88 protein-coding genes, 1 tRNA gene, 1 pseudogene and 1 riboswitch (1 of these 91 running past the window's edge) are annotated in these 82405 nt (G+C 66.2%); of the genes and pseudogenes, 56 read left to right on the top strand and 34 right to left on the bottom strand.

The window, feature by feature from the left end; genetic code table 11:
• The 5 genes and pseudogenes from V9K91_RS18070 to V9K91_RS18050 form a co-directional block, all read left to right on the top strand.
• Positions 1-237 (top strand): annotated as a pseudogene (locus tag V9K91_RS18070) (MFS transporter); the annotation flags it as partial.
• Between the two features lie 304 nt (positions 238-541).
• Positions 542-982 (top strand): cupin domain-containing protein, encoded by a 441-nt coding sequence (locus V9K91_RS18065; RefSeq protein WP_095362645.1) that lies wholly within the window; start codon positions 542-544, stop codon positions 980-982.
• 1 nt (position 983) lies between these two features.
• Positions 984-1169, top strand: coding sequence for a hypothetical protein (locus V9K91_RS18060; protein ID WP_217977502.1), 186 nt, complete (start codon positions 984-986; stop codon positions 1167-1169).
• A 97-nt stretch (positions 1170-1266) separates the two neighbouring features.
• Positions 1267-1935 (top strand): carboxymuconolactone decarboxylase family protein, encoded by a 669-nt coding sequence (locus tag V9K91_RS18055; RefSeq protein WP_095362646.1) that lies wholly within the window; start codon positions 1267-1269, stop codon positions 1933-1935.
• A gap of 49 nt (positions 1936-1984) precedes the next feature.
• Positions 1985-2362: an antibiotic biosynthesis monooxygenase family protein gene (locus tag V9K91_RS18050; RefSeq protein WP_176472570.1), complete on the top strand. Its 378-nt coding sequence runs from the start codon at positions 1985-1987 to the stop codon at positions 2360-2362.
• 69 nt (positions 2363-2431) lie between these two features.
• Here V9K91_RS18050 and V9K91_RS18045 read toward each other — a convergent pair whose 3' ends face one another.
• The 3 genes from V9K91_RS18045 to V9K91_RS18035 form a co-directional block, all read right to left on the bottom strand.
• Positions 2432-2863 carry a cupin domain-containing protein gene (locus V9K91_RS18045; RefSeq protein ID WP_336443659.1) on the bottom strand — a complete coding sequence of 144 codons (432 nt, stop codon included), beginning with the start codon at positions 2861-2863 and terminating at the stop codon, positions 2432-2434.
• Positions 2860-3360: a carboxymuconolactone decarboxylase family protein gene (locus V9K91_RS18040; RefSeq protein WP_095362538.1), complete on the bottom strand. Its 501-nt coding sequence runs from the start codon at positions 3358-3360 to the stop codon at positions 2860-2862. The genes V9K91_RS18045 and V9K91_RS18040 overlap by 4 nt, the downstream gene beginning before the upstream one ends.
• 543 nt (positions 3361-3903) lie before the next feature.
• A complete protein-coding gene (locus V9K91_RS18035) occupies positions 3904-4800 on the bottom strand; it encodes an AraC family transcriptional regulator (RefSeq protein WP_184126186.1) in 897 nt (298 codons plus the stop codon).
• A gap of 138 nt (positions 4801-4938) precedes the next feature.
• On the opposite strand from V9K91_RS18035, the gene V9K91_RS18030 reads away from it, so the two are divergent.
• The 6 genes from V9K91_RS18030 to V9K91_RS18005 all read left to right on the top strand — a co-directional run bounded on the left by V9K91_RS18030 (position 4939) and on the right by V9K91_RS18005 (position 9011).
• Positions 4939-5682 (top strand): SDR family oxidoreductase, encoded by a 744-nt coding sequence (locus V9K91_RS18030; protein WP_095362540.1) that lies wholly within the window; start codon positions 4939-4941, stop codon positions 5680-5682.
• A gap of 19 nt (positions 5683-5701) precedes the next feature.
• On the top strand, positions 5702-6106 hold the full coding sequence (locus tag V9K91_RS18025) for a VOC family protein (protein ID WP_095362541.1): 405 nt from the start codon (positions 5702-5704) through the stop codon (positions 6104-6106).
• Positions 6099-6452 carry a nuclear transport factor 2 family protein gene (locus tag V9K91_RS18020; protein ID WP_255220447.1) on the top strand — a complete coding sequence of 118 codons (354 nt, stop codon included), beginning with the start codon at positions 6099-6101 and terminating at the stop codon, positions 6450-6452. The genes V9K91_RS18025 and V9K91_RS18020 overlap by 8 nt, the downstream gene beginning before the upstream one ends.
• Before the next feature lie 18 nt (positions 6453-6470).
• The gene (locus V9K91_RS18015; RefSeq protein ID WP_095362543.1) at positions 6471-7478 is read left to right on the top strand and encodes a saccharopine dehydrogenase NADP-binding domain-containing protein; all 1008 of its coding nucleotides are present in this window, start codon (positions 6471-6473) and stop codon (positions 7476-7478) included.
• Positions 7479-7490: 12 nt separating this feature from the next.
• Positions 7491-7961, top strand: a complete 471-nt coding sequence (locus tag V9K91_RS18010; RefSeq protein WP_095362544.1) for a nuclear transport factor 2 family protein — start codon at positions 7491-7493, stop codon at positions 7959-7961.
• A gap of 573 nt (positions 7962-8534) precedes the next feature.
• A complete protein-coding gene (locus tag V9K91_RS18005) occupies positions 8535-9011 on the top strand; it encodes a DUF4279 domain-containing protein (protein ID WP_095362545.1) in 477 nt (158 codons plus the stop codon).
• A gap of 497 nt (positions 9012-9508) precedes the next feature.
• On the opposite strand, the gene V9K91_RS18000 is transcribed toward V9K91_RS18005, so the two are convergent.
• Entirely contained in the window at positions 9509-10405 is an 897-nt protein-coding gene (locus V9K91_RS18000; protein ID WP_095362547.1) for a LysR family transcriptional regulator, read from the bottom strand.
• 97 nt (positions 10406-10502) lie between these two features.
• Here V9K91_RS18000 and V9K91_RS17995 point away from each other — a divergent pair, with 97 nt between their 5' ends.
• From V9K91_RS17995 to V9K91_RS17985, 3 genes are all read left to right on the top strand, one after another.
• On the top strand, positions 10503-11372 hold the full coding sequence (locus tag V9K91_RS17995; RefSeq protein ID WP_095362548.1) for an NmrA/HSCARG family protein: 870 nt from the start codon (positions 10503-10505) through the stop codon (positions 11370-11372).
• Between the two features lie 106 nt (positions 11373-11478).
• Complete coding sequence (locus tag V9K91_RS17990) at positions 11479-12048, top strand: TetR family transcriptional regulator (RefSeq protein WP_095362648.1); 570 nt, start codon at positions 11479-11481, stop codon at positions 12046-12048.
• 63 nt (positions 12049-12111) lie between these two features.
• Positions 12112-12588 carry a nuclear transport factor 2 family protein gene (locus V9K91_RS17985; RefSeq protein WP_095362549.1) on the top strand — a complete coding sequence of 159 codons (477 nt, stop codon included), beginning with the start codon at positions 12112-12114 and terminating at the stop codon, positions 12586-12588.
• Between the two features lie 95 nt (positions 12589-12683).
• On the opposite strand, the gene V9K91_RS17980 is transcribed toward V9K91_RS17985, so the two are convergent.
• Positions 12684-13127 (bottom strand): Rid family hydrolase, encoded by a 444-nt coding sequence (locus V9K91_RS17980; RefSeq protein WP_095362550.1) that lies wholly within the window; start codon positions 13125-13127, stop codon positions 12684-12686.
• Positions 13128-13380: 253 nt separating this feature from the next.
• Positions 13381-14091: an SDR family oxidoreductase gene (bdcA, locus tag V9K91_RS17975; protein WP_068848467.1), complete on the bottom strand. Its 711-nt coding sequence runs from the start codon at positions 14089-14091 to the stop codon at positions 13381-13383.
• A 75-nt stretch (positions 14092-14166) separates the two neighbouring features.
• Here bdcA and V9K91_RS17970 point away from each other — a divergent pair, with 75 nt between their 5' ends.
• Together V9K91_RS17970 and V9K91_RS17965 are read left to right on the top strand one after the other, a co-directional pair.
• Positions 14167-14766 carry a TetR/AcrR family transcriptional regulator gene (locus tag V9K91_RS17970; RefSeq protein ID WP_336443662.1) on the top strand — a complete coding sequence of 200 codons (600 nt, stop codon included), beginning with the start codon at positions 14167-14169 and terminating at the stop codon, positions 14764-14766.
• 249 nt (positions 14767-15015) lie between these two features.
• Entirely contained in the window at positions 15016-19644 is a 4629-nt protein-coding gene (locus V9K91_RS17965; RefSeq protein WP_095362552.1) for an autotransporter-associated beta strand repeat-containing protein, read from the top strand.
• Positions 19645-19891: 247 nt separating this feature from the next.
• On the opposite strand, the gene pncA is transcribed toward V9K91_RS17965, so the two are convergent.
• The 5 genes from pncA to V9K91_RS17940 form a co-directional block, all read right to left on the bottom strand.
• Positions 19892-20518, bottom strand: a complete 627-nt coding sequence (gene pncA / locus V9K91_RS17960) for a bifunctional nicotinamidase/pyrazinamidase (protein ID WP_249833527.1) — start codon at positions 20516-20518, stop codon at positions 19892-19894.
• A gap of 57 nt (positions 20519-20575) precedes the next feature.
• The gene (locus tag V9K91_RS17955) at positions 20576-21247 is read right to left on the bottom strand and encodes an epoxyqueuosine reductase QueH (protein ID WP_093535527.1); all 672 of its coding nucleotides are present in this window, start codon (positions 21245-21247) and stop codon (positions 20576-20578) included.
• 66 nt (positions 21248-21313) lie between these two features.
• The gene (gene metE, locus V9K91_RS17950; RefSeq protein ID WP_249833528.1) at positions 21314-23611 is read right to left on the bottom strand and encodes a 5-methyltetrahydropteroyltriglutamate--homocysteine S-methyltransferase; all 2298 of its coding nucleotides are present in this window, start codon (positions 23609-23611) and stop codon (positions 21314-21316) included.
• Between the two features lie 213 nt (positions 23612-23824).
• Positions 23825-24056: riboswitch (cobalamin riboswitch) on the bottom strand.
• Positions 24057-24097: 41 nt separating this feature from the next.
• A complete protein-coding gene (locus V9K91_RS17945; protein ID WP_145480948.1) occupies positions 24098-24394 on the bottom strand; it encodes a HigA family addiction module antitoxin in 297 nt (98 codons plus the stop codon).
• An 11-nt stretch (positions 24395-24405) separates the two neighbouring features.
• Positions 24406-24687: a type II toxin-antitoxin system RelE/ParE family toxin gene (locus V9K91_RS17940; RefSeq protein WP_249833529.1), complete on the bottom strand. Its 282-nt coding sequence runs from the start codon at positions 24685-24687 to the stop codon at positions 24406-24408.
• A gap of 268 nt (positions 24688-24955) precedes the next feature.
• Here V9K91_RS17940 and V9K91_RS17935 point away from each other — a divergent pair, with 268 nt between their 5' ends.
• The 12 genes from V9K91_RS17935 (at position 24956) to V9K91_RS17880 (ending at position 36442) form a co-directional block, all read left to right on the top strand.
• Positions 24956-25735 carry a hypothetical protein gene (locus V9K91_RS17935; RefSeq protein WP_336443663.1) on the top strand — a complete coding sequence of 260 codons (780 nt, stop codon included), beginning with the start codon at positions 24956-24958 and terminating at the stop codon, positions 25733-25735.
• A gap of 70 nt (positions 25736-25805) precedes the next feature.
• Positions 25806-26375, top strand: a complete 570-nt coding sequence (locus tag V9K91_RS17930; RefSeq protein ID WP_093535088.1) for a sigma-70 family RNA polymerase sigma factor — start codon at positions 25806-25808, stop codon at positions 26373-26375.
• Positions 26372-27142, top strand: a complete 771-nt coding sequence (locus V9K91_RS17925) for an anti-sigma factor (protein WP_307107651.1) — start codon at positions 26372-26374, stop codon at positions 27140-27142. The genes V9K91_RS17930 and V9K91_RS17925 overlap by 4 nt, the downstream gene beginning before the upstream one ends.
• 95 nt (positions 27143-27237) lie before the next feature.
• Entirely contained in the window at positions 27238-28197 is a 960-nt protein-coding gene (locus V9K91_RS17920; RefSeq protein ID WP_095362556.1) for an acyl-CoA desaturase, read from the top strand.
• A gap of 1 nt (position 28198) precedes the next feature.
• A complete protein-coding gene (locus V9K91_RS17915) occupies positions 28199-29479 on the top strand; it encodes an FAD-dependent oxidoreductase (protein ID WP_095362557.1) in 1281 nt (426 codons plus the stop codon).
• The gene (locus V9K91_RS17910; RefSeq protein ID WP_336443664.1) at positions 29476-30243 is read left to right on the top strand and encodes a DUF1365 domain-containing protein; all 768 of its coding nucleotides are present in this window, start codon (positions 29476-29478) and stop codon (positions 30241-30243) included. The genes V9K91_RS17915 and V9K91_RS17910 overlap by 4 nt, the downstream gene beginning before the upstream one ends.
• A complete protein-coding gene (locus V9K91_RS17905) occupies positions 30240-31496 on the top strand; it encodes a cyclopropane-fatty-acyl-phospholipid synthase family protein (protein ID WP_336443665.1) in 1257 nt (418 codons plus the stop codon). The genes V9K91_RS17910 and V9K91_RS17905 overlap by 4 nt, the downstream gene beginning before the upstream one ends.
• 1 nt (position 31497) lies before the next feature.
• Positions 31498-32055, top strand: a complete 558-nt coding sequence (locus V9K91_RS17900; protein WP_336443666.1) for a DUF2878 domain-containing protein — start codon at positions 31498-31500, stop codon at positions 32053-32055.
• Positions 32052-32846 carry a DUF1295 domain-containing protein gene (locus V9K91_RS17895; protein WP_336443667.1) on the top strand — a complete coding sequence of 265 codons (795 nt, stop codon included), beginning with the start codon at positions 32052-32054 and terminating at the stop codon, positions 32844-32846. The genes V9K91_RS17900 and V9K91_RS17895 overlap by 4 nt, the downstream gene beginning before the upstream one ends.
• A complete protein-coding gene (locus tag V9K91_RS17890; protein WP_095362562.1) occupies positions 32843-33916 on the top strand; it encodes a class I SAM-dependent methyltransferase in 1074 nt (357 codons plus the stop codon). The genes V9K91_RS17895 and V9K91_RS17890 overlap by 4 nt, the downstream gene beginning before the upstream one ends.
• A 20-nt stretch (positions 33917-33936) precedes the next feature.
• The gene (locus V9K91_RS17885; RefSeq protein ID WP_217537589.1) at positions 33937-34485 is read left to right on the top strand and encodes a lipocalin family protein; all 549 of its coding nucleotides are present in this window, start codon (positions 33937-33939) and stop codon (positions 34483-34485) included.
• A 73-nt stretch (positions 34486-34558) separates the two neighbouring features.
• On the top strand, positions 34559-36442 hold the full coding sequence (locus V9K91_RS17880) for an RpoH suppressor (RefSeq protein WP_336443668.1): 1884 nt from the start codon (positions 34559-34561) through the stop codon (positions 36440-36442).
• 101 nt (positions 36443-36543) lie between these two features.
• On the opposite strand, the gene V9K91_RS17875 is transcribed toward V9K91_RS17880, so the two are convergent.
• The gene (locus tag V9K91_RS17875) at positions 36544-37914 is read right to left on the bottom strand and encodes a short-chain fatty acyl-CoA regulator family protein (protein ID WP_249833538.1); all 1371 of its coding nucleotides are present in this window, start codon (positions 37912-37914) and stop codon (positions 36544-36546) included.
• Positions 37915-38027: 113 nt separating this feature from the next.
• Between V9K91_RS17875 and V9K91_RS17870 the strand changes: the two genes are divergently transcribed.
• The 5 genes from V9K91_RS17870 to mmsB are packed head-to-tail and all read left to right on the top strand — an operon-like array spanning position 38028 to position 43580.
• Positions 38028-39533: a CoA-acylating methylmalonate-semialdehyde dehydrogenase gene (locus tag V9K91_RS17870; RefSeq protein ID WP_095362566.1), complete on the top strand. Its 1506-nt coding sequence runs from the start codon at positions 38028-38030 to the stop codon at positions 39531-39533.
• Positions 39534-39557: 24 nt separating this feature from the next.
• Positions 39558-40724 carry an acyl-CoA dehydrogenase family protein gene (locus tag V9K91_RS17865; protein ID WP_095362567.1) on the top strand — a complete coding sequence of 389 codons (1167 nt, stop codon included), beginning with the start codon at positions 39558-39560 and terminating at the stop codon, positions 40722-40724.
• On the top strand, positions 40721-41521 hold the full coding sequence (locus V9K91_RS17860; RefSeq protein WP_095362568.1) for an enoyl-CoA hydratase: 801 nt from the start codon (positions 40721-40723) through the stop codon (positions 41519-41521). Before V9K91_RS17865 ends, V9K91_RS17860 begins: the two co-directional genes overlap by 4 nt.
• Positions 41518-42693 carry an enoyl-CoA hydratase/isomerase family protein gene (locus tag V9K91_RS17855; RefSeq protein ID WP_249833540.1) on the top strand — a complete coding sequence of 392 codons (1176 nt, stop codon included), beginning with the start codon at positions 41518-41520 and terminating at the stop codon, positions 42691-42693. The genes V9K91_RS17860 and V9K91_RS17855 overlap by 4 nt, the downstream gene beginning before the upstream one ends.
• Positions 42690-43580: a 3-hydroxyisobutyrate dehydrogenase gene (gene mmsB / locus V9K91_RS17850; protein ID WP_068848514.1), complete on the top strand. Its 891-nt coding sequence runs from the start codon at positions 42690-42692 to the stop codon at positions 43578-43580. Before V9K91_RS17855 ends, mmsB begins: the two co-directional genes overlap by 4 nt.
• A 167-nt stretch (positions 43581-43747) precedes the next feature.
• Here mmsB and V9K91_RS17845 read toward each other — a convergent pair whose 3' ends face one another.
• Positions 43748-44173 (bottom strand): organic hydroperoxide resistance protein, encoded by a 426-nt coding sequence (locus tag V9K91_RS17845; protein WP_093535056.1) that lies wholly within the window; start codon positions 44171-44173, stop codon positions 43748-43750.
• Positions 44174-44284: 111 nt separating this feature from the next.
• Between V9K91_RS17845 and V9K91_RS17840 the strand changes: the two genes are divergently transcribed.
• Positions 44285-45115, top strand: a complete 831-nt coding sequence (locus tag V9K91_RS17840; RefSeq protein WP_095362570.1) for an AraC family transcriptional regulator — start codon at positions 44285-44287, stop codon at positions 45113-45115.
• Here V9K91_RS17840 and V9K91_RS17835 read toward each other — a convergent pair.
• Positions 45108-45566, bottom strand: coding sequence for a hypothetical protein (locus V9K91_RS17835; RefSeq protein ID WP_336443669.1), 459 nt, complete (start codon positions 45564-45566; stop codon positions 45108-45110). The two genes, V9K91_RS17840 and V9K91_RS17835, sit on opposite strands and share 8 nt — an antisense overlap.
• Before the next feature lie 186 nt (positions 45567-45752).
• Entirely contained in the window at positions 45753-46709 is a 957-nt protein-coding gene (locus V9K91_RS17830; protein WP_249833543.1) for a cation transporter, read from the bottom strand.
• A 109-nt stretch (positions 46710-46818) separates the two neighbouring features.
• On the opposite strand from V9K91_RS17830, the gene V9K91_RS17825 reads away from it, so the two are divergent.
• Positions 46819-47295: a hypothetical protein gene (locus V9K91_RS17825; RefSeq protein ID WP_095362572.1), complete on the top strand. Its 477-nt coding sequence runs from the start codon at positions 46819-46821 to the stop codon at positions 47293-47295.
• Positions 47296-47327: 32 nt separating this feature from the next.
• On the opposite strand, the gene V9K91_RS17820 is transcribed toward V9K91_RS17825, so the two are convergent.
• Positions 47328-47624 (bottom strand): helix-turn-helix domain-containing protein, encoded by a 297-nt coding sequence (locus V9K91_RS17820; RefSeq protein ID WP_068848524.1) that lies wholly within the window; start codon positions 47622-47624, stop codon positions 47328-47330.
• Positions 47625-47627: 3 nt separating this feature from the next.
• Entirely contained in the window at positions 47628-47942 is a 315-nt protein-coding gene (locus V9K91_RS17815; RefSeq protein ID WP_336443670.1) for a hypothetical protein, read from the bottom strand.
• Between the two features lie 139 nt (positions 47943-48081).
• On the opposite strand from V9K91_RS17815, the gene dusA reads away from it, so the two are divergent.
• The 4 genes from dusA (at position 48082) to V9K91_RS17795 (ending at position 51881) form a co-directional block, all read left to right on the top strand.
• Positions 48082-49095 carry a tRNA dihydrouridine(20/20a) synthase DusA gene (gene dusA, locus V9K91_RS17810; protein WP_095362573.1) on the top strand — a complete coding sequence of 338 codons (1014 nt, stop codon included), beginning with the start codon at positions 48082-48084 and terminating at the stop codon, positions 49093-49095.
• Positions 49096-49308: 213 nt separating this feature from the next.
• Positions 49309-49677, top strand: coding sequence for a hypothetical protein (locus tag V9K91_RS17805; protein ID WP_083214038.1), 369 nt, complete (start codon positions 49309-49311; stop codon positions 49675-49677).
• A gap of 72 nt (positions 49678-49749) precedes the next feature.
• Positions 49750-50433 carry a response regulator transcription factor gene (locus tag V9K91_RS17800; protein ID WP_004136763.1) on the top strand — a complete coding sequence of 228 codons (684 nt, stop codon included), beginning with the start codon at positions 49750-49752 and terminating at the stop codon, positions 50431-50433.
• A gap of 23 nt (positions 50434-50456) precedes the next feature.
• Positions 50457-51881, top strand: coding sequence for a sensor histidine kinase (locus V9K91_RS17795; RefSeq protein ID WP_068854505.1), 1425 nt, complete (start codon positions 50457-50459; stop codon positions 51879-51881).
• A 64-nt stretch (positions 51882-51945) separates the two neighbouring features.
• On the opposite strand, the gene V9K91_RS17790 is transcribed toward V9K91_RS17795, so the two are convergent.
• Positions 51946-52743 (bottom strand): M90 family metallopeptidase, encoded by a 798-nt coding sequence (locus V9K91_RS17790; RefSeq protein ID WP_095362574.1) that lies wholly within the window; start codon positions 52741-52743, stop codon positions 51946-51948.
• Positions 52710-52982 carry a hypothetical protein gene (locus V9K91_RS17785; RefSeq protein WP_068848566.1) on the bottom strand — a complete coding sequence of 91 codons (273 nt, stop codon included), beginning with the start codon at positions 52980-52982 and terminating at the stop codon, positions 52710-52712. The genes V9K91_RS17790 and V9K91_RS17785 overlap by 34 nt, the downstream gene beginning before the upstream one ends.
• A 135-nt stretch (positions 52983-53117) precedes the next feature.
• On the opposite strand from V9K91_RS17785, the gene birA reads away from it, so the two are divergent.
• The 5 genes from birA to V9K91_RS17760 all read left to right on the top strand — a co-directional run bounded on the left by birA (position 53118) and on the right by V9K91_RS17760 (position 56659).
• Positions 53118-54083, top strand: a complete 966-nt coding sequence (gene birA / locus V9K91_RS17780; RefSeq protein ID WP_095362650.1) for a bifunctional biotin--[acetyl-CoA-carboxylase] ligase/biotin operon repressor BirA — start codon at positions 53118-53120, stop codon at positions 54081-54083.
• Positions 54080-54817: a type III pantothenate kinase gene (locus V9K91_RS17775; RefSeq protein ID WP_093535042.1), complete on the top strand. Its 738-nt coding sequence runs from the start codon at positions 54080-54082 to the stop codon at positions 54815-54817. The genes birA and V9K91_RS17775 overlap by 4 nt, the downstream gene beginning before the upstream one ends.
• Before the next feature lie 9 nt (positions 54818-54826).
• Entirely contained in the window at positions 54827-55648 is an 822-nt protein-coding gene (locus V9K91_RS17770) for an SPOR domain-containing protein (RefSeq protein ID WP_095362575.1), read from the top strand.
• A 39-nt stretch (positions 55649-55687) separates the two neighbouring features.
• Positions 55688-55763: transfer RNA gene (locus V9K91_RS17765), tRNA-Thr, on the top strand.
• A gap of 137 nt (positions 55764-55900) precedes the next feature.
• Entirely contained in the window at positions 55901-56659 is a 759-nt protein-coding gene (locus V9K91_RS17760; RefSeq protein ID WP_095362576.1) for a DUF3800 domain-containing protein, read from the top strand.
• Between the two features lie 150 nt (positions 56660-56809).
• Here V9K91_RS17760 and V9K91_RS17755 read toward each other — a convergent pair whose 3' ends face one another.
• The 4 genes from V9K91_RS17755 to V9K91_RS17740 form a co-directional block, all read right to left on the bottom strand.
• Entirely contained in the window at positions 56810-57349 is a 540-nt protein-coding gene (locus V9K91_RS17755; RefSeq protein ID WP_068848575.1) for an ATP/GTP-binding protein, read from the bottom strand.
• Positions 57346-58296: a hypothetical protein gene (locus V9K91_RS17750; protein ID WP_093535038.1), complete on the bottom strand. Its 951-nt coding sequence runs from the start codon at positions 58294-58296 to the stop codon at positions 57346-57348. The genes V9K91_RS17755 and V9K91_RS17750 overlap by 4 nt, the downstream gene beginning before the upstream one ends.
• Positions 58297-58372: 76 nt before the next feature.
• A complete protein-coding gene (locus tag V9K91_RS17745; protein ID WP_068848577.1) occupies positions 58373-58732 on the bottom strand; it encodes a hypothetical protein in 360 nt (119 codons plus the stop codon).
• A gap of 77 nt (positions 58733-58809) precedes the next feature.
• Positions 58810-59262, bottom strand: coding sequence for a roadblock/LC7 domain-containing protein (locus V9K91_RS17740; protein WP_336443671.1), 453 nt, complete (start codon positions 59260-59262; stop codon positions 58810-58812).
• Positions 59263-59572: 310 nt separating this feature from the next.
• Here V9K91_RS17740 and rocF point away from each other — a divergent pair, with 310 nt between their 5' ends.
• The 3 genes from rocF to V9K91_RS17725 all read left to right on the top strand — a co-directional run bounded on the left by rocF (position 59573) and on the right by V9K91_RS17725 (position 61253).
• A complete protein-coding gene (rocF, locus tag V9K91_RS17735; protein WP_095362577.1) occupies positions 59573-60496 on the top strand; it encodes an arginase in 924 nt (307 codons plus the stop codon).
• A gap of 189 nt (positions 60497-60685) precedes the next feature.
• A complete protein-coding gene (locus V9K91_RS17730) occupies positions 60686-60823 on the top strand; it encodes an entericidin A/B family lipoprotein (RefSeq protein ID WP_095362578.1) in 138 nt (45 codons plus the stop codon).
• Positions 60824-61031: 208 nt separating this feature from the next.
• Positions 61032-61253 (top strand): CsbD family protein, encoded by a 222-nt coding sequence (locus V9K91_RS17725; RefSeq protein WP_095362579.1) that lies wholly within the window; start codon positions 61032-61034, stop codon positions 61251-61253.
• Between the two features lie 80 nt (positions 61254-61333).
• On the opposite strand, the gene V9K91_RS17720 is transcribed toward V9K91_RS17725, so the two are convergent.
• Entirely contained in the window at positions 61334-62149 is an 816-nt protein-coding gene (locus tag V9K91_RS17720; protein WP_095362580.1) for a hypothetical protein, read from the bottom strand.
• A gap of 108 nt (positions 62150-62257) precedes the next feature.
• Here V9K91_RS17720 and V9K91_RS17715 point away from each other — a divergent pair, with 108 nt between their 5' ends.
• The 4 genes from V9K91_RS17715 (at position 62258) to V9K91_RS17700 (ending at position 66638) form a co-directional block, all read left to right on the top strand.
• Positions 62258-63547: a tryptophan--tRNA ligase gene (locus tag V9K91_RS17715; RefSeq protein ID WP_095362581.1), complete on the top strand. Its 1290-nt coding sequence runs from the start codon at positions 62258-62260 to the stop codon at positions 63545-63547.
• Positions 63548-63591: 44 nt separating this feature from the next.
• Positions 63592-63930, top strand: coding sequence for a hypothetical protein (locus V9K91_RS17710; protein ID WP_095362582.1), 339 nt, complete (start codon positions 63592-63594; stop codon positions 63928-63930).
• Between the two features lie 37 nt (positions 63931-63967).
• Positions 63968-64900 (top strand): MBL fold metallo-hydrolase, encoded by a 933-nt coding sequence (locus V9K91_RS17705; RefSeq protein ID WP_095362583.1) that lies wholly within the window; start codon positions 63968-63970, stop codon positions 64898-64900.
• Positions 64901-64985: 85 nt separating this feature from the next.
• Positions 64986-66638, top strand: a complete 1653-nt coding sequence (locus tag V9K91_RS17700; protein ID WP_095362584.1) for a M28 family metallopeptidase — start codon at positions 64986-64988, stop codon at positions 66636-66638.
• Positions 66639-66797: 159 nt separating this feature from the next.
• Here V9K91_RS17700 and V9K91_RS17695 read toward each other — a convergent pair whose 3' ends face one another.
• Entirely contained in the window at positions 66798-68132 is a 1335-nt protein-coding gene (locus V9K91_RS17695) for an MFS transporter (RefSeq protein WP_068848597.1), read from the bottom strand.
• Between the two features lie 178 nt (positions 68133-68310).
• On the opposite strand from V9K91_RS17695, the gene yedA reads away from it, so the two are divergent.
• The 3 genes from yedA (at position 68311) to V9K91_RS17680 (ending at position 71201) form a co-directional block, all read left to right on the top strand.
• Positions 68311-69213, top strand: coding sequence for a drug/metabolite exporter YedA (yedA, locus tag V9K91_RS17690; protein ID WP_095362585.1), 903 nt, complete (start codon positions 68311-68313; stop codon positions 69211-69213).
• Complete coding sequence (rarD, locus tag V9K91_RS17685; protein WP_093535022.1) at positions 69210-70124, top strand: EamA family transporter RarD; 915 nt, start codon at positions 69210-69212, stop codon at positions 70122-70124. Before yedA ends, rarD begins: the two co-directional genes overlap by 4 nt.
• 210 nt (positions 70125-70334) lie before the next feature.
• Positions 70335-71201, top strand: coding sequence for a hypothetical protein (locus V9K91_RS17680; protein WP_141236178.1), 867 nt, complete (start codon positions 70335-70337; stop codon positions 71199-71201).
• Between the two features lie 57 nt (positions 71202-71258).
• Here the strand turns inward: V9K91_RS17680 and V9K91_RS17675 are convergent, their stop codons facing one another.
• The 4 genes from V9K91_RS17675 to V9K91_RS17660 form a co-directional block, all read right to left on the bottom strand.
• Entirely contained in the window at positions 71259-72569 is a 1311-nt protein-coding gene (locus V9K91_RS17675) for an ABC transporter permease (RefSeq protein WP_068848607.1), read from the bottom strand.
• A gap of 11 nt (positions 72570-72580) precedes the next feature.
• Positions 72581-73738, bottom strand: a complete 1158-nt coding sequence (locus V9K91_RS17670; RefSeq protein WP_249833591.1) for an FtsX-like permease family protein — start codon at positions 73736-73738, stop codon at positions 72581-72583.
• A gap of 14 nt (positions 73739-73752) precedes the next feature.
• Entirely contained in the window at positions 73753-74442 is a 690-nt protein-coding gene (locus V9K91_RS17665) for an ABC transporter ATP-binding protein (RefSeq protein WP_068848611.1), read from the bottom strand.
• 120 nt (positions 74443-74562) lie between these two features.
• The gene (locus V9K91_RS17660) at positions 74563-75807 is read right to left on the bottom strand and encodes an efflux RND transporter periplasmic adaptor subunit (RefSeq protein ID WP_095362588.1); all 1245 of its coding nucleotides are present in this window, start codon (positions 75805-75807) and stop codon (positions 74563-74565) included.
• A 243-nt stretch (positions 75808-76050) separates the two neighbouring features.
• Between V9K91_RS17660 and V9K91_RS17655 the strand changes: the two genes are divergently transcribed.
• Together V9K91_RS17655 and V9K91_RS17650 are read left to right on the top strand one after the other, a co-directional pair.
• The gene (locus tag V9K91_RS17655) at positions 76051-77241 is read left to right on the top strand and encodes a sensor histidine kinase (RefSeq protein ID WP_095362589.1); all 1191 of its coding nucleotides are present in this window, start codon (positions 76051-76053) and stop codon (positions 77239-77241) included.
• Positions 77238-77840, top strand: coding sequence for a response regulator transcription factor (locus V9K91_RS17650; RefSeq protein WP_068848617.1), 603 nt, complete (start codon positions 77238-77240; stop codon positions 77838-77840). Before V9K91_RS17655 ends, V9K91_RS17650 begins: the two co-directional genes overlap by 4 nt.
• Positions 77841-77897: 57 nt before the next feature.
• Here the strand turns inward: V9K91_RS17650 and V9K91_RS17645 are convergent, their stop codons facing one another.
• From V9K91_RS17645 to V9K91_RS17625, 5 genes are all read right to left on the bottom strand, one after another.
• Complete coding sequence (locus tag V9K91_RS17645) at positions 77898-78440, bottom strand: cytochrome b/b6 domain-containing protein (protein ID WP_068848619.1); 543 nt, start codon at positions 78438-78440, stop codon at positions 77898-77900.
• Positions 78437-79531, bottom strand: coding sequence for a catalase family peroxidase (locus tag V9K91_RS17640; RefSeq protein WP_095362590.1), 1095 nt, complete (start codon positions 79529-79531; stop codon positions 78437-78439). Before V9K91_RS17640 ends, V9K91_RS17645 begins: the two co-directional genes overlap by 4 nt.
• A gap of 137 nt (positions 79532-79668) precedes the next feature.
• Positions 79669-81036, bottom strand: coding sequence for a M17 family metallopeptidase (locus V9K91_RS17635; protein ID WP_095362591.1), 1368 nt, complete (start codon positions 81034-81036; stop codon positions 79669-79671).
• Positions 81037-81059: 23 nt separating this feature from the next.
• Positions 81060-81770 carry an HAD family hydrolase gene (locus tag V9K91_RS17630; RefSeq protein ID WP_095362592.1) on the bottom strand — a complete coding sequence of 237 codons (711 nt, stop codon included), beginning with the start codon at positions 81768-81770 and terminating at the stop codon, positions 81060-81062.
• Positions 81771-81779: 9 nt separating this feature from the next.
• Positions 81780-82405 carry the 3' portion of an AI-2E family transporter gene (locus tag V9K91_RS17625; protein WP_068848627.1) on the bottom strand. The gene runs 475 nt beyond the window's last position, so 626 of the gene's 1101 nt are visible here — the last part of the coding sequence; its start codon lies off the right edge, out of view — the gene reads right to left on this strand; the stop codon is at positions 81780-81782.

Raw genomic sequence — 82405 nt, 5'->3', positions numbered from 1 at the left:
GCCCGCACTTTCACTGACAACGCAGAGGCCGGCGGCGGGCTGATGGTGGCGGTGGTGCAGTGCTCCATCGCACTCGGCTCGACCGTGGGCGGACTGCTGTTTGACAGCCTCGGCTTTGCCAGCACGTTCCTGGCCAGTGCTGGCCTGTTGCTGTGCGCAGCGCTGCTCGCTTATGCCACGGCGTACGACCGGGCGTCCACGTCGGGGTCGGTGGTCGCTGTGGAACCCCGGGGCTGATGAGCCGCCTTACGTCGATCACAGGAACACTGCTTTGCCTCCTGCTTGCGTTCGGGGCAGTAGCGGCATGCTCTGCCGAGTCCACTCATCACGCCATTTCAGCCAGGAAGGTAGAGTCACACCCGGAGGTTCATTCCATGAAGATTCGACTGATCATCAACGATCAGATGCTGTCGGTCTGATTCGACTGGGTCGAATAGAAGGAGGACTGCAGGTCCTTCGCACGGAAGGGCCGCTCGCGGTTCGGATTGAGTCCGACTAGCCGTTGGTTGCATACCCAACAGACCACAAAGAGGTGAGCTACATGGAAATCAAACACCTTGGCACCCAAGCGTCCATCAAAGGATCGACGGACTGGTTTACGGGCATGGTCCGCATCGATCCGCTCAATGCCGCCTCTGCGCCATCGAGGGTATCCTGCGCCGCGGTCACCTTCGAGCCGGGTGCGCGCACTGCGTGGCACACCCATCCGTTGGGGCAGACGCTTATCGTTACTGCCGGCTTCGGTTGGACACAGTGCGAAGGCGGTCCGATCGTGGAGATCCGGGCGGGTGACGTGATCTGGTGCCCGCCGGGTCACAAACACTGGCACGGTGCATCGCCCACCACCGCCATGACGCATATCGCGGTCCAGGAGGCGTTGGATGGCAGGAACGTTGACTGGCTGGAGCATGTGAGCGAAGAGCAGTACCTCGCCGGACCTCCCGCTGCTGACGCACCGGCCCGCTCCGACGGAGGCGGCTGACATGTTGGTTCGATCCGCGGTTCGCGGGCTCTTGGCCCTCTCTGTCTGGGCGCTGCTTGGCCTTCCCCATGAGGCTGAAGCCGCGGCGCCCGGTACGACGATGACCCATCTCGCCGTAACCGGCGTGCGCGATGGTCAGAACGTGAACTGGTTGGAGAAAGTGACCGATGCCCACCACGGCGATTGATTGGAAATGGCGGTCTAGTCGTCTCGTCTGTCTGATGGGTGCGGCGATGCTTGCCTCCGGTCCGGGACAGATGGCTTTCGCATACGAAGGAGCAGCTATGAACGTCAAATCAAACACGGGTTCCACCACCGAACTGGACACTCGCCAGCAAGCCATTATTCCGATCAGCGCCTCAGCAGCGGCCGGCAATATGGATAGCCTTCGGGGCGCGCTGAATCAGGGCTTGGACGCGGGACTGAGTCTGGCCGAAGTGCGAGAGATACTCGTGCAGGTTTACGCCTACGCGGGCTTTCCGCGGAGCCTGAACGCGTTGAGCGAACTGATGAAGGTGGCGGAGGCACGCAGGCAGAGTGGCATCCAGGATGAAGCCGGCCGCGAGCCCGGCAAGCCGATTCCCAAGGGCGACGCGTTGCTCGCTGCAGGCACCGCCAACCAGACCAAGCTGGTGGGTGGTCCAGTCTCAGGGCCATTGTTCGATTTCGCACCGCAAGCAAATGAGTTTCTGCGTACGCATCTCTTTGGCGACATCTTCGAGCGCGACAACCTTGATTGGCAGAGTCGCGAGCTGGCCACGGTCAGCATGCTGGCTGCCATGTCCGGGGTGGAACCCCAGTTGCAGTCTCACATAGGAATCAGCATGAACATAGGCGTGCGCCCTGAGCAGCTGTCCAGCCTTGCCGATGTTCTCGAAGTCCACTCCAGCTTGGACGCTGCCGAACGTGTCCGCGTTGGTATTCAGCGCCAGCTCGAGGCTCGGCAGGAATGATCTTCAGGAAAGCTATGCGCCGGGTTGCACGCGCACGTTGGAGGGCTGATTGAAAAGGATACTGATCGGAACCTTGATCGGCATGGCTGCATGCTCCTCCAGTGCTGGAGCTGAGGAGTTACAGATGACCAGGCTGTCAAAGATCAACGTAAACGCGGACCATTTGCCCGCCTATCGAGACGCCCTGGCTGAAGAGGTTCGCGCCTCAATGGAGCTCGAGCCAGGCGTGCTGTCGTTGTACGCCGTCTTCGACAAAGACGACCCGACCAGACTGACGATTCTTGAAATATATGCGAGTCGGCAGGCATACGAACAGCACGTGAAGAGTCCGCATTTCCTCAAGTACAAGAACGGGACGCTGCACATGGTCAAATCGTTGGAGCTGGTCGACGTCGATCCCCTTCTGCCGGAGCTGAAGATCAAGTAGCGTGAACCTGGCAGCGTCCCGAGGGGCTGCGTACCGCAGGCCCTATGTGCATGCGATACGTGCGCTGGATTACTCCGCCGGAATAAGCAGCGGCTTCTCTTTGTCTTTCAGAAGGAAGACCACAAACCTGGCGGGCTTGCTCTGGCTGGCATTGCGGCCCACGGTGTGGACATCGTTCGGGCCTTCATAGAAGGTCTCGCCGGCCTTGATGGTCTGCTCGGGCTTTCCCCTCACACCCATGATGATGGTGCCGTCGAGCACGTACACGATGGCATGCGCATCATGGCGATGCACGGGGTCAACCGCACCCGGCGGGTAGTCCACGGTGATGAGCGTGATCTCTTTGCCCGGGTAGTCCTGCAGCGCCTGCGATGCCAGCTCGGCAACAACCGCGTGCGGCGCATCGGTTGCATGCGTGCCCCCGTGCGCGCTGGCGGCGCCGGAAAGCAGGCAGAGGCCCATGGAGAGAGCGATTGCCGCCCACATCGCGCGCGCGTTCATTGCGCCACCGCCGGGGCGACGGACAGGCCTGCCTTGTCCAATCCCCATGCCTTGTCGAAGGAACCGGGAACGGCAAGGAAAGCCACGTTGATGCGGTTCCATGCGTTGATGCCCGCGATCACGAAGGTGAGATCGGAGATCTCGTTCTCAGCGAGCTGACCGCGAACGCGCTCGTACAGTTCGGTCGGCACGCCTTGGCTCGGAATGCAGGTCAGCGCCTCGGTCCACGCCAGGCTCGCACGCTCGCGCGGCGAGAACAGGTTGGATTCACGCCAGATCGCCACGTGGTGAAGCCGCAGTGCGCTTTCTCCGTGGATGGTGGCCTGCTTGACGTGCATGTCGACGCAGAACGCACAGCCGTTGAGCTGTGAGGCGCGGATGTGCACGAGATGGCGGATGGATGCTTCGATGGAGCTCTTTGCTTCAGCCATGCTGAGTTCCATGAGCTTCTTGGTCAGCTCGGGGGACTGCTGCTGGTAGTCGAGACGTTGGGTCATGGTCTTGGGTCCTGGGAAGGGGCGCGGGGGGACTGCAGCGCGGTGCCACGGTATGCCCGCCCACTCGCCCCGGGTAGACACCTGCGAGTAACGCCAGTGTTTACTTCCGCGCAACAGTGGAAGCGTCACAGGGCAGCGCTCCGGCGCGTCTACCTGACATGGACAATCCATTCTGCGCATGCGCGCCACCGCCGGAGGCGAGCAGCCCGGCCAATCCAGTCGGAGACGAAGTGGCGCCGGAAGCTTGGGATGCCTATCTCGACGCCCTGAGTGAGATGACGCCCGGCATCCGCCTGTTCTTCCTTTCGTGGGACGCTCCAACCCGACCGATGCGATGAGCGCCATGAACAGGGATTGCCCCTAGCGAGCCTCCATCAGCAAGACTGGGCCGATGGCCACCCATCCGGCAGGGCAGTCGGCGTCCTATCGACCAGGTATGCGCTACGGCAGCCTCAAGACAAGTACATGCAGCCGTCAACGCGCAACTCGGCGCCACTGACGAAGCTGCTCTCATTGGAGGCAAGGAAGAGAGCCAACAGCGAGTTACCCACGCCGGCTTGCCATCATGCGCGCCGCATCCTGCGAGGGCGGCAAGCCGAAAGCACGCGCGTACTCGCGGGTGAACTGGGTGGGGCTCTCATAGCCCACATCAAGCGCCGCTGCGGTAACGCTGGTTCCGCGCGTCGCCAGAATCTGGCGGGCCTGCAGCAGGCGAAGCTGTTTCTGGTACTGAAGCGGGCTCAGCGCGGTGGCGGATTTGAAGTGGCGGTGGAACGCTGATTCGCTCATTGCCACCTGTTCGGCCAGAGCGGCGATGCGCAGCGGTTTTGCATAGTCGCTGCGGATGCGCTGGATGGCGCTGCTGATACGCGCCAGCGCCGAATCCGGCGTGGCCAACTGCCGCAGCATGCACCCGTGTGGTCCCTGCAGCACGCGGTACAGGATCTCGCGCTCGTAGGCCGGGGCCAGCGCAGGTATCTCGCTGGGGCGTTCCATCAGGCGCAGCATGCGCACCCACGCATCCATCAGTTCGGGGGTGACGGCGGCGACGTTGAAGGCCTCGGTCTGGGTGGAGGGCTCGCCGCGCCCGGTGGCAGCATCGGTGGTGTCGCACAACAGCGCGGCGATGATGCCAAGGTCCAGCGTGAGGCTCACCGCCAGGTAGGGTTCGCCGGTGCTGGCCGGGTGCACCGCACCCACCGCGGGCAGGTCCACGGACATGATGAAGTACGTGGCCGGGTCGTACTCGAGGGTCTTCTCACCCACCGTCATGGATTTGCTTCCCTGCAGGATCAGGTTGATCATCGGCTCGTACACGGCCGCCAAGGCATGCTCCGGGATCTCGCCCTGCACCATGGCAACGCGGGGAATACCCGTATCGGTACGGCGATTTTCGGCATGCGCCGCAAGGCGGCGCAGTTCTTCCAGTGCGTTGTCCATGTCCCCATTGGACACCCGCCGCAGGGGGCTGGCAAGGCGGAAAGCAGGAATAGGCAGGAATTGGCGAGGATCAGGTCGGCGCGCCGCAGCCGGCGACCCTAGCCTGTGCATATCCCCTCACTGCACAGGACTACCTGCATGAAGCACGTACTGATCACCGGCGGCAGCCGTGGCATTGGTGCCAGCGCCGCGTTGCACTGCGCGCAGCGCGGCATGGGCGTCATCCTCACCTACAACGCCCAGCCGCACGCTGCCCAGCAGGTGGTGGAGCGTATCCAGGCAGAAGGCGGCACGGCAGTGGCCCTGCAGCTGGACGTGGGCAATACCGGTAGCTTTCCAGCGTTTGCGGCGAACGTGAAGGACACCCTGCAGGGAACCTGGGGCGCATCCGCGCTGGATGGCCTGGTGAACAACGCCGGCTTCGGGCTGTTCAATCCGATCGAGACGGTGACCGAGGAACAGTTCGATGGTCTGTTCAACGTGCATCTGAAGGGGCCGTTCTTCCTCACGCAGGCATTGCTGCCGCTGCTGGGCACTGGCGCGAGCATCGTCAACGTCACCAGTGCCACCACGCGTGTTGCCACCGCCGGGGTGGCGCCCTACGCCGCCTTCAAGGGCGGGCTGGAAGTGCTCACCCGCTACATGGCCAAGGAGTTCGGCGAGCGCCGCATCCGGGTGAATGCGGTGGCGCCCGGGGCGATCCGTACCGAGCTGGGCGGCGGGCTCAATGATGAATTCGAAGCCCTGCTGGCCTCGCAGACGGCACTGGGCCGGGTAGGTGAGCCGGACGACGTGGGCCGCGTCATTGCCGGGCTGATCGGTGATGAGCAGGCCTGGGTCAATGCGCAGACCATTGAAGTTGCAGGCGGCTACAACATCTAGTTCGCAACGGGAGTACGACATGCTCGACCACATTTTCCTCACTGTCACCGACACCACCCGCTCGGTCGCGTTCTACACGGCCGCGCTGGCCCCGTTGGGCATCGTCAACCGGCTCGACTACGACGGGCGGCAGGGTCCACCCGGCCACCCCGACCTGAAGGGCTTCGGCGCAGGCGGCCGGGTCTTCTTCTGGCTGCGGCAGGGCGTGGCGGCGGCGCAGGCGGCACATGTTGGCTTTGTGGCAGATTCCCGCGCGATGGTCGATGCCGCGTATGCCGCCGCGACGGCCGCTGGCGCCAGCGAGATCCATCCGCCGGGCCCGCAGCTGCACTACGACCCGCGCTACTACGCCGCGCAGGTGCGCGATCCGGATGGCTACAGCCTGGAGTTCGTCTACAAGAGCTGGCAGCACGGCCATGAATGACGTCGCTGCATCGCACCGCATGAAAGCCACGGTAGTGGCCTTCATCAACGCGATGAACGCGTTCGATATCGAACGTGCCCTGGCGTTGTTCAGCAAGACAGCAGTGATCGATGACCCGTCCACCGGATGCACCTTCAACGAGCACGCCGGTGTGCGTGACTATCTGGAAAAGTACTTCGTGGGTTACCACACGGTTACCCGTCTGCTTTCGCTGGAAGGCCTTGGCGATGCACGTGCACGGGCCCGGGTCGACTTCACTGGCGACTTCGGTCACGAGATCGGAATTCTTCTAGTGGCCATGGATTCCGCAGGCCGCATCTCCCGCATTGACGCCTCACTCGAATAGGGTGGCGAGGAACACACGATGAAAACATTGATGATCTACGGTGCATCCGGCTACACCGGGCGCATGGCTGCAGCGCACGCGAAAGAAGCTGGGCTGAAGCTGGTATTGGCGGGGCGTGACGAAGCTCCGCTGCAGGCGCTGGCCACACGCCTTGGCGTGGAGTACCGCGTGTTTGCGCTGGATAACGCTGGCGATGTGGACTACGCGTTGCAGGACATCGCGGTGCTGCTCAACTGTGCAGGGCCGTTCGCGCATACCGCGGGAGCGCTGATGGAGGCTTGTCTGCGTACCGGCGTCCATTACCTGGATATTGCCGCCGAGCTGGACAGCTACCAGCTGGCCGCGCGCCATGACGTGAGCGCCACCAAGGCCGGTGTCATGCTGATGCCGGGTAGCGGCGGCAGCGTGGCGATGCTTGGCAGCCTGGCCGCGCGTGCGGTGGAGCGTGTGCCGTCACCCGTATCCATCCGTATCGCCCTGCATGTAGCGGGGTCGATGTCACGCGGATCGGTGCTCAGTGCCAGCCAGCACGTAACGGCCACGTGCCTGATGCGAAAGGATGATGTACTCACACCGCTTGCGCCGGACGCGCTGCGCGACCTCGATTTCGGCAAAGGCCCATTGAGCTGTTTCCCGGTGACGCTGCCTGATCTGATCACCATCGCCAGGCAGACCGGCGTTGGCGATATCGAAACCTACGTGCATGTCTCCGGCAGCGCGTTCCCCGACGGCGGGATCGAAGCACTGCCGGATGGACCCACCGCGCAGGAGCGTGCCGACAACCGGTACCAGGCAGCGGTAGAGGTGGTCGGCACGGACGGTGCCATCACCCGCGCAGTGCTGGACACCGTGAACGGCTACAGCTTCACGCCCCTGGCCGCGATCGTGGCTGCGCGCCGTGTGCTGGCAGGGGAGGCGCGGCCGGGGTTCCAGACGCCTGTAGGTGTATTCGGAAGTGGCTTCGCTGAAACCATCGCCGACACCCGTATCACCTTCATTGACCCAGCCGCCCCCGCGACTCGCTAAGGAATCCACCCCATGTCATTGCGCCAAAACACCCCCGATGCCCTTCACGACACACTGGCCGTGGTCGACACGCTGTACCGCTTCGCCGCAGGTATCGACCTGCGCGACCGCGCGTTGCTCTCGTCGGCCTTTACAGAGGACGCCATCTCAGATTTCCGCCCCGCCGGCGCAAAAGCGGGCTTCGAATACCCCGTGCTTCAGGGGCGGGAAACCATCGTCGAGGTGCTGTCCACATCGCTCAACGGGCTCGATACCTCCCACTCCTTCAGCAACCCGAGGGTGGTGGTGGACGGCAATACGGCGCAGGTGGATGTGCTGGTAGAAGCGCAGCACGTATCGAGCGTCGATGGCGCACGCCAGTACCTGATGAAAAACCGCTATGACGTTGTTCTGGACCGCAGCGACGCGGGGTGGGAGATCAAGCATGTGATCGTCGACAACGTCTGGCGGACGGGTGATCCGAGCGTGCTCGCTGGGATCTGAGCGGATTGGGCGGTCACTGGTCCGCTTTTGGCCGAAAGCGGACTTCGATCTCCAAACCATTTAAGGCCTGCCGGGCCAAATGGCACCCCTGAGTTTTACAGTTTCCGATTCGCTATGATGCCGTGACAAGAAAAGTTTAGATGGAGGCGTCATGGATTGGAGACCCTTAGTCGTCGCAACCAGTGTGACCGCATTAGGATGGGCACTTACCGCAATCCCAGTTATGGCCGTCCTGTTGCTTATTATCTTCATGCTTCCGTTGGCGTTTTTGGACATGGTCGGCGTGCCCGGCCTTGGCAGGCATCTAAACGGTTTCTTCGTTCCATCAACAACCGGACTTGCCGTCATTACCGCCGGCATTTGGATTTTTACTTTCCTTGCTACGCGTTGGATATTACCCAGACGCCATTCCTGAGCGATACACAGGAAAGGGCGGGTCCGCAGGAAGTATCAGGGGTTGTGCGCGTGTCTCGCCCCGGCAGCGGACGCTTTGCCAAGGGTGATGACGACTGGCGGGGAAGATAAGAAGTGCACAATCGGACCTCGGGTCCGTCCAACAAATGGCGAGGGCGTATGGGAGCACCAGATCATTCCCTGGCAACACTACGGCTCTTCGGGGACGAGCTCATCCCCGACGAGATCAGCGCCCTGCTGGGGGCGAGTCCAACGGTGTCGTATCAAAAGGGCCAGGAGCTTGTCGGCAGCCGCACCGGGATCAAGCGCATCACCAAGACCGGAAGTTGGAGGCTCAACGCGGCTGATCGTAAACCGGAAGACCTGGAAAGCCAGATCTTCGAGATCCTCGAGCAACTTACCCGGGATCTCAGCATCTGGACTTCATTGGCGCGGTTTGAACCCAACCTCTACTGCGGCCTTTTCATGGGTAGCAGCAATGACGGGATGGGGCTCTCTGCAGAAGCGCTACTTGCCCTTGGTCAACGTGGAATTGCACTCGGGCTGGAAATCTATGATCACGATGACGAAGAGTCCACTGCCCAATCTGGGTGCGTCGATGATTCTTCTATTTTCCGCGTATGCGGGCTCTTGTAGCTACACCTCACACATGGGCAGGGCGAACTTCGAGAAAGTGCAGATAGGTGACTCACAAGACCAGCTGATCCGGGTCATGGGAACTCCATCTGTGATACAGGAGCATGGCGTAGACGCGCCGGCTGTGTTTCGGGGCACGGATTGCAGGGAGGCGTGCGTGAAGCGCGTCTGGTACGTGAATAGATTGCACTTATTGGACGAAGCTTGGTCCTTCGAGATCGACAGCGAGGGCAGAGTTCTTCGCCGCACGTACTGGCTGTCGCCCTAGCCGCTGCAGGCTCGGCCACCGACAATCGACCGTTCGGGTGGGGAGTTGCTCTGGGGCGGAGCCCAGCGACCCGGTCCCACAGCAGCGCTGAGCCATCCGGCCGCCCCCGTGTCCACTTTCGACTCGTTGGCGACAAGTCGGTGCTCTTCTTGACGAGTGTCGATAAAGAACAAGTTTCGTTAGGTAGCAAAATCTTGATTGTGTAGCGGCCTGAGTCCGCTCCTGGCCGTCAGCGGCGCCCGCCTGCGAAAGCGGCCAGCTCCTCCGCCTGACCCTCGGGGAAGGATTCCTTGAGCAGGTCGAGCAGCGCCGACACCCTTGAGCTGAGCAGCCGTCGCGACGGGTACAGCGCCCATATCTCGATGGGCGGCGCCTTCGCATCTCCCCACGACACCAATGCGCCCTCCCTGAGATGGTCGGCAACCAGCGAGAAGGGCAGCATCGCCGCGCCGGTACCTGCACGTACGGCATCGCGCACCATGGTCAGTGCGCCCAGGCGCAGCACCGGATCCACCGCGATACGTATCTCGCCTCGCGGCGTTACGAGGTCCCAGCCGGTGGCATCGCTGGACGGCCGAAACACCGCAGGCGCCGTCTCGCCCATCGCGGGCAGCGGCAGGTCCGGGTGCGCCACCGCCACCAGGCGGTCCCGGATCAGCACCCGCCCCACCAGCCGCTCATCCGGATCCGGATTGACCCTTATCACCAAGTCATAGCCTTCTTCCACCATGTCCACGGCGCGGTCTTCGGTGGTGACATCGAGCCGCACCTGTGGGTAGCGCTTCACGAATTCGGCGGCAATCCTGCCCAGCGCCATCTGCGAGAACAGCATCGGTGCGCTCACGCGCAGCCGCCCACGGGGCGTGTCGCCGCCTGAGGCAATGGACGTGGCCGCTTCGCCCAGTTCGGTAAGCAGCGTCTCGGTGCGCTCGAACAGCGCCCGACCTTCCTCGGTGAGCTTCAGCGTGTGCGAGCCACGCTCGAACAGCCGCACCCCCAGGCTGGCCTCCAGCTCACCCACGCGCCGCGACAGCGTTGCCTTCGGGCGCTCGGCCGCGCGCGCGGCACGGCCGAACCCGCCGTGTCGCGCCACCAGGTTGAAGTCGGCCAAGGCCAGCAGGTCCATGTGTTCCACCAGCGAGACAGGTGGTCCAAGTATATGGGCTATCGGCCCGCACGCGGATCAACAACCATGAGGCCTCACCACCCACCCGGAGTACCCCATGACCATTCTTGTTACCGGCGCCACTGGCACCATCGGCCGTCAGGTCGTACAGCACCTCATCCAGCGCGGCGCAAACGTTCGGGCACTGGTCCGCACCCCCGCTACTGCCAACCTGCCCGCCACCGTGGAGTTGGTGCAGGGCGACATGCTGGATGTGGATGCCCTCCGCCAAGCGCTGAAGGGCGTCTCCACGTTGTTCCTGCTCAACGCCGTGGTCGCCGACGAATTCACCCAGGCGCTCATCACCCTCAACGTTGCCCGCGAGGCCGGGGTGAAGCGCGTGGTGTACTTGTCGGTGATCCACAGCGACCGCTACGTCAACGTGCCGCACTTCGCCGGCAAGTTCGGCGTGGAACGCATGATCGAGCAGATGGGCTTCAGCGCCACGATCCTGCGCCCGGCCTATTTCATCGATAACGACCTCACCATCAAGGACGTGGTGCAGGGCTACGGTGTGTACCCCATGCCGATCGGCAGCAAGGGGCTGGCGATGATCGACACCCGCGACATCGCCGAGATCGCCGCCATCGAACTGCTCAACCGCGAACAGGCGCCGGACAACCGCGCGCTGACCCGACTCAACCTGGTGGGCCCGCAAGCACTCACCGGAGAACAGGTGGCCGCCATCTGGAGCGATGTGCTGAACCGCCCGATCGCCTACGGCGGTGATGACACGGCCGCCTTCGAGCAGAACCTGCGCCAGTTCATGCCGGCGTGGATGGCCTACGACATGCGACAGATGGCCGAGCGCTTCATCAGCGACGGCATGCTGCCGGGCGCGGGTGACGTGGAGCGGTTGATGCAGTTGCTGGGGCGGCCGCTGCGTACGTACGACGCGTTTGCGGCGGAGCATGCGTCAGCGTGCTGAAGGCCGAGCTTGGGCAGCGGTTGAGCCAGCTCTTAGAGCCTCGGCCTTCGCCTTCCGGATGCACGCGATGGTTGACAAGGTAGAACGATCGTTCTACCTTGGCGCCATGGATAAGACAACGACCGACACCCGACTGAAGATCCTGGACACAGCGGAGGCGCTGATTTACCAGAACGGAATACATGCCACGGGCATGGATCTGCTGGTGAAGACCTCAGGCGTTGCGCGCAAGAGCATTTACCGACACTTTGAAAACAAGGACCAGGTTGCCGCAGCCGCGTTGAACGCGCGGGACGTGCGCTGGCTCAATTGGTTCAGGCAGGAATGCGACAAGGCCGGCAGCCCGGAAGCGCGCATCCTGGGCATGTTCACGGTGCTCAAAGGCTGGTTCGAGTCCGAGGGCTATCGCGGCTGTGCCTTCATCAACACGGCAGGCGAGGTCGGCGATTCCCACGACCCGATCCGCAGGATCGCCAAGCACCACAAACAGAAACTGCTCGATTACACGCTGGAGCTCACCGGGCAACTGAACATCGCGCAGCCGGCCGTTCTGGCGCGGCAGTTGCTGGTTCTGATGGAAGGCGCCATCACCGTATCGCGCGTGATGGGTGACTACGACGCCGCAGACACCGCAAGGGATGTTGCGCAGGTGTTGTTGAAGCAAGCCACGCGCTAACGCCGCGGTAACCGAAATCCCGCCGCAGTACCCCGTTCATCCATTTCCATTGGAGGCCCCACCGTGTCCGCAGAAGCACCCCGTCCCCCCCTTCCCCCGTTCACTCTCGAATCGGCGGTCCAGAAGGTTCGCTTGGCAGAAGATGGCTGGAATTCCCGCGATGCCGACAAAGTGGCGCTTGCCTATTCGCTCGACACCCAGTGGCGAAACCGCACCGAGTTCACCAATGGCCGCGAGGAAGCCCGGCAGTTTCTTGCCCGAAAGTGGAAGAAAGAGCTTGAGTACCGGCTGATCAAGGAGTTGTGGGCATTCACTGGCAACCGCATCGCCGTGCGCTACGCCTATGAATGGCGCGACGACTCTGGAAACTGGTTCCGCTCCTATGGAAACGAGAACTGGGAATTCGGCGCGGATGGTCTGATGGAGCGCCGCTTCTCGTGCATCAACGACATGCCCATCAAGGACAGCGAACGCAAGTTCCACTGGCCATTGGGGCGCCGCCCGGATGATCACCCGGGGCTGTCCGACCTGGGTATGTAAGCTGCGGAGCCGGCGTGGGGAAGGCCCGCGGGCTTGAATGCGCCTGCGGGCTTTCCATGTCAGCAACGGGGTGCTCCTTCGCTTCAGGGGTCGGGCTACGACTGCACTTCAGCGCGGAACGCGATCTCGATCAACTGTTCGGGGAAGGCGAGCGCTGAAACCCCGATGAGGTTGCTGGCCACCTGGGGAACAGGCTGGCCATAGACGGCGGGCCTGACCTTGCCGCTGGCGGCGAACGCGGCCGGCACATCGATTACGAAAAGAGTTTCCTCCACCACATCCGCCAGCGATCCGCCCAGCTCGGCCAACAATACTTTGGCGTTCTCATAGGTGCGCTTCATTTGCGCCTCCATGGTGTCGAAGTTGGCAGGCTTTCCGTCAGCACCCAGAGCTGCTGGGGCTACCAGCTGCCCCTGCGGCGTGTGTGAGAGCTGGCCCGACACGAAGATCGAATTGTTCACGCGCACGGCCTGCACGTAACCATAAGCCGATTCCCACGGCACGCCGAAGCTGGCCGTCTTGCGGTTGGAGGTGCTCATTTCGTCTTCTTCCCAGGGTGAAGACGCCAGTCTGCCGGTAGGCATGGCCGCGCGCCTGCCCCGAAAGGGTAATGCAAGCGCAGCTGCATAGGCTGCGGGCGTCCGCTTCTGGCCGAAATCGGATACGGGCGGGAGGGGCAAGCGATGTTCGTCGCAGGCCCAAATGCCGCGCCCTGGTACCCAAGCGCTGTCCATCAATGCCGCAGCGTCTGGTCATTTCGACTCAGTGCACCTCGCCAACAGCGTGCGCGCATCAAGCCCCAAACGCACCATCAATCGTGTGCATCGCGCCAGTCACGAAGCTTGCCTCTGGCCCGGCCAGCCAGGCCACCATGCCTGCCACTTCCTCCGGGCGACCGTGACGCTTGATCGCCATGAAGCTGTGCATCAGATCCTTCATGGGACCATCCTCGGGATTGGCATCCGTATCGATGGGGCCGGGCTGAACGATGTTGATCGTGATGCCGCGCGGCCCGAAGTCGCGTGCCAGGCCGCGTGCCAGCCCCTGCAACGCGGACTTGCTCACCGCGTAGGACGCCATGCCCGGTACCGGCATCCTGTCGCCGTTCACCGAGCCGATCACGATGATGCGACCGCCATCGCCCATCGTGCGCGCCGCCTCGACGGAGGCGTGGTAGGGCGCGTGCACGTTGATGCGCAGCAGACGATCCACGGCGTCGGGGTCCTGCTCCAACGCATCGCCGAAGATCGCGATGCCCGAGTTCACTACCAGTACGTCCAGCGGACCGGTGTCGCGGACGCGTGCGATCACCGCGTCACGGTCCGCGCTGTCGGTCTTCTCGGCCGTCGCCCCGGTTTCCGCGGCCAGCGCATGCGCCGCATCGGGGGACCCGCTGTAGGTGAAGGTCACTGAAGCTCCGTCCGCCACGAAGCGGCGCACGATCGCCGCGCCGATGCCGCGGCTGCCGCCCAGTACCAGCACCTTCTTGTTCTCAAAAGCCATTGTTGGACACGCCTGAGTGAGTAATGTAGCATCCACTATAGAAATGGCATTCGGCACCTGTCAAGGAATTTAATAGTGGTCGATACAAAAAAATCTCGACCGCGCGGTCGGCCCCGGGCGTTCGACCCCGACGCTGCCGTGGCCACCGCGCAGCAGCTGTTCCATGCGCGCAGCTATGACGACGTCAGCGTGGCGGACATCACCGGCACCTTGGGGATCAATCCGCCCAGCTTCTACGCCGCCTTTGGCAGCAAGGCGGAGCTGTTTGGCCGGGTACTCGACCGGTATGCATGCGACGGGGCGATCCCGCTGCGGCAACTGCTGGATCCGGCCCGGCCCGTCATCGACTGCCTGGCCGCCGTGCTTGAGGAAGCTGCATGCCGATACGCCGGCAAGTCGGGCGCGTCCGGGTGCATGGTCATTGAAGGGGTGCAGTCCATCGATGAGGACGCCAAGCGGGCGGCCATGGTGTTCCTGGTCGGCGCTGAAGCGGCGATCCGTGACTTCGTAGCGGCGCGCCACCCGGAAGCCGCCGACCGGGTGATGGACTACATGACCACCGTGATGATGGGGCTGTCCACGAATGCGCGCCGAGGGAATGACCATGCCCGGCTGCTCGAGTCCGCGCGGCTGGCGGTTGGGGGGTTGGAGCGGGCGATGGCCGGCCCCGGGTAGCCGCCGCTGGTACGTGACCGTGCATGTCATAGGGTCGCTTCGTGCGGCCCTTTTTCATGGGCCGAAATCACCTTCGAGGTCGATGGCGCCAGGCCGCGAGCGCCTCCAAGTTGCTGTTTTACTTAACCATTCACGGATGGCGCCGGGCATCTGCAGGAAAAACTAAAGATTGGTCCCCTGATGCCGATGATGTGATGCACGGCACACTTTCACGTTTTTTAAACAATTGCGTCATCAGGGGACCAAGGAATGAACAAAGTATTCAAGGTGGTATGGAGCAAGGCCGTGGGTCAGTGGGTTGTGACCTCCGAATTCGGCACGGCCGCAGCTGGCCGCACCCGCCGCACGGCCAACCGCTTGACCACCGGCCCGCTGGCGGCCCTGAGCCTGATGACCGCGCTGGCGTTGTATGGTCCCTCCGCGATGGCGGCGGTGGACATCACCAACATCGGGTTTGAAACCGGCACGCTGAGCGGCTGGACGTACTCCAAGACCGGCACCCAGGGCTCTACCAGTTATGGCACCACTGGTGTCGGCGCCGCGGTGGTCACCGGCATGACCGATTTCGAGGCCGACAACGGCAGCCATACCTGGACGGTGACGCCCTTCGGCAACAACATGGCCTCATTGCAGGCCGGCGCCGGTTCGGACTCGTTCACCACGGCTGCAACCGCACTTGGGTTGGACGCTGCAAGCCGTGCGCTGGTTGCAAGCACGATGGCCGGCTCGCCCACGAATGCATCGTGGCTGTACCAGGACCTGACCCTCGCTGCAGGCGACTACTTCAGCATGGCGTGGCAGTACGTCTCGACCGACTACGAGCCGTTCAACGATGCCTCGCTGACCTCGCTGGTCAACCTCGGCGACGCCTCGGTGTTCGCGACGGTGAACAACCAGAACGCGCAGTATGCGCTGCTGGGTGCCACCAACCTCGGCACGGGCAGCTATTCCACCGGGAGCTATGGTGCAACCGGCTGGCAGGTCGCAACGTACCAGGTCAGCACGGCTGGCACGTACCGCCTGGGGTTCATGTCATTGAATCTGCAGGACACGCAGCTGAGCCCCGTGCTGTTCGTCGACCAGGCGCCGGGCCTGACATTCGACAAGGGCGTGCCCTTCGGTCCGGTCGCGCCCAATCCGGGCAGCGGAGCGCCGACCACGCCGACCACGCCGACGACCCCGACCGGCCCGATCGTCATCGATGGGCCCAAGGGCACCGATGAGCTGGGCAACGAAGACGAGGCCTCGTTCGAGGGCGGTACGCTGGTGGTCGACAAGGACACCAACGTGGATGTCGACTTCAAGATCGACGACAAGCCCGGCACCATCGATCAGAACGGCCACGAGTCAACGTTCACCGGCAAGATCGACGACGCCACCAATGGCGTCCCTGGCTCGCTGATCGTAAAGAACAGCGGCAGCGGCGGTTCGGTCACGCTGACCAACAACAACGGCTACACCGGTACCACCGAGGTCGACGAGAACGCCACGCTGGCATTGTCCGGCAATGGTTCGATCGACAAGTCGAAGAAGCTCGTGATCGACGGGACGCTGGACGTGACCCAGGCTGCTCCGGTCGTGGACATCATCTCGCTGGACGGCAAGGGTGATGTGGCGCTGGGCAACAACACGCTGTCCATCACCGATGCCAACGACGAGTTCGAAGGCACCATCGGCGGGCAGGGCGACGTGGCCATCAAGGGCGGCACGCAGGTGCTCTCGGGCAACAACACCTACGCTGGCGGTACCTCGGTCAGCAACAATGCCGTGCTGCAGGTAAGCAGTGATGAGAACCTGGGCGACGCCGCAGGCAAGCTCACGCTTGGTGGCGGCACGCTGCACACCACCGGCGACGTCAACAGCGCTCGTGACGTCGTCCTTGCGGGTAATGGCACGTTTGATACCGACACCAACACCACGCTGACCAACAGCGGCGACGTGTCCGGCAATGGTGGCCTGATCAAGAACGGCGAAGGTGGCCTGGAGCTGACCGGTACGGTGAGCCACAGCGGTGGCACGACCGTCAACGAAGGTGAGCTGACCCTGTCGGGCCAGAACACCTACACCGGCGGCACCACGCTCAACGGCGGCGTGCTCAACGTCAGCAGCGACGGCAACCTCGGCGATGCCGCAGGCGGGCTGACCTTCAATGGCGGCACGCTGCACACCACCGGTGACGTCAACAGTGATCGCGACGTAGTCCTTGCGGGCGACGGCACCTTCAATACTGACGCCGACACCACCCTGACCAACAGCGGCGACGTGTCGGGCAATGGTGGCCTGATCAAGAACGGCGAAGGCGGCATGGAGCTGACCGGTACGGTGAGCCACAGCGGTGGCACCACCGTCAACGAAGGCGAGCTGACCCTGTCGGGCCAGAACACCTACACCGGCGGCACCACACTCAACGGCGGCGTGCTCAACGTCAGCAGCGACGGCAACCTCGGCGATGCAACGGGCGGCCTGACCTTCAATGGCGGCACCCTGCACACCACCGGCGACGTCAACAGTGATCGCGACGTGGTCCTTGCGGGCGACGGCACCTTCACCACCGACACCAACACCACGCTGACCAACAGCGGCGATGTGTCCGGTATGGGCGGCCTGATCAAGAATGGCGAAGGCGGCCTGGAGCTGACCGGTACGGTGAGCCACAGCGGTGGCACCACCGTCAACGAAGGCGAGCTGACCCTGTCGGGCCAGAACACCTACACCGGTGGCACCACGCTCAACGGCGGCGTGCTCAACGTCAGCAGCGACGGCAACCTCGGCGATGCATCGGGTGGCCTGACCTTCAATGGCGGCACGCTGCAGGCATCCTCTTCGATGACCACCAGCCGGTCGATGGTGCTGGACAGCGTGGGCGCGCTGCGCAGCAGTGAAGGCAGCACCCTGACGGTCAACGGTCCGATCAGCGGCGGCGGCACCCTGGTGGCGGACGGCCAGGGCACGCTGGTGCTTGGCGCGGCCAACACCCACGCAGGTGGCACGCTGATCAGTGGCGGCACGGTCGTGCTGGCGCATGCTGGCGGGCTGGGTTCCGGCGCCGTGGCGATCAATGACGCGACCCTGCGCACGACGGTCGACACTCAGGTGGCGCAGCCGCTGCTGGTGATGGGCGAGGCTACCCTGGATGTGGCCTCGGGAACCACGACGCAGCTGACCGGCATGCTGGACGGTTCGCGCAGCACCGGCTGCTTCATCAAGAGTGGTGCGGGTCGCCTCAACATGGCAGGCACCGCAGTCCTGGCCAATGGTACGTGCGTCAACGAAGGCACCCTCAGTGCCAATGGCGTACTGCTGAGCAATGTGCAGGTGGAACGTGAGGGCACGGTGCGTGGCACGGGCACCATCGCCGGCAACATGCGCGTCGATGGCACGCTGGCCCCGGGTAACTCGCCGGGCACGCTGGCAGTGACGGGTACGGTCGCGCTGACCGACGACGCCACGCTGCAGATCGATATCGACGGGTACGGCACCGGCGCCGGCGCGGGCAACTACTCGCGCCTGCTGGTGTCCGGCGCGGCCGGTCGCTTCGTCGCCAACGGCACCCTGCAGCCCCTGCTGCGCGGCATCAGTGGCAATGCGGGCAACACCTTCACCCCGAAGGTGGGCGACATGTTCCGCATCGTGAGTGGCGAGGGCGGCGTGACCGGCACCTTCCACCGGATCCTGCAGCCGACCGAGGGCCTGGCCGCCCGCACGCGTTTCCAGGTGTACTACACCACCGGTTTCGACATCGACCTGTACGTGACACCGACAGCCTACAGCGCTGACCTGGTGGGCAAGGTCAACGGCAACGGCTTGGCTACTGCCGCTGCACTGGATGCCTTGGTGGAAGCCAGCGACGCCGGCACCACCACCGCAGAGCAGACCGATCTGCTGCGCGCGGTATGGCAGCAGGATGCGGTGGCACTGCCGGTGCTGGTGACCGCCCTGACCGGTGAGAGCCACGCCAAGCTGGCCGCGCTGGCGCAGTCCAATGCGACCGCACTGGCCGACGACGTGACCGGTCGACTGGGCCAGGGTGTGCTGCTGGATGCATCCAGCACGCGTATCGACCAGCTGCTGTGGGCCAACATCGGCTACGGGGATCTGTCGGTGGACGCGGATGCCAGCGCCGACCGCTTCGATGCCCGCCAGCGTCGTGCCACGGCCGGTATCGACGTGTACCGCTCCTCCAACGTGGCGTGGGGCGCTGGCCTGGGTCGCACGACGTCGGAACTGGAGCGCAGCCCGCTGGACAACACGCTCGACAGCAACGCGTTCTTTGCCTATGGCGCCGCCAGGGCAGGTGCGGTGGTGCTGGACGGCATGCTGTCTTACTCGGCCGATCGCTGGGAAAGCCAGCGTCCGGACGCCCTGGGTGCCGATGGTCCGCTGTCCGGCAAGGCCTCGGGTACTACCCGCATGGCCAGTGCCGGCGTCAGTCTGCCCTTCACGGCGGCAGGCCTGAGCTGGCAGCCCTCACTGCGCGGCAACTGGCAGAAGGTTGAGCGCAATGCCTACCGCGAAGCGGGTGACTCGCTGGCGGCGCTGGACGTCGCACGCCTCCAGGCGGAAGGTAGCCGCGCCACGCTCGGCCTGTCGGTCGGCTCGCTGCTGAACGATCCGCTGGCGGCGCGCGGGACCTGGCAGTTCGGTTTGCAGGCGGGCATCAACCACGGCCAGGCCCGCCAGGCCACGGTGACTACCGCACTTGCCGGCGAGCGCGTGGACCTGTCTGCCGCCGAGGCGGGCAAGGCCTTCGGTCGGGCCCAGCTGCAGGGCACCGTGCGCCTGGGAGCGTCGAGCTACCTGTACGGTGGCGTCAGCACCGAGCAGGGGTCGGGCGTGGAGAACAACAGCGTCAACGCGGGCATCCGCATCGCGCTGTGATGCCAGGCAGCGGGAGGGCACTGCCTTCCCGCTGCGGCATGCAATCGAGGCCGCGCAGCCCATTGGGGTGCGCGGCCTTTTCTTTGATTGGTGTCCGAGTTCAATCGGTTGATCGCTTGTCGAGAACTCTAAACTCGGATACGCAGACCTCCGCCGCACTTGATGGTCCGTCACGACCAACGGTCGTGACCTACCGGATGCGGAGTCAGCGGCTACGTCCCATTCGGCCGCGTGCCAGTCCCGTGCGTTAGATCACTGCGATCTTGGCCTTGGCCAGCGCCTCTCGCACCATCCCGTCGTTGGCTTCCGTCACGGGCCGGGTCAGCTCCCAGTGGAACTTCACCCGGAACCCTGCCTTCATCGCGTCCTGCGCACTCCACAGCACGCAGTAATCGCGCGCCAACCCGCACACATGCACCTCGCGGATGCCACGCTCGTGCAGCCAGCCGGCCAGCCCGGTGGCGGGGCGGGTGCCGTCGGGCCCATGGTTCTCCCGGAATGCACTATAGGAGTCCACCTCACGGCGGGTGCCCTTGCGCAGGATCAGGTTGGCGACGGTCCAGTCCACGCCCGGGTGCAGCACGGCGCCCTGGCTGCCCTGCACACAGTGGTTCGGCCATAAGGTCTGCGGCTGCGCGTGCAGCAGGATGGTCTCGAACGGGAGCTTGCCGGGATGCTGGCTGGCGAACGACGCGTGGTCGGCCGGGTGCCAGTCCTGGGTTGCCACCACCGTGCGGTAGCGGCGTTCCGCCAACAGGTCGGCGATTGGCGACACCAACGCATCGCCGTCTTCGCAGGCCAGCGCGCCACCGGGCATGAAGTCCGGCTGCAGGTCGATTACCAGCAGGGCCACATCGGCGGGCAGGGCGGTCATGGCAGGTCCAGCGCAACGAAAGAGGGGCAACCAGCGTGGCGGCCCCCCGCGCGTACGTCAATCGCCCTTGGGCGTGTCGTTGTCCTGGCCGTAATACAACAGCCCGATCTTGATCCGCTCGCGCTGGTTCTCCCGGCGGTGCCGATTGGCATCCCGCAGCGAGTACACGCAGCCGCAGTACTCCTGCTGGTAGAACTGCTCGCGCTTGCTGATCTCCACCATGCGCGCGGCCCCACCGCCCTTGCGCCAGTTGTAGTCCCAGTACTGGATGCCGGGGTAGTGGGCGGCGGCACGGTGGCCGCAGTCGTTGATCTGGTTCATGTCCTTCCAGCGCGATATGCCCAGCGAGCTGCTGATCACCGGAAAGCCATGCTCATGCGCGTACAGCGCGGTGCGCACGAAGCGCATGTCGAAGCACATGGTGCAGCGGATGCCGCGCTCGGGTTCGTTCTCCATGCCACGGGCGCGGGCGAACCAGTTGTCGGTGTCGTAGTCCGCGTCGATGAAGGGCACGCCATGCTGCTCGGCGAAGCGGATGTTCTCCTGCTTGCGCAGCTCGTACTCGCGTGCCGGGTGGATGTTGGGGTTGTAGAAGAAGATCGTGTAGTCGATCCCGGAAGCGGTGATGGCCTCCATGACCTCGCCGGAGCAGGGCGCACAGCACGAATGCAGCAACAGCTTGTCGTGGCCACCTGGCAGGGTGAGGGTGGGGCGGATGAAATCGGTCATGCGGAAATCCATCGACCCCGCTGCCGGCAACGGCGGCAGCGGGGTCCTTGTGCAACAGTGGAAAGGTCAGGCGGCGTTGGCGTCGGCCGTCTCGGCGCGAAGCTGGTGCGCCGCCGCTACCAGCGCTTCCAGCGCGGCCCGCGTCTCCGGCCAGCCGCGGGTCTTGAGCCCGCAGTCCGGGTTCACCCAGATCTGCTCGGGGCGAAGCACCTCGGCGGCCTTACGCAGCAGGGAGAGCATCTCCTCCTTGTCCGGCACGCGCGGCGAGTGGATGTCGTACACGCCCGGCCCGATTTCGTTGGGGTATTGGAAGCGCACGAAGGCATCCAGCAGTTCCATGCGCGAGCGCGAGGTCTCGATGGAGATCACATCGGCGTCCATTGCCGCCACCGAGTGGATGATGTCGTTGAACTCGGAGTAGCACATGTGGGTGTGGATCTGGGTGGCATCGCGCACGCCGCTGGCGCTGATCCGGAACGCTTCCACTGCCCAGTCCAGATACTCGCGCCACTGCGCGCGGCGCAGCGGCAGGCCTTCGCGGATGGCCGGTTCGTCGATCTGGATCACGCCGATGCCGGCCGCCTCCAGGTCCAGCACTTCATCGCGCAGCGCGAGCGCGATCTGCCGGCAGGTATCGGCGCGGGCCTGGTCATCGCGCACGAACGACCACTGCAGCACCGTTACCGGGCCGGTCAGCATGCCCTTCATGGGGCGGTCGGTGAGCGATTGTGCGTACTGCGACCAGCGCACCGTCATCGGCTGTGGGCGGGTCACGTCGCCGTAGATCACCGGCGGCTTCACGCAGCGCGAGCCGTAGCTCTGCACCCAGCCGTTCTTGGTGAAGGCAAAGCCCTCCAGCTGCTCGCCGAAGTACTCCACCATGTCGTTGCGCTCGAACTCCCCGTGCACCAGCACGTCCAGCCCGATCTGCTCCTGGATGCGCACGCAGTGCTCGGTCTGGCTGGCCAGGAACGCATCGTAGTCGGCGTCGCGCAGGGTGCCGGACTTGTTGCGGGCGCGGGCTTCGCGCACTTCCAGCGTCTGCGGGAACGAACCAATGGTGGTGGTGGGGAAGCGTGGCAGCTTCAGTGCGGCGGCTTGGGCCAGGTGGCGCTGTGGGTAGCGGCTGTGGCGCTGTGCATCGGCCGGGGTCAGTGCGGCCAGGCGCGCGGCCACGGCGGGGTTGTGCACGCGCGGCGAGCGCTTGCGGGAGGCGATGCGCTCGCGCGAGAGCTCAAGCGCGGCTTCGGCGCGGGCCGGCGCGTCGATGGCATCGGCCAGCACGCGCAGCTCTTCCAGCTTCTGCTTCGAGAACGCCAGCCAGCCACGCAGTTCATCGTCCAGCTTCTTCTCATGCGCCAGGTCCACCGGGCTGTGCAGCAGCGAACACGACGGTGACAGCCACAGGAAATCGCTGCCCAGCTGGCCGTGTGCGTAGCGGGCCAGCACCAGTGCGTTGTCCAGGTGGGTACGCCAGATGTTGCGGCCGTTGACCAGGCCGGCCGAGAGCACGCGGCCGGCGGGCAGGGCCTTGATCACCGCATCCAGCTGTTCCGGTGCGCGCACCAGGTCCACGTGCAGGCCATCCACCGGCAGCGAGGCCGCCAGTTCCAGGTTGTCGTCCAATGCACCGAAGTAGGTGGCCACCAGCACCTTGGGGCGGGCGGCGGTGGCCAGCACCGCATAGGCGTGTTCAAAGGCGGCGCGCGCCTCCGGGCTGAGGTCCTGCACCAGCGCCGGCTCATCCAGCTGCACCCACTGCGCGCCGGCGGCCTGCAGCTGGCCCAGCAGCTGCACGTACACCGGCAGCAGCGCATCCAGCAGGTCCAGCGCGGGGGTGCCGTCGGTGGTCTTGGACAGCAGCAGGAAGGTCAACGGCCCGATCAGCACCGGGCGGGTTTCGATACCCAGTGCCTTGGCCTGGCGGTACTCGGCCAGCGGCTTGTCGCCGCGCAGCGCGAAGCCCTGGCCGGCCTGCAGTTCGGGCACGAGGTAGTGGTAGTTGGTGTCGAACCACTTGGTCATTTCCAGCGCGTGCAGGTCAAAACCATCGCGCTGCAGTCCGCGTGCCATCGCGAAGTAGCCGGCCAGCGGATCGGCATCGGCCAGCGCGCGGTAGCGGGCGGGAATGGCATCGAACAGGAAGGCGGCATCCAGCACCTGGTCGTACAGGCTGAAGTCGTTGCTGGGCGGCACATCCACCCCGGCATCGCGCTGCAGCTGCCAATGCGTGGTGCGCAGGGCGGTGGCGGTGTCCTGCAGCGCTTCGGCGCTGCTCTGGCCGGACCAGTACGCTTCCAGCGCGCGCTTGAGCTCGCGTTTGGCGCCGATACGGGGGAAACCCAGGTTGGTAACAGTGGTCATGGAACGTGTCCTCATTGCAGTAGCGGCATTGAGGAACGAAGGAACTGCGCGGCACCCACGCCATTGCTGCCGTGTCCGCCCCGCCAGCGACCTTCGCCCCCGCGGGCGAACCGGATGCCGTGAAGCGGACGCACGGGGGCAGCGCCACGCAGAACGCATGGCGGCAGGCCCCGGCAACCTCCCCGCGGACGTTCCAGGTCGAATCAGAGGACGGTCGTGTCCTCCGGCCGGGGCCGGTATTCGGGCTGATGGACACGGGCACGGGGCCCACCTACTTCCTGCCGCTTCCCAGGCGCCAGGCCCAGTGCTGTTGGCAGGTTTCGTTTCCACTCACCGCTGCGGGGCAGCTCCGGAATGGGTGCGCAAGGCACCTTCACCGGATTCCCGTTTAAACCCATCCCTTCATCTGCATGAAGAGATGGATACCTTCGGCGAGCACAAGGTAGGCCGAGTTGGGGCGGCGGTCAAGGGGAGGCAGGTCCTGGATCAGGCGGCGGGCTGATACGGTTCGATGCGAGCCAGCACGTCGGCCAACTCCTCGCGCGCCTTGTCTGCGTCGTACGACATCTGCAGGTTCATCCAGAAGCCCTCGCTGGTACCGAAGAACCGAGCGAGCCGCAGTGCCGTGTCGGCCGTGATGCCCCGGCGCCCGGCGATGATCTCGCTGATCCGAGTCTGTTTTACGTCGATCGACTTGGCGAGCCGATACTGAGTCAGGCCGAACGGGGCCAGGAATTCTTCCTGAAGGATCTCACCAGGATGCGGGTAGGGGATGGAACGCATGGCGGCAGTCCTCAGTGGTAATCGCAGATCTCAACATCCGCCGGCCCAACGTCCGTCCAGATGAAGCAGATCCGGTACTGGTCGTTGATGCGGATGCTGCATTGCCCAGCTCGGTCGCCGTGCAGTCGCTCGAGACGATTGGCAGGCGGCACCTTGAGGTCTTCAAGCCGGGTGGCGGCATCGAGCATGACCAGCTTTCGCATCGCGACACGCTGAACGGCCTGGAAGTGCCTGATCCGCTTACCCACAAACAGGCCGCGGGTAGCAACGCAGCGGAACGAGACGATGGCCATGAAGATCTCTTGAGGAAGAATGCTACCGCTATCCGGTAGTACCGTCAAGCGGTATTAAAAAAACTCCGCAAGGTGCTCTGTATGCATGCGGGCGTGTGGCCTCACATGCTGCGCAACATCTGGCCGCGTAAACGCAACCCGTGTCACGACATCAAAATTGCGTAATGAAGTCCGCTTTTCGAGAGGCTGCATCTAAAACAACGCGAGCGCCTGCATCCGAGCGCCCACTTGCCGCGTATCTCTCCAGCAACCTCCCATGGAAACCGGCATGCGCCGCCTCCCTCTCAGCTCGGCTGGACTGCTTCTGCTGCTGTGCCCGTTGCTGGCGCCTGCCCAGGCCGTGCAGCGGCAGGAAGGGCGCGCGTTCGCTGCGGATGGTGGCGCGTTGCTCTACCGCGAGACGCATTGGCTGCAGGGGCCGCCCGAGGCGTTGTCACGCCTGGTGCTGTACCGCTGCGCCGATGGCCGGGCGTTCGCGCGCAAGTGGATGACGCCGCAGGGCAGCCCGCAGGCGCCGGATTTCGCGCTGGAGGACGGCCGCGACGGCTACCAGGAAGGCGTGCGTGGGAATGGTGCGGCGCGCACGGTCTACGTGCGGGCCACTTCGGACGCCAAGCCGGTCAGCCGCGCCTTGGAGGTGCCCGCAGGCGCGGTCGTCGATGCCGGCTTCGACGCCGCCGTGCGGCGGCATTGGGCAGACCTGCTCGAAGGGCAACCGGTGGCATTCCAGTTCCTGCTGCCCAGCCGCCAGCGGCTGGTGCCGTTGAAGCTGCAGCGCACCGCCGCGCTCACTTGGAAAGGCCAGCCGGCGCAGCAGCTGCAGATGAAGCTCGATGCCTGGTTCGGCTTCGCCGTGCCTGCGGTAACCCTCATCTATGCCAGCGCCGACCAGCGCCTGCTGCAGTTCACCGGCACCGGCAACGTACGCGACCACAAGGGGCGCTACCCGCAGGTGCGCGTGGAGTTCCCCTCGCCGCCCGTAGCCGCTGGCGCGGCCGAGCTTGCCACGGCGCGGGGGCAAGCGTTGGTGAAGACATGCGACTCATGAATGCCCTCTTGCAGCCGTCCTCAGGAGCAACGACCATGCAGGCTTGCTACCTGCCGACACCGAGCCCGCGATGCCTGAGCTGGATGCTTCCGATACCGCCGCGTCAGCACGCCTGGACAGGCTTCTGGTCCAGGTGGCCGAGGGCGACCGCCAGGCGTTCGAGTCGGTCTACCAGCTGGCCTCGGGCCGGCTGTTCGCGATCTGCCTGCACACCCTGCGCGACCGCCGCGATGCCGAAGAGGTCCTGCAGGATGTCTTCACCACGGTCTGGCGCAAGGCCACGCAGTTCGATGCCACGCGGGCCTCGGCCATGACCTGGCTCTCGATGATGGCGCGCAACCGCGCGATCGACCGCCTGCGCTCGGCCCCGCCGCGCCCGCTGGATGACCTGTCGGTGGCCGAAGAGATTCCCGATTTCGCGCCGCAGCCGGCGCAGGCCGCCGAGCATGCCTCCGACCGCGAGCGCCTGGATGATTGCCTGGATACCCTGGAACCGCGCCGCCGCTCGCTGATCCGCAGTGCGTTCCTGCACGGTGCCAGCTATGAAGAGCTGGCCCGCCGCATCGGTTCGCCGCTGGGTTCGGTGAAGAGCTGGATCCGGCGCGGGCTGGGCCAACTGCGGGTGTGCCTCGAACGATGAACATCCGCGACCTTCACGATATCCAAGACGACGGCCAGCCGCCGAGCGCCGACATCCTGGCCGGCGAATACGTGCTGGGCGTGCACGACGCCGCCGAGCGCCTCAAGATCGAACACCGCATCGCCACCGACCCGGGCTTCGCCCGGCTGGTCGAGCAGTGGCAGGTGCGGCTGGCCCCGCTGCTGGAAGAGCTGGGCAGCGAAGCGGTGCCGGCGCACCTGTGGCCGCGCATCCGCAGCGAGCTGGGCTGGCCGGCGGTGACCGCCGCGCCCAGGCTCTGGCAGCGCGCCGGCTTCTGGCAGGGCATGACTGCCCTGGCGGCGGCGCTGGCACTGGTGGCGGTGTTCAACCGCCAGCCGCTGCCAACCGCCCCGTCCACCCCGGTGGCCGTCACCCCGGCGCCGACCCCGGCCGAGCCGGAGCAGGCGACCAAGCCGGTCACCCCGCTGCTGCACGACGATGGCACGCCCGGCTGGCTGGCCTCGGTCGACAAGGCCCAGGGCAAGGTGTTGATGGTGCCCGTCCCCGCACCGGCCGATGCGGCTGGCCGCGCACCGGAGCTGTGGCTGATTCCGGCCGGCGGTGCGCCGCGTTCGCTGGGCCTGGTGTCGATCAACCGTGCTCACACCGTAGCGGTGCCCGACGCGCTGCGTGATGTGCTTGTGAACGGCTCGGTGCTGGCGATCACGCTGGAACCGTCGAGCGGTGCGCCGCAAGGCATTCCGACCGGGCCGATCATCGCCAAGGGCGACATCGCCAACCTGTAACGGCCACCCCTTCCGGAAATTATTTTTCGGAAGGGGTGCATCCAAACGCCGCCGGCCTGCGTATCTCCTGATGAACCGCTCAGGAGACGCGCGACATGCTGTCCCGTTCCACCCCCGACCGACCCGCCCGCGCCCCGCGCGGCCGCTGGGCCACCGTGCTGCGCTGGTTCGACACCGGCGCCGCCGCGCCGGCCGCCGGTGGGAGCGGCAACCGCGTGGACTGGCTGCGGGCGATTCCCTTCGTGGGCATGCACCTGGCCTGCCTGGCGGTGATCTGGGTGGGGGTGTCGTGGGTGGCGGTAGGCGTGGCGCTGGCGCTGTACGCGGTGCGCATGTTCGCCATTACCGCCTTCTACCACCGCTACTTCGCGCACCGCACCTTCCGCACCTCGCGCGTGGTGCAGTTCGTGTTCGCACTGATCGGCGCGGCCAGCGTGCAGCGCGGCCCGCTGTGGTGGGCCGCGCACCACCGCAACCACCACCGCCACACCGAAACCGCTGCGGACCCGCATTCGCCCACCGTGCACGGCTTCTGGTGGAGCCACATGGGCTGGTTCCTCACCACCGAAGGCTTCCGCACCGACTGGGCGCGCATTCCGGACCTGGCGAAGTACCCGGAGCTGCGCTGGCTGGACCGCTTCGACACGCTGGTGCCGGTGGCACTGGCCGCTGCGCTGTACGGGCTTGGTGCATTGCTGGAACACGTCGCGCCGGGCCTGGGCACCAGCGGCGGGCAGATGCTGGTGTGGGGCTTCTTCATTTCCACGGTGGTGCTGTTCCACGCCACGGTGACGATCAATTCGCTGGCGCACCGCTTTGGCCGCCGCCGCTTCAACACCGGCGATGACAGCCGCAACAACCTGTGGCTGGCCCTGCTCACCTTCGGCGAAGGCTGGCACAACAACCACCATTTCTTCCCGGGCACGGTGCGCCAGGGCTTCTATTGGTGGGAAGTGGACATCACCTGGTACGGCCTGCGCGCGATGGCCGCGCTGGGCCTGGTGCGTGACCTCAAACCGGTGCCGGCCTGGGTGCTGGCCAAGGCGGAGCACTGACATGCGCATTGCCGTGATCGGATCGGGCATCGCGGGACTGGCCAGCGCCTGGTGGCTGAGCCAGCGCCATGAAGTGACGCTGTTCGAGGCCAACGACTACCTCGGCGGCCACACCCATACTCATAACGTGATGGTGGATGGCCGCGCGCAGGCGGTGGACACCGGCTTCATCGTGTTCAACCCGCAGCACTACCCGCTGCTGACCACGCTGTTCGATGAGCTGCACGTGGCGTCGCAGCCCACCACCATGAGCTTTTCGGTGCACAGCGAACGCACTGGCCTGGAGTACAACGCCACCACGCTGGATACCCTGTTCTGCCAGCGCCGCAACCTGCTCTCGCCGCGCTTCTGGGGCATGCTGCGCGACCTGCGCCGCTTCTATCGCCAGGCGCCGGCGCTGCTGCACAGCGGGGAAGAGGGACTGTCACTGGGCGACTACCTGAAGCAGGGCCGCTACGGCGAGGCCTTCGTCCAGGAGCACCTGCTGCCGATGGCCTCTGCGCTGTGGTCATCGCCGGTCCAGGCCTTGGCCGACTTCCCGGCGCGCTACCTGGTGCAGTTCATGGCCAACCACCAGATGCTGCAGATGACCGGCCGCCCGGCGTGGCGGGTGGTGCAGGGCGGTTCGGCGCGTTATGTGGACGCGATGCGGCGGCGCTGGCGGGTACGCGAGCGGCTGGAATGCCGTGTGCTGGGCGTGGAGCGGCAGGAGCACGGGGTGCGCGTGCTCACCGCCGATGGGCTGGAAGGCTTCGACCAGATGGTGCTGGCCTGCCACAGCGACCAGGCGCTGGCACTGCTGTCCGATGCCGATGCCACCGAACGCAGCGTGCTCGGCGCGATCCGTTACCAGCCCAACGAGGTGGTGCTGCATACCGATGCCAACCTGCTGCCACGCAACCGCAAGGCCTGGGCGGCGTGGAACGCACACGTGCCGCGCGACCCGTTGGCACCGTGCACGGTCAGCTACTGCATGAACCTGCTGCAGGGCATCGATACGCCCACGCCGCTGGTGGTGACGCTCAACCGTACCGACGCGATTGCGCCGGAGAAGATCCTGCGTCGGATGCAGTACGCCCACCCCGTGCACGACCACGCCATGGTGCGTGCACAAGGGCGCTGGGCCGAAGTGCAGGGGCGGCGCCGCACCTGGTTTGCCGGCGCTTACTGGGGCTGGGGCTTCCATGAAGATGGCATCCGCAGTGCGCGCCGGGTGGTGGAGGCGCTGCAATCGCTGGATGCCGAGGCGTACTGGCCGTTGTCGCAGGGCGTACCGGCATGACGGCCAGTGCGATCTATCGCGGCAGGATGCAGCACCGCCGGCATGCGCCGCAGCCGCACGCGTTCGACTATCCCATCGCGCAGCTGCTGATCGACCTGGACGAGCTGGACCGCCTGTTCGACGGGCGCTGGTTCTGGTCGGTGAACCGCCGCAACCTGGCCGAGTTCCGGCGCAGCGATTACCTGGGCGACCCGGACCAGCCGCTGGCCGATGCCGTGCGCGGACGCATCACCCAGACACTGGGCCATGCACCGTCTGGGCCCGTGCGCATGCTGGCCCACCTGCGCCATGCCGGGCACATCTTCAACCCGGTCAGCTTCTACTACTGCTACGCGGCCGACGGCACCACGCTGGACTGCATCGTAGCCGAGATCACCAACACGCCCTGGCAGGAGCGCCACGCCTACGTGCTGCCGGTGGCGCAAGCCGACCCGCAGGGCCGCGCGCTGGCCTGGACCTTCGACAAGCAGTTCCACGTCTCCCCGTTCCTGCCGATGGACTGCGAGTACCGCTGGCGCTTCACCGCGCCAGGCGATGACCTGCACGTGCACATGCAGGTGTGGCGCAGCGGCGAGCGCCAGTTCGACGCCGACCTGGCCCTGCAGCGCCATCCCCTCACCGGCCCCGGCCTGGCGCGCGTGCTGCTGCGCCACCCGCTGATGACGGTGCAGGTGGTGGCCGCCATCCACTGGCAGGCGCTGCGGCTGTGGCTCAAGCGCACGCCCGTCCACGACCACCCTTCCATTGCTGGAAAGCACCCATGAACGACATGACCCGACCGCTTGCCCTGCCTGAGCCCAGCACGCTGGAAGCGTTCCTGCGCCGCCGCCTGCTGGCCCAGCTGGCCCCGCTGCAGGGTGGCCGGCTGCAGCTGCGCGATGCACTGGGCGATGTCTCCATCGGTGACGCCGCTGCACCGCTGCAGGTGACGGTGTGGGTGGACAACCCCGCCTTCTACCGTGCGGTCGGCGCGCAGGGCAGCGTCGGCGCCGGCGAGGCCTACATCCGCGGCGAGTGGCGCTGCGACAACCTGGTGGAACTGGTGCAGCTGCTGGTGCGCAACCGCGCGCTGCTCGATGGCATGGAGCGCGGCCCGGCGCGGCTGGGCGGCTGGCTGCTGCAGGGCTGGAACTGGCTGCGCCGCAACACCCGCGAAGGCAGCCGCCGCAACATCGCCGCCCACTACGACCTGGGCAATGCGTTCTTTTCGCTGTTCCTGTCCCGCGACCTGATGTACTCCTCGGCGCTCTACGCCGAGCCCGGCGACACGCTGGAAGTGGCCTCGCAGCGCAAGCTGGCGCGCATCTGCGAGCAGCTGCAGCTTAAGGCGGGCGACCGCGTGGTCGAGATCGGCACCGGCTGGGGGGGATTCGCGGTGTACGCCGCGCTTCACCACGGCTGCCACGTCACCACCACCACCATCTCCAGGGAGCAGTACGCGCTGGCCACCGAGCGGGTGGCCAGCGCGGGGCTGCAGGACAAGGTGACGGTGCTGCTGAAGGACTACCGTGACCTGGAGGGCCAGTACGACAAGCTGGTCTCCATCGAGATGATCGAGGCGATCGGCGCGCAGTACCTCGATACCTACTTCGCCACGCTTACCCGGCTGGTCAAGCCGGAAGGCCTGGCGCTGCTGCAGGCCATCACCATCGAAGACGAACGCTACGAGCAGGCGCGGCGCAGCGTGGACTACATCAAGCGCTTCGTGTTTCCCGGCAGCTTCATTCCTTCGCTGCACGCGATCATGGCCGCCAAGACCCGCAGCAGTGACCTGCAGCTGATCGGTCAATACGATTTCGGCCAGTCCTACGCGCTCACCCTGCGTGCCTGGCGCCGCCGTTTCCTGTCGCAGCTGCCGGCGGTGCGCGCGCAGGGCTTCGATGAGCGCTTCATCCGCCTGTGGGAGTTCTACCTCGCCTACTGCGAGGGCGGCTTCCTGGAACGCTCCATCGGCGTGTCGCAGCTGCTGCTGGCGCGCCCCGGGTACCGGCCGGCACCGATCGAGGGCACCCACTGAGATGCGCCACTTCTGGGCCAACGTCATAGGCAACCAGCTGGTCTGGCTGTGCGCGGTGGTCGGCGCGGGGCAGGGGCTGCGCTGGCCGGCGTTGTTGGCCGCGGCTGCCTATGTGGCCAGCCAGCTCGCCATGGCCGCGCAGCCCGGCGTCGATGCCAGGCTGCTTGGCGTGGCCGTGTTGTGCGGGCTGGTCGTGGATGGTCTCGCGGGTGCAAGCGGGCAGGTGGTGTACGCCGCTGCCTGGCCCAATGCGTGGCTGGCGCCGGTGTGGATCCTCGCTCTGTGGGCCGCATTCGCGATGACGCTTACGGTTTCCCTGAAAGTGCTGCAGCGGCGGCTCTGGCTTGCCGGGCTGCTCGGCCTGATCGCGCCGCTGGCGTATCTCTCCGCCGCGCGCGGCTGGTCGGCTGTGGCGTTCCCGTCACCGTCCTGGCAGGGCGTGGCGGTTCTTGCCTTGGGCTGGGCCATTGCACTGCCCCTGCTGGCCCTCTGCGCGCGCCACTGGCAGCGCGGGACGGCGCCAGCGGCCCCGAATACCAAAGGAGCACACGCATCATGACGAACCTGGGCTGGGTCTGGCTGTATGCCGCACTGATCATGTGCTGGGGCTGGTGGTGGCAGCGCCGCCACCAGAACATCGGGGTGGTGGATGTGCTGTGGGCCAAGGGCGTGGGCGCCTCGGCACTGCTGCTGGCGTGGCTGGGCGATGGCGCAACGGCGCCGCGCATCGCGTTGGCGGTGCTGGGCGGGCTGTGGGGATCGCGGCTGGCCCTGCACCTGTGGAAGCGCGTGCGCAGCGAAGACGAGGATGGCCGGTACCAGCACCTGCGCAGGCACTGGAACGGCCACCAGGGCAAGATCTTCGGCTTCTTCCAGTTCCAGGCGTTGCTGATCGTGCTGTTCGCACTGCCGTTCGTGGCGGTGTCGCAGAGCGCGGCGCTGCCGATGGGCTGGATCATCGCCGCCATCGCGATGTGGCTGCTCAGCGTGGGCGGCGAATCGCTGGCCGACCGCCAGCTGGCACGCTTCCGCGCCGATCCGGCCAACAAGGGCAAGACCTGCCGCAGCGGCCTGTGGCGCTACTCGCGCCATCCCAACTACTTCTTCGAATGGCTGCACTGGTTCACCTACGTGCTGCTGGCCGTGCACTCGCCGCTGTGGTGGTTGGCCTGGTCCGGACCCGTGGTGATGTACGTGTTCCTGCGCTGGGTGAGCGGCATTCCATTCACCGAGGCGCAGGCGCTGCGCACCCGGGGTGACGATTACCGCGACTACCAGCGCAGCACGCCGATGCTGTTTCCGTGGTTCCCCTCCCGCACTGCTTCGCCCCGCAAGGAGTCTTCACCGTGAATGTCGCCCGAGAATCGCTGCCGCTGCCCGACTACGCGCCCGGCCTGACCGGCCTGGCCGAACGCGGCCTGCTGCCCGATGCGCTGCTGCGGCTGGGCATCCGCCGCCAGTGCGAGGCGCGCCTGCGCGAGGAAAGCGCAGGTACCGTGGAAGAGCAGGCGCAGCGCTTTTCCGCGCGCATCGTGTCGCTGTCGCGCAGCCCGTTGGCGCTGCACGTGGATGCGGCCAACCGCCAGCACTACGAAGTGCCCGCCGCGTTCTTCCAGGATTGCCTGGGTGCACGGCTCAAGTACAGCAGCTGCTACTACCCCACCGGCACGGAAACGCTCGATCAGGCCGAGGAGGCGATGCTGGCCCTGTACGGCGAGCGCGCCGAGCTGGCCGACGGCCAGGACGTCCTCGAGCTGGGCTGCGGCTGGGGCTCGCTGACGTTGTGGATGGCCGAGCGCTATCCCGCCTCGCGCATCACCGCCGTATCCAATTCCAACAGCCAGCGCGAGTACATCCTGGGCCAGTGCCGCATTCGTGGTCTCACCAACGTGACGGTGCTGACCCGCGATGTTAACGAGCTGATCCTGGAACCGGGCAGCTTCGACCGCTGCGTGTCGGTGGAGATGTTCGAACACGTGCGCAACTACGCCCGGCTGCTGCAGCGCATCCACCAGTGGCTGCGCCCGAACGGCAAGCTGTTCGTGCACATCTTCGTGCACCGCACGCTGATGTACCCGTTCGAGACCGAAGGCGATGACAACTGGATGGGGCGGCACTTCTTCACCGGCGGGCTGATGCCCGCCGCCGACACCCTGCTGCACTTCCCCCAGTACATGCAGTTGCAGCAGCGCTGGCTGCTGGATGGCACCCACTACGAACGCACCGCCAACCATTGGCTGGAGCGCCAGGACCAGAACCGCGACGCCGTGATGGCGGTGCTGCGCCAGGGCTACGGCGAGGCCGCCGCCGCACTGTGGTTCCAGCGCTGGCGCATGTTCTGGATGGCCTGCGCCGAGCTGTTCGGCTACCAGAAGGGCCAGCAGTGGATGGTGGCCCACTACCTGTTCGACCGCGCCTGACCCCTCATGAGGAAAACGCCATGAAGCTACGCCCACTGCTTCCCCTCCTCGCCGCCGGCATGTTGCTGGGCGGCTGCGGTGGCAATACCCGTCCCATTCCGCCGGTGGCCCACGTGGACGTGCCGCGCTTCATGGGCGACTGGTATGTGATTGCCCACATTCCCAGCCGGCCCGAGCGTGAAGCGTTCGATGCGGTGGAGTCCTACGCGCTTCGCCCGGACGGCCGCATCCAGACCACCTTCACCTACCGCAAGGGCAGCTTCGATGCGCCGGTGAAGACCATGCATCCGATCGGCACGGTCAAGGAAGGCACCAACGGTGCCGAGTGGGGCATGCAGTTCGTGTGGCCGATCAAGGCCGAGTACGTGATCGTGTACCTCGACGATGACTACCAGCAGACCATCGTCGGCCGCAGCAAGCGCGACTACATGTGGTTGATGGCGCGCACCCCGCAGATCTCCGAGCAGGACTACCAGGCGGCCATGACCCGGATTGCCGCGCTGGGCTATGACCTGTCGCAGGTGCGCCGCGTACCCCAGTCAGCCGCGACCAACCGCCCGAAGCCATAACTGGAGCGCGGTTCTCAGGCCCTGAGAAGGCCTTGGGGGATACTGGAACCCAAGGCGGACAGAGGGCGGCGACATGGCGGACAAGTACTGCGATCTGGTCATGAAGGGCGGCATCACCAGCGGCATCGTGTACCCCAATGCGGTGCTGTCGCTGGCCCGCGAGTACCGCTTCAAGAACATCGGCGGCACCTCGGCCGGGGCGATCGCCGCCGCCGTGGCCGCTGCCGCGGCGCTGGGCGACCGGCGCTGCCGGGCCGGTGAACCGATGGGCCCGCAGGCCGGCTTTGCCGGGCTGGCCGATGTGTCCACCCAGTTGTCGCGGCGCGGCTTCATCTACAGCCTGTTCCAGCCCGCGTACGGTGCGCGTACCGCCTACCGGCTGCTGGTGATGCTCACCGGCAAGGCGGGCCTGCCGCGCAAGATCCTGTGCCTGCTGGCGGCGGTGTTCGCCATCGCCCCGCTGGAACTGCTGGCCGCGCTGGTGGCGCTGCTGGGCATCGGCTGGCTGGCCGCAGGAGTGGAGGGCATGTGGGCCACGCTGCTGCCGTCGCTGCTGTGCGCATATGGGGCGGGGGTACTGGCGTCCGCGCTGCGGGTGGCGCGGGTAGCGCGGCGCAACCTGCTGGGGCTGTGCTCGGGCTCCACCCAGAGCGGTGCCGACAAACCTGCGCTGACCGACTGGCTGCACACCCAGCTGCAGGCCCTGGCCGGCAAGCCGCTGGACCAGCCGCTGACCTTTGCCGACCTGCATCACGCCCCGCGTTACAGCGGCGAGCCGGAGGGCGCGCACGCGGTCAGCCTGCAGATGATCACCACCTGTGTATCGCACACCGAGCCGCGCACGCTGCCGTTCGGCGCCTCGCAGTTCTGGTTCCGGCGCGATGAGTTCGAACAGCTGTTCCCGGCCAGCGTGGTGGCGTGGCTGCTCGCCCGCGCGGGCGCGCCGCATCACGTGGACGGCGTGGACTACTACCGCCTGCCCGAAGGCGAGCAGCTGCCGGTGCTGGTGGCCACGCGCATGAGCCTGAGTTTTCCGCTGCTGATCAGCGCGGTGCCGCTGCACGAGCCGGCGCGGCGGGAGCGGCGCTGCGAGCCGATGGCCGATGCCGCGCCCGCGCACGGCGATCGCAACGTGGCCGACAGCACCGAAGGCTTGACCAGTGGTGGCCACGGCGCCGGCCCGGCGATCACCGCGTTCCGGGTGTGCTGGTTCTCCGATGGCGGCATCAGCAGCAACTTCCCCATCCACCTTTTCGACGCCGCGCTGCCGCGCTGGCCCACCTTCGGCATCAACCTGGTGTACCCGCACACCGCCGAACCGCTGCGCGCCGCGCCAGACTCGCCCGACGCGATCAACGCCGCGGTGTTCCTGCCCACCGAAAACCGGCATGGCTGGCAACGCAGCTACCAGTCCATCGCGCGGCCGCTGGCGGCGGCGGAGATGTCGGGCTTCCTGTTCTCCATCGTCTCCACCATGCAGAACTGGCGCGACGTGCTGCAGGCACGCGCGCCGGGCTACCGCGACCGCATCGTGCACGTCACCCTGCAGGGCGACGAAGGCGGCATGAACCTGGACATGCCGCAAGCGGTGCTCAGCCGCATTGCCGCCAAGGGCAGTGTGGCGGGCGAGCGCTTCTGTGATTTCTCGTTCGCCAATCATTATTGGATCCGCTGGCGGAACCTGGCGTCGGCGTATCAGCGCTACACGGTGGAGGTGGCGCGTACCGATGACCCCGCGCAGCGCGTGAGCGCCTGGCAGGACGCCTACGAATCGGTGGCGCAGGGGGCGCCACCGCCGCCCTCCTACCGGTTCAGTTCGGAAGAGAAGCGCCGCGAGTCGCAGCAGCTGTGGCGCTTGATGGTCGAACAGGGCCAGACCTGGGAAGACCTCGGCCCGGACCTCACCGACGGCGCCCCGCGCCCGCTGCCACAGATGAAGGTGACGCCCAGCTATTGACCGCAATGCGGTCAATAGCGGTAGCGCCGGCCGTTGGCCGGCCCTCATGAACGTTGCGGCATCCCGAGGGCCGGCCAACGGCCGGCGCTACCGGGACCCGGTCACGCGCGCCCCGGCAGCTGCGCGAACGCGCGCTGCATGCAGTCCTCGCGCGGGCACACGCGGCAGCCCGGGCCGATGGACACCGAGTTGCCCGGGCTCTGGATATCCAGCCCGCGCGAGTAGATCAGCCGCTCGGCGTGCTGCAGGTCGCAGCCCAGTGCCACCGCGAACGTCTTGCGCGGCTGGCCATGACCAATGGGGCCACTGCTGACCTGCCGCGCCAGCCAGAAGTGGCGGCGCCCGTCGGGCATGCGCGCGGTCTGGGTCAGCACCCGCCCGGGCTGGTTGAAGGCCTCGTACACGATCCACAGCGGACACGAGCCGCCCACCTGCGAGAAGTGGAAATCAGTGGCCGAGTGCCGCTTGGACACGTTGCCGGCGCGGTCCACCCGGATGAAGAAGAACGGCAGCCCCGGCGCACTGCGCCGGGCCAGGGTGCTCAGCCGGTGGCACACGGCTTCAAACCCCACCCCGAAACGGTGCGCCAGCGCATCGATGTCGTAGGCGCTGTGCTCGGCCGCGCGCAGGAACTGCGCATACGGCATCACCAGCGCGCCGGCGAAGTAATTGGACATGCCGATCCGCGCCTGCGCGATCTGCTCCGGTTCCCGGAAGCCCGCGCGCGCGATCACCGCATCGATCTGGGCCGCATAGCCCAGCAACGCCAGCTCGGCCGCCATCTGGAACGCCTGCTGGCCCGGTTCCAGGTAATCGGGCAGCCACAGCGTGCGGCTGCCGCCGTCGTACACGCGCTTCTCGCGCCCGGCCTGCAGCGGCCCCACTTCCACCAGCACGCCGTGGCGGTCGGCCAGCAGCTGGCGCAGGCGCGGCGCTACGTGCCCGGCCACCAGCCCCCATTCGCCGAACAGGTGCTCGGCCAGGTCGTCCAGTTCGGGAATGTGGTTGTGCATGCGGTTGAAGAAATCCCGCACCTGGTCGCCGGCCGGCAGCGAATGCCCGGCCTGCGGGTCGCCCAGCTGGAACTCCAGCGCGGCGGCGTGTTCGCGCAGCAGCAGGTGGCGCCGGTGCAGGTCGAGCAGGGCCCGGCTGATCTGCGGCAGGTTGCCGGCCATGGCGCGCAGCTCGGTGCTGCTGACCTCATCCAGGCCCAGGTCGCGCAGGGTCTCGCCCAGTGCCTCCTGCAGCGCGCCGGGCTCATCGACGTCGAACAGGTCGGTAACGTCGCCCAACACCTCGCGCAGCTTGGCCTGCACGGCCGGGGTCAGGGGACGCTTGTTGCGCTCTATCTGGTTCAGGTAGCTGGCCGACAGCCCCAGGGACCGTGCAAGGTCGGCCTGGCTGTAGCCGCGCTGCTCGCGCAGCTTGAGCAAGCGCAGGCCGATCTGGCGATGGGGGAGCTGGCTATTCACAGAATTAACAGAAATCGTAGCGGACGTTGGCCAGATTAAGCGCAGACAGCCCGGAAATCGATAGGTCGCCTGTGAATAATGCCAATCACCTTTCGCACCCCGCCGGTATTGCCATGACTGTTGCAGCGCCCCGTATCCGCATGTTGATCGATGGCCAGTTCGTCGAATCGGCCAGCTCGCACTGGCAGAACGTGGTCAACCCGGCCACCCAGGACGTCCTGGCCCAGGTGCCGTTCGCCACTGCGGGCGAAGTGGACGCCGCCGTGGCCTCGGCCAAGGAAGCCTTCAAGACTTGGCGCAAGACCCCGATCGGCACCCGCGCGCGCATCTTCCTGAAGTACCAGCAGCTGATCCGCGAGCACATGAGCGAACTGGCGCACATCCTCAGCGCCGAGCAGGGTAAGACCGTGCCGGACGCCGAAGGCGATGTGTTCCGCGGCCTGGAAGTGGTCGAGCACGCTGCTGCCATCGGCAACCTGCAGCTGGGGGAGCTGGCCAACAACGTGGCCAACGGCGTGGACACCTACACGTTGCTGCAGCCGCTGGGCGTCTGCGCCGGCATCACCCCGTTCAACTTCCCGGCGATGATTCCGCTGTGGATGTTCCCGATGGCCATTGCCACCGGCAACACCTTCATCCTCAAGCCGTCCGAACAGGACCCGATGGTGACCATGCGCCTGGTCGAACTGGCGCTGGAAGCGGGCATCCCCAAGGGCGTGCTCAACGTCGTGCACGGTGGCGAAGAAGTGGTCAACGCGATCTGCGACCACCCGGATATCAAGGCCGTTTCCTTCGTGGGCTCCACCCGCGTCGGCACCCACGTGTACAACCGCGCCTCGCTGGCCGGCAAGCGCGTGCAGTGCATGATGGGCGCGAAGAACCACGCCGTGGTGCTGCCGGACGCCAATAAGGAACAGAGCCTCAACGCCATGGTCGGTGCCGCCTTCGGCGCGGCCGGGCAGCGCTGCATGGCCGCCTCCACCCTGGTGCTGGTCGGTGAAGCGCGCGAGTGGGTGCCGGACCTGGTGGCCAAGGCCAAGACCCTCAAGGTCAGCGCCGGCAGCGTGGCCGGTACCGATGTGGGCCCGGTGATTTCCTGCGCCGCCCGCGAGCGCGTCGAAGCGCTGATCGCCTCGGGGGTGGAGCAGGGCGCCAAGCTGGTGCTCGACGGCCGCAACCCGCAGGTGGACGGTTTCGAGAAGGGCAACTTCGTGGGCCCGACCATCTTCGACGGCGTCAAGCCGGGCATGCGCGTGTACGACGAAGAAATCTTCGGGCCGGTGCTGGTCATCCTGGAAGCGGAAACGCTGGATGACGCCATCGAGCTGATCAACAGCAACCCCAACGGCAACGGCACCGCGCTGTTCACCCAGTCCGGCGCGGCGGCCCGTCGCTTCCAGGAAGAAATCGACGTCGGCCAGGTGGGCATCAACGTGCCGATCCCGGTGCCGGTGCCGCTGTTCTCGTTCACCGGTTCGCGTGCGTCCAAGCTCGGCGACCTGGGCCCGTATGGCAAGCAGGTGGTGATGTTCTACACCCAGACCAAGACCATCACCGCGCGCTGGTTCGACGACGAGACCCTGGGTCACGGCGTCAACACCACCATCAGCCTGAAGTAAGCGCCTGCAAGGCACGGAGTGTTCATGAGCAACTCGATGACGACGGAACTCGAAGAAGCGCAGCAGGCCTATAGAGAAGCCGCGCGTGATTTCGCCCAGGCCGAACTGGCGCCGCACGCCGCGCGATGGGATGCGGAGGGCATCTTTCCGCGCGAGGCGATCGCCAAGGCAGGGGAACTCGGGTTCTGTGGCTTGTACATGGATCCTGAAGTCGGTGGAAGCGGCCTGAGCCGTCTGGACGCCGCCGTCGTCATCGAGGAGCTCGCCAATGTGGATCCGTCCACGGCGGCCTATATCAGCATCCACAACATGGCCTCCTGGATGGTCAGCAGCTGGGGCCAGGAAGCACTGCGCTCCGAGTGGGGCCAGGCGCTGTCTTCGGGCAGCAAGCTGGCCTCGTACTGCCTGACCGAACCGGGCGCCGGGTCGGACGCGGCCTCGCTGAAGACCAGTGCCGTGCGTGATGGCGACCATTACGTGCTCAATGGCGCCAAGGCGTTCATCTCCGGCGCCGGGGCCACCGAGCTGCTGGTGGTGATGGCGCGTACCGGTGGTCCCGGCGCCAGTGGTATCAGCGCGCTGGCCGTGCCGGCCGACTTGGCCGGCATCAGCTACGGCCGCAAGGAAGAGAAGATGGGTTGGAACAGCCAGCCCACCCGTGGCATCACGTTCGAAAACGTGCGCGTGCCCGTGGGCAACCTGCTGGGCGAAGAGGGCAGTGGCTTCAAGCTGGCCATGAAGGGCCTGGACGGCGGCCGCATCAACATCGCCGCCTGCTCGCTGGGCGCCGCGCAGGGCGCGCTGGATGCCGCGCGCCGCTACATGGGCGAGCGCCGCCAGTTCGGCAAGCCGCTGGCCGATTTCCAGGCGCTGCAGTTCAAGCTGGCCGACATGGTCACCCAGCTGGTGGCCGCGCGGCAGATGGTGCACACCGCCGCGCGCAAGCTCGACGCCGGTGCCAGCGATGCCAACGTGTGGTGCGCGATGGCCAAGCGCTTCGCCACCGACGCCGGCTTCCAGGTCTGCAATGACGCGCTGCAGATCCACGGTGGCTACGGCTATATTCGTGAATACCCGATCGAACGCCTGCTGCGCGACAGCCGCGTTCATCAGATCCTGGAGGGCACCAACGAGATCATGCGTGTGATCGTGGCCCGCCACTTGCTCAACACCGATGAGGAACTGCGATGATGGATTGGCGCAAGCAGGAACACGTGGGCCTGAAGGTCGAGGCCGACGGCCACACCGCCGTGGTGACCCTGGACAACCCTCCGGCGCATACGTGGACCGTGCACAGCCTGTCGGCGCTGCGCGATCTGATCGGTGCGCTCAATGCTGACACCAGCATCTACGCACTGGTGATCACCGGTGGCGGCGAGAAGTTCTTCTCCGCCGGCGCCGATCTCAAGCAGTTCGCCTCCGGCGACAAGGCGCTGGCCCGTGAGGCTGCGCGTCGCTTCGGTGAAGCGTTTGAAGCACTGTCCGGTTTCCGCGGCGTTTCGATTGCCGCCATCAACGGCTACGCCATGGGTGGCGGGCTGGAATGCGCACTGGCCTGCGACCTGCGCATCATCGAAGAACACGCCCAGGTCGCGCTGCCCGAGGCCACCGTCGGCCTGCTGCCGTGCGCCGGCGGCACCCAGAACCTGCCCCGCCTGGTCGGCGAGGGCTGGGCCAAGCGGATGATCCTGCTGGGCGAACGCATCGACGCCGATACCGCAGTGCGAATCGGTCTGGCAGAAGAAAAAGTTGGCAAGGGCGAAGCCAAGGCGCTGGCCCTCGAGTGGGCGAACAAGGCCGGCAAGCAGAGCCCGTCCAGCGTGGCGGCCTGCAAGACGCTGGTCCAGGCCACCCGCAGTGGCATCAGCCACGCTTCGGCCCTGGTCGCCGAGCGCGAGGCCTTCGTCGACCTGTTCGACCGCGCCGACCAGGGCGAGGGTGTCAACGCCTTCCTGGAAAAGCGCGCACCGCAGTGGAAGAACGCATGACCACGCCCGAGGCCAGCGTGGAGGCGCCGGTGCTGTTCGAAGAGCGCACTGCCGCCAACGGCACCCGCATCGGCATTGCCACGCTCAACGCACCACGTACCCTCAATGGCTTCTCGCTGCCGATGGCGCACCTGCTGCACGAGCGCCTGGGCGCCTGGGCTGCCGATGACGGCATCGCGCTGGTGGTGCTGCAGGGCGCGGGCGAGAAGGCGTTCTGCGCCGGTGGCGACCTGCACAGCCTGTACCAGAGCATGCGCGCCTACCGCGATGCCGGCGCGGACGATGTGCGCGACAACCACTACGCCTCTGAATTCTTCGACGTGGAGTACCGCGTCGACTACGCCATCCATACCTACGCCAAGCCGATCCTGTGCTGGGGCCATGGCATCGTCATGGGCGGCGGCATTGGGCTGATGTCCGGTGCCAGCCACCGCGTGGTGAGCGAGCGCTCCAAGCTGGCGTTCCCGGAAATTACCGTGGGCCTGTTCCCGGACGTGGGTGGCAGCTGGCTGCTGCCGCGCGTACCGGGCAAGGCCGGCCTGTTCCTGGCCCTGACCGGCGCGCCGCTCAATGCCGGCGACGCCATCTATGCCGGCATGGCCGACATCCATATCGCCGAGGCCCAGCGCGCCGATGTATTCAACGCGCTGGCCGACGTGCACTGGAGTGCGGATGCCAAGCGCAACCACGAACAGCTCAGCACCCTGTTGCAGCAACACGCCAGCGATGCCGCCACCGGACCGCTGTTGCGCAACGCCGCGTTGATCGACACGCTGTGCGAGGGTAGCGATGTGCCTGCGGTGGTGAACGCAATTGCCGCGTTGCAGACCGAAGACCCGTGGCTGCAGACCGCGCAGGCCACGCTCGCCGCCGGTGCCCCCGGATCGGCGCGCCTGGCCTGGGAACTGCAGAAGCGCACCGCCGGTGCGTCGCTGGCCGACGTCTATCGCCTGGAGTACATCGCCGCGCTGCACTGCGCCGCCCACGGCGATTTCGCCGAAGGCATCCGCGCGCTGCTGATCGACAAGGACCGCACCCCGCACTGGCAGCCGCAGACGCTGGCTGAGGCCACGGTGGGCTGGGCCGACACCTTCTTCGCTTCGCCCTGGACAGCCGCCACGCACCCGCTGGCCGACCTGGGTGCCACTGTTCCTGAAAGGAGCCACGCATGAGCCGTATTGCATTCATTGGGTTGGGCAACATGGGCGGCCCGATGGCCGCCAACCTGGCCAAGGCCGGCCACGCCGTGCGCGTGTTCGACCTGGTGCCGGCCGCCGTGCAGGCCGCCGTCGACGCCGGTGCCACCGCCGCAAGCTCCGCGCTGGACACGCTGACCGACGCCGAAGTGGTCATCTCGATGCTGCCGGCCAGCCGTCACGTCGAAGGCGTGTACCTGGGCGAGGACGGCCTGCTGGCCGACATCCCCGGCGGCGCGCTGGTGATCGACTGCAGCACGATCGCGCCTGCCACCGCGCGCAAGGTGTCCGAAGCGGCGGCCGCACGCGGCCTGCAGATGCTGGATGCCCCGGTCTCCGGCGGCACCGCCGGTGCCCAGGCCGGCACCCTCACCTTCATCGTCGGCGGCGAAAGCGATGCGCTCGAACGCGCGCGCCCGCTTCTGCAGGCGATGGGCAAGAACATCTTCCACGTGGGTGCCAGCGGCGCCGGCCAGGTGGCCAAGCTGTGCAACAACATGGCGCTGGGCGTGATCATGGCCGTGACCGGCGAATCGATCGCGCTGGGCGTGGCCCATGGCCTGGACCCGAAGGTGTTGTCGCAGATGATGGCGGTCAGCACCGGCCGCAGCTGGGCCACCGAAGTGTGCAACCCGTGGCCGGGCGTGCTGGAAAATGCGCCGGCGTCGCGCGGCTACAGCGGCGGCTTCGGCAGCGACCTGATGCTCAAGGACATGGGCCTGGCCGTGGAAGCGGCGATGAGCGTAGGCGCCTCGATCCCGCTGGGCGAACTGGCCCGCAACCTGTACTCGATGAACCACCAGGCAGGCCGCGGCAAGCTCGATTTCTCCAGCGTAGTGCAGCTGGTCACCCCGGAAAAATAACCGGAACAACGAATGCATCCCGGAAACGGGATCCACCGCGGTGGGATGGGCGGATGCACGGTCAACGCGACCGGCATCCGCCCATTTTTTTCGTCACGACCAACGGTCGTGACCTACCGACGTATTGACCGCGGTAGGTGCCGACCGTTGGTCGGCACACACTCCCATCAAACGATGGTCAGCGTCACATCAATATTGCCGCGCGTCGCATTCGAATACGGGCACACGATGTGGGCCTTCTGCACCAGCTCTTCCACCTGCTCACGCGGCAGGCCCGGCACGCTGATCTGCAGTTCAACTTCAATGCCAAAGCCGGTCGGGATCTGGCCGATGCCAACGTTGCCGGTGATGCTGGTCTCGGCCGGCAGCGCGACCTTGGCCTGCCCGGCGACGTACTTCAGCGCGCCCAGGAAGCAGGCCGAATAGCCAGCAGCAAACAGCTGCTCCGGGTTGGTACCCGGGCCGCCGGCGCCGCCCAGCTCGCGCGGGGTGGACAGCTGCACGTCCAGCACGTTGTCCGACGAGGTGGCGTGGCCTTCGCGGCCGCCGGTGGCGGTGGCGTGTGCGGTGTAGAGAACCTTTTCAATCGACATGGGAATGCTCCAGGCTGTGAATGGGGTGGACCGGTTGGTGAGGTGTACTGTGCGCCTCCAAGGCGGACGTGTGGCAACATAAGGTCCAGAAAACTTGATCTGGAGTCCGAGATGGTCGACCGACTGCAATCCCTGCTCGGCCGCTTTGCGGTCAATGCCGAAGTCTTCCATGCCGGCGCGTTGTGCGGCATCAACGACCTGGCCGCCGACGGCGAGCGCGGCCAGCTGCACCTGATCCGCGGCGGCCAGGTCCGGGTCGAGCATGCCGACGGCAGCGTCATCGAGATCACCGAACCCAGCGTGCTGGTCTACCCACGCCCGCTCGCCCACCGCTTCGTCACCGACCCGGATACCGGCGCCGACTTCGCCTGCGCCCACCTCCAGTTCGAAGGCGGCGGCAATAACCCCGTCTCCGCCGCGCTGCCACCGGTGATCTGCCTGCCGTTGTCGGAACTGTACGGTGGTCAGCCGATCCTCTCGGTGCTGTTTGAAGAAGCCTTCGCCCAGCGCTGCGGTCGCCAGGCGCTGCTCGACCGGCTGTTCGAAGTGGTGATGATCCAGATCCTGCGCGCGCTGATGGAAAGCGGCCAGCTGCGCGTCGGCCTGCTCGCCGGCATGGCACACCCGCGCCTTCGCCACGCGCTGGTGGCCATGCACGAAGAACCCGCGCAGGAATGGACGCTCGAATTGCTTGCCCAACGCGCTGGCATGTCGCGCAGCGCGTTTGCCGACAGCTTCCGCGACACCATCGGCAGCACCCCCGGCCACTACCTGCAGGGCTGGCGCACGCGCCTGGTGCAGCAGGCACTGCGCAAGGGCCAACCGCTAAAGCGGATCGCGGTGGATGTCGGCTACGGCAGCGAAGCGGCGCTGTCGCGCGCGTTCAAGTCGCAGACCGGGCAATCGCCGCGGCAGTGGAAGCAGGGCGTGCACACTACCTGACGTTGAGGGGATCATCGCCCTTGCGGTAGGAGTAGCCAACCATTTCCCAACGTCCGCCGTGGCCCGTCGATGGTTCAGTCCAGCGATAGCTCCACGTCTGCGTGGTTCCGTCTGGAAGGGTGTTTTCCACGTTGTACTCTTCGCCCTGTGAACCCTTGTCCGGCAAGCCGCCGGGAGGCGCGGAGGTTTCCGAGCTCGACCGACGTGTACGAGTAAACTTCTTGACCTGCTCAACAGTTACCCGTCCGTTGCGTCCGATTGGGCTTCGGTCGGGAGAATGCGCGGCAACCCAGTCAAGCACCCTGATGCCTTCCGCTTCATGTGCTTCCCACGACTGGTTGACGACAACAATGGTCGGCGACCGGGTGTCCGCATGCGCTGAAGAGGCAGACGTGCCGGCGATGAAAACCGCCAGGGCCGCCGCAGCAAGGGTTGGAATTCCATTCTTCATTGATCAAGGTCCTTTCGTCTACGCGCAACGGAACACCCGCTGCGCGCGCCGCCGTCAGGCGGGCTGCGAGAACCGTAATTCACTGCGTCTTTCAAGCCCAATGCAACGTTTAGATCGGCAGTGCGCTTTGATTCAATGAAACCTATCGTGATGAATGTTCCGTTACACCCGTCACAAGCAGACTCGTCAGATCGTCCATTCGCGATCAGTAGTAAACATGATCGTCAGCCATCGGTCGGTCGATTCCTCGCCCAACGCTTCACCAATCTCGTCGCGCAGCTGGTCCCATTCGACCAGTGGGCGCGGCGGGTCGTTCGCCGGCACCACGAAGAACAGTTCGATCTGATCGCCACGGCCCACCTTGGCCACGTAGCTGCGATGTTCGATGAAGCGGTACTTGGCGACAATTTCACGTGCAACCTCATCTACATGCGCCTGCAGCTCAACCGGAGTGATCAGCAGGATGTCCGACAGTGCCTGCCGCACGGTGCCGAGTGGCGCGACCACGACGAACAGGCACACCACCAGCAGGATGGCCGGGTCGATGTAGGGCACCAGCCACGCCCACTCCGTGCCGCGCAGCAGCCAGCCGCCGACGAAGGCGACCAGGTAGGCGGCCGACATGCTCGCGGCGACGACCCAGTTCTTCGCGTCGAGCGCAATGAACTCCGAACCGATCGAGCGGTTGGCGCGGCGCACGAACAGCGCCAGGCCGCTTTCGATGATGATGGAAATCACCGCGAACACGATGGCAGGCCCCAGCGCGATCTCGCGGCCACCGGACATCAATGCGTCCACCGCATTGACCGCTGCATACAAGGCCGCGCCAATCATCAGTGTGCCGCTGACACCGAGCACGATGGGTTCCAGATGCCAGAAGCCCATGGTGAAGCGCTGGTTCAAGCGGGACTGCAACGCATCCACATTGGTGGACATGCTGATCAACCGAACTACCAACAGCGACAGCCAGGTCATCACCACATCGATCAGGCCATAGATGCCGTCAAAGATGATCAGCGAGGAATTGGCGAACAAGCCGAAGGCGACGGCGATTGCCGCGACACCGAACGAGCCTGCGATTGACAGGCGCAGGACCCCTTGTTCGGTGGTGCTGTCGAAGCTGGAAGGGTGAAAAAGGCTCATGGTGAATTCGGGGAAATCCTAGCGGGATCCGTGACGGCCATTGGAGAGCCAAGGGCGACTTGGGCAGTAGATTGCCCTTCTTTGGTCACGCAATCCAAGGTGAACTTCAATGCTTCCATTGTTCAGGGGAATCTTCGTAGCTGCTTCGTGGGTGGCCGTCACCGCGATCCCGGTTTCGGTTCAAGCGGCATCGGAGATGCCTGAAAACGTCCAGGCCATGTCGTTCAAGGTATCGATAAACGGAAGGGAAGTGATGGCCCCCATTCTGGGGATGCCAACCGCTGGCCGTGCCGAAGTATCGATCGGCGCAAGTGAGAGGGATGGCTATACGCTCGGGGTAAACGTCATGAAAGCGGACCAGTCCACCGAGCTGCTTCCGTTGAAGCTACGGCTGGAGCTATGGAGAGGTTCTTCGCACAACGGCAAGCTGATGCTTGACCGGGTAATGGAGGTGACAGCCCATGACCCGACCAGCGCACCGCGTAGCGTTGAGGCCGTCTACGGCTGGGGAGGAGTCCGCGAGCACATCCAGATTGAGCTTGTCGCATTGGGCACCCGGCGTGCGGGCGATTGGCAAAACCCCTGATTCAAGAGAATTACCGGCCACCGGGCGAGGAATCAACCCGCCTCCGCCAGCACCCGAAGCGTCTCCTTGGGATTCTTCATGATGACGTGGAGCAGGGCACGTGCCGGACCCGTGGGGTCCCGCCGCCCCTGTTCCCAGTTTCGCAGCGTGCCAACGTCCACGTGGATGATGCGCGCGAATTTCTGCTGCGACAGCCCCGTCGCTCGGCGAATCTCGCGCACTTGCACCGGGCTGACATGGAGCTCACGCGACGGTACCTGATTACCCTTCAGGATCTCATCGGCCTCAGCCACGCTTCCCATCAGTTCGGCAAAAAGGGTGTTGTCCATGGCTCACTTCCAGTTCTCAATGATGGATCGGAGTGCGATCTTCTGTTCTGCGGTCAGCGCGTCCTGAACATTCTTTGGGTACACCAGAAGCAGGATGATCCGGGACGAAGGGGCGATGTAGTAGTAGATGACCCTCGCACCGCCACGCTTCCCACGTCCTGGGATTCCCAAGCGAACCTTGCGCAGCCCACCGGTTCCCTCAATTACATCTCGCACCAGCGGCGACGCGGCCAACTCAAGCTGGAACCTGGCGTAGTCGTCGTCAGGCATCAGTCCTTTGATCGCGCGGGTAAAGGTGGGCGTTTCAATGAAGAGCATAACGCACGGTACGCCAATGGCGCACATACGTCATTGACGTACGTTCAGCTTTTGGATGTCGGGCGTGACGTTCAGTCGATCGGTGTAAACTATTGATCGCGCTGGTAAACCCAGCACTTCCCAGCCTGATCCGATACCCATGACCCTGCCTGCCACCCCTGCAGACCGCTACGCCGCTTCCCTGCGCCTTTCCGTCGCCCCCATGATGGATTGGACGGACCGCCATTGCCGCGTGTTCCACCGGCTGCTGGCCCCGGGTGCGCGCCTGTACACGGAAATGGTGCACGCCAACGCCGTGATCCACGGCGACCGCGAGCGCCTGCTGGGCTTCGATGGCAGCGAGCAGCCGCTGGCCCTGCAGCTGGGCGGCAGCGATCCGGCCCTGCTCGCGCAGGCCGCGCAGATCGCCCAGGACTGGGGCTACGACGAGGTCAACCTCAACTGCGGCTGCCCTTCCGATCGGGTCCAGGCCGGCCGCTTCGGCGCCTGCCTGATGCGCGAACCCACCCTGGTGGCCGAGTGCGTGGCGGCCATGGTCGGCGCGGTGGACATCCCGGTCACGGTGAAGTGCCGGTTGGGCGTGGATGAAGATAACGACTACGAAACCTTCGTGAACTTCGTCGATCAATCGGCCAACGCCGGCAGCGCGATGTTCATCGTGCACGCCCGCAATGCGTGGCTGAAGGGCCTGTCGCCGAAGGAAAACCGCGAAGTGCCGCCGCTGCGCTACGACTGGGCGCACCGGCTCAAGGCCGACCGCCCGCAGCTGCAGATCGTGCTCAACGGCGGCCTGGCCACGGTGGAGGCTGCCCAGGCCCAGATGCCCGCGCTGGACGGGGTGATGCTGGGTCGGGCGGCCTATCACGACCCCTATGTGCTGCATCAGCTCGAGGCCGCCCAGACCGGCGCCGCGCTGCAGCCGCGCGAGGCCCTGCTGCGCGCCATGCGCCCCTATATCGAGGCCCAGCTGGCCGGTGGGCTGGCGCTGAAGCACATCACCCGCCACCTGCTGGGCCTGTTCCACGGGCAGCCCGGGGGCCGCGCCTTCCGCCAGGTGCTGAGCGAGGGCGCGCACCGCCCCGGCGCCGATTGGAGCCTGATCGAGCAGGCCCTGACCATCACCCGCAACCAGGCCGAACGCGTCGCAGCGTGAACCGCGTCTCAGACCGCGCTTGACATCGGGCGACAAGTAGCCGTCAATGTTCACCTAGATGAACAAAGCGATGCGGCGGTCAGAAAAGTTCAGACCGGATTCACTGCGTAAAACCAAGAATTTGCAAAAGATTCGTAAAGTGCCGGCCCAGGCTGGCGGCTGCCGATTCACAACTTTTGAACGTTTTGACGCGCTCCGCTAGGATCAGACCTGATGTCATCCGTAACCCGCCACCGCCGTCTTGCCGTTGCCGCCCTGCTGGCGAGCGGTGCCGTTGCTGCCATTGGCAGTGCCGGCGCCCAAGCCCCCCAGCCGGATCCGGCCCGGGCAGAGATGGTGCGGGCCTCGCGTGGTGCCCCGCCGGAACGCTCCCTGTCCGACGCCGTGCGCCGGGTCCAGCGGACCACCGGTGGACACATCCTCGGCGCCGAACGGGTGCCCTTCGATGGCCGGGACATCAACCGGGTGAAATACATGGATGACAGGGGGCGCGTCCGCTACATGGACGATCCGGCCCAGCCGCGTTCACAGCCCCGCACGCCGCGTTCGGATATGTCATCACTACGCGGCGATAACCCCTGAACGGGGATAGTTGTCCGCAGTCATCTGTTAGCCACTGGCCCCAGGCCACACCCAGGACACTAGGGAGAGTTCATGCGTATCCTTCTGGTCGAAGACGAAGCCCCGCTGCGGGAAACCCTTGCAGCCCGGCTCAAGCGCGAAGGCTTTGCCGTCGATGCCGCACAGGACGGTGAGGAAGGTCTGTACATGGGCCGCGAAGTGCCGTTCGACGTCGGCATCATCGATCTGGGTCTGCCCAAGATGTCGGGCATGGAACTGATCAAGGCGCTGCGCGACGAGGGCAAGAAGTTCCCCGTGCTGATCCTTACGGCCCGCTCGAGCTGGCAGGACAAGGTCGAAGGGCTCAAGCAGGGCGCCGACGATTACCTCGTCAAGCCGTTCCACGTCGAAGAGCTGCTGGCACGCGTCAACGCGCTGCTGCGCCGTGCGGCTGGCTGGAGCAAGCCGACGCTCGAATGCGGTCCGGTTGCGCTGGATCTGGCCGCGCAGACCGTCAGCGTTGCCGGCAGCAACGTGGACCTCACCAGCTACGAGTACAAGGTGCTGGAATACCTGATGATGCATGCCGGTGAGCTGGTCTCCAAGGCCGACCTCACTGAACACATCTATCAGCAGGATTTCGACCGCGACTCGAACGTGCTGGAAGTGTTCATCGGCCGCCTGCGCAAGAAGCTGGATCCGGACGGCGAACTCAAGCCGATCGAAACCGTGCGTGGCCGCGGCTACCGCTTCGCGATTCCGCGCAACGAGGGCTGAGCCGTTAGTCCGGCGATGGGATGATGTCAGGCCGTCTGTGGTTCTTTAAACGCTGGCGGCCGCGCTCCCTGCAGGCACGGCAGCTGCTGGCCGCCAGTGTGAGCCTGCTCGCCTTCCTGGCGATTGCAGGCTACGCACTGGATGCCGCGTTCGCCGACACGGCGCGCGCCAACCTGCGCGAGCGCCTGAAAAACTATGCCACCGCCTACGCGGCCGGCATCGACTTCACCCGCGACCGCTCGCTGTACATCCGCGAGCAACCGCCGGATCCCCGCTTTGATGTCCCAGGTAGCGGCCTGTACCTGCAGGTCGTCATGCCCGACGGCAAGGGCAATTCCATGTCCGCCGAAGGCCCGATGCTGCCCACCGTGGGCGGCAAGCTGCTGGCCCCGCGGCAGGAAGTGTTCGAAGGCCCGCTGCCGATGATCCAGATCGACGGCAGCCAGGGCTCGGTGTACCGCTATGGCCTGGGCCTGGTGTGGGATGCCGACGCCGACCCTGCCACCGAATTTCCGTACACCATCTACGTGATGGAAGACTCGCGCGCGCTCGGTGCGCAGCTGCGCGTGTTCCGTGGCCGGGTGTGGTTCTGGATGGGCGGCGCGGGGCTGATCCTGCTGCTGTTGCAGACCGTCATCCTGCAATGGAGCCTGCGCCCGATGCGGCGGGTGATCACCGAGCTGACCAAAGTGCAGCGCGGTGAAACCGAGCGCATGAGCGAACGCCACCCGCGCGAGCTGGAACCGCTCACCGACAGCATCAACGCCTTCATCGAAAGCGAGCGCGAGAACCTCGAGCGCCAGCGCAACACCCTGGCCGACCTGGCGCACAGCCTGAAAACGCCGCTGGCGGTGCTGCGCACGCAGCTCGACAGTGGTGCGGCCGACCAGGACCTGCGCCAGGAATTCGATGTGCAGCTGCGCCGCATGAACAACCTGGTGTCCTACCAGCTGGCGCGCGCGGCATCGTCGGGCCACAAGCTGTTCTCGGCGCCGCTGCCGATCGAGTCCAACGCCGAGGAAATCGTGCGCGGGCTGGAGAAGGTGTACGCCTCCAAGGGCGTGCTGTGCGAATTCGACATCGACGACGGCGCGCGCTTCCATGGCGAGCCGGGCGACCTGCAGGAGCTGCTGGGCAACCTGCTGGAGAACGCCTTCAAGTGGGCCAACCGCCGCGTGCTGCTCACCGCCAAGCCGTTCAGCGCGCCGGGCATGCGTCGCGCCGGTCTGGTGCTGTCGGTGGACGATGATGGCCCGGGCATCGCCCCGGACGACATCGCCAAGGTGCTGCAGCGTGGCGTGCGCGGCGACGAACGCGTGCAGGGCCACGGCATCGGCCTGTCGATCGTGCAGGACCTGATCAAGGACTACCGCGGCGAACTGCAGGTCAAGCGTTCACCGGAACTGGGTGGCGCGCGGTTTGAAGTGAAGTTGCCGCCCGGGCCTTGAATCAACGGCGTACCGACCAACGGTCGGTACCTACCGCTGCGCTGTTTCCGGTAGGTACCGACTGTTAGTCGGTACGGAGCCCAACCGCAGGCGGCGCCCCATAAAACCGCCTCAAATGCCCGGCCACAACCGGCATCTCCGCTTCCAGCACATCCGGCGCCGAGAAGTGATACTCGGTCGCCACCGCAAAGAACTCATCCGGCGCTTCGGCTGCATACGGATCAATCACCGTCTCCACGCCGGCATCGACCTGCGCGCACAGCGCATCGAATGCCTGCTGGAAATCGGCGGCCCACTGCTGTTGCCACGCACGCGGCAGCGGCGGGGTGCCATCGAGCACGCCATCGAGCACATCGATGCGGTGCGCCATCTCATGCACCACCACGCACGCCCCTTCGTGCGGATGCTCCAGTTCGGCCTGCACGTCTTGCCAGGACAGCAGCAGCGGGCCGTTGTGCGACACCTGGCCGATCGCTTCCTCTTCCCATTCGTGCAGCACCCCGTCTTCGTCCATCTCGCTCTGCGGCACGATGAAGCCTTCGGGGTACACCAGCACCTGCGACCAGCCGCGCAATCCCACCTCGCCCAGTTCCAGCAGCGGCAGGCAGCACAGCGCGGCAATCAGCAACGCGTCGTCGTCACCCAGCTGCAGCCCGCCAATGGGGGTAATGGTCTTGTCGTGCAGGAACGCGGCGGACAGTACCCGCAGGCGCTGCACACGTTCGGGCGGCAGGCCGCGCAGCCACGCGGTGCGCTGGCAGGTGCGTTGCCAGGCGGAATCAGGAATCGGGCGCGGTGACGAGCGCAGCCAGCGCAACAACGACTGGATCAGCGGAACATGCCCGGCAGGAAGCTGTGCCATTTCGGCGCACGCAGGCGCGGCAACACATCGTCGTCGCCGCCACCGCCGGTGCTGCCCGGTGCGGTTGCGCTCGGCTTGACCGTGGTCGGAGCGGTGCTGGTCGGCGTGGTCGCCGGGGCCGCACGCTCTTCAGCTGCCGAATACACGCAGCCACCCCGGCCCGAGCTGGTAAGCGCATCGGAAGCGTGCGCGGCCATCGGGGCCAACAGCAGGAGCAGGCAATGGGCGAACGGGCGCATCGTCAACATCCGGAAGGGCGAAGGGGGTCAATCTTCGATTCTAGCCCGATTCACTGTCTCAATTGGAAGCCCCCCGGGCGGGCGCTGTCCGGCGCTTTCCCGCATACTTTTGCCGATCAACCGATGGAAGCTGCCGTGGACGACCGCCAACTGCTGGCCAAACTGGGCGCCGGGCGACTGTCCGGCGACGCGCTGGCCCGCGAGCTGGGCCAGACCCGTGCCGCAATTTGGAAGCGAATTCAAGGGCTTAGAGCGGCAGGCATCGAAATCGATGGCCGCGCCGGCGATGGTTACCAGCTGCAGCAGCACCTGGATCTGCTCGATGCCGAGGCCATTACGGCCCAGCTCCCTCCTGCGCTGAGGCCCCTGCTGGACACCCTTGAGGTGGCCTGGACCGTCGGTTCGACCAATACAGAATTGTTGCGGTGCAGCGCGCCGGAGCGCGGCGCGCGGGTGCTGCTGGCCGAACGCCAGACCGGCGGCCGTGGCCGTCGCGGCCGGGCCTGGGCCTCGCCGCTGGCCGCGCACGTGTACCTGTCGGTGCTGCGCGGCTTCGCGGGCGGGCTGTCGCGGCTGGGCGGGCTGAGCCTGGTCGCGGGCGTGGCCGTGGCCGAAGCGCTGCACGCGCATGGCGTTGCCAACGTAGGCCTGAAGTGGCCCAACGACATCGTGGTGGACGGGCAGAAGCTCGGCGGCCTGTTGGTCGAAGGCGGCGGCGAGTTCGCCGGCCCCGCGCGCGCGGTGATCGGGCTGGGCATCAACGTGCGCATGCCGGCCGCGTTCGCTGCCGGGATCACCCAGCCGTGGACCGACTTGGCCACGCTGCTGGGCAACGACATCGAACGCAACGCGGTGGTGGCCTGGCTGCTGGCGGCGCTGCTGCCGGCACTGGAAGCCTTCGAGCGCGACGGCCTGGCCCCGTTCCTGCCACGCTATGCCGCGCTGGACAGCCTGGCCGGACGCACGGTGCGGGTGGACGATGGTGGCGTGATGCATGAAGGGCAGGCGCTGGGGTTGGCCGACGATGGCGCGCTGCGGGTGCGTATCGACGGCAGCGAGCGGGTGTTCCATGCCGGGGAAGTCAGCGTGAGGGCGCAATGAGCGATTGGTTGTTCGACCTGGGGAATTCGCGGTTCAAGTTCGCACCGCTGCAGGGCATCCGCGCGGGCGATGTGCAGGCCTGGCCGCATGGCGCCGAAGCGATGCCGGCCGATGCGCTGGCGCAGCTGCCCAGCGGCGACACCGCCTACGTGGCCAGCGTGGCCGCCGCGGCTCTCACCACCAGCATGCTCGAGGTGCTGCGCGCTCGTTTTACCCACGTTCGCGTGGCAACCACCGAAGCCAGCTGCGCCGGCGTGCGCATCGCCTATGCCGATCCGTCGAAGTTCGGGGTGGACCGTTATCTGGCGCTGATCGCCGCCGCCGAACGGCACGAAGCCGTGGTCGTGGCCGGTGTCGGCACCGCGCTCACCATCGACCTGCTTGATGCCGATGGCCAGCATCACGGCGGCCGCATCGCTGCCTCGCCGACCACCATGCGCGAAGCCTTGCATGCACGCGCGGTGCAGCTGCCGGCGCAGGGTGGCGACTACAGCGAGTTCGCCAACGACACCGCCGACGCCCTCGCGTCGGGCTGCGACGGCGCAGCCGTCGCGCTGATCGAACGCAGCCGCGTGCAGGCCGCCGCTGTGTTGGGCAGGGTGCCGGCGTTGCTGGTGCACGGCGGTGGCGCACCGGCGCTGATGCCGTTGCTGGCCGATGCACAGTTCCAGCCGGCGCTGGTGCTCGATGGTCTCGCGCGCTGGGCGGTGCACCAGCCACCGGCGTCGCGGTAGGATCGCGGCATGCTTACCCGTGCCCTGATCGTCGTACTGGCCATCCTCAACGTAGGCGTTGCGCTGTGGTGGATGCTGCGCGGCGAACCCGCGGCGGCGCCGCCCGCCACGCCTACCGGCGTAGCCCAGCTGCAGCTGCTCGACAGCCCCAGTGCACCGGCAGCGGCCGCACCCGCACCGGGCGCCGCAAGCGCGCAGCCCGCTGCCACCACCACGGCACTGACAGACACTACCCCGGCACCGCCCAAGCCCACCGCGCCAGCCACTCCGGAACCGGCCGCACCCAACCCCGCGCCGACGACGGCTTCGGTGGCGCCGGCCGTTGGCCGGCCCACGGAAACGCCGCCGGCCCCCACACCCCCCGGCCCCCTCCAATGCATCAGCCTCGGCCCCTTCGCCGATCGCGACACCGCCATGGCCGCCCAGGGCAAGGCCGGCGAACTCGTTCAGCGTTCGCGCCTGCGTGAAGTCCCCAAACCCGGCGCCAGCAGCACCTACCGGGTGATGATGCCGGCGGCCGCCAGCCGCGAAGAGGCCCAGGCCACGGTCAAACGCATTGCCGCCGCGGGCATCAGCGATTACTACATCATGGCCCAGGGCGAAGACGCCAACGCCATCGCCCTGGGCCAGTACCGCAACCGCGAAGGCGCCGAGCGCCGCCTGGCCGCCCTGAGCGCGGCCGGCTTCAGCGCCCGCCTGGTCGGCGGCAGTGAAGGCAGCGCGCAGTGGTGGGTGGATGCGGCCCTGGCCGACAAGGCCAGCCCGGGCGCAGCCCGCCAGCGCAGTGGCGCGGCCCAGCAACGCTCGCTGGAATGCGCGGGCTTGCGCTAGAATCGCCCTCCGCGCCGGCAATGCCGTCGCCGTGCCTTTGCCGGCATAGCTCAGTTGGTAGAGCAACCGCCTTGTAAGCGGTAGGTCCCCAGTTCGAATCCGGGTGTCGGCACCATTTTCCTCCAGCGCCATAGATGCTCCCTGTGGAAACGGGTCATCTGTCCGCCAACGTTCAATTGGCGTGTTGCGGCGCCGTCACCGAGACTCTTCTGCTCATCTTTCAGTTCGCCAAGGGCGAGCCAAGGGAGCAGCATGTACTTCATGTATGTGGACGAGAGCGGTGATGCAGGCATGGTGAACTCACCCAGCCGATATTTCGTTCTTTCCGGGTTGGTGGTTCACGAGCGGGATTGGCGTCTGTCGCTGGACGCGCTGGTCGCTTTCCGGCTTCGTATCAGGGATCACTTCGAACTTAAGCTGAGGGAAGAAGTCCATGCCGCCCAGTTTGTGCGCGGATCAGAGGAGCTGTCTCGCATTGCCAAGCATGACCGCTTGGCCATACTCCGTCACTTTGCGGATGAGTTGGCGCGATTGCCGGATGCGAACCTGATCAACGTGGTTGTAGATAAGCAGGGAAAAAGCGCTGGTTACGACCCCTTCGAAAAGGCTTGGCAGGCCTTGATCCAGCGATTCGAAAACACAATCGCCTTCCGGAACTTTCGCGGGACCGCCGGCCAGGAAGAGCGCGGCATGATCTTTGCCGATGGCGAGCCACAGAAGAAGCTCACGCAGTTGCTCCGCAGGATGCGCCACCACAACCCAGTGCCAAGTCAGCTCGGGGGGTACCGGTCATTACAGCTGAGGCGCATCCTGGAAGATCCGGTCTATCGGGATTCCCGGCACTCGTTGCTGATCCAGTCTGCGGACCTCTGTGCATTTCTGCTTTACCAACGGCTCGTACCAAATGGGTACATGCGAAGAAAAGGTGGCAGCCACTACTTCGATCGCCTGTCGCCGATGCTATGTAGAGCGGCCAGTACACAGGACCCTGAAGGGATTGTCCGGCTGTAGAAAGAAAAAGGGCACCTTTCGGTGCCCGGGTAGATCCTACTGGGTGGACGAGCCACCGGTCAGATCTGATCCCAAAGTAACACAGTTCTCGCAAACTGGTGCTGCAAAGAAATCAATGGCTTAAGCGATTTCGATAGGCAGGAGCATTGGTCAGTTCGTCTCGGCGTACCGATACGACAGCAGCGATTTCACCAGGAACGTCACCTGCGTGGCCGAACGCGCGTCTACGCGCATCACCGGCAGACGGTGGCCTGCGTCGAACAGCGCATTGCGGAATTCCGGAATCAACAGCGCCGGGTACTCATCGGTACGCGTCACGCCCACCGCCAGGCTCGCTTCCGGTGCGATGCGCGAGAACTCCTGCAGCAGCTCCACCGTGGAAGCAACCGGCTCCGGATGCCCGGCGCTCACCAGCACGATCACGCCCAGTGCGCCTTCGCACACCATCGGCCACATGAAGTCCAGGTAGCGCTGGCCCGGTACGCCGTACACGTGCAGCAACTCGCCGTCGTCCAGTTCAATGGAGCTGTAATCGAGCGCGACGGTGGTTTCCACCTTGTCGCCCATCGCGTCTTCGCTCATCGGCATCTCGGTGCTCACCGGCTCCACGTCGGAGATCGCACGCACTGCGGTGGTCTTGCCGGCGCCCATGCTGCCCACGAACACCAGCTTGTTGGCGGGCAGGCTCATGACGTGCTCCCCTGGAACAGATTCAGGCCGAAGCGGCGCGCCACCCACGAGAAGAAGCGCGAATCACCGGGCTGACGGCGGCGGGAAGTTGGGGGCACGGCAGGCTCCTGGGTCAGGGCGAGGCCACTGGCTACAGCAGCACAGAAGAGGGATTGCACCGTGTTGCGCGGCATCTGGCAAGCCGCCGCCAATGCATTGGGCTGCCACGGGCGGGCATGCAGGCAGGCAATGGCCAGCAGCCACGTGCTGGGCACATCATCCGGGTTGAGGTCCGGCCAATGGCGCAGCTTCATCGGTGCATGCTCGGCAGGCGCTGGCAGCAGCAGGGGGCGATGGCGGGCGATGCAGAAATACAGCGCCTCGAACGAGTAGCGCTGCGGCAACCGGTATGCGTACTGGTGTTCGAACGTCGGCGCATCGATCACGCTGCCCGACCAGGCCACGTCATCCAGTTGTGCCACCAGCTCCGACAGCGTCGTGGTTGGCGGCAGCGCGATGCTGCGCGTGGCGGTGTCCACCAGTACGGTGATCGCGCCCCGCTGCAGCAGGTGCAGGTTCGAACCGGTGGACGAAGCCAACTGCAGCAGCAGCGGCACACCGTCGGCGGGCCGGTCCAAGCTCGGCGTGGCCTGCAGCAGGCTGGACAACTGTTCGTTGATGTCGCGTACGGTGGCGCCATGCGGCAGCCGGCCCGGGGCCGGATCGGCATAACGGCGCGCGATCGACAGCGTGGGTACGTTGGCCGCATGCGCCTCGCTGAGCGCGCGCGCGGCATCGGCGTGATCCAGGCCGATGACCAGCAGGTCGCAGGCATCACCGGACCACGGCTGCAGCACCACCTCCATGCGCTCGGCGAGCAGCATCGAACTGGCCAGTTTCAGGCGTGTGTGATGCAGCACGTCCAGCCCGATGGCGGCAATGCGGAAAGAACGGGTGGGGGTATTCATGGGGGTGTACCGCGCAACCGAAGCGACCACCGCGCCGCACCCGGTCAGGGGCGCGGCGCGGCGGCAGTGCCTGCGATCAGCTGAAGTCCAGGGTCTTCTCGAAGGCCTTCAGTTCATGGCGCGACATGGCCAGGTTGGCCTTGCTGCGGTCCATCACCACGTACAGGAACAGCAGCGGGTTGCTTTCCAGCGGGCGGATCAGGTGGTACTGCGTGGTCAGCGTGATCAGCAGGTCTTCCAGGGTGTCCGACAGGCCCAGCTGCTCGGCCACGCGGCGCTTGGCACGCACCACTTCGGTGTTGCCGGCAGCCGCCAGTTCCAGGTTGATGTTGCCGCCGCCGACCATGGCCAGGGCCATGCCGCTGTCACCGTCGACCAGCGCGGCGCCGACGAAACCGGCGAGCGAATTGAGCTTTTCCAGATTGAGATTGGGCACGTAAATCCTTTTTACTTCAGGCAGTGGGAGAGGCAGGCGAATGCCTGCCGGAAGGGCACAACAAAACCGAAGGGTGCTCAGGCCGCGCGCGGGCGCAGCACGGAATCGAGGCGGGAGGCGCATTCGCGCGCGTGGAACAGCAGCACGGCCATGTTGACCTCGTGGCCGGCCACGGCGGTGAGGGTCAGCGGCTTGTCGGCCTGGATGCGGATCAGCACCACGTTGCCGAGCTTGGTGCAGATGGTGGCGTAATCCGCTTCGCTCAGCGCCAGCTCGCGCGAGACGGTCTCGCCAAGGGTCAGGAACGAATTGGCCATGGCGGCCAGGCGGCGGCCATCCACGCCCAGCGCGGAATCTTCGGCCACGGCGCGGCCGTCGGCGGTGGACAGCATCAGCAGGCTCAGCCCGCGCTCGCGTTCGCGCGCATGCTGGAAGGCCTGTTCAATGGCGGCGGTGTCATACAACTGCCGGGCCGGCTGGCTCTCGCCACTGGCATTGCGGACGATCTGGTGGATGCTGCTGCGCTGCACGTACTGCCCCCTGAAACACGACAAAACACAGACCAACCCTGCGCGGATTAGTCAATCAGTACTGCGAAGAAGTGTGAAATGTAGCACGTAATTTTTGCCTTCACGGCCAACGTAAGATGAACCGCAGTGTTCCTTTCGTGTGTGTCAAAGCATTGACACATAAGGCTTTCGCGCTGGGTCCGGATGCGACGTGGCGGGTCAGTCCGCGCCGCCAGCGGTCAGCGCTTTGGCGCCTGCTGCTGCGACGCCGCGAGTGGTTTGGCCACCGGATCACTAGACTGGTGGGATTTTCCGTGTGTGTGGAGTCAGCATGAGTAATCGTCAACCTGCGGTGTCCCTGATCGGCGTACCCACGGATATCGGAGCCGGTGCCCGGGGTGCCGGACTGGGGCCGGAGGCGCTGCGCATCGCCGGCCTGGGCGAGGCCCTGGCCGCACGTGGCGTGGACGTGCGCGACTGCGGCAACCTGGATGGCCCGCGCAACCCGTGGACGCCGCCGGAGCAGGGCTACCGCCACCTGGATGAAGTGGTGGAATGGAACCGCGTGCTGATGGACGCCACCTATGCCGAACTGCAGGACGGCCGCCTGCCGATCATGCTGGGTGGCGACCACTGCCTGGGCATCGGCTCGATCACCGCCGTGGCGCGCTGGTGCCGCGAACAGGGCCGTGACCTGCGCGTGCTGTGGCTGGATGCGCATTCGGACTTCAACACCAGCGAGGTCACCCCGTCGGGCAACGTGCACGGCATGCCGGTGGCCTGCCTGTGCGGGCTGGGTCCGGACGCGCTGACCAGGCTGGGCGGTGATTCCCCGGCGATCTGCCCGCAGCAGGTGCGCCAGATCGGCATCCGTTCGGTTGACCAGGAAGAGAAGCGCCTGATCAAGCAGCACAAGGTCGATGTGTACGACATGCGCTACATCGACGAGGCCGGCATGAAGCGCGCGGTGGAAGCGGCGCTGGAAGGCATCGACGGCAACACCCATCTGCACGTGAGCTTCGACGTGGACTTCCTCGACCCCAGCATTGCCCCGGGCGTGGGCACCACCGTGCCGGGCGGGGTGAACTACCGCGAAGCCCAGCTGGTGATGGAAATGATCGCCGACACCGGGCGCATGGGTTCGCTGGACATCGTCGAACTCAACCCGTTGCTGGACAACCGCAACGCCACCGCAGTGCTGGCCGTGGACCTGGTGGAGAGCCTGTTCGGCAAGTCCACGCTGATGCGCGACTGAGCGGTAGCGGGGTTTCCCGGCGCGTGGCTGAACGGCCACGCGCCGCGTTCACATCGATTGCACGCGCCAGACCCCAGATTGCATCTCACGCGGGGGCAGTGCCGGGAACGGCGCCGACACCTCCGCGATCTGCAAGAGGCAGGTGGGGCCGTATTTCGGTAGTGACGTTGAATTAATCAGGAGAACCCTATGAAGCGTGTAATTGCACTGATGCTGTTGTCGATGGTCTCGCTGGCCATGCTCTCCGGCTGCAACACCGTTGCCGGTGCCGGCAAGGATGTGCAGAAGGCAGGCGAGTCGGTGGAAGACGCCGCCAAGGGCAACTGATCCAACGTTGCGGGCCGGCGACTTGCGGCCCGCATTGGACGAAGAAACGCCGGGAGTTTCCCGGCGTTTTTTTATGTGTGCGATTGCTGCCTGCCCTCCATTCAATGACGTGAGCACGCACTTCATCCACGCTTGACCGTCGGCGAACACATGGTATTGCAATCTGTTTCCACGGCGATGTTGCCGTTGAAGACGAGGACGCGAACCCATGAACAAAGACATCATTTCCGGCAAGTGGACGCAGCTCAAGGGCAAGGCGCAGGCAAAGTGGGGCGACCTGACCGATGACGACTTCAAGGTGGCCGAAGGCAACGCCGAATATCTGGCAGGCCGGCTGCAGGAACGCTATGGCTGGGCGCGCGACCGCGCTGAAACCGAGGTCAAGGACTTCGAAGCCGCCATGCGCAAGGATTATCCGGACTTTCACTGACACCCCAGCGGTGGCAGGGCGGCCATAGGGTCGCAACGAGGGTATGAAACCGGAACGGGCCGCACTGCGGCCCGTTTTTCTTACTTGGGTGGATCAGGCACGAAGCCCGCCGGAAACGCCTGCGGTGCACGCTCGCCGCGCGGGTAACGCGCCGGAATGATGCCGCGCGCCACCAGGTTGCGCTCGCTGTCGTAACGCAGGTCCAGGCGCTGGGCCGGCCACCGGCTGGCGCGTTCGAAGGTGGTGCTGCCCGAGTACGACGCTTCGCGCTCGCCATGGCCGGTGCCCAGCGCGGGTGCCGGGGAGGGCGCACGGATCCTCGAACCGGTGGTCTCCACCGACGACAGCGCGCGGTCGGCCGCTTCGGCTGCTGCCTGCGGCTGTGCCTTGTTCTGCGCGCGCGCCACCGGTGGTGCGCGCGGGGGCAGCGGCACGTAACGCGGCGCTTCGTTGAACACCGCAATGCCGATCACCCCGATGTTGTCCGGCCGGTCGGTGCGGTCGGCATAGCTGTTGCCCGGGTCGGTAAACACGAACTGCGCCACTTCCCGGCGCGATTTGCGCCAGCCGGTAATGTCCGCGCTCTGCCACGGGTCCAGCACGTAACCGGTCTGGTCCGGTGCGGCCACCTCGCCGGTTATCACGTTGAGGCCATCCACCGACAGCACCACCAGCACCCGCTCGGGGCTGTTGTTGCGCAGGCGCACCGCATAGGGCTGGCCTTGGCGGCCGGCCACCCAATACTGGCCCCGGTGCAGGTAGGCGGGCAGTTCCAGGCGCTGGTCGCGCTCGATCAGGCTCAGTGTGACCGGGCCGGTATCGGCACGGGGCGGGACCGCCGGCTTGAAGCCACACAGGGCCAGCACGGCAAGCAGGGGCAGGGTCAGGCGTTTCATGGCGGGGCCTTCGCGGTTGGGTAATCCGTTGAACGCGCCAGGCCGGGCAACGGGGTTGCGCGCGGGCAGGTAAACTGGGGGCGTTCAACTGTCCGTAATGATTCCCACATGACCACCCGCGTTCTTACCGGCATCACCCCCTCCGGCACGCCCCACCTGGGCAACTATGTCGGCGCCATCCGCCCAGCCATCACGGCCAGCGCAGCGCCCGGCATCGAGAGCTTCTTCTTCCTGGCCGACCTGCATAGCCTGATCAAGGCGCAGGAACCGGAGAGGACACAGCGCTCGACCCTGGAGATCGCCGCCAGCTGGCTGGCCTGTGGGCTGGACCCGGACAAGGTCTGGTTCTACCGGCAGAGCGACATTCCCGAAACCACCGAACTGATGTGGTTCCTGACCGTCATCGCCAGCAAGGGCATCCTCAACCGCGCCCATGCCTACAAGGCGGCGGTGGACAAGAACCGCGAAGAACAGCTGGATGAGGACGCCGGCATCAGCGCCGGGTTGTTCATGTACCCGGTGCTGATGGCCGCCGACATCCTGATCTTCAAGGCCAACCGCGTGCCGGTGGGCCGCGACCAGATCCAGCACATCGAAATGGCGCGCGATTTCGCCCAGCGCTTCAACCACGTGTACGGCAAGGAGTACTTCCCGCTGCCCGACGTGGTGATCGACGAGCAGGTGGCCACCCTGGCCGGCCTGGACGGCCGCAAGATGAGCAAGAGCTACCACAACACCATTCCGCTGTTCGCCCCGCGCGCGGAGCTGAAGAAGCTGGTGTTCTCGATCCTTACCGATTCGCGTGCCCCGGGCGAGCCCAAGAGCACCGAAGGTTCGGCGCTGTTCCAGATGTACCAGGCCTTCGCCAGCCCGGAACAGACCGCCGCGTTCGCGCAGGCGTTTGCCGACGGTATCAGCTGGGGCGATGCCAAGCAGCAGCTGTTCGAGCGCATCGATGCCGAACTGACCCCGCTGCGCGAGCGCTATGACGCGCTGATGGCCGAGCCGGAGAAGATCGAAGCGCTGCTGCGCCGTCGCGGCCAGCAGCTGCGCGAGCAGTACGCCATTCCGCTGCTGAAGGAGCTGCGCCACGCGGTGGGCCTGCGCGACCTGTCCACGGCCGGCGACATCGCCGCCGAAGACGGTGGCGTGGCGCGCGCTGCGCCGCCGCTGTTCAAGCAGTACCGCGAAAAGGATGGCCGTTTCTACTTCAAGCTGCAGGCCGGTGACGGCACGCTGCTGATCCAGAGCGAAGGCTTCGATTCGCCGCGCGATGCCGGCCAGCTGATCGGCGTGCTCAAGCAGACCGAGCATGGAGATGGCCTGCAGAGCGTGCTGTTCAAGCTGGAAGCGGAAGTGGATGTGGTGCTGGCGGCATTGCAGGAGCTGCGCGGGTAGCCACCGACCGTTGGTCGGTGGACACGTAGACAAAGGAAACCACGATGGCCTGGTTGTCGTTGTTGCTGTTCCTGCCCTGGTTCGTGCTGCTGGGCACCCTGTACTGGTTGTTCCCACGCCACCCCCGCGACACCGCGCGGCGCCTGTTCGACGGCGTCGCGCTGCTGCTCGCCTTCGTCCTGAGCATCCTGGCCATGCTGTGGGGCCACCACATCGGCGTGGTGCAGAGCGATGCCGGCCCAATCTGGCGACAGGTCCTGGCGGTGCTGTATGCCTACGGCGCGTTCCTGGCGGTGATGGTGGCCGCGGTACTGCTGCGCGGGGGCTGGCTGGCCGCGCGTGCGACCAAAGCCGCATCGAAGTCGGCCGGCGACACCGCCTAGAATCAGGCGTACACCGCCTGTTGCCAGGGATGAGCAGATGTCCTCCGACCCCAGCATTTTCACCATCGATACCGCGTTCCAGCGCAGTGACTTCGACGCTGCTTACCTGATCGTCGAAAACGGCCGCGCCGCCTTCATCGATTGCGGCACCGGCCTGGCCGTGCCGGCGATGCTGGCCGCGCTCACGCGTGCCGGCTGCACGCCGGAGCAGGTGGACTGGCTGGTGCTCACCCACGTGCATCTGGACCACGCCGGCGGGGCCGGCCTGCTGATGCAGCAGCTGCCCAACGCCACGCTGGTGGTGCACCCGCGCGGCGCGCCGCACATGATCGACCCCGCCCGGCTCATTGCCGGTGCGACCGAAGTCTATGGCGCGGCCGAAATCGCGCGCAGCTACGGCCCCGTCCTGCCGGTGCCGGCCGCGCGCGTAGTCATTGCCGAAGACGGTCACCGCGTGGACCTGGCCGGGCGCAGCCTGCTGTGCCTGGACACGCCCGGGCACGCGCGCCACCACCTGTGCGTGTGGGACGAGCGCAGCCGCAGCGTGTTCACCGGCGATACCTTTGGCCTGTCCTACCGTGAGCTGGACAGTGCACGCGGCGCCTTCATCATTCCCACCTCCTCACCGGTGCAGTTCGACCCGGAACCGCTCAAGCACTCCATCGCGCGGCTGGTCGCGCTGCAGCCGCAGGCGGTATACCTGACCCATTACGGGCGGGTGGAGAACATTCCCGCATTGGCCGCCGACCTGGTCGAGCAGATCGATGCAATGGTGGACATCGGCCGCCAGTGCGACGGACGCCCCGACCGCCATCGCTGCCTGGTGGCGGCGTTGACCGTGCTGTACCAGGAACGGGCGCAGGCGCATGGCTGCCCACTCGACGATGCGGCGGCGGCGCAGGTGTTGGCGATGGATATCGAGCTCAACGCGCAGGGCCTGGCCTGCTGGCTGGACCGCGACCGCCGCTGAGCGCGCACGCGGGGCCTGCCCGGTAACCGGAGTGTCACGTTACACTCTGGCATTCCGTTTTTTTCTGGTACCTGCCGTGAATCCGATGCGCATGCTGCTGTTGTCGTCCTGTCTGTTCGTGGGCGGCCTGGCCCACGCGGCCAATGACCTGCCCGGCGGTGGCATCGACCCCGAAGCGCTGTCGCGGCATGTGCGCATCCTGGCCTCGGACGAGTTCGAAGGCCGCGCGCCGGCATCGCCCGGTGAAGAGCGCACTGTGCAGTACCTGATCGAAGAATTCCGCAGATCCGGGCTGCAGCCCGGTGGCGTGGATGGCAGCTGGGTGCAGCCGGTGCCGATGGTGCGTGCGCAGGTCGATGGCCCGGTGACCGCGAAGCTGCGCCAGGGCGGCAAGGCGCGCACGCTGGTCAACGGCGAGGACGTGACCCTGCAGAGCCTGCGCCCGCAGGCGGCGGTGGACATCAAGGACGCGCCGCTGGTGTTCATCGGGTATGGCATCGATGCACCCGAGCGCCAGTGGAACGACTACAAGGACGTGGACCTGCACGGCAAGATCGCTGTGGTGCTGATCAACGACGCCGACTTCGAAGCGGACCGTGCCGGGGCCTTCGACGGCAAGGCCGTCACCTATTACGGCCGCTGGACCTACAAGTTCGAGGAAGCCGCGCGGCGCGGCGCCCAGGGCGTGCTGATCGTGCATGAAACCGCGCCGGCCGCGTATGGCTGGGCGACGGTGAAGAGCTCGGGCACCTCGCCGTTGTTCGATATCGAGCGCCCGCAGGACCAGGCCCTGGCCCAGCACGTGCCGGTGCGCGGCTGGATGCAGCGCGCGCTGGCCGAGCAGCTGTTCCGCGATGCCGGCCTGGATTTCGAGGCTGAAAAGCGCAAGGCGATGACCCCGGGCTTCCAGCCGGTGGTGCTGGGCGATGCGACGCTGTCGGCGCAGTTCAAGCTCAAGCGCGAACAGGTGGTCACCCGCAACGTGGTGGCCAAGCTGCCGGGCGGCGCGCATGCCGATGAGGCGGTGATCTTCTCCGCGCATTGGGATGCCTTCGGCATCGGCCAGGCCGACGCGAAGGGCGACCGCATCCGCCGTGGCGCGATCGACAACGCCACCGGCGTGGCAACCGTGCTGGAGCTGGGCCGCGTGTTCGCCGCCGGCCCGCAGCCGCAGCGCACGCTGTACTTCGTGGCGCTCACCGCCGAAGAGAAGGGCCTGCTGGGTGCCAGCTACTACGCCGCGCACCCGCTGGCGCCGCTGGACAAGACTGCCGCGGTGATCAACATCGAGATGTTCAGCCCGGATGGCGCCACCCGCGACATCGCCTCGTGGGGCAAGGGCCGGGTCTCGCTGGAAGGCGACCTGGAGCGCGTGGCCAAGGCGCGTGGGCGCAGCTACAGCCCGGACCCGAACCTGGAAGCGGGCTTCTTCTACCGCGCCGACCACTTCGCCTTCGCCCGCCTGGGCGTGCCGGCGATCACCATCGGCCCGGGGCTGGACAAGCTGGAAGGCGGCGTTGCCGCCGGCAAGGCGCTGCGCGAGAAGTACTTCGCCGACTGCTACCACCAGGCCTGCGATGCCTGGACCCCCACCTGGGACCCGGCCGGCCATGCCGCCGACACCCTGCTGGTGTACGACCTCGGCGCCGAGCTGGCCAACAGCCGCCGCTGGCCGCATTGGGAAGAGGGCTCGGAATTCCGCAAGACCCGCGAACAAAGCGAAGCGGCCCGCCGCTGATTGCCGGGCGGGTCACGACCAACGGTCGTGACCTACCAGGGCGTCTGGCGGAGGGTAGATCACGACCGTTGGTCGTGATCCCCGCGATCCGAAACGAAAAACGCCGGGCAATGCCCGGCGTTTTCTTTTCCCGGTCCGCGGCCTGTTGGCCGCTGCCCGTTATTTCCGTGTGCCATCCAGGTAGTTCGGGCCGTGGTTCTTCAGGAAGAACATGTACACCACCAGCGACACCGCGATGATCGCCGTGACATAGATGGCGAAATCGCCCACCCGGTCGGTCTTCAGCGCCCCCTGGTACAGCAGCGGCGCAGTACCGCCGAACAGCGAGTTGGCCAGCGCGTAGCCAAAGCCCACGCCCAGTGCACGCACGTGGGTGGGGAACAGCTCGGCCTTCACCACCGCATTGATCGAGGTGTAGCCGGTGAGGATCACAAAGCCCAGGGCCAGGGTCAGGAACGCGATCAACGGGTCGTGCTGGTTCGGCAGTTCGGTGATCAGGTACCAGCTGTACAGCACGCCGCCCACGCCGAAGAACACCAGCAGGCTCTTGCGGCCCACGATGTCCGACAGCCAGCCGCCAATCGGCTGCAGCACCATCAGGAAGGTCAGCACGCCCAGGTTGATCAGCGTACCGGTCATCACGTCGGTGCCGGCGAACGCGCTCTGGATCATCTTCGGCCCGTTCACCGAGTAGGTGTAGAAGGCCACGGTGCCACCGGCGGTGATCAGGAAGCACAGCAGCAACGGGCGCCACTGGTTCACGAACAGCTCGTACATCGAGCCGGACGCCTTGGCGCGGCCTTCGCGCGCGGCTTCGATGGAGTCTTCGCCCAGCGATTCATCCATCGAGCGACGCAGCCAGAACACCACGATCGCGGCCAGGCCGCCGATGCCGAACGCGATGCGCCAGCCCCAGGCCGAAATTTCCGGCTTGTCCCAGAACAGCAGCATGGTGAACAGGGTCAGCTGCGCCAGCACATGGCCACCCACCAGGGTGACGTAGTGGAACGAGGACAGGAAGCCACGGCGGCCCGGGATGGCCGCTTCGGACATGTACGTGGCACTGGTCCCGTACTCGCCACCGGTGGCGAAGCCCTGCAGCAGGCGTGCGAACAGCAGGATCAGCGCGGCCCAGCCACCGATGGTGTTGGCGGTGGGGGTCAGTGCGATCAGGAACGAACAGGCCGCCATCATCGACACCGATACGGTCAGCGCCAGGCGCCGGCCGTAACGGTCGGCGAAGCGGCCGAAGTACCAGGCGCCGATCGGGCGCATCAGGAAGGTGGCGGCGAAGATCGCCCACACGTAGATGGTGGAATTCTTGTCGGCGGCCGAGAAGAACTGCGATTCGAAGTAGACCGCGAATACCGAGTAGACGTAGACGTCGTACCACTCGACAAGATTGCCCGCCGAACCCTTGAGGGTATTGGAGATCGAGCGTTTCAGCGCGGCCTTGTCATTGGCGGGCGCGGCCAGGGTGGGGGAAGTGCTCATGTTGGAAAACGGTCCTCACGGTGGAGCAATGGCAATACTGGTTTTTACCTTACCCCACGTGATGATCGGTGGGCATTGCACCATGTAACTAGGTCCAGCACGACAGCGTGCCACCAGAGGGCATGCCGGGCCGCCGGCAAAGGCCTAGAATCGCCTCTCCCCCGACCGCTGGTCCCGTATGGCCGCCACCCCCGCAACTCCGCAGGTCGCTCCCCGCAGCGGCCTGGTCGTCCTGGCCCTGCTGCTGGTGTACGTGGTGTGGGGGTCTACCTACCTGGGCATCCGTTTTGCCCTGGAAGGCGGGGCGCTGCCGCTGACCACCGTCTCCGGCGCCCGCTTCATCGTCGCCGGCAGCCTGATGTACGCGGTGCTGCGCTGGCGCGGCATGCCCGCGCCCACCGGCCGGCAGTGGCGCAACCTGGTGATCATGGGCCTGACCATGCTGGTGCTGGGCAACGGCATGGTGGTGCTGGCCGAGCGCACGGTGTCCTCCGGGCTGGCCGCCACGGCGGTGGCATCGGTGCCGCTGTGGATGGCCCTGTTCGGCGCCATGCGCGGTCAGCACGCCACCCGCGGCGAATGGCTGGGCATCGCCATCGGCTTCCTCGGCGTGGTCTGGCTCAACGCCGGCAGCAGCCTCACGGCCTCGCCGCAGGGCCTGGTGCTGCTGCTGATCGCCCCGATCGGCTGGGCCTTCGGCTCGGTCTGGGCGCGCAGCCTGGACCTGCCCAGCCCGTTCATGACCGCCGCCGGGCAGATGCTGTGCGGCGGGGTGATGCTGGTCGCGCTGGGCCTGGCCATCGGCGAACGGCCGACCACCTGGCCGACCATGAATGGGCTGCTGGCGGTGGCCTACCTGTGCATGTTCGGCTCCATCGTGGCCTTCACCGCCTATGTGTGGCTGCTGCAGAACGTGCGTCCGGCGCTGGCCGCCAGCTACGCCTACGTGAACCCGGTGATCGCCGTACTGCTGGGCGCGCTGATCGGCCACGAGCATTTCGGCCCGCATGACCTGCTGGCCATGGGCGTCATCCTGGGCGGCGTGCTGGTGCTGACCCTGGCACGGACCCGCCGCAAATGAGCGCGGTGGAACGGACGCCCCTGCAGGAACAGCGCCGTGGCCTGGCCATCACCGCCTTCACCTTCACCCTGTGGGGGCTGGTGCCGGTGTACTGGCACCTGCTCAAGGCGGTGCCCTCGCAGCAGATCATCGCCCACCGCATCATCTGGAGCACGGTGCTGGTGGTGGCCTGGCTGCTGCTGAGCAACGGCACCGGCTGGTGGAAGCAGATTGCCGCCCAGCCACGCGCGCTGCCGACCCTGGCCCTGAGCAGCATGGCCATCGCCTTCAACTGGGGGCTGTACATCTGGGCCATCAACGCCGGGCACGTGATCGAAACCAGCCTGGGCTACTTCATCAACCCGTTGGTGAGCGTGGTGCTGGGCGTGGTGGTGCTCAAGGAGCGCCTGCGCGGCCTGCAGTGGCTGGCGGTGGGGTGCGCCGCACTCGGTGTGGCCTGGCTGACCCTCGACGCCGGCACCCCGCCGTGGATCGCGCTGGGGCTGGCCTGTTCGTTCGGGCTGTACGGCCTGCTGCGCAAGATGATCTCGGTGGACCCGGTAGCCGGGCTGGGCATCGAAAGCCTGTACCTGTTCCTGCCGGCCATCGGCTTCGCGTTGTGGAGCGAAAACGGCCACGGCGGCGCGTTCTTCAGCGGCTGGGGCTGGCGCAATGACCTGCTGCTGATCCTGGGGGGCGCGGTGACCGCACTACCGTTGATCGGCTTTGCCTATGGCGTGAAGCGCATTCCGCTCTCGCTGGTGGGCATCCTGCAGTACATCGCCCCGAGCCTGGGCCTGCTGCTGGGCGTGTTCTTCTTCCGGGAACCATTCGACACCGCCAAGGCGATCGGCTTTGCCGCGATCTGGACCGGGCTGCTGCTGTTCATTGGCGACAGCTTGTGGCGCTCGCGGGCACCTGCACGCACCTGACATCCCGCAGCCACGCAGGGCATCGGCGACCGGCAGATCGTAGTGCCACGCCATGCGTGGCAGCCCGCACCCTTGGAACCTGCGCCGCCCACCACACCATTCGGAATGACGCGTTCGCAACGCATCAATTCCAACCGTTCCGATATCCACGGGCTCCCTTGGCTGATGAACTGCCATGACCCGCGTGTGTGGGCAATCAGGGAGCAGATAATGAAGAAGGTGTTGTGGTTGCTTTTGGCCGCGTTGCCGTACCCGGCAGTGGCGTCGGTGGAGGACCCTCTCGCCCGGCCCTGTTACATGTGTACTGCCAGTGAGATGTACGAACGGGCAGAGTCATTTGGCGTCGGAAAGCACTACATTTACAACGGCGCAAGTTGGACCAACATCCAGGGCTTCGATGTGACAGAGGTCAATGGACAGCGTGTGGCGACACATTTCGTGCCGGAGCCATGGATACGTACGCAATACAACCAGATGATGAGGGTCTACGACCAGACCAGGGACGAATTCGTTGATCCTTGGGGAACGGTGTCGCTGCAGCCGCCCGGGGTGCCCCACGTCCTGCTTGAAGGTCCGCAGAGCAACACGGTCCTGTGGGGACATCATGTGGCCGGAGTGAATCCCCGGAACCTGGAGGCCCGTGAAATAGCGCGTCGCATGATCACGCGTGCAATTCGCTTCGACTACCTCCACGCAGACAAGGAGCACGGACGGGTGCTGCGCATCGAATCGCCGTGGGGCGGGGTAACACCCCTCATCTCCCGCCTCAACATCCTCCATACCTACTTGGGATTCATCGAGTTCTACTTCGACCATGAAACCCGTCGCTGGGAATACCTTGAGTCGGGTGATCGTTATGCGCGAATGCAGGAAACGCCGGAGGACTTTCTGCATGCAGAGGGTGCTCCGCGCGACTTCCTGTATCGGAAGGAGTACCGCGAACTGCGGCCTTATTTCATGGACCGCGCCAAATGGGCGGGCGTGGAGATCATCGGTGAGCTGCCCGGTTACGTGGATATGGTCTTTTCCTGCAGCCGCGTCCAAGGAAAGACCCAGTGCCGGATCGTGCAACGCTAGTCTCGACGGCTGCGAAGCAACCGACCGTGCCCTTTGGGGGCACGGTCGTTTCAGGGATCAGGTTTCCCGAAGCGCGGTGGTAATCGGCAACCGCGCCGCACGCAGCGCGGGGAACAGCCCGCCCACCAGCCCGATGCCCAGCGCCCACTTCAGCCCGCTCCACAACAGCTCGGGCGAGACCTTGAACTGGAACACCACCTGGCTGAAATTGCTTCCGATGGTGGAGACGCTGTAGCCGTTGAAGATGGCCCACGCCACGAGCCCGCCCAGCAACCCGCCGATCAGTGCCAGCAACATGGTTTCGAGCATGATCGCGGTGACCACCGGCAACCCACGGAAGCCAATCGCACGCATCGTGGCGATCTCACGCGCGCGGGTGGCCACCGCCGCATACATGGTGTTGAGCGCGCCAAACACCGCACCCACCGCCATGATCGCGCCGATCACCGTGCCCAGCACCTTGATCAGGGTGTTCAGGCCGCCGCCCTGCTTGGCGTAGTACGCCCGCGTGGTTTCCACATCCAACTTCAGACGCGGGTCGGCAGCGACGCCGGCCTTGAACTGATCGAACCCGGCCTTGCCAGCGGTGCGCACGCTGATCGATTGCCACGCGCTGCGCTGGTAGGTGTTGGCCAGCGTCTCAGCGTCGGTCCACAGTTCCGAATCATGGGCATCGCCGGAGTTGAACACACCCACCACGGTCCACTGCTGGTTGCCCAGCGTGAGCGACTTACCTACCTCCAGCCCGCGGAACTGGCCCTGCGCGCCCTTGCCGACCACGATCTCGCGCAGGCCGGGTTTGAACGGGCGGCCCTCGGTGACCTTGACCTTGTCGTGCACCGCCCACGCCATTTCGCCCACGCCACGGAACTGCGCGTTGACGTCGGTGCCGTCGCCCTTGGAGACCAGGTTGACCACCTGCGACAGCTCCGGCGAAATCATCGGCCGGCCCTGCGCATCCTTGGCCACGCCGGGCAGGGTGGACAGCAGCGGCACCTGGTCGCGGGTGATCACCGAATTGGTTTCGGCCTGTGAACCGCCGCGCAGCACGATGGCCGTGGTGTCATCGCCGGTGCTGTTGAGCGTGGCCTGGAAGCCCTGACCCATCGCCAGCATTGCCACCAGCACGCCGACCACACCGGCAATGCCCACCACCACCACCGAGGACGCGCCCCACCGCTGCGGCAGGCTGGCCACGCCAATGCGCGTGGCGGCCAGCGCCAGCCGCCCGCTGCGGGTGAACAGCAGCCACAACACCACTGCTACGGCCACGGCCAGCACCCCCGGCCAAGGCAGCATGATCCACACCGCCAGCATCACCGCCAGCAGCAGCACCGACAACAGATTGCTCAACCATTGCTTTTTCATGTCGGTTCTCCTCAGCGGCCCGCCAGGGCATCGACGATCCTCAGCCGCTTGGCGCGCAGCGCCGGCAGCAGGCCCACTACCACCCCGATCAGCAGGATCAGGCCAATGCCCATCAACCAGGTCTGGGTGGGTACATGCGGTGGCAACAGACCCTGTGTCTTCGGCGCGAGCAGCGGCAGGATGGTCGCGGCCAGGCCCATGCCGATGGCGCCGCCCAGCCCGATCAGCAGCACCGATTCGATCATCACCAGCGTCAGCACCGTGCTGTCCTTGAAGCCCAGCGTTTTCAGCGTGGCCAGTTCGGGCACGCGCTCGCGCACGGCCTGGGCCATGGTGTTGCCGGTGAGCAGCAGCAGGGTGAAGAACACCGCGCCCATGATCGAGGTGACGATCAGGCCGATGTCGGCGAACTGCTTGACGAAGGCCTGCTGGAACGCCGATTCGGTCTGGGTCTTGGTTTCATGGTCCGAGTTGGCCGAGATCGCATCGATGGCCTGGGCCACGCGCGAGGAGTGGTCCGGGTTGTCCAAGGTGACCGTGAACCAGCTGACCTGGTTCTTGATGTAGTCGTTGCTCTCGTCGAAGTACTTCCAGTTCATCATCAGCTGGCGCTCTTCATTCGCTGCCAGGGTGCGGTCCTTGGAGCGGAAGATGCCCACCAGCTGCAGCGGCCAGTCGTTGCTGCCGCCACGCGGGAAGATGGTGGCCTGCAGCGGAATGGTGTCGCCGATCTTCCAGCCGAACTCCTTGGCCAGCGTTTCGCCCACCACCGCACCGGTCTGGGTGTCCTGGAAGGCCTTGAGCTGTTCGGGTGGCAGCTGGAGTTCGCGGTACACGTCGAAGTAGTTGGGTGCCACCGAGAAGTTGGCGAAGAAGTTCTTCGGGTCCTGGTAGATGCCACCGAACCACATGCCGTAGGTGACGTCCTTCACCCCGGGTACCTGCCGTACCTGCGGCTCCAGCCGGGTCGGCAGCGATTGGGTGATGGACAGGCGCGAGGCTACGATCAGGCGGTTGGCGCCTTCCACGCTGCCGCCCGAACTGAAGGCCACGCGCACCGAATCGAGCATGCCAAACAGCAGGAACGCGGCCACCACCGAAAGCAGGGTCAGCAGGGTCCGCGTTTTGCTGCGGAACAGCTGCGCCCATATGAGCGAGAAATATTTCATCGCAGTGACCTCCGTCAGTGGGCCGCAGGTGCCTGTGCAAGCTCACCCTTGTCCAGGTGCACCGTATGGGTGGCGTACTCGGCGGCCTTGGGGTCGTGGGTGACCATGATGATGGTCTTGCCGTGCTCGCGGTTGAGCTGCTGCAGCAGCAACAGGATCTCCTCGGCGGAGGCGCGGTCCAGGTCGCCGGTGGGCTCATCGCAGATCAGGAACGTGGGGTCGGACACGATCGCCCTGGCAATCGCCACGCGCTGCTGCTGGCCGCCGGACAGCTCATTGGGGCGGTGGCTGCGGCGGTCGGCCAGGCCGACCAGGGTGAGCGCGATTTCGGCATTGCGCTTGCGCTGCGCCGCACCCAGGTGGGTGAGCAGCAGTGGCAGTTCCACGTTCTTCTGCGCCGTGAGCATCGGCATCAGGTTGTAGAACTGGAACACGAAGCCGACATGGTGGCTGCGCCAGGTGGAGAGCTGGCCGCCGGACATGCGGTCGATGCGCTCGCCTTCGATCTCGATCTCGCCGCCGCTGGGCGTATCCAGCCCGCCGATGAGGTTGAGCAGGGTGGTCTTGCCCGAGCCGGACGGCCCCATCAGGGCGACGAAGTCGCCGCGCTGGATGTCCAGGTCGATGCCGTGCAGCACCTGCACCTTTTCGGGACCGCGCTGGTAGGTCTTGGTGATGTTGCGGAGCGAAACCAAGGTGGACATGGGTGGTTCTCCGTGATGCGGTGGAAGAAGAAGCCCTGCAGGCAGCCGCGCGCATGCGCGCCGGGCCGGCACGGGAATCGCACATCGTCGGCTCGCGACCCGGTCGCGGCGCCGCCTTGCTTACTGCGTCTGCTTTTCCACGACCGCGCTGCCATCGCGCAGTTCCGGCGGCGGGTTGCTGACCACCTGCTGGCCGGCGCTGAGGCCGGCCGTGACCTGGCGGTCGTTGTTGAGCGCCACGCCCACGGTGACCGGGACCTGCTGCACGCGCCGGTCATCGCCCACCACGAACGCCACCGTCTTCTGGTCGCGCTCGACCAGCGCCGCCGCCGGCACGCGCACGCCCTTGGGCGCTGCGGCCTGGGCCGGTGCGGCCGCTTCCAGGAAGCTCACCCGTACGCCCATCTCCGGCACGATGCGCGGATCTTTGCTCTTCAACGCCACGCGCACCTTGACCGTGGCCTTGCCGCGGTCGGCGGTGGGGATGATGGCGATGACTTCGGCCGGAATCTTCCATTCCGGGTAGGCGTTGAGCGTGGCTTCCACCGGCATCTTCGGCTGCACGCGGCCGATGAAGGCCTCGCCCACGTCCACTTCGATTTCCAGCGAATCCATGTCCACGATGGTGCCGATACCGGTGCGGGTGAAGCCGCCACCGGCCGACAGCGGCGACACGATCTCACCCGGCTGCGCCGCCTTGGCGGTGACCACGCCGGAGAACGGCGCGCGCACGATGTTGTTGTCCACGCCCAGGTCGGCAATGGCCAGCGCGTCACCGGCCACCTTGGTGTTGCGCTGCGCGGTGCGCAGCTGCGCGCGCAGGCTGTCGCGCTGGGCCATGGCGAGGTCGAACTGCGAGCGCGAAACCAGCTGCTGCCCCACCAGTTTCTGCAGGCGCCCGGCTTCGGCATCGGCCTGGGCCACCTGTGCCTGCAGGCCGGTCAGCTGGCTGCGGGCCGCTTCCAGCTGCGAGGACGACAGGCTGCGCTGGGCGTTGGCATCGATCGGGTCCAAGGTGGCCATGACCTGACCTTCTTCGACCCGCATGCCTTCCTCGATCATCACCTCGCGAACCTTGCCGGTGATCTTGGCCGACACCGTGGCCATGCGCCGGGCCACCACGTAGCCGCTGGCATCGAGCACCGAGCTGCTGGCGGTGCCCTGCTGGATGGCCACCACCGGGGCGGTGGTCACCTCGATCGGGCGTTCGCGGCCGAATACGACCCAGGCGATACCGCCCAGGACCAGCAGCGCGACAATGGCGAGCACGATCCACAGGCCACGGCGTGGCGACGAAGGCGGCGGGGCGGCGGCCTTCTTGCGGTCGATGCGGAGTTCCTTGAGCAGTTCAGCGGATGCGTTCATCGTGAGTCTGGACGTGGAATCGGGCCGAGTGTGACCGCAACGGGAGTCACGGGCAAACCGGAAGGGGCCGGCTGGGGCACAGGATGCCCGGGCGGCGCGGTTCCGTGCAGTGACAGCTGTCACCTGCCTGGGGTGATGGGGCGTACTGGAAATGCCATCGCCGACCCGGGATCGTATGGGTATGCCGCACCCCACCGGGAAACTGCCATGATCGCGCCTCGCCCCCACGACCGGGAACCCACCATGCCGCCCCGCTGGCTTTCCTCCCTTCTGCGACCCGCCCCGGATTCGGCCGTTGCCGACAACCTGCGCGCCGGCAAGCCGGCCTGGTCCGACGCGGTGCACCTGTTGTGGACCGGCTGGGTGTTCCTCACCCCGATGTTCGGCGGCGGCTATAGCCTGCTGTGGCTGTGGCTCACCCTGCTGACCTACCCCGTGTTCCTGGCGCTGTACGCCCGCCAGCTGCTGTCGCCGCGCCGGCACGCGCCGCGTTACGCGCTGGCCATGGTTGCCATGGGCTTGGCGCTGCTGCCGTGGTATCCCTCAGGCATCAGCTATTTCATCTTCGGCTGCGTCACCCTGCGGGTGTGCCGCACCGGCAGTGCGTGGCGCTATCTGGCGCAACTGGCGGCGCTGAACGCGGTGTTCGTGGCCATTGCGTTATGGGTGGGTTACCACTGGCAGCTGGTGGTGTGGATTCCGTCGATGGCGTTCATCATCGGCTTCATCATCAACGTGGAAAGCACCAACAAGGATCGCGATGCGGCCCTGCAGCTGTCCCAGGACGAAGTGCGACGGCTGGCCGCCACCGCCGAGCGCGAGCGCATCGGCCGCGACCTGCACGACCTGCTCGGTCACACGTTGTCGCTGATCACCCTGAAGCTGGAGCTGTCGCGCAAGCTGTTCGACCGCGATCCCGAACGCGCGCGGCTGGAGGTGACCGAAGCCGAAGCCATCGCGCGGCAGGCATTGTCTGAAGTGCGCAGCGCCGTGACCGGCATCCGTGCCAGCGATCTTGCCGCGGAACTGGCGGCCGCGCGGCTGCTGCTGGAATGCCAGCACGTGCACCTGCACTACAGCCCGCCGCCGCCGATGCCGGCGGAGATCGAACGCGGCCTGGCGCTGGTGCTGCGCGAAGCGGCCACCAACATCGTGCGACATGCCGACGCGCACCAGGCCTGGGTCGAGTTCAGCCAGGACGGGCGCACCCTGGGCCTGCAGATCCGCGATGACGGCCGAGGCGATGTGCAGGCCGATGGCAACGGGCTCACCGGCATGCGCGAACGCGTGGCTGCGTTGCGTGGCACGCTGCAGGTGCACTCCCCGCGCGGGCAGGGCACCACGGTGGTGGTGCGGGTGCCGCTACCGGCCAGGACCGCCGCGGTCGCCACGGCGCCAAGTGCGACCCCACTGACCAATGAGGCACTGCCATGATCCGCATCGTATTGGCCGAAGACCAGGCGATGGTGCGCGGCGCGCTGTCGGCGCTGCTCGGGCTGGAGCCGGATATCGACGTGCTGGGTGCCGCCGCTGACGGCGAGGCGGCCTGGCGGATGCTGCAGCAGCTGCAGCCGGACATCCTGGTCACCGATATCGAAATGCCGGGGCTGTCCGGGCTGGAGCTGGCGCAGCGCATCGCCCGACATGCGCTGCCGATCAAGGTGGTGATCGTGACCACCTTCGCGCGTTCCGGATTCCTGCGCCGCGCACTGGATGCCGGCGTGTGCGGTTATCTGCTCAAGGACGCACCGGCGGAGAAGCTGGCCGATGCATTGCGCCAGGTACAGCACGGCGGCCGTGCCATCGACCCGCAGTTGGCGCTGGACGCGTGGTCGCAGGCCGACCCGCTCAACGACCGCGAACGCCAGGTGCTGCGCCTGTCCGGCGACGGCCGCTCGGCCAGCGAGATCGCCACCCAGCTGGGGCTGTCGCATGGCACGGTGCGCAACTACCTGTCCGAATGCATCGGCAAGCTGGGCGTGGCAAACCGCATCGAGGCCTACCGCTTGGCCCGGCAGAAGGGATGGTTGTAACCACCCACGGTGGCTGCAACCCTCCGGTAGCACACGACCGTTGGTCGTGTGACCTTGTCAGCGGTCTCCCGGGCCCTTCGCCATCGCCTGGAACACCCCATCGCGCCGCACCCACAGGTGGAACAGCGCCGCACTCAAATGAAGCACCACCGTGGCGAACAACACATAGGCCAGCAGGCTGTGCGCGCTGCGCAGCGCGGCGTACAGCGCCACGTCGTGCGGCAGGATCGGCGGCAGCAGCACGCCCTTCCACATCTGGATCGGGTAGCCACCGGCCGACAGCATCGCCCAGCCCACCAGCGGCATGGCCAGCATCAACCCGTACAGAACCCAATGCGAGGCATGCGCGGCGGCCGCCTGCCACGCCGGCAGATCCGCCGGCAGCGGCGGTGGCCGATGGCGCAACCGGTTGATCAGCCGCACCAGCGCCAGCAGCAGGATCGCGATGCCCAGCGGCCGGTGCAGGTCCACCAGCAGCGGTCGCCAGTGCAGCGAGGCCACCATGGTCACGCCAACGAACAGCATGGTCAGGATCAGCACCGCCATCAGCCAGTGCAGCACGCGCGCGGTGAGGTTGAAATGCCCGGCATCACGGCTCATTGCGCCTTCTCCTTGCCACTGGCCAGTTCGCGTTCGCGGCGGTTGAACGATTCGGAATACACCGCCGAACGCGCGGCCAGGATCGGGTCATCGCTGCCGGCAATGCCGCTGGGCAGGATCAGGGGATCGAAGTTGAGGTTGTTGCAGGCACCGCCGGCCTGAGGCTGCAGCGCGGTCAGGGTCAGCGTGCCCAGCTTCACCTGGCGGCGGTCTTCGGGCCACGGAATCGAGGGGTCGTTCACCGCATCGCCGGCTGCGGCAATGGTCGCCCACATCTCCCACTGCACCGGCCCGTTGGCCAGGCGCTGCTGGAACTCATCGCTGAGGTAATCCAGGCTGGCCTGTTTGCGCTGCTCGGCATCCATGGCTTCGAACGGTGCCAGCGGGCGCATGCTCCAGCGCACCACTTCGGTGTGGCCGTCGGCGTTGGTGAAGCGGAAGCTGTTCACCCCGTTGTAGGTGGTGTTGGCCCAGCTGGTGGACCACGGCGCGGTCTTTGCCCATTCGCCGAAGGCCTTCGCCGATGGGTACTTGGCTGCGATGGCTGCCATCTTCGCCGGGTCCGGCTTGCCGGTGGCCGGGTCGGGAATGCCGGCGCGGGTCTGTTCCAGGAACGCCTCGGTGGTGGGCACCGCGAAGAACGGGAAGCTGTTCATCGCCGTGCGCCATTCCTGGCCGTCATCGCTGACCAGCTGCAGCGCCATGCTGCGCACGCGCGCATTGGCGTCTGCACCGTGCGGATCGCCGCCGCCGATCGACAGGCGGCCCAGCACCGGTACCTGCTGCTGGCGGAACACCCGCGCCGCGCTGAGTGCGGCCCCTTGCGGGGTGCCCTGGAAGCTGCCGCTTACGCACGCGCCCTTGCTGTGCGCGCGGCGGAAACCGGGGTGGTTGGCACCGGTGGCTTCGATGGTGTCGGTGAAGGTCTGCACGGTGGCGCGGTCGCGGCCCAGCCAGCCGGCCAGCCAGGCGAAGGCCAGCACCAGCACGCCGGCGATCAACGCGATCAGCGCGATCCACAGCAGCGGGGAATGCGGGGGGCGCGGGGCATCCGGCTCACGGCCGGCGCGGGTATAGCGGAAGAGCGACATGGGCCGTTACCTGCCTTCTCGAACGTGAGGGGGTGGGTGCGGCCATGGTGTCAGAACCCCGGTCGCCCCGATATTCACATTTTCGACAAGATTCAACGAACGATCCCCGCCGGGGCGGGGATCGGTTCGGTTCGGCGTTACGCGTATCGCGTTTTCAACATCGACCACGCCGAGCGCAGCGCCAGGGCCTCGCCACCGGCCGGGCGGCCCGGGCGTTCGCCGTCATTCCAGGCGTACACATCCAGGTGCGCCCAGGCCTGGCCTTCGGCGATGAACCGCTCCAGGTACAGCGCTGCGGTCACTGAACCGGCCATGCGCGAACCGGCGTTGGCCAGGTCGGCAATGCCGCTGTGCAGGTAGCGCAGGTACGGGCGCCACAGCGGCATGCGCCAGACCGGGTCGCGGGTGGTTTCGCCGGCCTGCAGCCACTGCTGGGCCAGGCTGTCGTTGTTGCTGAACAGCGCCGGCAGGTCCGGGCCGAGCGCGATGCGCGCCGCGCCGGTGAGCGTGGCGAAATCCAGCACGATCTCCGGCTGCTGTTCGCTGGCGTAGGTCAGCGCATCGCACAGCACCAGCCGGCCTTCGGCATCGGTGTTGTCGATTTCGATGCTCAGGCCCTTGCGGGTCGCGATCACTTCGCCCGGGCGGAACGCATCCGGGCCGATCGCGTTTTCCACCGCGGCAATCAGCAGGGTCAGCTGCACCGGCAGCTCCTGCGCCATGATCAGCCCGGCCAGCGCCAGCGCGTGCGCGGCGCCGCCCATGTCCTTCTTCATGTTGCGCATGCCGTCGGCCGGCTTGATGTCCAGCCCGCCGGTATCGAAGCACACGCCCTTGCCCACCAGCGCCACGTGCGGCCGGCCGGCCTGGCCCCAGCGCAGCGCGATCAGGCGCGGCGCGCGGTGCGAGGCGCGACCCACCGCGTGGATGGCCGGGAAATTCTGCTCCAGCAGCGCGTCACCGGTGATCACTTCGCACTGGCCACCATGGGCGGCGGCCAATTCACGCGCGGCGTCTTCCAGCTGCTGCGGGCCCATGTCTTCGGTCGGGGTGTTCACCCAGTCGCGCACGCGCAGGCTGGCGGTGATCACATCGCGCACTTCGGCGGCCGGGCTGGCCACCAGCTGCGCCGGGGCGCGGTTGGGCTTGCGATAGCGCGCGAAGCGGTAGCTGCCCAGGCCCCAGCCCAGGTGCAGCAGGGTTTCGATGTTGGTCGGCAGCGCATCGGCCAGCTGCCACACGCTGCCTTCGGGCAGTGCGAACGGGGCGTGCGCATAGGCATAGGCATCGCCCGGGTCGCCCACGCCGACGATGGCGCCGGCAAGGCCGTGTTCGCCCGGCAGCAGCACCACGCTGCCACCGCTGCCGTTGAAGTGCTGCGCATCCAGCCAGGCAACCAGGGCCGGGCTCTGCTGCGCGCGCCACGCCGCGAACTGTTCGCGCTCCATGACATGCAGCGGCAGGGCCTTGGCCGAATCGGTGGTGAAACCGGTGATCTGGGTCATGCGGGGTCGTGCTCCGTTCGTGGTCAGGCGGTCTGTGCCGATGCGTTCGCATCGAGCCAGTCGGCCAGCCCGGTCAGGGTGTCGAACTGCAGGTCAGGCTGCAGCGAAGGATGGTGCCAGGTGTGTTCAACGCGGTTGATCCAGCAGCCGCGCAGGCCGGCCTGCATCGCGCCCACCACGTCCATTTCGATGTGGTCGCCCACGTGCAGCACCTGCGCCGGGGCCACCCCCAGGCGCTCGCAGGCAGCGTGGAAGATGCTGGCGGCCGGCTTGGCCGCGCCGTGTTCACGCGAACCCAGCTGGAAGGCGAAGTGGTGGTCCAGCCCAATCCGGGCCAGGTCGGCGTTGCCGTTGCTGAGCGCGGCCACCGGCACCCGGGCGGCGATGCGGGCCAGTGCGTCCACCGCATCGGGGTAGAACTCCACCTGGTTGCGTGCGGCGTAGAACGCCTCGTAGGCCGGTTCCAGCAGGGCCAGGTCCGCCCCGCTGTTTTCCAGCGCCTCGCGCAGGGTGAGCCGGCGCAGGGCGCTCAGGTCGTAGTGCAGGTGCGGGTTATCGCGGAAGGAGCGCTCACGCAGTTCGCGCATCGCCGCCACCGGGTACATCGCGGCGGTGGCGGGGCTGTGCTGGAGCATCCACTCGTACAACACCTGGTCGATGCGGGCGCCGATGGGGGCGAACGGCCACAGGGTGTCGTCGAGGTCGAGAGTGATGGCTAGGACGGGAAAATTCACCCGCCCATTCTACTCCAACAGTTTCGCCCACCCCTGGGTGCCGTCCAGGCGCGCCAGTACCAGCTTGATGCAGACCAGCAGGGGGACCGACAGCAGCAGGCCCACCATGCCCCACAGCCAGCCGAACACCATCAGCGCCAGGATCAGGATCAGCGGCGAAATCGCCATCTGCCGGCCCAGCACGATCGGGGTCACCACCTGGCCTTCAATGGTGTGCAGGGCCAGGTAACACGCCGCCGGCAGCAGGGCATGGAACGGGTCGCTGAACTCCACGAAGCCCATCAGCAGCATCAGCGTCACCCCGATCAGCGGGCCCACGTAGGGTGCGAAATTCAGCAGCGCCGCCACCGTGCCCCACAGCAGCGCTTCCTGCAGGCTGATGCCCAGCAGCAACAGCACCCCGGAGAAAATCAGCCCCACCAGCGTGTTGATCACGGTGATGGTCAAAACATAGCGCGAGACCTCACGTTCGATCGAACGCAGGATGTCGGTAGTGAACCGCTGCTGCTGCCGGCTGGGGAACAGCGCGATGGCATGCTTCTGCAGGTTCTGCCCGTAGATCATGAAGAACAGCGTCAGCAGCACCACCGCCAGCACGGACGCGGCCAGTCGCGGCGCCCGGGTCAGCACCTTGT

Source organism: Stenotrophomonas sp. CCNWLW57, assembly GCF_037203925.1.
Lineage (GTDB): Bacteria > Pseudomonadota > Gammaproteobacteria > Xanthomonadales > Xanthomonadaceae > Stenotrophomonas > Stenotrophomonas rhizophila_A.
Note: the sequence above shows the minus strand (reverse complement) of the source record. Positions and strands in the feature narration are given on the sequence as shown.

Coding starts and splice junctions, on each gene's coding strand:
- V9K91_RS18065 (WP_095362645.1), top strand. CDS start 542: ATGGAAATCAAACACCTTGGCACCCAAGCGTCCATCAAAGGATCGACG.
- V9K91_RS18060 (WP_217977502.1), top strand. CDS start 984: ATGTTGGTTCGATCCGCGGTTCGCGGGCTCTTGGCCCTCTCTGTCTGG.
- V9K91_RS18055 (WP_095362646.1), top strand. CDS start 1,267: ATGAACGTCAAATCAAACACGGGTTCCACCACCGAACTGGACACTCGC.
- V9K91_RS18045 (WP_336443659.1), bottom strand. CDS start 2,863: ATGAACGCGCGCGCGATGTGGGCGGCAATCGCTCTCTCCATGGGCCTC.
- V9K91_RS18040 (WP_095362538.1), bottom strand. CDS start 3,360: ATGACCCAACGTCTCGACTACCAGCAGCAGTCCCCCGAGCTGACCAAG.
- V9K91_RS18035 (WP_184126186.1), bottom strand. CDS start 4,800: ATGGACAACGCACTGGAAGAACTGCGCCGCCTTGCGGCGCATGCCGAA.
- V9K91_RS18030 (WP_095362540.1), top strand. CDS start 4,939: ATGAAGCACGTACTGATCACCGGCGGCAGCCGTGGCATTGGTGCCAGC.
- V9K91_RS18025 (WP_095362541.1), top strand. CDS start 5,702: ATGCTCGACCACATTTTCCTCACTGTCACCGACACCACCCGCTCGGTC.
- V9K91_RS18020 (WP_255220447.1), top strand. CDS start 6,099: ATGAATGACGTCGCTGCATCGCACCGCATGAAAGCCACGGTAGTGGCC.
- V9K91_RS18015 (WP_095362543.1), top strand. CDS start 6,471: ATGAAAACATTGATGATCTACGGTGCATCCGGCTACACCGGGCGCATG.
- V9K91_RS18010 (WP_095362544.1), top strand. CDS start 7,491: ATGTCATTGCGCCAAAACACCCCCGATGCCCTTCACGACACACTGGCC.
- V9K91_RS18005 (WP_095362545.1), top strand. CDS start 8,535: ATGGGAGCACCAGATCATTCCCTGGCAACACTACGGCTCTTCGGGGAC.
- V9K91_RS18000 (WP_095362547.1), bottom strand. CDS start 10,405: ATGGACCTGCTGGCCTTGGCCGACTTCAACCTGGTGGCGCGACACGGC.
- V9K91_RS17995 (WP_095362548.1), top strand. CDS start 10,503: ATGACCATTCTTGTTACCGGCGCCACTGGCACCATCGGCCGTCAGGTC.
- V9K91_RS17990 (WP_095362648.1), top strand. CDS start 11,479: ATGGATAAGACAACGACCGACACCCGACTGAAGATCCTGGACACAGCG.
- V9K91_RS17980 (WP_095362550.1), bottom strand. CDS start 13,127: ATGAGCACCTCCAACCGCAAGACGGCCAGCTTCGGCGTGCCGTGGGAA.
- bdcA (WP_068848467.1), bottom strand. CDS start 14,091: ATGGCTTTTGAGAACAAGAAGGTGCTGGTACTGGGCGGCAGCCGCGGC.
- V9K91_RS17965 (WP_095362552.1), top strand. CDS start 15,016: ATGAACAAAGTATTCAAGGTGGTATGGAGCAAGGCCGTGGGTCAGTGG.
- pncA (WP_249833527.1), bottom strand. CDS start 20,518: ATGACCGCCCTGCCCGCCGATGTGGCCCTGCTGGTAATCGACCTGCAG.
- V9K91_RS17955 (WP_093535527.1), bottom strand. CDS start 21,247: ATGACCGATTTCATCCGCCCCACCCTCACCCTGCCAGGTGGCCACGAC.
- metE (WP_249833528.1), bottom strand. CDS start 23,611: ATGACCACTGTTACCAACCTGGGTTTCCCCCGTATCGGCGCCAAACGC.
- V9K91_RS17945 (WP_145480948.1), bottom strand. CDS start 24,394: ATGCGTTCCATCCCCTACCCGCATCCTGGTGAGATCCTTCAGGAAGAA.
- V9K91_RS17940 (WP_249833529.1), bottom strand. CDS start 24,687: ATGGCCATCGTCTCGTTCCGCTGCGTTGCTACCCGCGGCCTGTTTGTG.
- V9K91_RS17935 (WP_336443663.1), top strand. CDS start 24,956: ATGCGCCGCCTCCCTCTCAGCTCGGCTGGACTGCTTCTGCTGCTGTGC.
- V9K91_RS17930 (WP_093535088.1), top strand. CDS start 25,806: ATGCCTGAGCTGGATGCTTCCGATACCGCCGCGTCAGCACGCCTGGAC.
- V9K91_RS17925 (WP_307107651.1), top strand. CDS start 26,372: ATGAACATCCGCGACCTTCACGATATCCAAGACGACGGCCAGCCGCCG.
- V9K91_RS17920 (WP_095362556.1), top strand. CDS start 27,238: ATGCTGTCCCGTTCCACCCCCGACCGACCCGCCCGCGCCCCGCGCGGC.
- V9K91_RS17915 (WP_095362557.1), top strand. CDS start 28,199: ATGCGCATTGCCGTGATCGGATCGGGCATCGCGGGACTGGCCAGCGCC.
- V9K91_RS17910 (WP_336443664.1), top strand. CDS start 29,476: ATGACGGCCAGTGCGATCTATCGCGGCAGGATGCAGCACCGCCGGCAT.
- V9K91_RS17905 (WP_336443665.1), top strand. CDS start 30,240: ATGAACGACATGACCCGACCGCTTGCCCTGCCTGAGCCCAGCACGCTG.
- V9K91_RS17900 (WP_336443666.1), top strand. CDS start 31,498: ATGCGCCACTTCTGGGCCAACGTCATAGGCAACCAGCTGGTCTGGCTG.
- V9K91_RS17895 (WP_336443667.1), top strand. CDS start 32,052: ATGACGAACCTGGGCTGGGTCTGGCTGTATGCCGCACTGATCATGTGC.
- V9K91_RS17885 (WP_217537589.1), top strand. CDS start 33,937: ATGAAGCTACGCCCACTGCTTCCCCTCCTCGCCGCCGGCATGTTGCTG.
- V9K91_RS17880 (WP_336443668.1), top strand. CDS start 34,559: ATGGCGGACAAGTACTGCGATCTGGTCATGAAGGGCGGCATCACCAGC.
- V9K91_RS17870 (WP_095362566.1), top strand. CDS start 38,028: ATGACTGTTGCAGCGCCCCGTATCCGCATGTTGATCGATGGCCAGTTC.
- V9K91_RS17865 (WP_095362567.1), top strand. CDS start 39,558: ATGAGCAACTCGATGACGACGGAACTCGAAGAAGCGCAGCAGGCCTAT.
- V9K91_RS17860 (WP_095362568.1), top strand. CDS start 40,721: ATGATGGATTGGCGCAAGCAGGAACACGTGGGCCTGAAGGTCGAGGCC.
- V9K91_RS17855 (WP_249833540.1), top strand. CDS start 41,518: ATGACCACGCCCGAGGCCAGCGTGGAGGCGCCGGTGCTGTTCGAAGAG.
- mmsB (WP_068848514.1), top strand. CDS start 42,690: ATGAGCCGTATTGCATTCATTGGGTTGGGCAACATGGGCGGCCCGATG.
- V9K91_RS17845 (WP_093535056.1), bottom strand. CDS start 44,173: ATGTCGATTGAAAAGGTTCTCTACACCGCACACGCCACCGCCACCGGC.
- V9K91_RS17840 (WP_095362570.1), top strand. CDS start 44,285: ATGGTCGACCGACTGCAATCCCTGCTCGGCCGCTTTGCGGTCAATGCC.
- V9K91_RS17835 (WP_336443669.1), bottom strand. CDS start 45,566: ATGAAGAATGGAATTCCAACCCTTGCTGCGGCGGCCCTGGCGGTTTTC.
- V9K91_RS17830 (WP_249833543.1), bottom strand. CDS start 46,709: ATGAGCCTTTTTCACCCTTCCAGCTTCGACAGCACCACCGAACAAGGG.
- V9K91_RS17825 (WP_095362572.1), top strand. CDS start 46,819: ATGCTTCCATTGTTCAGGGGAATCTTCGTAGCTGCTTCGTGGGTGGCC.
- V9K91_RS17820 (WP_068848524.1), bottom strand. CDS start 47,624: ATGGACAACACCCTTTTTGCCGAACTGATGGGAAGCGTGGCTGAGGCC.
- V9K91_RS17815 (WP_336443670.1), bottom strand. CDS start 47,942: ATGCTCTTCATTGAAACGCCCACCTTTACCCGCGCGATCAAAGGACTG.
- dusA (WP_095362573.1), top strand. CDS start 48,082: ATGACCCTGCCTGCCACCCCTGCAGACCGCTACGCCGCTTCCCTGCGC.
- V9K91_RS17805 (WP_083214038.1), top strand. CDS start 49,309: ATGTCATCCGTAACCCGCCACCGCCGTCTTGCCGTTGCCGCCCTGCTG.
- V9K91_RS17800 (WP_004136763.1), top strand. CDS start 49,750: ATGCGTATCCTTCTGGTCGAAGACGAAGCCCCGCTGCGGGAAACCCTT.
- V9K91_RS17795 (WP_068854505.1), top strand. CDS start 50,457: ATGTCAGGCCGTCTGTGGTTCTTTAAACGCTGGCGGCCGCGCTCCCTG.
- V9K91_RS17790 (WP_095362574.1), bottom strand. CDS start 52,743: ATGGCACAGCTTCCTGCCGGGCATGTTCCGCTGATCCAGTCGTTGTTG.
- V9K91_RS17785 (WP_068848566.1), bottom strand. CDS start 52,982: ATGCGCCCGTTCGCCCATTGCCTGCTCCTGCTGTTGGCCCCGATGGCC.
- V9K91_RS17775 (WP_093535042.1), top strand. CDS start 54,080: ATGAGCGATTGGTTGTTCGACCTGGGGAATTCGCGGTTCAAGTTCGCA.
- V9K91_RS17770 (WP_095362575.1), top strand. CDS start 54,827: ATGCTTACCCGTGCCCTGATCGTCGTACTGGCCATCCTCAACGTAGGC.
- V9K91_RS17760 (WP_095362576.1), top strand. CDS start 55,901: ATGTACTTCATGTATGTGGACGAGAGCGGTGATGCAGGCATGGTGAAC.
- V9K91_RS17755 (WP_068848575.1), bottom strand. CDS start 57,349: ATGAGCCTGCCCGCCAACAAGCTGGTGTTCGTGGGCAGCATGGGCGCC.
- V9K91_RS17750 (WP_093535038.1), bottom strand. CDS start 58,296: ATGAATACCCCCACCCGTTCTTTCCGCATTGCCGCCATCGGGCTGGAC.
- rocF (WP_095362577.1), top strand. CDS start 59,573: ATGAGTAATCGTCAACCTGCGGTGTCCCTGATCGGCGTACCCACGGAT.
- V9K91_RS17730 (WP_095362578.1), top strand. CDS start 60,686: ATGAAGCGTGTAATTGCACTGATGCTGTTGTCGATGGTCTCGCTGGCC.
- V9K91_RS17725 (WP_095362579.1), top strand. CDS start 61,032: ATGAACAAAGACATCATTTCCGGCAAGTGGACGCAGCTCAAGGGCAAG.
- V9K91_RS17720 (WP_095362580.1), bottom strand. CDS start 62,149: ATGAAACGCCTGACCCTGCCCCTGCTTGCCGTGCTGGCCCTGTGTGGC.
- V9K91_RS17715 (WP_095362581.1), top strand. CDS start 62,258: ATGACCACCCGCGTTCTTACCGGCATCACCCCCTCCGGCACGCCCCAC.
- V9K91_RS17710 (WP_095362582.1), top strand. CDS start 63,592: ATGGCCTGGTTGTCGTTGTTGCTGTTCCTGCCCTGGTTCGTGCTGCTG.
- V9K91_RS17705 (WP_095362583.1), top strand. CDS start 63,968: ATGTCCTCCGACCCCAGCATTTTCACCATCGATACCGCGTTCCAGCGC.
- V9K91_RS17700 (WP_095362584.1), top strand. CDS start 64,986: ATGCGCATGCTGCTGTTGTCGTCCTGTCTGTTCGTGGGCGGCCTGGCC.
- V9K91_RS17695 (WP_068848597.1), bottom strand. CDS start 68,132: ATGAGCACTTCCCCCACCCTGGCCGCGCCCGCCAATGACAAGGCCGCG.
- yedA (WP_095362585.1), top strand. CDS start 68,311: ATGGCCGCCACCCCCGCAACTCCGCAGGTCGCTCCCCGCAGCGGCCTG.
- rarD (WP_093535022.1), top strand. CDS start 69,210: ATGAGCGCGGTGGAACGGACGCCCCTGCAGGAACAGCGCCGTGGCCTG.
- V9K91_RS17680 (WP_141236178.1), top strand. CDS start 70,335: ATGAAGAAGGTGTTGTGGTTGCTTTTGGCCGCGTTGCCGTACCCGGCA.
- V9K91_RS17675 (WP_068848607.1), bottom strand. CDS start 72,569: ATGAAAAAGCAATGGTTGAGCAATCTGTTGTCGGTGCTGCTGCTGGCG.
- V9K91_RS17670 (WP_249833591.1), bottom strand. CDS start 73,738: ATGAAATATTTCTCGCTCATATGGGCGCAGCTGTTCCGCAGCAAAACG.
- V9K91_RS17665 (WP_068848611.1), bottom strand. CDS start 74,442: ATGTCCACCTTGGTTTCGCTCCGCAACATCACCAAGACCTACCAGCGC.
- V9K91_RS17660 (WP_095362588.1), bottom strand. CDS start 75,807: ATGAACGCATCCGCTGAACTGCTCAAGGAACTCCGCATCGACCGCAAG.
- V9K91_RS17655 (WP_095362589.1), top strand. CDS start 76,051: ATGCCGCCCCGCTGGCTTTCCTCCCTTCTGCGACCCGCCCCGGATTCG.
- V9K91_RS17650 (WP_068848617.1), top strand. CDS start 77,238: ATGATCCGCATCGTATTGGCCGAAGACCAGGCGATGGTGCGCGGCGCG.
- V9K91_RS17645 (WP_068848619.1), bottom strand. CDS start 78,440: ATGAGCCGTGATGCCGGGCATTTCAACCTCACCGCGCGCGTGCTGCAC.
- V9K91_RS17640 (WP_095362590.1), bottom strand. CDS start 79,531: ATGTCGCTCTTCCGCTATACCCGCGCCGGCCGTGAGCCGGATGCCCCG.
- V9K91_RS17635 (WP_095362591.1), bottom strand. CDS start 81,036: ATGACCCAGATCACCGGTTTCACCACCGATTCGGCCAAGGCCCTGCCG.